General features: G+C 70.8%; 105 protein-coding genes, 5 tRNA genes, 3 pseudogenes and 1 riboswitch. Of the genes and pseudogenes, 81 read left to right on the top strand and 32 right to left on the bottom strand.

What is annotated here, in order from left to right; genetic code table 11:
- The coding region (locus IE212_RS29385; RefSeq protein ID WP_229864631.1) for a PucR family transcriptional regulator at nt 1–834 on the bottom strand (834 nt) is incomplete at its 3' end.
- A 190-nt stretch (nt 835–1,024) separates the two neighbouring features.
- On the opposite strand from IE212_RS29385, the gene IE212_RS29380 reads away from it, so the two are divergent.
- The 4 genes from IE212_RS29380 to IE212_RS35475 all read left to right on the top strand — a co-directional run bounded on the left by IE212_RS29380 (nt 1,025) and on the right by IE212_RS35475 (nt 4,784).
- Complete coding sequence (locus IE212_RS29380; protein WP_190200989.1) at nt 1,025–1,951, top strand: proline dehydrogenase family protein; 927 nt, start codon at nt 1,025–1,027, stop codon at nt 1,949–1,951.
- 187 nt (nt 1,952–2,138) lie between these two features.
- Nucleotides 2,139–3,770: an L-glutamate gamma-semialdehyde dehydrogenase gene (gene pruA / locus IE212_RS29375; protein ID WP_190200988.1), complete on the top strand. Its 1,632-nt coding sequence runs from the start codon at nt 2,139–2,141 to the stop codon at nt 3,768–3,770.
- 95 nt (nt 3,771–3,865) lie between these two features.
- Entirely contained in the window at nt 3,866–4,408 is a 543-nt protein-coding gene (locus IE212_RS29370; protein WP_190200987.1) for a GNAT family N-acetyltransferase, read from the top strand.
- Between the two features lie 244 nt (nt 4,409–4,652).
- Nucleotides 4,653–4,784, top strand: a complete 132-nt coding sequence (locus IE212_RS35475; protein WP_268250804.1) for a hypothetical protein — start codon at nt 4,653–4,655, stop codon at nt 4,782–4,784.
- A 58-nt stretch (nt 4,785–4,842) separates the two neighbouring features.
- Here the strand turns inward: IE212_RS35475 and IE212_RS29365 are convergent, their stop codons facing one another.
- Nucleotides 4,843–6,414, bottom strand: coding sequence for a purple acid phosphatase family protein (locus tag IE212_RS29365; protein ID WP_190200986.1), 1,572 nt, complete (start codon nt 6,412–6,414; stop codon nt 4,843–4,845).
- 154 nt (nt 6,415–6,568) lie between these two features.
- Between IE212_RS29365 and IE212_RS29360 the strand changes: the two genes are divergently transcribed.
- The 5 genes and pseudogenes from IE212_RS29360 to IE212_RS35685 form a co-directional block, all read left to right on the top strand.
- The gene (locus tag IE212_RS29360) at nt 6,569–7,612 is read left to right on the top strand and encodes a 3-isopropylmalate dehydrogenase (protein ID WP_190200985.1); all 1,044 of its coding nucleotides are present in this window, start codon (nt 6,569–6,571) and stop codon (nt 7,610–7,612) included.
- 241 nt (nt 7,613–7,853) lie between these two features.
- The gene (locus tag IE212_RS29355; protein ID WP_190200984.1) at nt 7,854–8,942 is read left to right on the top strand and encodes a branched-chain amino acid aminotransferase; all 1,089 of its coding nucleotides are present in this window, start codon (nt 7,854–7,856) and stop codon (nt 8,940–8,942) included.
- A 339-nt stretch (nt 8,943–9,281) separates the two neighbouring features.
- Nucleotides 9,282–10,886 (top strand): citramalate synthase, encoded by a 1,605-nt coding sequence (gene cimA / locus IE212_RS29350; protein WP_190200983.1) that lies wholly within the window; start codon nt 9,282–9,284, stop codon nt 10,884–10,886.
- Between the two features lie 101 nt (nt 10,887–10,987).
- Nucleotides 10,988–12,340, top strand: coding sequence for a hypothetical protein (locus tag IE212_RS29345; RefSeq protein WP_190200982.1), 1,353 nt, complete (start codon nt 10,988–10,990; stop codon nt 12,338–12,340).
- 201 nt (nt 12,341–12,541) lie between these two features.
- A pseudogene (locus tag IE212_RS35685) lies at nt 12,542–12,947 on the top strand (YdeI/OmpD-associated family protein); the annotation flags it as partial.
- 127 nt (nt 12,948–13,074) lie between these two features.
- Here the strand turns inward: IE212_RS35685 and IE212_RS29340 are convergent.
- Together IE212_RS29340 and IE212_RS29335 are read right to left on the bottom strand one after the other, a co-directional pair.
- Nucleotides 13,075–13,860: a S1 family peptidase gene (locus IE212_RS29340; protein WP_190200981.1), complete on the bottom strand. Its 786-nt coding sequence runs from the start codon at nt 13,858–13,860 to the stop codon at nt 13,075–13,077.
- A 217-nt stretch (nt 13,861–14,077) separates the two neighbouring features.
- Nucleotides 14,078–14,665 carry a YceI family protein gene (locus IE212_RS29335; RefSeq protein WP_190200980.1) on the bottom strand — a complete coding sequence of 196 codons (588 nt, stop codon included), beginning with the start codon at nt 14,663–14,665 and terminating at the stop codon, nt 14,078–14,080.
- Nucleotides 14,666–14,897: 232 nt separating this feature from the next.
- On the opposite strand from IE212_RS29335, the gene IE212_RS29330 reads away from it, so the two are divergent.
- From IE212_RS29330 to IE212_RS29320, 3 genes are all read left to right on the top strand, one after another.
- A complete protein-coding gene (locus IE212_RS29330; RefSeq protein ID WP_190200979.1) occupies nt 14,898–15,749 on the top strand; it encodes an SDR family NAD(P)-dependent oxidoreductase in 852 nt (283 codons plus the stop codon).
- Nucleotides 15,750–15,955: 206 nt separating this feature from the next.
- Nucleotides 15,956–17,539, top strand: coding sequence for an acyl-CoA carboxylase subunit beta (locus IE212_RS29325; RefSeq protein ID WP_190200978.1), 1,584 nt, complete (start codon nt 15,956–15,958; stop codon nt 17,537–17,539).
- A 57-nt stretch (nt 17,540–17,596) separates the two neighbouring features.
- A complete protein-coding gene (locus IE212_RS29320) occupies nt 17,597–17,791 on the top strand; it encodes an acyl-CoA carboxylase subunit epsilon (protein ID WP_190200977.1) in 195 nt (64 codons plus the stop codon).
- A 159-nt stretch (nt 17,792–17,950) separates the two neighbouring features.
- Here the strand turns inward: IE212_RS29320 and IE212_RS29315 are convergent, their stop codons facing one another.
- The 8 genes from IE212_RS29315 to IE212_RS29280 all read right to left on the bottom strand — a co-directional run bounded on the left by IE212_RS29315 (nt 17,951) and on the right by IE212_RS29280 (nt 28,571).
- Nucleotides 17,951–18,532, bottom strand: coding sequence for a GTP-binding protein (locus IE212_RS29315; RefSeq protein ID WP_014675207.1), 582 nt, complete (start codon nt 18,530–18,532; stop codon nt 17,951–17,953).
- Entirely contained in the window at nt 18,513–19,088 is a 576-nt protein-coding gene (locus tag IE212_RS29310; protein WP_190200976.1) for a DUF742 domain-containing protein, read from the bottom strand. Before IE212_RS29310 ends, IE212_RS29315 begins: the two co-directional genes overlap by 20 nt.
- A gap of 94 nt (nt 19,089–19,182) precedes the next feature.
- Entirely contained in the window at nt 19,183–19,596 is a 414-nt protein-coding gene (locus IE212_RS29305) for a roadblock/LC7 domain-containing protein (RefSeq protein WP_004983065.1), read from the bottom strand.
- Nucleotides 19,597–19,606: 10 nt separating this feature from the next.
- A complete protein-coding gene (locus tag IE212_RS29300) occupies nt 19,607–22,936 on the bottom strand; it encodes a nitrate- and nitrite sensing domain-containing protein (protein WP_190200975.1) in 3,330 nt (1,109 codons plus the stop codon).
- A gap of 378 nt (nt 22,937–23,314) precedes the next feature.
- On the bottom strand, nt 23,315–23,890 hold the full coding sequence (locus tag IE212_RS29295; RefSeq protein ID WP_003993187.1) for a GTP-binding protein: 576 nt from the start codon (nt 23,888–23,890) through the stop codon (nt 23,315–23,317).
- Entirely contained in the window at nt 23,871–24,266 is a 396-nt protein-coding gene (locus tag IE212_RS29290; protein ID WP_190200974.1) for a DUF742 domain-containing protein, read from the bottom strand. The genes IE212_RS29295 and IE212_RS29290 overlap by 20 nt, the downstream gene beginning before the upstream one ends.
- Nucleotides 24,267–24,377: 111 nt before the next feature.
- Nucleotides 24,378–24,791, bottom strand: a complete 414-nt coding sequence (locus tag IE212_RS29285; protein WP_005479910.1) for a roadblock/LC7 domain-containing protein — start codon at nt 24,789–24,791, stop codon at nt 24,378–24,380.
- A gap of 9 nt (nt 24,792–24,800) precedes the next feature.
- On the bottom strand, nt 24,801–28,571 hold the full coding sequence (locus tag IE212_RS29280; protein ID WP_190200973.1) for a sensor histidine kinase: 3,771 nt from the start codon (nt 28,569–28,571) through the stop codon (nt 24,801–24,803).
- 600 nt (nt 28,572–29,171) lie between these two features.
- Here IE212_RS29280 and IE212_RS29275 point away from each other — a divergent pair.
- From IE212_RS29275 to IE212_RS29235, 9 genes are all read left to right on the top strand, one after another.
- On the top strand, nt 29,172–29,363 hold the full coding sequence (locus IE212_RS29275; RefSeq protein WP_190200996.1) for a hypothetical protein: 192 nt from the start codon (nt 29,172–29,174) through the stop codon (nt 29,361–29,363).
- A gap of 173 nt (nt 29,364–29,536) precedes the next feature.
- Complete coding sequence (locus IE212_RS29270) at nt 29,537–30,313, top strand: fumarylacetoacetate hydrolase family protein (protein WP_190200972.1); 777 nt, start codon at nt 29,537–29,539, stop codon at nt 30,311–30,313.
- Entirely contained in the window at nt 30,306–31,790 is a 1,485-nt protein-coding gene (gltX, locus tag IE212_RS29265) for a glutamate--tRNA ligase (protein ID WP_190200971.1), read from the top strand. The genes IE212_RS29270 and gltX overlap by 8 nt, the downstream gene beginning before the upstream one ends.
- Before the next feature lie 180 nt (nt 31,791–31,970).
- Nucleotides 31,971–32,702 carry an HAD family hydrolase gene (locus tag IE212_RS29260; protein ID WP_190200970.1) on the top strand — a complete coding sequence of 244 codons (732 nt, stop codon included), beginning with the start codon at nt 31,971–31,973 and terminating at the stop codon, nt 32,700–32,702.
- A gap of 90 nt (nt 32,703–32,792) precedes the next feature.
- Nucleotides 32,793–32,864, top strand: a tRNA-Gln gene (locus IE212_RS29255).
- Between the two features lie 20 nt (nt 32,865–32,884).
- Nucleotides 32,885–32,957 (top strand) — tRNA-Glu (locus tag IE212_RS29250).
- A 46-nt stretch (nt 32,958–33,003) separates the two neighbouring features.
- Nucleotides 33,004–33,076 (top strand) — tRNA-Glu (locus IE212_RS29245).
- A gap of 20 nt (nt 33,077–33,096) precedes the next feature.
- Nucleotides 33,097–33,168: transfer RNA gene (locus IE212_RS29240), tRNA-Gln, on the top strand.
- A gap of 28 nt (nt 33,169–33,196) precedes the next feature.
- Nucleotides 33,197–33,269 (top strand) — tRNA-Glu (locus IE212_RS29235).
- A gap of 179 nt (nt 33,270–33,448) precedes the next feature.
- On the opposite strand, the gene ndgR is transcribed toward IE212_RS29235, so the two are convergent.
- Nucleotides 33,449–34,165, bottom strand: a complete 717-nt coding sequence (ndgR, locus tag IE212_RS29230) for an IclR family transcriptional regulator NdgR (RefSeq protein WP_184988622.1) — start codon at nt 34,163–34,165, stop codon at nt 33,449–33,451.
- 197 nt (nt 34,166–34,362) lie between these two features.
- Between ndgR and leuC the strand changes: the two genes are divergently transcribed.
- From leuC to IE212_RS29210, 4 genes are all read left to right on the top strand, one after another.
- Nucleotides 34,363–35,793 (top strand): 3-isopropylmalate dehydratase large subunit, encoded by a 1,431-nt coding sequence (gene leuC, locus IE212_RS29225; protein WP_190200969.1) that lies wholly within the window; start codon nt 34,363–34,365, stop codon nt 35,791–35,793.
- A 5-nt stretch (nt 35,794–35,798) separates the two neighbouring features.
- Nucleotides 35,799–36,392: a 3-isopropylmalate dehydratase small subunit gene (gene leuD / locus IE212_RS29220; protein ID WP_190200968.1), complete on the top strand. Its 594-nt coding sequence runs from the start codon at nt 35,799–35,801 to the stop codon at nt 36,390–36,392.
- Nucleotides 36,393–36,668: 276 nt separating this feature from the next.
- Nucleotides 36,669–36,893 carry an SCO5555 family protein gene (locus IE212_RS29215; RefSeq protein WP_030231772.1) on the top strand — a complete coding sequence of 75 codons (225 nt, stop codon included), beginning with the start codon at nt 36,669–36,671 and terminating at the stop codon, nt 36,891–36,893.
- A gap of 142 nt (nt 36,894–37,035) precedes the next feature.
- A complete protein-coding gene (locus tag IE212_RS29210) occupies nt 37,036–37,680 on the top strand; it encodes an HU family DNA-binding protein (protein WP_190200967.1) in 645 nt (214 codons plus the stop codon).
- A 72-nt stretch (nt 37,681–37,752) separates the two neighbouring features.
- Here the strand turns inward: IE212_RS29210 and IE212_RS29205 are convergent, their stop codons facing one another.
- The gene (locus tag IE212_RS29205; RefSeq protein ID WP_190200966.1) at nt 37,753–37,956 is read right to left on the bottom strand and encodes a hypothetical protein; all 204 of its coding nucleotides are present in this window, start codon (nt 37,954–37,956) and stop codon (nt 37,753–37,755) included.
- A gap of 9 nt (nt 37,957–37,965) precedes the next feature.
- Nucleotides 37,966–38,604 carry a 2-phospho-L-lactate guanylyltransferase gene (gene cofC, locus IE212_RS29200; RefSeq protein WP_190200965.1) on the bottom strand — a complete coding sequence of 213 codons (639 nt, stop codon included), beginning with the start codon at nt 38,602–38,604 and terminating at the stop codon, nt 37,966–37,968.
- Between the two features lie 159 nt (nt 38,605–38,763).
- Here cofC and IE212_RS29195 point away from each other — a divergent pair, with 159 nt between their 5' ends.
- Genes IE212_RS29195 through IE212_RS29185 form a run of 3 tightly spaced genes read left to right on the top strand, consistent with a single transcriptional unit; the run spans nt 38,764 to nt 41,773 of the window.
- On the top strand, nt 38,764–39,549 hold the full coding sequence (locus tag IE212_RS29195; RefSeq protein WP_190200964.1) for a lysophospholipid acyltransferase family protein: 786 nt from the start codon (nt 38,764–38,766) through the stop codon (nt 39,547–39,549).
- Nucleotides 39,546–40,556 carry an NAD(P)H-dependent glycerol-3-phosphate dehydrogenase gene (locus IE212_RS29190; protein WP_190200963.1) on the top strand — a complete coding sequence of 337 codons (1,011 nt, stop codon included), beginning with the start codon at nt 39,546–39,548 and terminating at the stop codon, nt 40,554–40,556. Before IE212_RS29195 ends, IE212_RS29190 begins: the two co-directional genes overlap by 4 nt.
- A 59-nt stretch (nt 40,557–40,615) precedes the next feature.
- The gene (locus IE212_RS29185; protein WP_190200962.1) at nt 40,616–41,773 is read left to right on the top strand and encodes a D-alanine--D-alanine ligase family protein; all 1,158 of its coding nucleotides are present in this window, start codon (nt 40,616–40,618) and stop codon (nt 41,771–41,773) included.
- A 16-nt stretch (nt 41,774–41,789) separates the two neighbouring features.
- Here the strand turns inward: IE212_RS29185 and IE212_RS29180 are convergent, their stop codons facing one another.
- Both IE212_RS29180 and IE212_RS29175 read right to left on the bottom strand, forming a co-directional pair.
- Nucleotides 41,790–42,308, bottom strand: a complete 519-nt coding sequence (locus tag IE212_RS29180; RefSeq protein WP_190200961.1) for a DUF3515 domain-containing protein — start codon at nt 42,306–42,308, stop codon at nt 41,790–41,792.
- A 20-nt stretch (nt 42,309–42,328) separates the two neighbouring features.
- Nucleotides 42,329–42,562, bottom strand: coding sequence for an Lrp/AsnC family transcriptional regulator (locus tag IE212_RS29175; RefSeq protein ID WP_003997603.1), 234 nt, complete (start codon nt 42,560–42,562; stop codon nt 42,329–42,331).
- 206 nt (nt 42,563–42,768) lie between these two features.
- On the opposite strand from IE212_RS29175, the gene IE212_RS29170 reads away from it, so the two are divergent.
- Both IE212_RS29170 and thiD read left to right on the top strand, forming a co-directional pair.
- Nucleotides 42,769–43,734, top strand: coding sequence for a thiamine-phosphate kinase (locus IE212_RS29170; RefSeq protein WP_190200960.1), 966 nt, complete (start codon nt 42,769–42,771; stop codon nt 43,732–43,734).
- Nucleotides 43,731–44,522: a bifunctional hydroxymethylpyrimidine kinase/phosphomethylpyrimidine kinase gene (gene thiD / locus IE212_RS29165; protein ID WP_190200959.1), complete on the top strand. Its 792-nt coding sequence runs from the start codon at nt 43,731–43,733 to the stop codon at nt 44,520–44,522. The genes IE212_RS29170 and thiD overlap by 4 nt, the downstream gene beginning before the upstream one ends.
- Before the next feature lie 89 nt (nt 44,523–44,611).
- Here thiD and rpmB read toward each other — a convergent pair whose 3' ends face one another.
- Nucleotides 44,612–44,797, bottom strand: coding sequence for a 50S ribosomal protein L28 (gene rpmB / locus IE212_RS29160; protein WP_003993230.1), 186 nt, complete (start codon nt 44,795–44,797; stop codon nt 44,612–44,614).
- A 262-nt stretch (nt 44,798–45,059) separates the two neighbouring features.
- On the opposite strand from rpmB, the gene IE212_RS29155 reads away from it, so the two are divergent.
- Nucleotides 45,060–47,057 carry a DAK2 domain-containing protein gene (locus tag IE212_RS29155; RefSeq protein WP_373301446.1) on the top strand — a complete coding sequence of 666 codons (1,998 nt, stop codon included), beginning with the start codon at nt 45,060–45,062 and terminating at the stop codon, nt 47,055–47,057.
- A 10-nt stretch (nt 47,058–47,067) separates the two neighbouring features.
- On the opposite strand, the gene IE212_RS29150 is transcribed toward IE212_RS29155, so the two are convergent.
- Together IE212_RS29150 and IE212_RS29145 are read right to left on the bottom strand one after the other, a co-directional pair.
- Nucleotides 47,068–50,019: a tetratricopeptide repeat protein gene (locus tag IE212_RS29150; RefSeq protein WP_190200958.1), complete on the bottom strand. Its 2,952-nt coding sequence runs from the start codon at nt 50,017–50,019 to the stop codon at nt 47,068–47,070.
- Entirely contained in the window at nt 50,016–51,854 is a 1,839-nt protein-coding gene (locus tag IE212_RS29145) for an HSP90 family protein (protein ID WP_190200994.1), read from the bottom strand. The genes IE212_RS29150 and IE212_RS29145 overlap by 4 nt, the downstream gene beginning before the upstream one ends.
- A gap of 188 nt (nt 51,855–52,042) precedes the next feature.
- Between IE212_RS29145 and recG the strand changes: the two genes are divergently transcribed.
- From recG to mutM, 8 genes are all read left to right on the top strand, one after another.
- Entirely contained in the window at nt 52,043–54,271 is a 2,229-nt protein-coding gene (gene recG, locus IE212_RS29140) for an ATP-dependent DNA helicase RecG (RefSeq protein WP_190200957.1), read from the top strand.
- Nucleotides 54,272–54,352: 81 nt separating this feature from the next.
- The gene (rsmD, locus tag IE212_RS29135) at nt 54,353–54,940 is read left to right on the top strand and encodes a 16S rRNA (guanine(966)-N(2))-methyltransferase RsmD (protein ID WP_190200956.1); all 588 of its coding nucleotides are present in this window, start codon (nt 54,353–54,355) and stop codon (nt 54,938–54,940) included.
- 26 nt (nt 54,941–54,966) lie between these two features.
- The gene (coaD, locus tag IE212_RS29130) at nt 54,967–55,446 is read left to right on the top strand and encodes a pantetheine-phosphate adenylyltransferase (RefSeq protein WP_190200993.1); all 480 of its coding nucleotides are present in this window, start codon (nt 54,967–54,969) and stop codon (nt 55,444–55,446) included.
- A gap of 125 nt (nt 55,447–55,571) precedes the next feature.
- Nucleotides 55,572–56,663, top strand: a complete 1,092-nt coding sequence (locus tag IE212_RS29125) for a F0F1 ATP synthase subunit B (protein WP_190200955.1) — start codon at nt 55,572–55,574, stop codon at nt 56,661–56,663.
- 127 nt (nt 56,664–56,790) lie between these two features.
- Nucleotides 56,791–57,435, top strand: a complete 645-nt coding sequence (locus IE212_RS29120; RefSeq protein ID WP_190200954.1) for a YceD family protein — start codon at nt 56,791–56,793, stop codon at nt 57,433–57,435.
- A 2-nt stretch (nt 57,436–57,437) separates the two neighbouring features.
- Nucleotides 57,438–57,611, top strand: a complete 174-nt coding sequence (gene rpmF, locus IE212_RS29115; protein ID WP_003951102.1) for a 50S ribosomal protein L32 — start codon at nt 57,438–57,440, stop codon at nt 57,609–57,611.
- Between the two features lie 19 nt (nt 57,612–57,630).
- Nucleotides 57,631–58,443 carry a ribonuclease III gene (rnc, locus tag IE212_RS29110; protein WP_190200992.1) on the top strand — a complete coding sequence of 271 codons (813 nt, stop codon included), beginning with the start codon at nt 57,631–57,633 and terminating at the stop codon, nt 58,441–58,443.
- A 112-nt stretch (nt 58,444–58,555) separates the two neighbouring features.
- Complete coding sequence (mutM, locus tag IE212_RS29105; protein WP_190200953.1) at nt 58,556–59,416, top strand: bifunctional DNA-formamidopyrimidine glycosylase/DNA-(apurinic or apyrimidinic site) lyase; 861 nt, start codon at nt 58,556–58,558, stop codon at nt 59,414–59,416.
- Here mutM and IE212_RS29100 read toward each other — a convergent pair.
- Both IE212_RS29100 and IE212_RS29095 read right to left on the bottom strand, forming a co-directional pair.
- Entirely contained in the window at nt 59,406–59,804 is a 399-nt protein-coding gene (locus tag IE212_RS29100; RefSeq protein WP_190200952.1) for a winged helix-turn-helix transcriptional regulator, read from the bottom strand. The genes mutM and IE212_RS29100 overlap by 11 nt on opposite strands.
- Nucleotides 59,805–59,874: 70 nt before the next feature.
- On the bottom strand, nt 59,875–61,029 hold the full coding sequence (locus tag IE212_RS29095; protein WP_190200951.1) for a CAP domain-containing protein: 1,155 nt from the start codon (nt 61,027–61,029) through the stop codon (nt 59,875–59,877).
- A gap of 161 nt (nt 61,030–61,190) precedes the next feature.
- Here IE212_RS29095 and IE212_RS29090 point away from each other — a divergent pair, with 161 nt between their 5' ends.
- The 4 genes from IE212_RS29090 (at nt 61,191) to IE212_RS29075 (ending at nt 67,524) form a co-directional block, all read left to right on the top strand.
- The gene (locus IE212_RS29090; RefSeq protein ID WP_190200950.1) at nt 61,191–61,472 is read left to right on the top strand and encodes an acylphosphatase; all 282 of its coding nucleotides are present in this window, start codon (nt 61,191–61,193) and stop codon (nt 61,470–61,472) included.
- 378 nt (nt 61,473–61,850) lie between these two features.
- Nucleotides 61,851–62,054, top strand: a complete 204-nt coding sequence (locus tag IE212_RS29085) for a hypothetical protein (RefSeq protein ID WP_003993245.1) — start codon at nt 61,851–61,853, stop codon at nt 62,052–62,054.
- A 214-nt stretch (nt 62,055–62,268) separates the two neighbouring features.
- Nucleotides 62,269–65,883, top strand: a complete 3,615-nt coding sequence (gene smc / locus IE212_RS29080) for a chromosome segregation protein SMC (RefSeq protein ID WP_190200949.1) — start codon at nt 62,269–62,271, stop codon at nt 65,881–65,883.
- A gap of 222 nt (nt 65,884–66,105) precedes the next feature.
- Nucleotides 66,106–67,524: a sugar porter family MFS transporter gene (locus IE212_RS29075; protein WP_190200948.1), complete on the top strand. Its 1,419-nt coding sequence runs from the start codon at nt 66,106–66,108 to the stop codon at nt 67,522–67,524.
- Between the two features lie 204 nt (nt 67,525–67,728).
- On the opposite strand, the gene IE212_RS29070 is transcribed toward IE212_RS29075, so the two are convergent.
- Nucleotides 67,729–68,721: an LLM class flavin-dependent oxidoreductase gene (locus tag IE212_RS29070; protein ID WP_190200947.1), complete on the bottom strand. Its 993-nt coding sequence runs from the start codon at nt 68,719–68,721 to the stop codon at nt 67,729–67,731.
- A gap of 154 nt (nt 68,722–68,875) precedes the next feature.
- Here IE212_RS29070 and ftsY point away from each other — a divergent pair, with 154 nt between their 5' ends.
- Nucleotides 68,876–70,075 (top strand): signal recognition particle-docking protein FtsY, encoded by a 1,200-nt coding sequence (gene ftsY / locus IE212_RS29065; protein ID WP_190200946.1) that lies wholly within the window; start codon nt 68,876–68,878, stop codon nt 70,073–70,075.
- A 104-nt stretch (nt 70,076–70,179) separates the two neighbouring features.
- On the opposite strand, the gene IE212_RS29060 is transcribed toward ftsY, so the two are convergent.
- Nucleotides 70,180–70,845 carry a bifunctional DNA primase/polymerase gene (locus IE212_RS29060; protein WP_190200945.1) on the bottom strand — a complete coding sequence of 222 codons (666 nt, stop codon included), beginning with the start codon at nt 70,843–70,845 and terminating at the stop codon, nt 70,180–70,182.
- Nucleotides 70,846–71,289: 444 nt separating this feature from the next.
- Between IE212_RS29060 and nsdA the strand changes: the two genes are divergently transcribed.
- The 5 genes from nsdA to ffh all read left to right on the top strand — a co-directional run bounded on the left by nsdA (nt 71,290) and on the right by ffh (nt 78,913).
- Nucleotides 71,290–72,789 carry a transcriptional repressor NsdA gene (nsdA, locus tag IE212_RS29055; protein ID WP_190200944.1) on the top strand — a complete coding sequence of 500 codons (1,500 nt, stop codon included), beginning with the start codon at nt 71,290–71,292 and terminating at the stop codon, nt 72,787–72,789.
- Nucleotides 72,790–73,129: 340 nt separating this feature from the next.
- The gene (locus IE212_RS29050) at nt 73,130–74,473 is read left to right on the top strand and encodes an ammonium transporter (protein WP_190200943.1); all 1,344 of its coding nucleotides are present in this window, start codon (nt 73,130–73,132) and stop codon (nt 74,471–74,473) included.
- Nucleotides 74,470–74,808: a P-II family nitrogen regulator gene (locus IE212_RS29045; RefSeq protein WP_030231663.1), complete on the top strand. Its 339-nt coding sequence runs from the start codon at nt 74,470–74,472 to the stop codon at nt 74,806–74,808. The genes IE212_RS29050 and IE212_RS29045 overlap by 4 nt, the downstream gene beginning before the upstream one ends.
- A gap of 23 nt (nt 74,809–74,831) precedes the next feature.
- Nucleotides 74,832–77,279: a [protein-PII] uridylyltransferase gene (locus IE212_RS29040; RefSeq protein ID WP_190200942.1), complete on the top strand. Its 2,448-nt coding sequence runs from the start codon at nt 74,832–74,834 to the stop codon at nt 77,277–77,279.
- Between the two features lie 83 nt (nt 77,280–77,362).
- Nucleotides 77,363–78,913 (top strand): signal recognition particle protein, encoded by a 1,551-nt coding sequence (ffh, locus tag IE212_RS29035; protein ID WP_190200941.1) that lies wholly within the window; start codon nt 77,363–77,365, stop codon nt 78,911–78,913.
- Nucleotides 78,914–78,997: 84 nt separating this feature from the next.
- Here ffh and IE212_RS29030 read toward each other — a convergent pair whose 3' ends face one another.
- Nucleotides 78,998–79,852, bottom strand: a complete 855-nt coding sequence (locus IE212_RS29030) for a methyltransferase domain-containing protein (RefSeq protein WP_190200940.1) — start codon at nt 79,850–79,852, stop codon at nt 78,998–79,000.
- 219 nt (nt 79,853–80,071) lie between these two features.
- Between IE212_RS29030 and IE212_RS35190 the strand changes: the two are divergent.
- From IE212_RS35190 to IE212_RS28935, 20 genes and pseudogenes are all read left to right on the top strand, one after another.
- Nucleotides 80,072–80,372 (top strand): annotated as a pseudogene (locus IE212_RS35190) (proline--tRNA ligase); the annotation flags it as partial.
- Between the two features lie 250 nt (nt 80,373–80,622).
- Nucleotides 80,623–81,225 carry a hypothetical protein gene (locus tag IE212_RS29025; RefSeq protein WP_190200939.1) on the top strand — a complete coding sequence of 201 codons (603 nt, stop codon included), beginning with the start codon at nt 80,623–80,625 and terminating at the stop codon, nt 81,223–81,225.
- 289 nt (nt 81,226–81,514) lie between these two features.
- Nucleotides 81,515–81,934, top strand: a complete 420-nt coding sequence (rpsP, locus tag IE212_RS29020; protein WP_033313156.1) for a 30S ribosomal protein S16 — start codon at nt 81,515–81,517, stop codon at nt 81,932–81,934.
- Between the two features lie 2 nt (nt 81,935–81,936).
- Nucleotides 81,937–82,176: an RNA-binding protein gene (locus IE212_RS29015; RefSeq protein WP_003973401.1), complete on the top strand. Its 240-nt coding sequence runs from the start codon at nt 81,937–81,939 to the stop codon at nt 82,174–82,176.
- Nucleotides 82,177–82,257: 81 nt separating this feature from the next.
- The gene (gene rimM, locus IE212_RS29010; RefSeq protein ID WP_190200938.1) at nt 82,258–82,800 is read left to right on the top strand and encodes a ribosome maturation factor RimM; all 543 of its coding nucleotides are present in this window, start codon (nt 82,258–82,260) and stop codon (nt 82,798–82,800) included.
- On the top strand, nt 82,800–83,633 hold the full coding sequence (gene trmD, locus IE212_RS29005; RefSeq protein ID WP_190200937.1) for a tRNA (guanosine(37)-N1)-methyltransferase TrmD: 834 nt from the start codon (nt 82,800–82,802) through the stop codon (nt 83,631–83,633). The genes rimM and trmD overlap by 1 nt, the downstream gene beginning before the upstream one ends.
- 136 nt (nt 83,634–83,769) lie before the next feature.
- The gene (gene rplS, locus IE212_RS29000) at nt 83,770–84,120 is read left to right on the top strand and encodes a 50S ribosomal protein L19 (RefSeq protein WP_053668736.1); all 351 of its coding nucleotides are present in this window, start codon (nt 83,770–83,772) and stop codon (nt 84,118–84,120) included.
- Between the two features lie 45 nt (nt 84,121–84,165).
- On the top strand, nt 84,166–84,885 hold the full coding sequence (gene lepB, locus IE212_RS28995; RefSeq protein WP_190200936.1) for a signal peptidase I: 720 nt from the start codon (nt 84,166–84,168) through the stop codon (nt 84,883–84,885).
- Entirely contained in the window at nt 84,878–85,966 is a 1,089-nt protein-coding gene (gene lepB, locus IE212_RS28990) for a signal peptidase I (RefSeq protein ID WP_190200935.1), read from the top strand. Before lepB (IE212_RS28995) ends, lepB (IE212_RS28990) begins: the two co-directional genes overlap by 8 nt.
- Nucleotides 85,854–86,726, top strand: a complete 873-nt coding sequence (lepB, locus tag IE212_RS28985) for a signal peptidase I (protein WP_190200934.1) — start codon at nt 85,854–85,856, stop codon at nt 86,724–86,726. The genes lepB (IE212_RS28990) and lepB (IE212_RS28985) overlap by 113 nt, the downstream gene beginning before the upstream one ends.
- Nucleotides 86,727–86,922: 196 nt before the next feature.
- Complete coding sequence (locus IE212_RS28980) at nt 86,923–87,336, top strand: hypothetical protein (protein ID WP_190200933.1); 414 nt, start codon at nt 86,923–86,925, stop codon at nt 87,334–87,336.
- Nucleotides 87,337–87,479: 143 nt separating this feature from the next.
- Complete coding sequence (locus IE212_RS28975) at nt 87,480–87,899, top strand: hypothetical protein (protein WP_190200932.1); 420 nt, start codon at nt 87,480–87,482, stop codon at nt 87,897–87,899.
- Nucleotides 87,900–88,042: 143 nt separating this feature from the next.
- Nucleotides 88,043–88,819 (top strand): signal peptidase I, encoded by a 777-nt coding sequence (gene lepB, locus IE212_RS28970; RefSeq protein WP_190200931.1) that lies wholly within the window; start codon nt 88,043–88,045, stop codon nt 88,817–88,819.
- Nucleotides 88,816–89,340: an NUDIX hydrolase gene (locus IE212_RS28965; RefSeq protein WP_190200930.1), complete on the top strand. Its 525-nt coding sequence runs from the start codon at nt 88,816–88,818 to the stop codon at nt 89,338–89,340. Before lepB (IE212_RS28970) ends, IE212_RS28965 begins: the two co-directional genes overlap by 4 nt.
- A 56-nt stretch (nt 89,341–89,396) precedes the next feature.
- On the top strand, nt 89,397–89,705 hold the full coding sequence (locus IE212_RS28960; protein WP_003993268.1) for a DUF2469 domain-containing protein: 309 nt from the start codon (nt 89,397–89,399) through the stop codon (nt 89,703–89,705).
- A gap of 76 nt (nt 89,706–89,781) precedes the next feature.
- Nucleotides 89,782–90,183 carry a YraN family protein gene (locus tag IE212_RS28955; RefSeq protein ID WP_190200929.1) on the top strand — a complete coding sequence of 134 codons (402 nt, stop codon included), beginning with the start codon at nt 89,782–89,784 and terminating at the stop codon, nt 90,181–90,183.
- Nucleotides 90,183–91,808, top strand: a complete 1,626-nt coding sequence (locus IE212_RS28950) for a YifB family Mg chelatase-like AAA ATPase (protein WP_190200928.1) — start codon at nt 90,183–90,185, stop codon at nt 91,806–91,808. Before IE212_RS28955 ends, IE212_RS28950 begins: the two co-directional genes overlap by 1 nt.
- Nucleotides 91,805–92,965: a DNA-processing protein DprA gene (gene dprA / locus IE212_RS28945; RefSeq protein WP_190200927.1), complete on the top strand. Its 1,161-nt coding sequence runs from the start codon at nt 91,805–91,807 to the stop codon at nt 92,963–92,965. The genes IE212_RS28950 and dprA overlap by 4 nt, the downstream gene beginning before the upstream one ends.
- A 272-nt stretch (nt 92,966–93,237) precedes the next feature.
- Nucleotides 93,238–94,080, top strand: a complete 843-nt coding sequence (gene whiG, locus IE212_RS28940) for an RNA polymerase sigma factor WhiG (protein WP_190200926.1) — start codon at nt 93,238–93,240, stop codon at nt 94,078–94,080.
- Between the two features lie 94 nt (nt 94,081–94,174).
- Complete coding sequence (locus IE212_RS28935; protein ID WP_190200991.1) at nt 94,175–94,732, top strand: TetR/AcrR family transcriptional regulator; 558 nt, start codon at nt 94,175–94,177, stop codon at nt 94,730–94,732.
- 63 nt (nt 94,733–94,795) lie between these two features.
- Here the strand turns inward: IE212_RS28935 and IE212_RS28930 are convergent, their stop codons facing one another.
- A complete protein-coding gene (locus tag IE212_RS28930) occupies nt 94,796–95,365 on the bottom strand; it encodes a M23 family metallopeptidase (protein WP_190200925.1) in 570 nt (189 codons plus the stop codon).
- Between the two features lie 273 nt (nt 95,366–95,638).
- Here IE212_RS28930 and rpsB point away from each other — a divergent pair, with 273 nt between their 5' ends.
- From rpsB to IE212_RS28900, 6 genes are all read left to right on the top strand, one after another.
- Nucleotides 95,639–96,517, top strand: coding sequence for a 30S ribosomal protein S2 (gene rpsB, locus IE212_RS28925; RefSeq protein ID WP_190200924.1), 879 nt, complete (start codon nt 95,639–95,641; stop codon nt 96,515–96,517).
- A gap of 181 nt (nt 96,518–96,698) precedes the next feature.
- Nucleotides 96,699–97,535 carry a translation elongation factor Ts gene (gene tsf / locus IE212_RS28920; RefSeq protein WP_031120911.1) on the top strand — a complete coding sequence of 279 codons (837 nt, stop codon included), beginning with the start codon at nt 96,699–96,701 and terminating at the stop codon, nt 97,533–97,535.
- A gap of 190 nt (nt 97,536–97,725) precedes the next feature.
- On the top strand, nt 97,726–98,484 hold the full coding sequence (pyrH, locus tag IE212_RS28915; protein WP_190200923.1) for a UMP kinase: 759 nt from the start codon (nt 97,726–97,728) through the stop codon (nt 98,482–98,484).
- 160 nt (nt 98,485–98,644) lie between these two features.
- The gene (gene frr, locus IE212_RS28910) at nt 98,645–99,202 is read left to right on the top strand and encodes a ribosome recycling factor (RefSeq protein WP_006136598.1); all 558 of its coding nucleotides are present in this window, start codon (nt 98,645–98,647) and stop codon (nt 99,200–99,202) included.
- Entirely contained in the window at nt 99,202–100,329 is a 1,128-nt protein-coding gene (locus IE212_RS28905; protein ID WP_190200922.1) for a phosphatidate cytidylyltransferase, read from the top strand. Before frr ends, IE212_RS28905 begins: the two co-directional genes overlap by 1 nt.
- 116 nt (nt 100,330–100,445) lie before the next feature.
- Nucleotides 100,446–100,895, top strand: coding sequence for an SRPBCC family protein (locus tag IE212_RS28900; RefSeq protein ID WP_190200921.1), 450 nt, complete (start codon nt 100,446–100,448; stop codon nt 100,893–100,895).
- A gap of 30 nt (nt 100,896–100,925) precedes the next feature.
- Here the strand turns inward: IE212_RS28900 and IE212_RS28895 are convergent, their stop codons facing one another.
- Nucleotides 100,926–101,279 carry a DUF6233 domain-containing protein gene (locus IE212_RS28895; protein ID WP_190200920.1) on the bottom strand — a complete coding sequence of 118 codons (354 nt, stop codon included), beginning with the start codon at nt 101,277–101,279 and terminating at the stop codon, nt 100,926–100,928.
- A 127-nt stretch (nt 101,280–101,406) separates the two neighbouring features.
- On the bottom strand, nt 101,407–101,817 hold the full coding sequence (locus IE212_RS28890) for a VOC family protein (RefSeq protein ID WP_190200919.1): 411 nt from the start codon (nt 101,815–101,817) through the stop codon (nt 101,407–101,409).
- A 315-nt stretch (nt 101,818–102,132) separates the two neighbouring features.
- On the opposite strand from IE212_RS28890, the gene IE212_RS28885 reads away from it, so the two are divergent.
- The 6 genes from IE212_RS28885 to IE212_RS28860 all read left to right on the top strand — a co-directional run bounded on the left by IE212_RS28885 (nt 102,133) and on the right by IE212_RS28860 (nt 109,778).
- Nucleotides 102,133–102,618 carry an NUDIX domain-containing protein gene (locus IE212_RS28885; RefSeq protein WP_190200918.1) on the top strand — a complete coding sequence of 162 codons (486 nt, stop codon included), beginning with the start codon at nt 102,133–102,135 and terminating at the stop codon, nt 102,616–102,618.
- A gap of 504 nt (nt 102,619–103,122) precedes the next feature.
- Entirely contained in the window at nt 103,123–104,550 is a 1,428-nt protein-coding gene (locus IE212_RS28880; RefSeq protein WP_190200917.1) for a restriction endonuclease, read from the top strand.
- 168 nt (nt 104,551–104,718) lie between these two features.
- Nucleotides 104,719–105,825 carry a dual-specificity RNA methyltransferase RlmN gene (rlmN, locus tag IE212_RS28875; RefSeq protein WP_190200916.1) on the top strand — a complete coding sequence of 369 codons (1,107 nt, stop codon included), beginning with the start codon at nt 104,719–104,721 and terminating at the stop codon, nt 105,823–105,825.
- 26 nt (nt 105,826–105,851) lie between these two features.
- A riboswitch (TPP riboswitch) is annotated at nt 105,852–105,958 on the top strand.
- 74 nt (nt 105,959–106,032) lie between these two features.
- The gene (locus IE212_RS28870) at nt 106,033–107,118 is read left to right on the top strand and encodes a thiamine ABC transporter substrate-binding protein (RefSeq protein WP_190200915.1); all 1,086 of its coding nucleotides are present in this window, start codon (nt 106,033–106,035) and stop codon (nt 107,116–107,118) included.
- Nucleotides 107,094–108,758 carry an ABC transporter permease gene (locus IE212_RS28865; protein WP_190200914.1) on the top strand — a complete coding sequence of 555 codons (1,665 nt, stop codon included), beginning with the start codon at nt 107,094–107,096 and terminating at the stop codon, nt 108,756–108,758. The genes IE212_RS28870 and IE212_RS28865 overlap by 25 nt, the downstream gene beginning before the upstream one ends.
- Nucleotides 108,759–109,778, top strand: coding sequence for an ABC transporter ATP-binding protein (locus IE212_RS28860; RefSeq protein WP_190200913.1), 1,020 nt, complete (start codon nt 108,759–108,761; stop codon nt 109,776–109,778).
- A 70-nt stretch (nt 109,779–109,848) separates the two neighbouring features.
- Here IE212_RS28860 and IE212_RS28855 read toward each other — a convergent pair whose 3' ends face one another.
- The 4 genes and pseudogenes from IE212_RS28855 to IE212_RS35185 all read right to left on the bottom strand — a co-directional run.
- Complete coding sequence (locus tag IE212_RS28855) at nt 109,849–110,595, bottom strand: LAETG motif-containing sortase-dependent surface protein (RefSeq protein ID WP_190200912.1); 747 nt, start codon at nt 110,593–110,595, stop codon at nt 109,849–109,851.
- A 145-nt stretch (nt 110,596–110,740) separates the two neighbouring features.
- Nucleotides 110,741–111,862: an LOG family protein gene (locus IE212_RS28850; protein WP_190200911.1), complete on the bottom strand. Its 1,122-nt coding sequence runs from the start codon at nt 111,860–111,862 to the stop codon at nt 110,741–110,743.
- 56 nt (nt 111,863–111,918) lie between these two features.
- The gene (locus IE212_RS28845) at nt 111,919–112,326 is read right to left on the bottom strand and encodes a VOC family protein (protein WP_190200910.1); all 408 of its coding nucleotides are present in this window, start codon (nt 112,324–112,326) and stop codon (nt 111,919–111,921) included.
- 99 nt (nt 112,327–112,425) lie between these two features.
- A pseudogene (locus tag IE212_RS35185) lies at nt 112,426–113,308 on the bottom strand (hypothetical protein); the annotation flags it as partial.

Here is a 113,308-nt window from a genome sequence, read left to right as displayed (position 1 = left end):
GCCGGCGGCCGATGCGCCCGGGGGGCCGCCCGTCTGTCGCGCCGGCGCGCCGGCCACGCCGCCCGGTCCGGTTCCTCCGCCGGCGCGCTCCAGCAGCCGCCCCGCCGCCGTCGTCGCCGGAGTCAGGACGTCCGTCGAGCGCAAGCGGATGAGCACCGCCACGCACTGGTCGGCCGCTCCCCACGGCAGTGTGCACAGAGCCGTCGCTCCCGGCACCGCCCGCACCGAGGGCGCGTCGTCCGGGTCCGCCGACGGCCAGGGCGCGACGCAGACCATCGTGTGCGGCCCGTCGGCGCGGGAGCCGAGGGCGGTGCGCAGCTCCGCGATCGCCATGTCCCGCTGCCAGCCGCGCTCGGCCGTGAGGACCGCCCGCAGCTCACGGCTGAGGTCCGCCCCGTGCTGCGCCTCGTCCGCGAGCAGCGCGCCGATACGGGCGGTGACCCGCATCGCGGCGGACAGCTGGTCGTCGCTCGGCCCCGGATCGTCGTCCAGGAGCCAGACGTAGCCGTGGACCACGCCCCGGTGCCGTACGGGCAGGCAGATCCGCCCCCGGTACACCCCGGCCTCGGGCGTCGGCGGGATCCGCACCGGACCGGTCGCGCGCGTGATGCCGAAGCCCTCGAACCACGCCCGGACCGCCGCCGTCGAGCGGCGGGTGAGGATCGAGCGGGTGCGCACCGGGTCCAGGGCCGACGGATCGAGGTCGCCCTCACTGTCGTACACGCCGAAGGCGATCAGCTCGAAGTCCCGGTTCTCCAGCGTCGCGGGCGCCCCGAGCAGTTCCGAGATCTCGTCGACCAGCTCCTCGTAGTCGCCCCTGTGTTCCGACGTCATCCCCGCATTGTCGCGCACCTCGCGGCCGCCTTCATACATCTGTCTGAGATCTGCGGCACGGATGCGTGACAGCTGTCGATGGCCGACGATCGGAGGGATCCTTAGGTTTCACGGTGGTTCTCCGCGCCGTACCCGAAGCGTCATCCGCCCGGGGTCCGGCCACCCGTTGGTTGTGCTCTGGAGGTGCCCCGTGCTGGGTCCCGTGATTCTCGCCGCGTCCCGCAGCGACCGGATGCGACGCCTGGTCTCCGCGGCCCCGGTGACCAAGCAGGTCGTCGACCGCTTCATCCCCGGCGAGGACGTCGAGGACATCGTCCCGGTCATCCGGAGCCTCGCCGAGCAGGGCCTGGAACTGACGATGGACGTCGTCGGGGAGGACATCACCAGTCCCGCCCAGGCCGCCGCGGCCCGGGACGCCTACCTGGAGCTGATCGACCGCCTGAAGCCGCTGGAGCTCGGCACCCGCGCCGAGATGTCGGTGAAGCTGTCGATGTTCGGGCAGGCCCTGGCAGGCGGTCATGAACTGGCCCTCGCCAACGTCCGCCCGGTCGTCGAGGCGGCCGCCGAGATCGGCACCACGGTCACCCTGGACGCCGAGGACCACACCACCCTCGACTCGATGTTCGCCATCCACGAGGAGCTGCGCAAGGACTTCCCGCAGACCGGCTGCGTCATCCAGGCCTACCTCTTCCGCACCGAGGCCGACGCCCGCCGCCTCGCCGCGAGCGGCAGCCGGGTACGGCTGGTCAAGGGCGCGTACAAGGAACCGGCCTCGGTCGCGTACCAGGAAAAACACGAGATCGACCGGGCATACGTCCGGATCCTCCGGACGTTGATGAAGGGGAAGGGGTACCCGATGATCGGTTCCCACGACCCCCGTCTGATCGCCATCGGCCAGGAGCTCGCCCACCAGGCCGGGCGCAAGCCGGACGAGTACGAGTTCCAGATGCTCTACGGCATCCGCGCCGAGGAGCACCTGCGGCTGGCCGCCGAGGGCCACCGCATGCGCGTGTACACCGCCTACGGCACCGACTGGTACGGCTACTTCATGAGGCGTCTCGCGGAGAAGCCGGCCAACTTGAGGTTCTTCGCCCGGAGCGTGATCACCCGTGGCTGACGGAAACGCGGCAGTACTGCGGCGTCTGCCGGGGGCCCGGGGGTTGCCCCCCGGGAAAGCACAGCGTGAGGCGTCTCGCGGAGAGGCCGGCCGGCCTGCGCTTCTCCGCCCGCTCGACGCTCACCAAGGGCTGACAGCCCTCCGGGGCCGAAACCGAATCACCGCTCAGTAAGGAGTTACGGACAACATGGACGCTGTGACCCAGGTCCCCACCCCCGTCAACGAGCCGGTGCACGGCTACGCCCCCGGCTCGCCCGAGCGCGCCCGGCTGGAAGCCAGGCTGAAGGAGCTCGCCGACAACCCCGTCGACCTGCCCTGCACCATCGGCGGTGAGAAGCGGATGGGCGGCGGCGAGGCCTTCCAGGTCGTCCAGCCGCACAACCACCAGGCCGTCCTCGGCACGTACCGCAACGCCACGCAAGCGGACGCCCAGGACGCCATCGACGCGGCCCTGGCCGCCGCGCCCGCCTGGCGCGCCCTGTCCTTCGACGACCGCGCCGCGATCATCCTGCGCGCCGCCGAGCTGCTGTCCGGGCCGTGGCGCGAGACGCTCGCCGCCTCCACCATGCTCGGCCAGTCCAAGACCGCCCAGCAGGCCGAGATCGACACGCCCTGTGAGCTGATCGACTTCTGGCGCTTCAACGTCTCCTACGCCCGCAAGCTCCTGGCCGAGCAGCCCCCCGCCAACTCCCCGGGTGTGTGGAACCGCCTGGACCACCGCCCGCTCGAGGGCTTCGTCTACGCGATCACGCCCTTCAACTTCACCGCGATCGCGGGCAACCTGCCGACGGCCCCGGCGCTGATGGGCAACGTCGTCGTCTGGAAGCCGTCCCCGACGCAGACCCACGCCGCCGTGCTGCTGATGCAGCTGCTGGAGGAGGCCGGTCTGCCCAAGGGCGTCATCAACCTCGTCACCGGTGACGGCATCGAGGTCTCCAAGGTCGCCCTGGAGCACCGCGACCTCGCCGGCATCCACTTCACCGGCTCGACCAAGACCTTCCAGTACCTGTGGAAGACGGTCGGCAACAACATCGAGAAGTACCGCACCTACCCGCGCCTGGTCGGCGAGACCGGCGGCAAGGACTTCCTCGTCGCCCACCCGTCGGCCGACCCGGCGATCCTGAAGACGGCGCTGACCCGGGGTGCCTTCGAGTACCAGGGCCAGAAGTGCAGCGCCACGTCCCGGGCGTACGTCCCCGCCTCGATCTGGAACTCCGGCTTCAAGGAGGAGTTCGCCGCCGAGGTCGACGGCATCAGGATGGGCGACGTCACCGACCTGTCGAACTTCATCGGCGCCGTCATCGACGAGCGCGCCTTCGCCAAGAACAAGGCCGCCATCGACCGCGCCAAGCAGGACGCCTCCTGCACGATCGTCGCGGGCGGCAGCTACGACGACTCCGAGGGGTACTTCGTCCGCCCGACGGTCATCGAGTGCACCGACCCGGAGAACGAGGTCTTCCGCACCGAGTACTTCGGCCCGATCCTCGCCGTGCACGTCTACGAGGACGACAAGTACGACGAGATGCTGACGCAGATGGAGTCGGTCTCCGACTACGCCCTCACCGGCTCGGTCATCGCGAACGACCGCGCGGCGGCGGCCTACACGGCGGACCGGCTCCGCTACGCGGCCGGCAACTTCTACATCAACGACAAGTCGACCGGCGCGGTCGTCGGCCAGCAGCCCTTCGGCGGCGGCCGCGCCTCCGGCACCAACGACAAGGCCGGCGCCCCGCAGAACCTGATGCGCTGGACCCTGACCCGTGCCATCAAGGAGACCCTGGTCCCGCCGACCGACTACACCTACCCGCACATGGGCTGAGCCCCCACGGAACCGACGGGCCAGGTCGAAGGACCTGGCCCGTCGGCGTTCGAAAACCGGTCGAGAGCCAACCGGCCCGTTCGCATACTGGGCCGATGACCGCCCGAGCGAACACCGCCCACACCGCCGACCTCACCCACGCCGAACTCCGTGCCGCACGGGGCCTCCTGGACGCCGCCTTCGACGGCGACTTCAGCGACGAGGACTGGGACCATGGCCTCGGAGGCGTGCACGCCCTCGTGTACGACGCCTCCGGACTGGCCGCGCACGGGGCGGTGGTGATGCGCCGGGTGCGGCACCGGGGCCGGTGGCTGCGCGCCGGGTACGTCGAGAACGTCGCCGTCCGCGCCGACGCCCGCCGCACCGGCCTCGGCGGGCGGGTCATGGCGGAGCTGGAACGCGTCGTCGACCGCGCCTACGATCTCGGCGCCCTCTCCGCCGGCGACGAGGGCGCCCGCCTCTACACCTCCCGCGGCTGGCGGCTGTGGCGCGGGGAGGTACACGCCCTCAGCCCGCTCGACGGCGTCGTCCGCCTGCCGGAGGAAGAGGACAGCACGTACGTCCGCCCTGCCCTCGCCGGTCCGCTCGACCCCGCCGGCGAACTCGTCTTCGACTGGCGCGACGGCGACGTGCTCTGACTGTCGCCGCAGGTCAGAGCGGTGTGACCCGGTCCACCGTCTCAGATAGTAGGAAGTCCGAGTAATTGTGCAGACAGACGCTCCGGCCTCCCTTATTTTTGTAGAAGCCGAACGTCTCGCTCGATCCAGCGAAGGGCGGTCGTGAGCCGGGCCCCGTGCAGGAAACCCCTGCGGCACCGCTCCCCGCCACCTCCGGCGTCTCGTATCTCTCCGCGCTCCATGCTGTCGAAGGAGTCGATTTCCCATGGCCGAGACGACCGTCCGCCGCCGAGTCCGTCACCTCTCCCGTATGAGCGAGTCCGACCGCAAGAACGCCGCCGCCGCTCTCCAGCGCGCCCTCGACCGCAGGGACAACGGCGGATCCACCGGCCACTGAGCCGCACCGCACCGACCCCCGTCCGGGAGCCGCACCCGACGAGGCGCGGCGCGGGGTCTCACGCCCCGCGCCGCACCTCGAAGTGGTCGATCCGTTCACCGCTCGACGCCAGCGCCGACACGTTCAGCCGCGGCGCGGCGCCGCTCACGGCCTCCACCGAGAGGAACGAGAACCCCCGGTAGCGCACCCGCGACCACTGCACCGACTCTGCGTCGGCGTCCCGGGACTTGGTCCAACGGAACGTGGCGACCGGCTCGCGGTCGGCGGGATGGCCCTCGTAGCTCTCCTTCACGCCGTCCGGGAAGCCGTACAGCTCCTTGCCGCCCCCGCCCGCGGTGACGTACACGATCCCGTCCCGGCGCGGGTCCGTCGCCCCGCCGACCGGGACCGGCCTGCCCACCTCGCCGTTCTTGACGGCGTCGGTCCGCTCGTAGACGTGGTTGTGCCCGTTGATCACCAGGTCCACCTGGTGCTCGGCGAACAACGGCACCCACTCGGCGCGCACTCCGCCGTCGGAGGCGTGCGTGGACGTCGAGTAGGCGCAGTGGTGGAAGAAGACGACGATGAAGTCGACGTCGTCGGCGGCCCGCAGTTCACGGAGCTTGCGGTCCAGCCACCTCGTCTGCCGCCCCTGCGTGTAACCGAAGTTGGCCGGTATCTCGTACGACACGTCGTTCGCGTCCAGCGCGACCACGCCGACGTTGCCGTAGGTGAAGGCGTACACACCCGGGGCCGTGCGGGCGTCGAAGCCGCTGTCCGGCAGCGAGAAGCGGGCGAGCTGGCCGCCGTAGCCGTCCGGTGAGTACCAGGCCTCCATGTCGTGGTTGCCGGTCGTCACCATCCACGGCACCGACCTGGCCACCGGCTCGGTCTGCTTGAGGAACCGGTCCCACTGCCCGGCGTCGAAGACGTCCGACTCCTTCCCCTTGCCGGTCGGATCGGCGTAGCAGATGTCGCCGGCGTGGAGGTGGAAGACAGGGTTCTGGCGCATCAGCACACGGTCGTTGAGGGCCGCCTCCTCGCCCACGCCCTGATCGCCGAACGCGGTGAACACGAACCGCTCGGGCGGACTCGCGGGCGCCGTGCGGAACGACGTGACGGTGGACCGGTGCCGCGGGGACGCCGGGTCGAAGCCCTCGTGACCGACGCCGTAGTAGTAGGTCGTGCGCGGGCGCAGGCCGTCCAGCGCCGCGTGCAGGTAGTACTGCTCGACCGCCGCCCGTACGCCCTTCAGCTCCGGGGTGCGCAGATCGCGCAACTCCGCCTCGATCCCGCGGCCGAGGTCGTCGGGGCGCAGGCCGACGCGGACGTACGGTTTGCGCACCGCGAGCGGCACCTGCCAGGAGATCCGCATCTGCGTCTTCGGGTCGGCGCCGAAGGCGAGATGGCGGCCGAAGGGCGTGATGAGGGAGCCCGGGGCCTTCGACGTGCTGGGCGACGGGCTCCCGGCCGCCGTGGATGAGCTCCCCGGCCCCGAACCGGAACAGCCGGTCAGCAGGCCGCCCGCCACCGCGCCGGCCGTCACCAGCGCGCGGCGCCGCGACAGCCGCGTCCGCAGGTACTCGTGCTGTTCGGCCATGCTCATCCGGCGGGCGAGCTCGGGCGGGACGCCGAAATAAGGGATCTCCATGCCGAGTCAGCTTCCCAGCGGAGCCCAACACCCGCACCACCCACAGGTGAACGGAAACCGGCGACCGCGTGCGGCCCGCCGGGCGGGCGCCATGGCGCTGTCCGCATCACGGACACCGCATGTCATCCCATGGGACGAGGAGTAGGGTGCCCGCATGTCTCGCAGCATCAATCTCGCAGTGATCCCCGGTGACGGCATCGGCCAGGAGGTCGTGACCGAAGGCCTGAAGGTCCTCTCCGCCGTCCTTCCGCAGGATGTGAAGCTGGAGACCGAGGAGTACGACTTCGGCGCCAGGCGCTACCACGCCACCGGTGAGACCCTCACCGACGCCGACCTCGACGCCCTGAAGCGGCACGACGCCATCCTGCTCGGCGCGATCGGGGACCCAAGCGTGCCGTCCGGCGTCCTGGAGCGCGGCTTCCTGCTCAAACTCCGCTTCGCCTTCGACCACCACGTCAACCTGCGTCCCTCGAAGCTGCTGCCGGGTGTCGCCACCCCGCTGGCCGGCGAGCCGCAGATCGACTTCGTCGTGGTCCGTGAGGGCACCGAGGGCCCGTACACCGGCAACGGCGGCACGATCCGCAAGGGCACCGAGCACGAGGTCGCCACCGAGGTGTCCGTGAACACGGCCTACGGTGTCGAGCGCGTCGTCCGTGACGCCTTCGCGCGTGCCCAGGCCCGCCCGCGCAAGAAGCTGGCGCTGATCCACAAGAACAACGTGCTGACCTTCGCGGGCCACCTGTGGACGAACGTCTTCAACAAGGTGGCCGAGGAGTTCCCCGAGGTCACCACCGAGTACATGCACGTCGACGCGGCCACCATCTACCTGGTCACCCAGCCCGAGCGCTTCGACGTGATCGTCACCGACAACCTCTTCGGCGACATCATCACCGACCTCGCCGCGGCCGTCTCCGGCGGCATCGGCGTGGCGGCCTCCGGCAACATCAACCCGTCCGGAGAGTTCCCGTCCATGTTCGAGCCCGTGCACGGCTCGGCCCCGGACATCGCCGGCCAGGGCAAGGCCGACCCGACCGCCACCGTGCTGTCCGTCGCCCTGCTCCTGCGCCACCTCGGCTACGAGGCCGAGGCCGCCCGCATCGACGAGGCGGTCTCCGCCGACCTCTCGGAGCGCACCGGCAAGCCCGCCCGCTCCACCTCGGAGATCGGTGACGCGCTCGCCGTACGAGTAGCCGGCTGACCCGCCGCTGCTCCGCGAAGCCGCCGGGTCGCATCCGCACCCGGCGGCTTCCGCATGTTCCCGCCGGGTGCCACCATCGACCACCGGGCCGTACTCGCCCCGTTCCTTCCGCCGCCGCCCCCGGGCGATAATCGAACGCGAGGCCGCGGAATGAGGGAATGCTCGGAAGTCCTAGCACTGGTCACCATCAGAGCAGCACCGAGCGCGGCCCGTCACTACAACCGGTGAAGGACATCAACCCATGACGACGCCCACGATCGAGCTCAAGCCCTCCGCCAGCCCGCTCTCCGCCAGCGAGCGCGAGGCGATCCTGGCCAGCCCCGGCTTCGGCCGCCACTTCACCGACCACATGGTGACGATCAAGTGGACCGAAGGCCGCGGCTGGCACGACGGACAGCTCGTGCCGTACGCGCCGATCTCCCTCGACCCCGCCACCACCGTCCTGCACTACGCGCAGGAGATCTTCGAGGGGCTGAAGGCCTACCGCCGCCCCGACGGCTCGGTCGCCACCTTCCGGCCCGAGAAGAACGCCGAGCGCTTCCAGCGGTCCGCGCGGCGGCTGGCGATGCCGGAGCTGCCGGTCGAGACGTTCATCGAGGCGTGCGACGCCCTGGTCAGGCAGGACAAGGCGTGGGTGCCGGCGCACGGCGGTGAGGAGTCCCTCTACCTGCGCCCGTTCATGATCGCCACCGAGGTCGGGCTGGGTGTGAAGCCGGCCAACGAGTACCTGTTCCTGGTGATCGCCTCGCCGGCCGGCGCGTACTTCCCCGGTGGTGTGAAGCCGGTGTCCATCTGGGTCTCCGAGGACCGGGTGCGTGCCGTCCCCGGCGGCATGGGCGACGCCAAGACGGGCGGCAACTACGCGGCGTCCCTGCTCGCCCAGGCCGAGGCCGCGGCCAAGGGCTGCGACCAGGTGTGCTACCTCGACGCGGTGCAGCACCAGTGGGTCGAGGAGCTCGGCGGGATGAACCTGTACTTCGTGTACGGCGACAAGATCGTCACCCCCTCGCTGACGGGCTCCATCCTGGAAGGCGTGACGCGTGACTCGTTGCTGACCGTCGCCCGCGACCTGGGCTACGAGGCCGAGGAGGGCCGCGTCTCCATCGACCAGTGGCAGCGCGACTCCGAGAACGGCACCCTCACCGAGGTCTTCGCCTGCGGCACGGCCGCGGTCATCACCCCCGTCGGCACGGTCAAGCGCACCGGCGCCGAGTGGCGGCAGTCGGGCGGTGAGCCCGGCGAGGTCACCCTCAGGCTCCGCAAGGCCCTCCTCGACATCCAGCGCGGCACCGCCGAGGACAGGCACGGCTGGATGCACACGCTGGGCTGACATCCGGCCCGCGTCCGCCGGACACGCTGAGCGGTCCGGTGCTCGCATTCTGAGACGGACGGTGAGCGCGGGGACAGTTTGTGCCAGACTGCCCCCGTGCTCTCGTTCGCCATGATTATTGGCAGCAGGCGCGCCGGTCCGCAGTGACCGCTACGTACGACCAGGTACGGGCGGACACCGTCGTCCTCGACCCGCGCGCAGACCTCTCGCACCCGCGAGAGGTTTTTCGCATTTCTGGCCCACCCACAGCCGGAGGCGAGAGCGCAAGGGAGTATGTGAGGGCGGTGGAGCCGGTCATTCCGGTACGACCGAGATCCCCTTCTCAGGAGCCTTGAGACCATGACCGCAAGCAGCGAGCTCGACGATTCCTTCCACGTCTTCGACACCACCCTGCGCGACGGCGCCCAGCGGGAGGGCATCAACCTCACCGTCGCCGACAAGCTCGCCATCGCTCGCCACCTGGACGACTTCGGTGTGGGCTTCATCGAGGGCGGCTGGCCCGGCGCGAACCCCCGCGACACCGAGTTCTTCGCCCGTGCCCGGCAGGAGATCGAGTTCCGGCACGCACAGCTGGTCGCGTTCGGCTCCACCCGACGGGCCGGCACGACCGCCGCTCAGGACCCGCAGGTCAAGGCGCTGCTGGAGTCCGGCGCCCCGGTGATCACGCTGGTCGCCAAGTCGCACGACCGCCATGTCGAACTCGCCCTGCGCACCACCCTGGACGAGAACCTGGCGATGGTCTCCGACACGGTGTCGTTCCTGAAGGAGCAGGGCCGCCGGGTCTTCGTCGACTGCGAGCACTTCTTCGACGGTTACCGCGCGAACCCCGAGTACGCGAAGTCCGTGGTCCGTACGGCGTCCCGGGCGGGCGCGGACGTGGTGATCCTCTGCGACACCAACGGCGGCATGCTCCCGGCGCAGATCCAGGCGGTCGTCTCCACGGTCCTCGCCGACACCGGCGCGCGGCTCGGCATCCACGCCCAGGACGACACGGGGTGCGCGGTCGCCAACACCCTGGCCGCCGTCGACGCGGGCGCGACGCACGTGCAGTGCACGGCCAACGGTTACGGAGAGCGCGTCGGCAACGCGAACCTCTTCCCGGTCGTGGCGGCCCTGGAGCTCAAGTACGGCAAGAAGGTCCTGCCCGAGGGGCACCTGCGCGAGATGACGCGCGTCTCGCACGCCATCGCCGAGGTCGTCAACCTCACCCCCTCGACCCACCAGCCCTACGTCGGCCTCTCCGCCTTCGCCCACAAGGCCGGCCTGCACGCCTCGGCCATCAAGGTCGACCCCGACCTGTACCAGCACATCGACCCCGAGCAGGTCGGCAACACCATGCGGATGCTGGTCTCCGACATGGCGGGCCGGGCCTCCATCGAGCTCAAGGGCAAGGAGCTCGGCGTCGACCTCGGCGGCGACCGGGAGCTGGTCGGCCGGGTGGTCGAGCGGGTCAAGGAGCGCGAGCTCAGGGGCTACACCTACGAGGCCGCGGACGCGAGCTTCGAACTGCTCCTGCGCGCCGAGGTCCAGGGCGGGCCGCTGCGCTACTTCGAGGTCGAGTCCTGGCGCGCCATCGTCGAGGACCGGCCCGACGGGTCCCACGCCAACGAGGCCACGGTCAAGCTGTGGGCCAAGGGCGAGCGCATCGTCGCCACCGCAGAGGGCAACGGCCCCGTCAACGCCCTGGACCGGGCCCTGCGCGTGGGCCTGGAGAAGATCTACCCGCAGCTCGCCAAGCTGGAGCTGGTGGACTACAAGGTCCGCATCCTGGAGGGCAAGCACGGCACCAACTCCACGACCCGCGTCCTGATCTCCACCTCGGACGGCTCGGGCGAGTGGTCGACGGTGGGCGTGGCCGACAACGTCATCGCCGCGAGCTGGCAGGCGCTGGAGGACGCGTACACGTACGGGCTGCTGCGGGCCGGGGTCGATCCGGCGGAGTAGCAGCGGGTCGGCGGGTCCGCCGGGCAGCGCAGGCGCACCCGCCACCGCGATCGTGGCCCCATGCATATCCGTTTATGTCCTTATTCGGGTAGTTTCGAAGTATGAAGGCCGCGCTGGTGCGTACCCTCGTACGTCTGCTGATCGTTCCGGTCGCCGCCGTACTGGCGGCGCTGGTGGTCGGTGCGCCCGGGGCGCACGCGGCCACCGACCTCTCCCACGTCGCCGGCGAGCTGCGCGAGAATCCCGTCTACGTCGATCCGGCCGCCTCCGGCCAGCTCGCCGCGTCGGACGCCGAGGCGCTCGCCGACAAGATCAAGGACGCGGACAAGCCCGTCTTCGTGGCGGTCCTGCCGGCCGGCTATCCCACGCAGGACCTCTTCCGGAACCTGCGCACCGAGACCGGCGTCACCGGCCTGTACGGCATCCGCCTCGGCGAGAAGTTCGACGCCCGCGCCGACAGCGCGGTGATGAGCCGCCAGTCGGTGTCCAACCTGGTCACGTCCGTGCAGGGCGCGGGCGACGCCAAGGCCCAGCTGAACGACTTCGTCGACGACGCCCTGCGCAACGTGGGCGGTTCGGCGCCGAGCAGCTGGAGCGACGGTGCGGGCGTCGACGTTCCCGTCGGCGGCCTGATCACGGTCGGGGCCCTGGTCGCGGCCGGCGGCGCGGGCGCCTACGCGATGGTCCGGCGCAACCGCCGCCGCCACGAGGAGGAGCAGCGGGCCGCGCTGGAGAAGCTGCGCGTGGTGGTCGACGAGGACATCACGGCCTTCGGCGAGGAGCTGGACCGGCTCGACTTCCACCCCGGGGAGCCGGGCGCCGACGACGCGATGCGCGCCGACTACGAACGGGCCCTGGACGCCTACGAGCAGTCGAAGTCCCTGATGGCGGCCGCGACGAGACCGGAGGACGTGAAGGCCGTCACCGAGGCCGTGGAGGACGGCCGGTTCTCCCTGACGCTCCTCGCGGCCCGCCGTTCGGGCGGCCCGCTGCCCGAGCGCCGTCCACCGTGCTTCTTCGACCCGCGCCACGGCCCCTCGGTCGCCGACGCCGCCTGGACTCCGCCGGGCGGGTCCGAGCGCGAGGTCCCGGTCTGTGCGGCCGACCGGACCCGTCTCGCCGAGGGCCGCGACCCGGCGATCCGGGAGGTCGACACCGACTACGGCCGACGCCCGTACTGGGAGGCCGGGCCGGCGTACGGCCCGTGGGCCGGCGGCTACTTCGGCGGCGGCCTGCTGCCCGGCCTTCTCGTCGGCACCCTGCTGGGCAGCATGATGGCCGGCCCCGCCTACGCGGCCGACTACGGCTCCGGCTACGGCGACTTCGGCGGCTATGAGGGCGGCGACGTCTCCGGTGCGGACTTCGACACCGGCGACTTCGGGGGCGGCTTCGGCGGCGGCGGGGACTTCGGCGGCGGTGGCTTCGGCGGAGGTGACTTCGGGGGCGGGTTCTGACCCCGGCCCTCGGCCGTACCGGGCAGAAGCAGTGACGCCCGCCCTGTTCAGGAGCCTCGCCTCCGGCATCGCCCGCCGCCCAGGTCCGGGCACGGGCGCGCGCCTCGCTCGGACAGCGGACAGCAACCGTCCGGTGCGCTTCCTGCGGTGATGCCATGACCGTTTCCGGGACCTTCCTGCCGTTCGAGACCGTCGCCGACCTGCCACGGGTGGATCACCGGGCAGCGGAAGGGGCTTGACGGGTCGTACCACCTCCAGCGGATCACCCCGCGGCGCCCCGGCGGCCCCTGGGCCATGGTCGACGTCAGGCGGGCCGGGGAACCGGCCGCCGCCGGGCGGATGCGGCCCGGCGCGCTCGCGGAGGTGGCGGCCGCCCGGGCGGACGGACGGTGGGAGGCGGCCTGCGCGTCACAGCGGGAGGCTGAGGGTCCGGAGGATCTGGCCGCAGCGCTGAGGGCAGTCCGCGGGCCGCGGCGGCCTTCGAGGCTCCCGGGCGGACGGACGGTACCTGGCGATGCTCCGGCTGCCGCGCGCCCGGACGCCGAGCAGCCGGGCCGCGCAGGTGGCGGCGGTGCGGAAACTCGAGTCCGGGCGGAGGCCCCGATGAGGCCGGCCGGGCCGGCTCGACGGGGGTGCACGGGACGGGCCCGGCGCCCGGTGGATGCCGTCGCTGCCGACAGCATCCCTTAGGCGCCGGGCCCGCCCGGGAACGGGGGCCGGGGGCCGGGGGCCGCTCAGAGTGTGGAAGCCGCCGAGGCTATGGCGGAGGCGAACGCCGAGACCTCCGTGTAGACGCCGGGAGCCTCCGGCCGGGCGCAGCCCTCGCCCCAGCTCACGATGCCGACCTGGATCCAGTTGCCGGCGTCGTCCTTGCGGAACATCGGGCCGCCGGAGTCGCCCTGGCAGGTGTCGACGCCGCCCGCGTCGAAACCGGCGCATATCTCCTCGCTCGCGACGAGATCGCTGTACAGACCGCCGTAGGCCTTGCATGCTGCGTCGCTGACGAACGGCACGGTGGCCTTCAGCAGGTAGCGCTGCTGGGAGCCGCCCTCGCGGTTGGCACCCCAGCCGGCGACGGTGAAGTCACCGGTGTTGTACTGCGCCGTGGTGGCGATCTTCAGGGTCGGCAGGTTGATGGGCTGGGCGAGCTTGATGAGCGCCCAGTCCTTGCCGGTGCCGTTGTAGCCGGGCGCGCGGAGCACCTTGGTGGAGCGGACCTGGACCCGGCCGCTGGTGGACTGGAGGTCGACGACCCCCGCGGTGGCGGTGATGCCGGTGTTGGGCCCGGAACTGCCCACGCAGTGCGCGGCCGTGAGCACGATCTGCTGGGTGTAGAGCGCGCCGCCGCAGCCCATGGAGAGCCGGACCATGAACGGGAACTCGCCCTGGGTGGCACGGGTTCCGCCCACGACGGGCGACGGGGCGGCCTGCGCGGGGGAGACGGGCTGCAGGCTGGCGACGGCGAGTGCGGCGGCGCCGAGGACCGCGCATCTCTTGAGGGCCGTGAGAAGTCTCTTCAACGTGATGCCTTCCGTGGGGGTTGACTCGGGGAGATGTGCAACCGAAGCATCCGTTTGACGAGTACATGCCAGCAGCAGGAGCAAAAAGAACGTCCATGTGCTGGCATGGACGGTCAAAATTGTGCTGCTGGATTATGAGAACGCCCGCAGTCCTCACACAAGGGGCCCGATTCGGCCACGCCGTACGGTGCCGACCCGTACGGCGCGGCCGCCGGCCTCAGGCGTTCCTGATCGCCGAGATGTCGAAGTTGAGCTTGATCTTGTCGGAGACCAGGACGCCACCGGTCTCCAGCGCGGCGTTCCAGGTCAGGCCCCACTCGGAGCGCAGGATCTCCGCCTTGCCCTCGAAGCCGACGCGCTCGTTGCCGAAGGGGTCCTTCGCGGCGCCGTTGAACTCGAGGTCGATGGAGAGGGGGCGGGTCGTGCCGAGGATCGTCAGGTCGCCGGTGATGCGGTAGTCGCCGCCCCCCAGGTCCCTCGCCTCGGTGGAGCGGAAGGTCATGGTGGGGAACTCGTCCGTCCGGAAGAAGTCCGCGCTCTTCAGGTGGCCGTCCCGGTCGGCGTTGCCCGTGCTGATGCTGTCCATCACCACGTCCAGGGAGGCCGTGGACCGCGACGGGTCGGCGCCGTCGAGGTGCAGCGTGCCCGTGAAGTCCTGGAAGCCGCCCTTGACGTTGGTGACCATGGCGTGCCGGGCGACGAAGCCGATCGTCGAGTGCGCGGGGTCGATCGTGTAGTCGCCGGTCAGGGCGGCCAGGTCGGTGGCGGCGGTGGTGGCCTCGGTGTTGCGGCTGAAGATGCTCATGGGGTGCGCCTCCTCGATGGGATCGAACGTTGAACGTTTAACTACATCAACACGACCCACCGTAGACCTATTCCGTTTAAGGTTCAACGTTTTCCGGGTTGCGCCGGACCGTCCTGAACCCGCCCGGTCGATGTGCGGTGGCGGCGTCCCCGCTGACGCGGTTCCGTTGCTAGGGCGGACGACGCGACTTTGCGGACACCCCCGAGGGACCGTAAGGAGGGGAGAGCGACCGATGACACTCACCGGCTCCGGCTCGGCCCACGACCTGCCGGAGGACGCCGTCCCACGCCGCGTCCCGGCAGCCTCCCGAGTCACCGAGCACGGGCCCGCGCGGCGCCTGGACCGGCCCGTCGCCCTGGTCACCGGAGCCTCCTCCGGCATCGGGGCGGCCACGGCGCGGCGCTTCGCCACGGGCGGCTGGCAGTTGATCCTCAACGGACGCGACCGGAGCCGCCTCGAGCGCACGGCGTCCGGCACCTCGGCCGTCGTGCTGCCCGCCGACCTCGCCGCCGCCGGGGGACCGCGCCTGCTGGCCCAGTCGGCGCTGCACGCCACCGGGCGGATCGACGTCCTGGTCGCCGGGGCGGGCATCGGCTGGGCGGGCCCGTTCGCCGCGATGCCGCACACCGACATCGACCGGGTGCTGGCCCTGGACCTCAACGCCACGCTCCATCTGGTGCGCGAGGTGCTGCCCTCCATGATCGCCGCCCGCCGGGGCCGGGTGGTGCTGTTCGGCTCGATGGCGGGGTGCGTGGGTGTACGGGAGGAAGCGGTGTACTCCGCGGCCAAGGCCGGCCTGGCCGTCTTCGCCGAGGCGCTGCGTCAGGAACTGCGCGGCACGGGCGTGGGCGTGACGTTCGTCGTGTCCGGCCCGGTCGACACGGCCTTCTACGCCCGCCGCGGCAGGCCCTACGACCGTGCCCGTCCCCGGCAGATCCCGCCCGGCTCCGTCGCCGGCGCGGTCTGGGACGCCGTACGCCGGGGCCGTGACGAGGTCTTCGTGCCCGACTGGCTGACCCTCCCGGCCCGTGCCCGCGCCCTGGCGCCGGGGCTGTACCGTCGCCTGCTGAACCGGTTCGGCTGACCCGGCCCAGGAGGCATGGGCCTCACACGTCTGTGAGGTGACTCTCGGCTGACGGCTTTGTGTGACCTCTACAAGCCGCACGCCCCCTGAGCAGTCGGAAAGGCTGCACCCGGCCGCGGTTCTGTTCAGGGGTACCAGGAAAACACGCCGGAGACTGTGAGGAGTCGACGGCCCGCAATCCTTGGTTGGCTTCGTAAGGTCGCTACATGACCGTTTTGGATGAGGCGCCGGGTGAGCCGACCGACGCGCGCGGACGCGTGGCCGAACTGCACGAGATCCGTGCGCAGGCGGTGGCCGGACCGAGCGAGAAGGCGACCAAGGCGCAGCACGCCAAGGGCAAGCTGACCGCGCGGGAACGCATCGAACTCCTCCTCGACCCGGACTCCTTCCGGGAGGTCGAGCAGCTGCGCCGGCACCGGGCGACGGGCTTCGGCCTGGAGACCAAGAAGCCGTACACCGACGGTGTGATCACCGGCTGGGGCACGGTGGAGGGCCGGACGGTCTTCGTCTACGCCCATGACTTCCGCGTCTTCGGCGGCGCCCTGGGCGAGGCCCACGCCACGAAGATCCACAAGATCATGGACATGGCCATCGCGGCCGGTGCGCCGCTGGTCTCCCTGAACGACGGCGCCGGCGCCCGCATCCAGGAGGGCGTCTCGGCCCTCGCCGGCTACGGCGGCATCTTCCAGCGCAACACCAAGGCGTCGGGCGTCATCCCGCAGATCAGCGTCATGCTGGGCCCGTGCGCGGGCGGCGCGGCCTACAGCCCCGCCCTCACCGACTTCGTCTTCATGGTCCGCGAGACCTCGCAGATGTTCATCACCGGCCCGGACGTCGTCAAGGCGGTCACCGGCGAGGAGATCACCCAGAACGGCCTGGGCGGCGCGGACGTGCACGCCGAGACCAGCGGCGTCTGCCACTTCGCCTACGACGACGAGGAGACGTGCATCGCCGAGGTCCGCTACCTCCTCTCGCTGCTCCCGCAGAACAACCGCGAGAACCCGCCGCGCGTGGAGTCGACGGACGCGGTGGACCGCCGCTCGGACGTCCTCCTGGACCTGGTCCCGGCCGACGGCAACCGGCCGTACGACATGGCCAAGGTCATCGAGGAGATCGTCGACGACGGCGACTACCTGGAGGTCCACGAGCGCTGGGCCCGCAACATCATCTGCGCCCTGGGCCGGATGGACGGCCAGGTCGTCGGCATCATCGCCAACCAGCCGCAGGTCCTGGCCGGCGTCCTGGACATCGAGGCCTCCGAGAAGGCGGCCCGCTTCGTCCAGATGTGCGACGCCTTCAACATCCCGATCGTCACCCTTCTGGACGTTCCCGGCTTCCTCCCGGGCGTCGACCAGGAGCACGGTGGGATCATCCGCCACGGCGCGAAGCTGCTGTACGCCTACTGCAACGCGACCGTCCCGAGGATCTCGCTGATCCTGCGCAAGGCCTACGGAGGTGCGTACATCGTCATGGACAGCCAGTCCATCGGTGCGGACCTCACCTACGCCTGGCCGACCAACGAGATCGCCGTCATGGGCGCGGAGGGTGCCGCCAACGTCATCTTCCGCCGCCAGATCGCCGAGGCCGAGGACCCCGAGGCCATGCGCACGCGCATGGTCAAGGAGTACAAGTCCGAGCTCATGCACCCCTACTACGCGGCGGAGCGCGGGCTGGTCGACGACGTGATCGACCCGTCGGAAACCCGCGAGGTCCTGATCAAGTCGCTGGCGATGCTCCAGACCAAGCACGCCGATCTGCCCTCCCGCAAGCACGGCAACCCGCCCCAGTAACCCGGCGGACCCGCCGCGGCAACCCCGCGGACCTCTCTCTCACGGAGACTGACAGCCATGGACACGCCTGACATCCGCGTCGAGAAGGGCCACGCCGAGCCCGAGGAGGTCGCCGCCATCACGGCGATCCTCCTGGCCCGTGCCGCCGCCCGTCCCACCGACCCGACCCCGACCCACCGAGGCCGCGCCAAGGCAGGCTGGCGCCGCCTGGAACGCGAGCCCGGCTTCCGCGCCCCGCACAGCTGGCGCTGAGCCCAGACCCAAAAAAGAAGGCCCCTATGAGGGGCCTTCTTTTTTGGGTCTGGGGGCGCGGGGAACTGCGCGACCAGCCACCCACCACCCGCACCCGGCAACGAGACAGCCCCTGGCAGCCCATTGGCCGCTCAGGGGCTGTTGTCCCACAGGTCGGAACTAGCGGAGCCGCGCCATCAGCGCATGCTCCACCAGCGTGATCAACGCCGACTTCGCATCGGCCCGATGCCGCGCGTCCGTCGTGATGATCGGAGTGTCCGGGCCGATCTGCAGCGCCTCGCGGACCTCGTCCGGCGTGTAGGGCTGCTGCCCGTCGAAGCCGTTGAGGGCGATGACGAACGGCAGGCCGCTGTTCTCGAAGTAGTCGACGGCCGGGAAGCAGTCGGCGAGCCGCCTCGTGTCGACCAGCACGATCGCGCCGATGGCGCCGCGCACCAGGTCGTCCCACATGAACCAGAAGCGGTCCTGGCCCGGCGTACCGAAGAGGTACAGGATCAGGTCCTGGTCCAGGGTGATACGGCCGAAGTCCATGGCGACCGTCGTGGTCGTCTTGTCTCCGGTGTGGGTGAGGTCGTCGATGCCGGCCGAAGCTGACGTCATGACGGCCTCGGTACGCAGCGGGTTGATCTCCGAGACGGCCCCGACGAACGTGGTCTTGCCCACGCCGAAGCCACCCGCCACCACGATCTTCGCTGAGGTGGTGGAGCGGGAAGGACCGCCGCTAGAGCTTGCGAAGTCCACTGAGCACCCTTTCGAGCAGTGTCACGTCTGGCTGGCCGCCGGCGTTCTCGTCGCCGCCGGGCTGATGGATGGCGACCAGTCCCGCCTCCGCCAAGTCGGCGACGAGGATCCTGGCCACGCCGAGAGGGATCGTGAGGAGCGCCGAGATCTCGGCGACCGACTTGATTTCCCGGCAGAGGTTGCAGATCCGCTGATGCTCGGGCAACTGACCCTGCATCTGATGCGGCTGCGCAGTGGTGTGCACCAGCGCCTCGATGGCGAGCTGGTATCGCGGGCGGGTCCGGCCACCGGTCATGGCATACGGACGCACCAACGGGTTGTTCGACGCCCCGGCGGGCGCGGGCTCGGGGTTGCGGCGCTGCGGCTGCACAGGCTGGATACGCGGGGCGTGCGGCTGGTCGTACGGCGACTGGCCGGGGCCCTGCGGGGTATACGGCTGCCGGTGGCTCGGCGCGGAGGGGAAGTTGTAACGGTTCGGGTTCTGACCACCGTCGCCCTGCCCCTGGGCAGGGTCGTACGACCAGTTACCCGACGAACCGCCTGGGGGTGTTGCCACTTTCTCCTCCTCCGACTGTGCCTGGCACCCATCGCTGTGGAGCCGCGTCCCGAAACCTTACGGCCACGGGACGCCAAAACGCACCGTCCGTCGATTAGTTGAGCAGGCTTCCCTGGAGCTCCGCACGAAGATCCGGGGTAAGGACCGTACCGGCTCGGTCCACCAGCAGGGCCATCTCGTATCCGATGAGGCCGATGTCCGCCTCCGGATGCGCGAGAACCGCGAGCGACGAGCCGTCGGAGATGGACATGATGAAGAGGAATCCCCGCTCCATCTCCACAACCGTCTGATTGACGCTCCCGCCCTCGAAGATCCGGGAGGCGCCTGCCGTCAGAGACGTCAGACCGGAGGCGACGGCCGCGAGCTGGTCGGCGCGGTCGCGGGGGAAGCCTTCGGACATCGCCAGAAGGAGTCCGTCGGCGGAGACCACCACCGTGTGGGACACCCCCGGGGTGTTGTCCACGAAGTTGGTGATCAACCAGTTCAGGTTCTGTGCCGCCTGGCTCATCGGGCTCACACTAACGCTCCTGGTTGTAGGTGCTGTCAGGACCGAAGCCCTGGCCGTTCGTTTCACTGCCTGCGCTGCGTCCGCGTTGGACACCCCGGCGCAGGTTGCTCAGCCTGCCCCGGACGTCCTCCGGGGCGCGGGAGACCTGTGGGCCTCCCTGTGGAGTGCTCTCGGCGGAACCCTCGATCAGATTGGCCTTGGGTACCCGCCTCGGCAGGCCGGAGGAGGTGACCCCGCCCGCCCTGGGCTTCCGGAGCTGCGAGGCCTGCTGCCAGCGCTCGTCGTTCGCCGAGCGCCAGCTGCTGTCGCCGTTGCCGTTGCCGTCAGGCGCGGCGGCCGGCGGCTGCTGGCTCACGTTCCGTGCGCCGCCCGTGCCGTTCGCACCGCCCGCGGTGGCTCCGCGGCGGGGAAGCCCGGCGTCGGTCAGCGAGGGTGCGGCGGAGTGGGCCGGTCCCGGACGGTCGAAGCCTACGCGGTCCTGCTCACCCGCGTCATCGGCCTGCGCAGATTCCGTTTCCGGGGCCTGAGAAGGGTACTTGCTCGGGTAGCCGTTCTGGTAGCCGTCCTGCTGCGGCCAGTCGTCCTGGTGGCGCCGCTGCTCGAAGGCGGGGAAGCTCTCCGTGGCGCCCGTACCGGGCGCCGAGGTCTCCTCCTGGGCCGGCTCCGCATAGGAGGGGTCCGGGTAGCCGCCGCCCGGCGAGAAGGCGTCGTTCTGCGGCAGGCCGCCGTTCGGCGCGTAGTACTGCTCGTCGTACGCGGGCCGCTGCGGCTCCTCGTACGCCGTCTGCCGCTGCTCCTCGTACGGCGCCTGCTGCTCCTCGTACGCCTGGCGGTCGTACGCGGCGGACTGCTCCGGGTAGCCGGTACGGCCGGTGCCGTAGGCCTGGCCGGCATCGTAGCCCTGCTGCTGGCCGTAGCCCTGCTGCCGGCTGAAGTCCTCGGGGTAGCCGGGCGCCTCGGGCTGCTCCTGGCCGTTCCCGCCGGGCAGAGCGGGCTGCTCGCCGTGCGTCTGGGCCTCCAGGGCCGCCCGGCGCTCCTCGCGCATCAGGGAGCGGCCGACGGGGTCCAGCTCGCGGATGTCGTCGGGGACCTCGGTGTAACGGCTGTCGTCGAAGCCGAGCTCCGCCGCCGTGCGCATCGGCTGGCTGAAGTTCTCGCCGCCGAAGTTCTGCTCCGGGATGATCTGCGAGACGGTGAACTCGTCACGGTCCACGTGCTGCTCGCCGCCACCACCGTGGGTGATCGCGTCCGGCAGCATGACCAGCGAGGTGGTACCGGCCTGTTCGCCCGAGGGACGCAGCTGGACGCGGATGCCGTGCCGGTCGGACAGCCGGCCGACCACGAACAGGCCCATGCGCTGCGAGATCGCGGCGTCCACGGTCGGCGGGTTGGCCAGCTTGTGGTTGATGTCCGCGAAGTCCTCGGCGGTGAGGCCGATGCCCTTGTCGTGGATCTCGATCATGACCCGGCCGTCGGGGAGACGGGTGGCGGTCACACGGACCTTGGTCTGCGGGGAGGAGAACGTCGTGGCGTTCTCCAGCAGCTCGGCCAGCAGGTGCACGAGGTCGGTCACGGCGCGGCCGTGGATCTCGGCCTCCGGCACGCCCGACAGCTCGATGCGCTCGTACTGCTCCACCTCCGAGGAGGCGGCGCGCAGCACGTCGACCAGCGGCACCGGCTGGTCCCAGCGGCGGCCGGGCTCCTCACCGGCGAGGACCAGGAGGTTCTCGCCGTTGCGGCGCATGCGGGTGGCGAGGTGGTCCAGCTTGAAGAGGTTCTCCAGCTGGTCCGGGTCGGCCTCGTTGTTCTCCAGGTCGGTGATCAGGGTCAGCTGGCCCTCGATCAGCGACTGGTTGCGGCGCGACAGGTTGGTGAAGATCGCGTTGATGTTGCCCCGCAGCAGGGCCTGCTCGGCGGCGAGCCGGACGGCCTCGCGGTGGACCTGGTCGAAGGCGCGGGCGACCTCGCCGATCTCGTCCGTGGTGGAGATCGGGATGGCCTGGACCCGGGTGTCGACGCGGCCGGGGTCGGTGCGGGAGAGCTGGTCGACCAGCATCGGCAGGCGCTGCTCGGCGATGCCGAAGGCGGCGTTGCGCAGCTGGCGCATCGAGCGGCTCATCTGGCGGGCAACCGCACCGGCCAGGATGAAGGCGAGGAGCAGGGCGACCACGACGGCGGCGCCGGTGATGTAGGCGTCCTGCTGGGCGCCGTCGGCGATGTCGGACGCTTCGCTCACGGCCTTGTCGGCCAGGTCCTGCTCGATCTTTTCGTACGCGTTGAACTTGAGCGTGTTGACCGCCCACCAGTTCTCCGCGGTGACGCCCTGCCCGGCGAGTGCGGCGCGGGCGCTCGGGTCCGTGCTCTGCAGCGTCGCGACGGCCGAGACCATCGTCTCAGGCTTGGACGGCGGGGCGACGTAGTCCGGGTTCTTGGCCTTGGCCTCCCGGGCCATCGCGGCGCCGTCGGCCCTGACCTTGGCCTTGGCCGCCTCCAGCTTGGCCGCGTCCTGCTCGGTGCCACCGCCGATGTACTCGCCGATGGCGATCCGCTCGAGGTAGGCGTACGAGGACAGGGCGATGCGCTGGCTGGCCAGGTTGCCGCCGTCGGGGCCCGGCTTGATCAGGATGTGCATGCCGATGGAGCGCTGCAGCGACAGGGCCGCCTTGGTGAGCTCCATGGCGTAGACGGTCCGGCCGTAGCTGGTGATGTTGCCGGTGCCGAGGCCGAGCTCGTTGGCGAACTCCGTCAGCGGGTGGGCTATCTCGACGTAGCCCTCCTCGGTCTCCACGCCCTTGAGCTTGGAGGTGTAGGCGGCCTGGCGCAGCGTCTGCAGCTGGGGCTCCACCTTGCGGAACAGGTCCAGCCGGCGCTCCAGGCCGGGCTTGCCCGGCATGTTCTGGGCCGCGGCGTCGAAGGCGTCCGCCGCCTGGTCGGTGGCCTTGCGGACCTGGGAGACGGTCGCCTTGTCCTGGGCGTTCTGGGCGCTGCCCTTCAGCAGGGGCGCCGCCGAGGCGTCACGTTCGTTGTAGAGGGCGTTGGCGTAGAGGAGGGAGGCCCGCACCAGGCGCGCGGTGTTCTCCGCGTCCTCGGCCTCCTGCCAGGTGTCGATCGAGCTCTTCACCTGGAAGCCGCCCATGACGAGGCCGACCAGCACGGGTATGAGCAGGATCGCGTTGAGCCTGGTCGCCACGCGCCAGTTGCGCGGGGAGAGACGGCCGCCGCTCTCGGCGGGCGCGGCCGTCGGCTCCGAACCGGGCACGGGGGCGGGCGCCGCTGTGCGCGGCGGCGGGGTGAAGTTGCCCCGGGCCGACGGCTCGGGACTGTTCTTGCTTCGCCTCACTCGACCAACAACCTCTCGGCGGTCGGCACCAACGTTGTGCCGCAGTGTCTCAGAGCCCAACACGCCATCGACTGACGGCTACGTCATTGACTATTGGGCAGTTCAGGCATTCCAGCACGACGACCTGCGCTCTTCCAAACAGTCCGGGGGGCGGATTCCGAGGGATGTAAGCCCCAGATAAAACGGTCATAAAGAGCGAGCCCCGCCAAAAGGCGGGGCGATTGTGCGCGCAGCGAGACCGGATGTGCGCGACGCGTGGCCGTACCACCCGATTCCTCTGCCGAAACGTTATGAACACCGTGGCCGACCGTGTCAAAGGACACAGCCGGCTCCGATGCATCTACGACAACTTCCGTATGCGGCTTCTGAATTGATGTGCTACCTCAGCCGTGCCATCAGAGCGTGCTCGACCAGCGTGATCAGCGCACTCTTCGCATCGGCCCGATGCCGGGCGTCCGTCGTGATGATCGGGGCGTCCGGGCCGATCTGCAGCGCCTCGCGGACCTCGTCCGGCGTGTAGGGCTGCTGCCCGTCGAAGCCGTTGAGGGCGATGACGAACGGCAGGCCGCTGTTCTCGAAGTAGTCGACGGCCGGGAAGCAGTCGGCCAGGCGGCGGGTGTCCACCAGGACCACCGCGCCGATGGCGCCGCGCACCAGGTCGTCCCACATGAACCAGAAGCGGTCCTGGCCCGGCGTACCGAAGAGGTACAGGATCAGGTCCTGGTCCAGGGTGATACGGCCGAAGTCCATGGCCACCGTGGTGGTGGTCTTGTCCCCGGTGTGCGTGAGGTCGTCGATGCCCGCGCTCGCGGAGGTCATCACGGCCTCCGTACGCAGCGGGTTGATCTCCGAGACGGCACCGACGAACGTGGTTTTGCCCACGCCGAAGCCGCCCGCCACCACGATTTTCGCGGACGTGGTGGAACGCCCCGCGTCAGAGCTTGCGAAGTCCACTGAGCACCCTTTCGAGCAGTGTCACGTCCGGTGCGCCGGTGGCGTCGTCGCCGCCCGGCTGGTGGATCGCGACGAGACCGGCCTCGGCGAGGTCCGCGACCAGGATCCGGGCCACCCCGAGCGGCATGTTGAGCAGGGCCGAGACCTCGGCCACCGACTTGACCTCACGGCACAGGTGGCAGATGCGCTGATGCTCCGGGAGCAGCGCCATGAGCGCGGCCGGGTCCGCGGTCGTGCTGATCAGCGCCTCGATGGCCAACTGGTAGCGCGGCCGCGTCCGGCCACCGGTCATGGCGTACGGCCGTACCAGTGGCTGGTCGCCCTCGTCCTCGTACGGCTCCGCGTACGGATCATGAGAGGCGTGGGGCGGGGTCATGGGTCCTCCGGGCGGGACAACAAGTCGGTCAGTCGAGCCGTCAGACGAGGCCTGTGTGGGGTGTGTGGCAGCCGGACGGTGATGTGGTGAGACAGGTGGTGCCGGGGCCGATCAGTGGAGCAGACTTCCTTGGAGTTCCGCTCGCAGGTCGGGGGTGAGGACCGCGCCCGCGCGGTCGACCAGAAGCGCCATCTCGTAGCCGACGAGGCCGATGTCGCACTCGGGGTGAGCGAGGACGGCGAGGGACGAGCCGTCCGAGACGGACATGAGGAAGAGGAAGCCCCGCTCCATCTCCACGACCGTCTGCGCGACGTCACCCCCCTCGAAGATCCGGGAGGCGCCTGCCGTCAGCGACGTCAGGCCCGAGGCGACGGCCGCGAGCTGGTCCGCGCGGTCGCGCGGAAAGCCCTCCGACATCGCCAGGAGGAGACCGTCGGCGGACACGACGACGGTGTGGGACACCCCGGGGGTGTTGTCCACGAAGTTGGTGATCAACCAGTTGAGGTTCTGTGCCGCCTGGCTCATCGGACTCAACTAACGCTCCTGCTGGTGAGAGGGCCGAGGGAAGCTGCCGGTCTGGGTGGACCCGGCCTGACGACCCTGTGCTATACCCCGCCGGAGATTGGTCAGCCGACCGCGCACGTCATCCGGGGCGCGCGAGATCTGCGGACCGCTCTGCTGCGGTTGCTGCTGAGCCGTGCCCGGGACGAGGTTCGCCCGGGGCACCCGGCGCGGCAGGCCTGAGGTGGTGACACCGCCCGCGGCGGGCTGACGGACGCGCTCGGCCTGCCGGACGAGGTCGTCGTTCGGCGAGCTGCGCCAGCCGGCGGGGGCGGACCGCTGCGGACCGGTGGGAGCCTGCGGCTGCTGCGGGGCCGCAGCCGAGCCGTTGTTCCGCGGCGGCTGCTGCTCCTGCTCCTGCTGTTCCTGCTGGCCGCCGTGGAACCAGTTGGTCTCCAGCGTGTCGTACAGCGGGGTGCGCCCGTCGCCCGGACCGGACGCCGGCGGCAGGGCCTCGGGCTCCTGCCGGGCCGGGCGCGCCTTCGGGGCGGGCTGACGCGGGGCTGCGAAGTCGGCACCGCCCCGGGCGCCGTTGACCTGCCCTCGCTCGTACTGGCCGGTGCCCGCCGGGTCGGCCGGCGTGGCCGGACCCGGGAGAGTGGGCCGGCCGGGACCGTTGTTCTGGCGAGGCGCGGGGTACTGCCCCGAGCCGTTGCCGTAGGACTGCGGGGCCGGGAACTGGCCGGTGGAGTCGACGTCCTGCCGGTGCGAACCGTACTGACCCGCCGGGTCGTTGTCCTGGCGGGATGCCGGGTACTGATCGGCTGAGCCGTTGTCGTAGGGCTGCGGAGCCGGGGTGCCGAAGACGTCGGGCCGCACGAACTGGCCCGGATCCTGCGCTCCGCCCTGGGCGTAGGGGTCCTGGTGCTGGGGGCCGCCGAAGTCGGCCGGAGAGCCGGGGCCCTGCCGGTCGTCGAACCGCGGCATGGCCGAGGTACGGGAGGTGTCCGCCTCCTCGTGGCCGCGCGGAGCGTCCACGGAGGAACGCGGCACCGGCGGCTGGGCGTTGTCGTCGCTCCAGTTCGTCCCACCCGGCTGCGCGTCACCGCCGGGCAGCTCGGCCCGGGCACCGCCATGCGGCGGCAGCTGCGGCCGACGGCCCTGACCCTGCTCGGCGTTGCCGCCCGGGCGCTGCGTACCCCGGCCACCGCCGAAGGCGTCCTGGCCCTGCGGCCCGTGCGTACCGGCGGCCTGCAGGCCCTGCGGGGCACCGGGAGCCTGTCCGTAACCGGCACCGGCGCCCGCGGGGGACGGGCGGCCCTGCGGGGGAGCGGAGGGAGCTCCCTGGTCGAACAGCGACGGTGACTTCTCGGGGCCCTGCTGCCCACGCGCTCCGCCCGGCGCACCGGGACGGCCACCGTCCCCGTCCCGCCCGGGCAGCGCGGCCCGCGCACCCTGACCGGCACCGAGCCGGCCTCCGCCGGACGCGCCACCGCCGAAGGCACCGCCACCGGACGGACCGGCACCGAGGGCGCCGGCGCCCTGGCCGTCACCAGCCGCACGCCGGGCCGCCGCCGCAGCGGCGGCGGCCTGCGCCTCGGCCGGACCGCCACCGCCGACCGGCGGCTGGCCGGGCTGCTTGGGCTGGGGCTTCTTGCCGCCCTGGGCGACGTCGACGGGCAGCATGACCAGCGCGGTCGTACCACCGGAGTCGGACGGGCGGAGCTGGATGCGGATGCCGTGGCGCTGCGAAAGGCGGCCGACCACGAACAGACCCATGCGGCGGGAGACGGAGACGTCCACCGTCGGGGGAGAGGCGAGACGCTCGTTGATCGCCGCGAGGTCCTCCGGCGACAGACCGATACCGGTGTCGTGGATCTCGATCAGCACCCGGCCGTCGGGCAGGGCGTGACCGGTGACCTTGACCTTGGTCTGCGGCGAGGAGAACGAGGTCGCGTTCTCCAGCAGCTCGGCGAGCAGGTGCACGAGGTCGTTGACCACGCGGCCGGCGACCTCGGTGGTCGGCACGGAGGCCAGCTCGATGCGCTCGTACTGCTCCACCTCGGACGCGGCGGCGCGGAGCACGTCGACCAGCGGAACCGGTCGGGTCCACCGGCGGCCGGGCTCCTCGCCCGCGAGGACGAGGAGGTTCTCACCGTTACGGCGCATACGCGTCGCGAGGTGGTCGAGCTTGAACAGCGACGACAGCTGGTCCGGGTCGGCCTCGCGGGACTCCAGTTCGGAGATGAGCGACAGCTGACGCTGGATGAGGCCCTGGGAGCGACGCGAGAGGTTGGTGAACATCGCGTTGACGTTGCCCCGCAGCAGGGCCTGCTCGGCGGCCAGACGGACCGCCTCACGGTGCACGTCGTCGAAGGCCGCGGCCACCTTGCCGATCTCGTCCCGGGAGTGCACACCGACCGACTCCACGGACGTGTCGACGTCCTGCGGGTCGGACTCGGACAGCTGCTTGACCAGCTCGGGCAGACGGTCGGAGGCGACCTTCGTCGCGGTCTCCTCCAGGCGGCGCAGCGAGCGGATCATGGAGCGGGCCACGACGAAGGCGCCGACCAGCGACACACCGAGCACGAGCAGGATCAGCGCACCGGAGATGATCGCGTCGCGCTCGGTGGCGCTGCGCAGCTCGCGGGCCTTCTGCTCCATCTCCTCGAGGAGCGTGTGCTCGATGTTCTTCATCTGCTGGATCTTGGTGGAGCTGTCGTCCAGCCAGTCGCGGTAGGAGCGCTTGTCCTGCTGGGCCAGACCGCTCGCGGAGACCAGGGCGCGGCCCGCGTAGGTGTCGGTCGCCTTGATCGTGGAGTTGCCGCCGTCCTCGATCGGCTTCAGCAGCTCGGCGGCGGCGTCCTCGCCGTAGATGCTCTTGAAGCTGCGGATCTCGGACTTCTGGCTCTCCAGCGCCGACTCGGCGTAGAGCCGGTCGTTCGGCGAGAGCTTGCCGGTCGTGGTGTTGCTGGCGGGCAGCGCCGAGGCGAGCGCCGCACGCTGGATCGAGGAGTACTCCTTGGCGGAGGAGAACGCCGCCAGCGCACGCGTGCGCTGGATCATGTCCGGGTTGCTGGTCGCCTCCGCCATGTCCTGGGAGAGGTCGATCAGGTTCTCGATCAGACGGTGGTACGCCTCGACGGTCTGCGTGGAGTTGCCCTCGGAGGCGTAGGCGGCCTTGCGGATCTGCGCCAGGTCTCCCAGCTCGCCGGCGAGCTGGATGAGGTACTCCCGGACACCCCTGAGGTTGCCGTCCTTGCTGGCGCTGTCGATCTCCTCGGAGCTGTCGAGGAAGTTCTTCATCGCCCGGTCGGTCTTCTCCCTCAGACCCTTGACCGTGAAGTCGGTCGCCTTGCCGCCGTGCGCGAGCGGGCCGGCCGACTGGTCGCGCTCCTCCTGGAGGGCGGCGGACAGCTCGGTGGCCTGCTTCGTCATGTCCGTCAGCAGCTTCATGTTGTCGAGCTGCTGGATGTCGTCCATGGACGAGTTGATGCGCAGCGCGCCCAGCGAGGTGGCCGCGACCACCGGCAGGGCGAGCAGCGAGACCAGGCGGGTGGAGATCCGCCAGTTGCGCAGGGCTATTCGCGATCCAGGTCCGGAAGGGCCGGCCGGCGGCTTCAGAGCCGGGGCCGGGCTCGCGGGTGCCGGCGTGCCGGGGCGCCCGGGGCGCTCACCGCCGTCACCGGCCTGGCCCGGGTTCTGGGCGTGCTGGGGCGTGGGGCCGCCATTCATGGGGCCAGTCCCGCCCTGCGGCTCCGGCTCCGCCGAAGCGCTGCCATCCCTCTTGAAACGTCCCTGCACTAGCGTCGCAACCTCTGGACCAGGCGCCCCGTCGGATGAACGGCGGGACACGGTGTCGGCGTTCTGGGGACGCCCTGAGTACGCCCCCGTGGTGGTCTTGAGTGACCGGCGCTGGCTCCCCCTTCTGGCCGCCACTCGGCGCGTCTGTGCGCCCCCTGTGCGCCGGCTCGATCCTGCGGCGGTCCGTGGCATTCCAGCACAGCACAGGATCTCCAACAAGGCTCGTAGACCTGGCCGTGACATAGGTGACACCGCGTGAGGGTCGGATCACCGGACGTAGAAAGCCGGTTACTCATTTCGGGCACATACCCGCGAGTCGCAGGTCTGTGACGGGTGTCCCAGTCGCCATGATCAGGAGCGGAATGGGAGCTTCAGTCCGGCAATGTCTGTTTCGTTGGGTTGCGACGCGAGTCCGGATTGACCGATTCGCCCACTGATCCGTGAGGAAACTCACATGCCGATGATGCTCTCCTCGCGATTGCGCCGGGAATCCCGTGCTTAGCCTGACGCTTTACAGAGTTGGCAAAACCGACAACCCGCGCCCGTCCGGGGGCCCGTGTGCCCTCCCGGCGCCCGTCACAGAACAGGGTTACGTAAACAGTGAAGACGACGACGATGTTCCACAAGATCGCCAACCCGCGACGCACGACGCTGGCGCACCTGGACGACGCCGACGAACTGCGGACGCCGGAGCAGCCGGAGCACTCCGTCGAACTTCCCACCCAGACCGCAAACCCCAGGCGCACCGTCCTCATGGAGATCCCTGTCGCGGCCGCCGCAGCCGCGGAGTGACATCAGTCATTACGCGCGCCGGCCGCCGGATGCTCAGGCGGCAGGAGATGAAGATCGAGGGGCGCACCCGGCGACCGGGGGCGCCCCTTCACAATGCGCGCGGCGCCAAGACCTCCCCGCGTTAGCCTGGAGCGTCAGACTCCAGCCGCTTCAGTCAAGGGGCCAAGCAACCCGTGCGCATCGCCAGATTCTCCATCGACGGGAACGTCGCCTTCGGCGCGATCGAGGGCGAGAAGCAGGACGAGCTCGTCCTGGACATCATCAAGGGCATCCCGTTCGCGGACTTCGAGCTCTCCGGCACGAAGGTGCCGGTCGGCAAGGTCAGGCTGCTGCCGCCGGTGCTTCCCAACAAGGTGGTGGCCTTCGGCCGCAACTACGCCGACCACGCGAAGGAACTGGGCAACGAGGTCCCCGAGGCACCCTTCGCCTTCTTCAAGCCGTCCACCTCGGTGATCGGCCCCGGCGACGAGATCCGGTACCCCTCCTTCTCCGAGGAGGTGCACCACGAGGCCGAGCTGGCCGTGGTCATCGGCCGGATGTGCCGCGAGGTACCGCGTGAACGCGTCAAGGACGTCATCTTCGGCTACACCTGCGCCAACGACATCACCGCCCGCGACGTCCAGAGGCGCGAGAAGCAGTGGGCGCGGGCCAAGGGCTTCGACACCTCCTGCCCGCTCGGCCCCTGGGTGGAGACCGACCTGGACCCGGCCGACCTCACCATCCAGCTCACGGTCAACGGCCAGCAGCGTCAGCTCGGCCGCACCAGCGAGATGATCCACTCCGTCGAGGACCTGATCGTCAACATCTCCGAGGCCATGACGCTGCTCCCCGGCGACGTGATCCTCACGGGCACCCCGGCTGGGGTCGGCCCCCTCAACGTCGGCGACGAGGTCGCCGTCACCATCGAAGGCATCGGCACTCTCACCAACAAGGTTGTCAAGCGTGGCTAGCGCACCCGGCTCCCCCGTACGCGTCCGTTTCTGTCCGTCGCCCACCGGAAACCCCCACGTGGGCCTGGTGCGCACCGCCCTGTTCAACTGGGCGTTCGCCAAGCACCACCAGGGAACCCTGGTCTTCCGCATCGAGGACACCGACGCGGCCCGCGACTCCGAGGAGTCGTACACCCAGCTGCTCGACTCCATGCGCTGGCTGGGCTTCGACTGGGACGAGGGCCCCGAGGTCGGCGGCCCGCACGCGCCGTACCGCCAGTCGCAGCGCATGGACCTCTACAAGGACGTCGCGCGGAAGCTGCTCGACGGCGGCTACGCCTACCGCTGCTACTGCTCCCAGGAGGAGCTGGACACCCGCCGCGAGGCCGCCCGCGCCGCCGGCAAGCCCTCCGGCTACGACGGCCACTGCCGCGAGCTGAGCGCCGAGCAGGTCGAGGAGTACAAGGCCCAGGGCCGCGAGCCCATCGTCCGCTTCCGAATGCCCGACGAGACGATCACCTTCACCGACCTGGTCCGCGGCGAGCTGACCTTCACCCCGGAGAACGTCCCGGACTTCGGGATCGTCCGCGCCAACGGCGCTCCGCTGTACACGCTGGTCAACCCGGTCGACGACGCCCTGATGGAGATCACCCACGTCCTGCGCGGCGAGGACCTGCTCTCCTCCACCCCCCGCCAGATCGCCCTGTACAAGGCGCTGATCGAGCTGGGCATCGCCAAGGAGATCCCGTCCTTCGGCCACCTGCCCTACGTGATGGGCGAGGGCAACAAGAAGCTCTCCAAGCGCGACCCGCAGTCCTCCCTCAACCTCTACCGGGAGCGCGGTTTCCTCCCCGAGGGCCTGCTCAACTACCTCTCCCTGCTCGGCTGGTCGCTCTCGGCCGACCAGGACGTCTTCGGGATCGACGAGATGATCGCGGCGTTCGACATCTCCGACGTCAACCCCAACCCGGCCCGCTTCGACCTCAAGAAGTGCGAGGCCATCAACGGCGACCACATCCGCCTGCTGGACGTGAAGGACTTCACGGAGCGCTGCCGCCCGTGGCTCCAGCCCCCGTTCGCCCCCTGGGCCCCGGAGGCCTTCGACGAGGCGAAGTGGCAGGCCATCGCCCCGCACGCGCAGACCCGCCTCAAGGTCCTCTCGGAGATCACCGACAACGTCGACTTCCTGTTCCTGCCGGAGCCGGTCGAGGACGAGGCGAGCTGGACGAAGGCCATGAAGGAGGGCTCGGACGCCCTCCTGCGCACGGCCCGCGAGAAGCTGGAGGCGGCCGACTGGACCTCCGCCGAGTCGCTCAAGGAGGCCGTCCTGGCCGCCGGCGAGGCCCACGGCCTCAAGCTCGGCAAGGCCCAGGCCCCCGTCCGGGTCGCCGTCACCGGCCGCACGGTCGGCCTGCCGCTCTTCGAGTCCCTGGAGGTCCTGGGCAAGGAGACGACCCTGGCCCGGATCGACGCGGCGCTGGCGAAGCTGGCCGCGTAACGCGAGAGCACTGATCACGAGGGCGGCGTCCGGTCCGGGCGCCGCCCTCGCCGTGTCCGCCCGGCCGTCACCCGGACATCATCGTTCCGGCCAACCCGGCTCCTCGAACGGGACATTGCCCCCTGTGCCGTCGGCGCGATGACCCTGGGCCGGGCGCGCGGCGGTGGGTACGGTCGGACCATGAGCATCCAAGCCGTGGTCTGGGACGTCGACGACACCCTCTTCGACTACTCCACCGCCGACCGCCTCGGCATGCGCGCCCACCTCACGGCGGAGGGGCTGCTCGACGACCACGGCACCGTCGAGCAGGCCATCGCCCGCTGGCGGGAGATCACCGACCTGCAATGGGCGCGCTTCGCGGCCGGGGAGGCCACCTTCGAGGCACAGCGCCGCGACCGCGTACGGGCGTTCGTGGGCCAGGAGCTGACCGACGCGGAGGCCGACGCGTGGTTCGCGCGGTACCGCGCCCACTACGAGGCGGTCTGGGCCCTGTTCCCGGACGTCCTGCCCGTCCTGGACGCCCTCGCCGCCAGTCACCGGCACGCCGTGCTCTCCAACTCCAGCCTTCACGTCCAGGACCACAAACTGCGCGTCCTCGGCGTCCACCACCGCTTCGAGGCCATCCTGTGCGCGGCAGAGCTCGGCGTCTCCAAGCCGGAGGCCGGCGCCTTCCACGCCGTCTGCGAAGCCCTCCGCCTCGCTCCGCACCAGGTCGCGTACGTCGGCGATCACCCGGAGATCGACGGGCGCGGGGCCGCGGACGCGGGGTTGCTGTCCGTCTGGATCGACCGCGCGGGCGCGTACGCCACGATCGATCCGCCCACCGGGCCGCACCGCATCGCGTCCCTCGCCGAACTGCCGTCTCTGCTCGGCGCGGATAGTCGTTTTGGAGCCCCGTCCACCTTCAGGTAATGTTCTTCCTGCGCCGAGGGGCGGGCCGGAAGGCAGAAAACCCCAGGCGCACAACTAGAACAAGATCCCCCGCAGGGGCTTGCGTTCCAGTGGCCTATGGTGTAATTGGCAGCACGACTGATTCTGGTTCAGTTAGTCTTGGTTCGAGTCCAGGTAGGCCAGCTCGCAGAGCTTATCTGCATGCCCCCGTTGTGTAGCGGCCTAGCACGCCGCCCTCTCAAGGCGGTAGCGCCGGTTCGAATCCGGTCGGGGGTACTGGTTCCGGATGATCGGCGATTGAGATCATCTCGGGACTGCTAGGGCCCCCGTTGTGTAGCGGCCTAGCACGCCGCCCTCTCAAGGCGGTAGCGCCGGTTCGAATCCGGTCGGGGGTACTGACTGGTCTAAACCACATTGGTCTATGGTGTAATTGGCAGCACGACTGATTCTGGTTCAGTTAGTCTTGGTTCGAGTCCAGGTAGACCAGCTCGGACCTGCGGAAACGCAGTGTCCACGCCCCCGTTGTGTAGCGGCCTAGCACGCCGCCCTCTCAAGGCGGTAGCGCCGGTTCGAATCCGGTCGGGGGTACACATCCAAGAGGTCCTCCACTTCCGTGGAGGACCTCTTGCGTACGTACTCTCTTGGGGGCGCGGGGAACTGCGCGACCAGCCCCGACGAGCCGGCACTCGACACGCGACCGCACACTGCCATGGCGCCTGGTCGGGGAAAGCCTGCCGCGGCGTCGAGGCCGGCCTCCCCCGAAACGCTCAGCCGGTGCGCCGAAGAGCCTCGGAGAGACGCCCCGCCGCATCGATCACAGCCTGTGCGTGCATCCTGCCCGGATGCCGCGTGAGGCGCTCGATGGGGCCGGACACGGACACGGCGGCGACCACACGGTTCGACGGCCCCCGCACCGGAGCCGAGACGGACGCGACACCCGGCTCGCGCTCGCCGATCGACTGGGCCCAGCCCCGGCGCCGCACGCCCGACAGCGCCGTCGCTGTGAAGCGCGCCCCCTGCAGGCCGCGGTGCAGCCGCTCCGGCTCCTCCCAGGCCAGCAGGATCTGCGCCGAGGAACCGGCCTTCATCGTGAGGGTCGAGCCGACCGGAACCGTGTCCCGGAGTCCGGACAGGCGCTCCGCCGCCGCGACGCAGATGCGCATGTCGCCCTGCCTGCGGTAGAGCTGCGCGCTCTCACCCGTGATGTCACGCAGGTGCGTGAGCACCGGGCCGGCGGTGGCCAGGAGACGGTCCTCACCCGCGGCCGCGGCCAGTTCCGCGAGGCGGGGGCCGAGAATGAAACGGCCCTGCATGTCGCGCGCCACCATGCGGTGGTGCTCCAGCGCCACGGCCAGGCGGTGGGCCGTGGGTCGTGCCAGTCCGGTGGCGCCGACCAATCCCGCGAGGGTGGCCGGACCGGACTCCAGAGCGCTCAGAACGAGGGCCGCCTTGTCCAGAACGCCGACGCCGCTACTGTTGTCCATGAAACGATACTCGCGTCTCACTCTGTGAAACGCAAGTTCAATTTCTCGTGGAACCCGCCACTCTGGAAGACACGAAGTCACAACGGCCCGTGACGTACGGGTCTGGCGGCGGATGCCCGGAATCCAGGGGCGTGGGGCCCGCCTCCTCAAGATCTCTAGTTGGGCCGGCGGATCGTCGTCGGCCGGAGGGAACAGCGATGGGTAGGACACTCGCGGAGAAAGTCTGGGACGACCATGTCGTCCGGCGCGTGGAAGGCGAGCCCGACCTTCTCTTCATCGATCTGCACCTGCTGCACGAGGTGACCAGCCCGCAGGCCTTCGACGGCCTCCGCAAGAGCGGCCGCAAGGTCCGGCGCCTCGATCTCACCATCGCCACCGAGGACCACAACACCCCCACCCTTGACATCGACAAGCCCATCGCCGACCCGGTCTCCCGGGTGCAGCTGGAGACGCTGCGCAAGAACGCCGCCGACTTCGGCGTGCGCCTGCACCCGCTGGGCGACGTCGAGCAGGGCGTCGTGCACGTGGTCGGCCCGCAGCTGGGTCTCACCCAGCCGGGCACCACCGTCGTCTGCGGCGACTCGCACACCTCCACGCACGGTGCCTTCGGCGCGCTGGCGTTCGGCATCGGCACCTCCCAGGTGGAGCACGTGCTGGCCACCCAGACGCTGCCGATGTCCCGCCCGAAGACCATGGCGATCACGGTCGACGGCGAACTGCCCGAGGGCGTCACCGCCAAGGACCTGATCCTCGCGATCATCGCGAGGATCGGCACCGGCGGAGGACAGGGCTACGTCCTGGAGTACCGCGGCGAGGCCATCGAGAAGCTCTCGATGGAGGCCCGCATGACCATCTGCAACATGTCGATCGAGGCCGGTGCCCGCGCGGGCATGATCGCCCCGGACGAGACCACGTTCGCGTACCTCAAGGGCCGCCCGCACGCCCCCGAGGGCGCGGACTGGGACGCCGCCGTCGAGTACTGGAAGACGCTGCGGACGGACGAGGACGCCGAGTTCGACGCCGAGGTCGTCATCGACGCCGCCGAACTGTCGCCGTTCGTCACCTGGGGCACCAACCCCGGCCAGGGCGCACCGCTTTCGGCGTCCGTCCCCGACCCCGCTTCGTACGAAGACGCATCGGAGCGCTACGCCGCCGAAAAGGCCCTGGAGTACATGGGGTTGGAGGCCGGGCAGCCGCTGCGGTCCATCAAGGTGGACACCGTCTTCGTAGGCTCCTGCACCAACGGCCGTATCGAGGACCTGCGCGCCGCCGCGGAACTGCTGCAGGGCCGCAAAGTCGCCGACGGCGTACGGATGCTGGTCGTCCCGGGTTCCGCGCGGGTCGGTCTGCAGGCCGTCTCCGAGGGGCTGGACGTCGTCTTCAAGGAGGCGGGCGCCGAGTGGCGGCACGCGGGCTGCTCGATGTGTCTGGGCATGAACCCCGACCAGCTGGCCCCGGGTGAGCGCTCCGCGTCCACCTCCAACCGCAACTTCGAGGGCCGGCAGGGCAAGGGCGGCCGTACGCACCTGGTGTCGCCGCAGGTCGCGGCCGCTACCGCCGTCCTCGGCCACCTGGCCTCCCCGGCCGACCTGTCCGCCGCCGACACCCCTGCGCCCGCTGGAGTCTGAGAACCATGGAAGCCTTCACCACCCACACCGGCCGGGCCGTCCCGCTGCGCCGCAGCAACGTCGACACCGACCAGATCATCCCCGCCCACTGGCTCAAGAAGGTCACGCGCGACGGCTTCGAGGACGGGCTGTTCGAGGCCTGGCGCAAGGACGCGTCGTTCGTGCTCAACCAGCCCGAGCGGCAGGGCGCGACCGTCCTGGTGGCCGGTCCCGACTTCGGCACCGGATCCTCCCGCGAACACGCCGTCTGGGCGCTGCAGAACTACGGCTTCAAGGCCGTGATCTCCTCCCGCTTCGCCGACATCTTCCGCGGCAACTCGCTCAAGAACGGCCTGCTCACGGTCGTCCTGGAGCAGAAGACCGTGGACGCGCTGTGGGAGCTCACCGAGAAGGACCCGCAGGCCGAGATCACCGTCGACCTGGTCGCCCGGGAGGTCCGCGCCGAGGGCATCACCGCCTCCTTCGAGCTGGACGAGAACTCCCGCTGGCGGCTGCTGAACGGCCTCGACGACATCTCGATCACCCTCCAGAACGAGGAGGACATCGCCGCGTACGAGGCGAAGCGCCCCGCGTTCAAGCCGCGGACGCTCCAGCTCTGACCCGGAGCACGGCCCGCCGTCCCTGACAAGGCGACTTTCGGCCACCGCAACACCCCCTCCGTACCCCCGATCAGCCCGATCGGGGGTACGGCCGTGTCTGCACCCGAACGGCCCCGCGGAGGCGGAGGGGCGGGGTCAACTTCCCACGTTAAGCAGGTGGTTGCCGGGGTATGCGAGATGTACAACCGCGACGTCCAGGTGGGCCCGGAAGGCCGTCGGGTGCGACAGTTGTCCCCTGCGCAGGCGACAACTCGCCCCAGATGGCACAATCTGTGCATGGAACACGACGGCCAACTCGAGCTCTATGCGGCGGTCGCGGACCAACTCAAGGAAGCGCACTCCAGGGTGCGCGCACTGCAAGTCCCGGAGGGCGTACGGATGGCGCTGACCCGGAAGCTGCTGGTCATTACGGCCGCGGCCAAGCACGATCTCGCCGACGCGGCAAGGCGACTGGAGCGGTTCACCGCGGACCTCGACGAGGGACGTCTCCCCGACGAGTAACGCCGAACCGGACGGCACCGCTGAGTTCGTTGCGGCACAAGGGTGAGAAGCCCGTTTCGTGTTTGATTTGCGGTATATATCTGCCTAACGTGCGAAAAAGCTTGAACACTTTCGTTCTGGCGATGTCTCCGAAGGGGAAGACGTGAACAAGGCGCAGCTCGTAGAAGCGATTGCCGACAAGATGGGCGGCCGCCAGCAGGCCGCCGACGCTGTCGACCATGTGCTGGACGCCATCGTCCGCGCGGTCGTCGCAGGTGAGAGGGTCTCCGTCACCGGCTTCGGTTCCTTCGAGAAGGTCGACCGTCCGGCGCGTTACGCCCGTAACCCGCAGACGGGCGAGCGCGTTCGGGTCAAGAAGACCTCCGTTCCGCGATTCCGCGCGGGTCAGGGCTTCAAGGACCTGGTCAGCGGCTCGAAGAAGCTGCCGCGTGGTGGTGAGGTCTCCGTCAAGAAGGCGCCGAAGGGCAGCCTGACCGGCGGAGCCGGCGCGACGGTCAAGAAGGCCGCCGCGAAGAAGGCGACCGCCAAGAAGGCCGCCGCCGCCAAGAAGACCGCCGCCAAGAAGGCCCCGGCGAAGAAGGCGACCACGAAGACGGCGGCCGCGAAGAAGACCACGGCGAAGAAGGCGCCCGCGAAGAAGACCACGGCGACCGCCAAGACCGCCGCCGCGAAGAAGACCACGGCCAAGAAGGCCCCGGCGAAGAAGGCGACCGCGACGAAGGCACCCGCCAAGAAGTCGACGGCGCGCAAGACCACCGCGAAGAAGACCACCGCCCGCAAGAAGTAGGGGTGCTGGCGTACTCCCGCGCCGGGCCGGACTCCCGTACGGAGTCCGGCCCGCGGTGTGTTCAGGGAGTGGTCAGAGGGTCTGCAGGGTCACCAGAGTGATCCGGGGGGCGTCTTCGGGGCCCTCCACCTCGATCCGCACCCGCTGCCCCGGGCGCAGCAGTCTCAGGCCCCCCGCGTCGAACGCGGCCGCGTCGAAGGGCACCGGGGTGCCGTCGTCCAGGAGCACCTGTCCGCTGCGGCTCTCGGGGTCGTACGTGTACGCGGTCGCCTGCATGGCCGCAGCCTACTGCCCGGGTATCAGCAACCGCGCGGCGGCCGCGGCCGTATGGGGGCCGACCCCCAGGGCCAGCGCGCCGCGCAGGTCGTCGCCGGTGTCCACGTCGTGGCGCACCGAGTCCACGGCGGCGAGGGACAGTTCCACGGCCCCGGAAGCACGGTGCAGGGACCGCGAATCGGCACCGAACGCCGGGCGCAATTCCCGGCCCGGAGCGGCGGTCAGCAGAGTCGTGCCGATTGCCGCCGCGTCCGCGAGGAAAGCGCGCGGGAATTCCACGGCGGCGTCGAGCACCCGCGACAATTCCGCCGGGCGCAGCGCCGGAAGATCGGCGTTCAGGGCCGCCACCGGGCTCTCGGGCCGGGCGGACCGGACGACCCCCGTCGCGTGTGCGAGGGCGGCGTTGAGGCCGTCACCCGGCTCGTCGGGGATGATCGCGGCGCCCAGCGCGGCCAGCTCCCGCCCCGCCCGGGCGTCGTCCGTGACGACTGCCACATCCCGCACCGCCGGACAGGCCAGTGCCGCCGCTACCGTGTCCTGGGCGAAGGCGAGCGCCAGGTCCGGCCGCAGCCCGTCGTCCGCGGTGTCCGCGAGCCTGCTCTTGGCCCGGGCCAGGGGCTTCAGGGGTACGACCAAGGTCCATTGCACAGATGTTCCGTCCCTCTCTTGTCGCGGCCATTGTCACCCGGGGCCTCGGGCGGGCGGCGTGCCGGGGCGTACGGTGTTCTCGACAGACCGGCGGCCTGGGGCGACACTTGTGCGGCCCCCCGGCGGCCCCCGCTACAGGCCCTAGAGGAAGGTGTCCGCGTGCCCCGCCGCAGAATCGGCTTCTGGTACCGCTTCGCCGCGGTGATCTGCAAACCGCCGCTGGTGGTTCTGCTCAGGCGGGACTGGCGCGGAATCGAGAACATTCCGGCCGAGGGTGGATTTATCACCGCGGTGAACCATAATTCGCACATCGACCCCTTCGCTTACGCGCACTTTCAGTACAACACCGGGCGCGTCCCGCGATTCCTCGCGAAGAGCGGGCTTTTCAAGAAGGGATTCGTCGGCGCCGCGATGCGGGGCACCGGGCAGATTCCCGTCTACCGCGAGAGCACGGACGCGCTGAGCGCCTTCCGGGCCGCGATCGACGCCGTGAACCGCGGTGAATGCGTCGCCTTCTATCCCGAGGGCACCCTCACCCGCGACCCCGACGGCTGGCCCATGACCGGCAAGACCGGGGCCGCCCGCGTCGCCCTGCAGACCAAGTGCCCGGTCATCCCCGTCGCCCAGTGGGGCTGCAACGAGCTGCTGCCGCCGTACGCGAAGAAGCCGCAGCTGCTGCCGCGCAAGACACACCGCGTGCTCGCCGGTCCGCCGGTCGACCTCACGCGGTTCTACGACCGGGAGATGACCGCGGAGCTCCTGAAGGAGGCCACCGAGGTCATCATGGCCGCCATCACCCGCCAGCTGGAGGAGATCCGCGGCGAGAAGGCGCCCGAGACGCCGTACGACCCGCGCCGGGAGCGGATCGAACAGCGGCGCCGCACCCAGGCGCAGACGCATAGGAATTCCGGGCAGACCGTGCAGGAAGAGGGGCTGGGCAAGTGAGCAAGCCGGTCAAGGCGGCGGTGCTGAGCGCCGGTTCGTGGGGCACGGCCTTCGGCATGGTGCTCGCCGACGCGGGGTGCGAGGTCACCCTGTGGGGGCGCCGCCCGGAACTGGTGGAGGCGATCAACTCCACCCGGACCAATCCCGACTACTTCCCGGGCGTCGAGCTCCCGGAGAGCGTGCGGGCCACCACGGACCCCGCACAGGCCGCCGCGGACGCCGACTTCACGGTCCTGTCGGTCCCCTCGCAGACCCTGCGCGGCAACCTCGCCGAGTGGGCGCCGCTGCTCGCGCCCGGCACGGTCCTGGTGTCACTGATGAAGGGCGTCGAACTCGGCTCCGCGATGCGGATGAGCGAGGTCATCGACGACGTCGCCAAGGTCGGCCAGGACCGGATCGCCGTCGTCACCGGGCCCAACCTGGCCCGTGAGATCGCCGCGCGGATGCCGGCCGCGGCCGTGGTCGCCTGCACCGACGAGGCCGTCGCCCAGCGGCTCCAGGCCGCCTGCCACACGCCGTACTTCCGCCCTTACACCAACACCGACGTCGTCGGCTGCGAACTCGGCGGGGCGGTCAAGAACGTCATCGGGCTGGCCGTCGGCATCGCGGACGGCATGGGCCTCGGCGACAACGCCAAGGGGTCCCTGATCACGCGCGGTCTCGCCGAGACCACGCGGCTCGGCATGGCGCTCGGCGCCGATCCGCTGACCTTCTCGGGACTGGCGGGCCTCGGCGACCTGGTGGCCACCTGCTCCTCGCCGCTGTCCCGCAACCACACCTTCGGCACCAACCTCGGCAAGGGCATGACCCTCCAGGAGACCATCGCCGTCACCAAGCAGACCGCCGAGGGCGTCAAGTCCTGCGAGTCGGTGCTGGATCTGGCCCATCGGTACGGCGTCGACATGCCCATCACGGAGACGGTCGTCGGCATCGTGCACGAGGGCAAGCCCCCGGTGGTCGCCCTCAAGGAGCTGATGTCGCGCAGCGCGAAGCCCGAGCGACGCTGAGCGACGCGAGGCGGCGGGCGCTGTCTCCGGGCCTTACCAACGGGTACTCTCAAGCCGATATGAGCACCGAGAACCTCCCCCAGAGCCCCGAGCAGCCGCCTCGCAAGCCGCGTGTGGCCGTCGTGTTCGGCGGGCGCAGCTCCGAACACGGGATCTCCGTGGTCACCGCGGGCGCCGTCCTGAAGGCCATCGACCGGACGAAGTACGACGTCCTGCCGATCGGCATCACCCAGGACGGCCGTTGGGCGCTCACGGCGGACGAACCGGAGCGCATGGCGATCGTCGACCGGCGCCCGCCGAGCGTCGACGCCCTCGCCGAGTCCGCCGAGGGCGGAGTGATCCTCCCGGTCGATCCCGCCAACCGCGAAGTCGTCTACAGCGAGCCGGGATCGGTGCCCAAGGCGCTCGGCGAGGTCGACGTGGTCTTCCCGGTGCTGCACGGCCCGTACGGCGAGGACGGCACCCTCCAGGGCCTGCTGGAGCTCTCCGGCGTCCCGTACGTGGGGTCGGGTGTGCTCGCCTCGGCCGTGGGCCAGGACAAGGAGTACATGAAGCTGGTGTTCACCTCCTTCGGGCTGAAGGTGGGCCCGTACCTGGTGATCCGGCCGCGCGAGTGGGAGCAGGACGAGTCCGCCGCCCGCAAGAAGATCGTCGACTTCGCCGGCGAGCACGGCTGGCCGCTGTTCGTGAAGCCCGCGCGCGCCGGTTCGTCCATCGGCATCACCAAGGTCGACGGCCTCTCCGGCCTGGACGAGGCGATCGCCGAGGCCCAGCGCCACGACCCCAAGATCCTCGTCGAGGCGGCCCTGCGCGGCCGCGAGATCGAGTGCGGCGTCCTGGAGTTCGAGGAGGGCCCGCGTGCCTCGGTCCCGGCCGAGATCCCGCCGCCGGACGCCCACGCGTACTACGACTTCGAGGCCAAGTACATCGACTCCACGCCCGGCATCGTCCCGGCGCCGCTGACGCCGGAGGAGACCGCCGAGGTGCGGCGCCTGGCGGTCGACGCCTTCGAGGCGGCGTCCTGCGAGGGCCTGGTCCGCGCCGACTTCTTCCTCACCGAGGACGGCGAGTTCGTGATCAACGAGATCAACACGATGCCCGGCTTCACGCCCATCTCGATGTATCCGCAGATGTGGCAGGCGACCGGGGTGAGCTACCCGGAGCTCATCGACCGGCTGGTCCGGGCGGCGCTGCGCCGTTCAACGGGCCTTCGCTGACAGCGGCCCCCGGTCATCAGGCGATCCCTTCGGGGATCGCCTTCTTCACGGCGGCGGCCAGATCGATCAGCACCCCGGAGCTGTCCACGCCCTGCGGCACCCCGACCTCCACATACGCCTCACGGTTGGCCGTGGTGAACCGGTACGCCCCGTCCGCCTGCTTCTCCATCAGCCAGTCCACCCCGTTCACGCCCCCGGCGACCGCGTCCGGGTCATGCCCGTCCGCCACCTTCGGATCGACCATCTTCGGCGGCTGCGGCACACCGCAGCGCAGTATGATCGCCGGGCTGCCCCAGCCCGCCGTCAGCGCCGACTCGGGCTCGGGATCCGCACGGCGCTCACCGTCCACCTTCGCGGGCAGTACCTTGTCCAGGCTCCGGCACAGTTCCGTGACCTTCGCGTCCGGGCTGGGAACCGTCGCCGAGGCACTGCCGTCTGCCGCGGAGCAGCCCGCGACTGTGATCAACAGCGCGACAGCGGGCAGGCGGAGGACTGCACGGAAGACAGAGCGGTGCCGGTGACGGAAAGAGTTCACCGGCACAGGGTAGACGGGGGCTAGAGATGGACGACCGGGCAGGTCAGGGTGCGGGTGATGCCGTCCACCTGCTGGACCTTGGCGACCACCATGCGACCGAGGTCGTCGACGGTGTCGGCCTGCGCCCGGACGATCACGTCGTACGGTCCTGTGACGTCCTCGGCCTGAATGACCCCAGGGATCTTGCTGATCGTCTCGGCGACGGTCGACGCCTTGCCGACCTCCGTCTGGATCAGGATGTACGCCTGTACCACGGAACCTCCAGGGCGGCCACGAGGATCATGTGGGGAAAAGGAACGCCACGGTATCGCGTCGTCGGCCGCCGCGGGGAGACCTGCGGGAGCCGGGTCTTGCGCGCCGGGGTGCAGGTCCGGCAGAACTTGACGGTCACTTCGACCGTAACGAGGACCGAGAGGCCTCGCGACCGGGCACGGACAGGGACAGAAGGGGAGAAAGGGCAATGAAGGGCACTGTTGGTGAGCTCGGTGAGTTCGGGCTCATCAGGGAGCTCACCTCCCGTCTGACCACCACCCCGGCGGTCCGGGTGGGCCCCGGCGACGACGCCGCCGTGGTGGCCGCGCCCGACCGCAGGGTCGTGGCCAGTACGGACATCCTGGTGGAGGGCCGGCACTTCCGGCGGGACTGGTCGACGGCCTACGACGTGGGCCGCAAGGCCGCCGCGCAGAACCTCGCGGACATCGCCGCCATGGGGGCCGTACCGACCGCGCTGCTGCTCGGTCTGGTCGTCCCGGCCGAGTTGCCGGTGACGTGGCCGAGCGAGCTGATGGACGGACTGCGCGACGAGTGCCAGGTGGCGGGCGCCGCCGTGGTCGGCGGTGACGTCGTACGCGGCGACTCCATCATGGTGTCGATCACCGCGCTCGGCGACCTGCGGGGCCAGGAGCCGGTGACGCGGGCGGGCGCCCGGCCCGGCGACCTCGTCGCGGTGACCGGCTGGCTGGGCTGGTCGGCGGCCGGGTACGCGGTGCTGTCCCGCGGCTTCCGTTCGCCGCGGGCCTTCGTGGAGGCCCACCGGAGGCCCGAGCCGCCGTATCACGCGGGCCCGGCCGCGGCCGGGCTCGGGGCGACCGCGATGTGCGACGTGAGCGACGGGCTGATCGCCGACCTGGGGCACATCGCCGAGGCCAGCAAGGTGCGGATCGACGTCCGTTCCGGGGCGATCGACATCCCGACCCAGATGAACGACATCGGGCAGGCCGTGGGCGTCGACCCGATGCAGTGGGTACTGACCGGGGGAGAGGACCACGCGATCGTCGCGACCTTCCCGCCGGACGTGAAGCTGCCCGCCCGCTGGAAGGTCATCGGCGAGGTCCTCAACCCCTCGGCGCTGCCCCAGGTGACCGTCGACGGGGCGCCGTGGACCAGGAAGGGCGGCTGGGACCACTTCGGAGACATGGAGCCATGATTCCCAACGTCCTCACGGTGGCCGGCTCGGACTCCGGCGGCGGCGCCGGGATCCAGGCCGATCTGAAGACGATGCTCGCGCTCGGCGTGCACGGCATGAGCGTCCTCACGGCCGTGACCGCGCAGAACTCCCTGGGCGTGCAGGGAGCTTGGGAGCTGCCGGTTCAGGCGGTGCGGGCCCAGTACCGCAGTGTCGTCGACGACATCGGCGTCCAGGCGGTCAAGACCGGGATGCTCGCCACGGCCGAACTCGTGGAGACGGTGGCCGAGTTGATCGCGGGGACGGACGCTCCAGCGGTCGTCGACCCGGTGGGCGTCTCCAAGCACGGCGACTCCCTGCTCGCCGCCTCCGCGCTGGACTGCGTCCGTACGAAGCTGCTGCCGGTGGCGACGGTCGCCACCCCGAACCTCGACGAGGTGGCCCAGCTGACCGGGGTGCGGGTCGAGTCGGAGAAGGACTTGCGGCGGGCCGCGGCGGCCGTGCTCGGTTACGGGCCGCGGTGGGCGCTGATCAAGGGCGGCCACCTGCCCGGGGACGCCGTGGATCTGCTCACCGACGGCTCCGAGGAGCACTGGCTGCGGGCGCCCCGCCACGACAACCGGCACACGCACGGCACCGGCTGCACCCTTGCCTCCGCGATCGCCGCACAGCTCGCGAAGGGGCAGTCGGTGCCGGAGGCGGTGGCGGCGGCGAAGGAGTACGTCACCGGGGCCGTCGCGGCAGGGTTCGCGCTCGGCGGGGGGATCGGGCCGGTGGATCACGGCTGGCGGTTCCGGGTCGGTTCGTGAACCCGAAGCGGTGGGCACGGCAAAGAGCCGGCCCACCAGAGGTGGACCGGCTCCGCAGCGAACCAGCAGTGGCGCGCGCTAGCTGAGCGTCAGCGCGAGACCTTGCCGGCCTTGATGCACGAGGTGCAAGCGTTCACGCGCTTCGGCGTCCCGCCCACCACGGTACGCACACGCTGGATGTTCGGGTTCCAGCGACGGGACGTACGGCGGTGCGAGTGCGAGATGTTGTTGCCGAAGCCCGGCCCCTTGCCGCAGACGTCGCAGTTGGCAGCCACGGGTCACTCCAAAGACTTCAGATGCACTTACGGTTGATCCCGGCATGCCGGGATCAGGATCAGTTCGATGGATTCGATGATCTGAGTGGCGCTGCCAGGGGAATGGCCCGATCGGGATCGGGCAACCGGAGCATCATACAACGACTGCCCCAGTGCAACGAAACTACCATGGTCGGCCCGGGTCCCCTCACGGCCCGCTACCGGTGGAGACCGTCCCGGGGGTCTACGCTGCCTGCCACGTCCAGCAGCTCAGGGAGGCGCAGTGGCGCAGGTGCCGCAGAGGTTCTTCGATGCTCTCGCGGTGCGCACGTGGTGTGGTCTCGCTCTCGGGACACTGGGGCGGGCGCGTGAGGAAATCGACGCGATCAACGTCTATCCCGTGGCGGACGGCGACACCGGCACGAATCTGTATCTGACCGTGGAGTCCGCCGTCGGGGCGGTCGAGGCGGTGTTCGCGGGACACGCGGCCGGCTCCGGCCACGGGGGACCGACGCTCGCCGACGCCGCCCGGGCGATGGCGCACGGGGCGCTCATCGGAGCCCGTGGAAACTCCGGGACGATCCTCGCCCAGTTGCTGCGCGGCATGGCCCAGGTGCTGGCCGGCGAGGAGACCACGCCGGCCGACGGCCAGGTGCTGCGGCTCGCCCTGCGGCACGCGGCCGACTCCGCCCGCCATGCCGTGGCCCACCCCGTCGAGGGCACCGTCCTCACCGTCGCCTCGGCCGCCGCCGACGCCGCCGCCGGTGCCGAGGGCGACTGCGGGACGGTGGCCAGGGCGGCCTACGAGGGTGCGCGGGAGGCCCTCGCCGCGACGCCGGGCCAGCTGCCCGTCCTGGAACGCGCCGGGGTGGTCGACGCCGGGGGGCGAGGCCTGGTGGCGGTGCTCGCGGCGCTGGTGGAGACGTTCACGGGGGAGAGGCCGCGGAGGATCGCCGTCGCGGCGAGCGGGACCCGTGCGGGCGCGGGGGCGGCGGCCGCGGCGAGCACGGCGGGGGCGCCGGGGCCCGGCGCTTCATCGGCTGCATCGGTTTCATCGGCTTCATCGCAGGGGCCGGCGGCGGCGCACGACCGCGTCGCCCCCGAGGCCGCGGTGGCGGTGCGCACGCCCGACGCTTCGGGGCACGCTGGCGGGCCGGCCCCACGGACGCACACCGGGCCGTTCGAGGACCAGCACCCGCGCACGGTGCCCGGCCAGGCGGACGGGCCGGCGTCGGACGGACCGGCCGGACCGGCCGAGGACACGCACGCACGCGTGGAGCCCGCCGAGGGCTGCGCCCCGGCCCCCGGACGCCCGGGAGGCGGGTGCGCCGACAGCTCCGCCGCCCCCGGCCAGGGCGGACCCGCTTTCGAGGTGACCTACCTCCTGGAGGCCGGGGACGAGGCCGTGGACCGGCTGCGGGAGCGGCTCGACGGCCTCGGTGACTCCCTCGTCGTGGTCGGTGGCGACGGGCTGTGGAACGTCCACGTCCATGTCGACGACGCGGGCGCCGCCGTCGAGGCCGGCATCGAGGCCGGGCGGCCCCACCGGATCCGCATCACGCACTTCGGCGCCGGCGACGTGCACACCACCGGCGCCGAGCGGCCACCCCGCGAGCGCGCCCAGCGTGCCGTGGTGGCCGTCGTACCCGGCGAAGGCCTGGCCGGACTGTACGACGAGGCCGGCGCGACCACCGTGCTCGCACGTCCCGGGGAGCCGCCCGCGAGCGGGGAGCTCGTGCAGGCCGTACGGCGGGCCCACGCGCGGGAGGTCGTGCTGCTGCCCAACGACGATGAGCTGCGCCACACCGCGGCCGCGGCCGCCGAGCAGGCCCGCACGGAGGGCATCCGCGTCGCCCTCATCCCGACGCGCTCGGCCGTGCAGGGCATCGCGGCCCTGGCGGTGCACGAGCCGGAGCGCCGGTTCGACGAGGACGTCGTGTCGATGACCTCGGCGGCCGGCGCGACCCGCTACGCCGAGGTCACCGTCGCCGAACGCCAGTCCTGGACGATGGCCGGCATCTGCCAGGCCGGCGACGTCCTGGGTCTGATCGACGGCGACGTGGCCGTGATCGGCTCGGACGTCACCGCCACCGCCGAGACCGTCCTGGACCGCATGCTCGCGGCCGGGGGCGAGATGGTCACCCTGGTACTCGGCGACGAAGCGCCCGAAACCGTCGCCGAGCACCTGCAGAGCCGGGTCCGCGAGGGGTATCTCGCCGTCGACACGGTGGTGTACCGGGGCGGACGGCAGGGGGCCCTGCTGCTCATCGGCGTGGAGTAGGGCGGGACGTTCACCGCGGATCCTCCGCGGCGACGCGGAGCATGTGCTCGGCCTCCGCTCGACGGGCCCGCACCGCATCGCCGTCGCCGCCGGTGTTCGTGCCGTCGGGGTTCGTGCCGTCGTAATCTTCGTACGCCGCCAGCACCGCACGCGCGCGTGCCGTCGCCTCGGTGAGGCGGCCCAGCTCGATCTCCAGCCACCCCGCGGTGAGTTCGGCCCCGGTACGGCTGTGCAGCTCACCGGCCCCGAGCAAGGCGAAGACCTCGGCCGACCGCAGCAGTTGGGACAGCGCCTCCTCGGACACGGCGGGCTCCTCGGCCACCGCGGGGAACGATCCCCCCGCGGCGCTCTCCGGAACGGACGCCAGCAGGTCGCCGAACTGCCTGTGCGTGTGGCCCAGTTCGGCGACGAACCGCTGCCAGGACTCCTCGTCGGCCGCCCCGTCCCGCGCGGCCTCGCACTCCCGGACCGCGTCCGCCATCAGGCCACGCGCCGTGGCCAGGCCGTCTTCCGTGCGCGACGCCAGCCAGGCGCGGGCGCGCAGGGAGCGGACCAGGCCGGGGGTGTTGCCGAGTGCGCGCCACAGGTCGCCCGCGCGTGCGTAGGCCTGGTCCGCCTCTGCGGTCAGCCCCGCCTGCCCGAGGGACTCCCCGGCCAGGTGGGCGAGGGTCGCGTGGTCGTGCTGCTCGGGCCAGTGCCGGGCGATCTCGGCGGCCTGCAGGCGACGTTCCGCGGCCGCGCGGTGCTCGCCGAGTTCGCTCAGACAGTCGCCGAGCCACCACTGCGTCTGCACGACCGCCCCGTCGCCGTGCGTCTCGGCCGTCAGATCGGGCAGCGCCGACTCCAGCACCTCCGCGGCCTCGGCCCACCGGCCCTGCCGCAACAGGAACCCGCCGAGCTGCTGCCGCGCCCAGGCGCCCAGCGTCGCCCCCTCACCCGCCTCGTCGGCCCAGTGCGCGGCCTCCAGGGCATGCCGGGCGGCCTCCACGACCTCGTCACGGCCACCGACGACCTCGGCGAGCTGAAGGTGCAGCCGGGCCCTCCCGGGCGCCTCCAACTGGTCCCCACCGTGCTCCAGCGCCGCTCGCAGCGCCCGTTCCGCCTCCGCCATGTCGCCGAGGTGATGGGCGAGGGAGGCCAGCCGGGCCTCGTACTCCACGGCGAACCAGGGCAGCCCCGCGGCGACGAACGCCGCCGCGCCAAGCGCGAACAGCCCCGCGGCCGTCTCCAGGTCCCCCTCCAGCCCGGCCAGCTCGCCGAGCATGGCCTGCGCCTCGGCGGCCCGAGCGGCCAGCCGCACGTCCTCCCCGGTCCGCCCGTCGACGAGCGCGAGCACCTCCCGGACGGCGGCTTCCGCCCCGGCGCGCTCCGCCTCCGGTTCGTGTGCCCGCCGCATCAGGATCCGCGCCCGGCTCATCAGTACGGACGCCGTCTGGCGTATCCCCGTCTCTCCGGCGGCGTGCAAGGCCAGGATCTCATCGTACGGGCCGGACACGGCCGCCAGCGCGTCGTCCACGGCACCGCCGAGAGCACGTACGTACGCCGCACGCGCGCGTGCCGCCAACGCCTCCCCGGGATCGCCCGCCGCCGCGTACAGCTCCGCGGCCCGCTCGAAGAGCGCGCCGCCCTCCGGACCGAGGCCCATCGCCCGGTGCTCGGCGATCTCGGCCCGGTCGAGCGGGGCCAGCTCGGCGCCCTCCGCGGCCTCGGCGACCGCCGCCCACGCTTCCACCGCGCCCGGCCGCAGGGTGTCCGACATCCGCCGCGCCCGGACCAGCAGGGCGGCCAGATCCGGCTGCTCGGTGCCCGCGGCTGTGACCACCGGGGAAGCGGGCGCAGGGGCCGGCCGGACCGACCGCACGCCCAGCGGCAGCCGCTCGACCAGCGGTTCCCGCGCCATCCGCGCGCGTGCCCGCTCGCTGACGTGTGCCGTGCCGTTGCGCTCGTCGAAGCGGGCCGCCAGGGCGAGGGCTTCCGCACGGGTGTGCGCGGCGAGTTCCCGCGCCGTCCACTCCCGGCCGGCCGGACCGGGCACCTGCCTCTCGCCCAGCCCGAGCCCGGTGAGGCGGTCCATGAGCAGGGCCACCACGCTCATGAAGTCCAGCTTGCTCTGCGGGTGCCCGTCGTCCGTGAAGTACGCCGGCCGCTCCGCGAGCAGCTCCAGACCACGCGCCTCGTTGCCGGTCAGCGCACAGAACTCCACGTGCTCCGCGTACGCGCCGCGCATGCTCTCCATGGCCCGCACGAGCCGGAAGCCCCGCAGGTGGTGGGCGCGCGCCTCGTCCACGCGGCCCAGCCGCAGCAGCGGCAGCAGGGAGGACGCCAGGGCCGTGTGCGGCTCGTGGGCGCAGGTGTACTCGCCCTCCAGCACCGGCCGCCACAGCCGAAGCGCCTCCTCGTCCCGCCCCTGCTCCGCCTGCCACCAGCCCTGGCCGTGCAGTTCGCACGCGTGGCAGTCGGTCATGGTGTCCACGTCGGCGGCCAGCCACGCGGCGTACGCCCGCTCGGCCCGCCCGAGGTCCCCGACATGCGCGGCCACACTGTGCTCGGCACTGCGCACGGCCCGTTCGGAGTGTCCGGCGAGCCGGTAGCGGCGCTCCATCTCGCCGAGCCACTTCTCGATCGACGCGAGCGGGACGTGCGGCTGGTCGAGCATGCCGGCCGACACCCACTTGAAGACCCAGTGCAACGTGTGCGTCTCGTACTCGTCGAAGTCCTCGGGCCGTTCGTCCCACATGCGCAGCAGACGCGCGAAGGGAACGAACATCTTCCCCTTCTCGGAGCTGTAGTTGTAGACCTTCAGCTGGTGCCCGAGCGCCTCGATCACGGCGAGCGGGATGTTCAGCCGCTCCGCGGCGGCCAGCAGTTCCTCGGCGCGCGCGTTGCGGGCCGGGCCCTCCGGCTGGTCGGAGTTCTCCGCCATCGCCCGGCGCAGCGCGTCCAGGTCCGTGATCTCACTCATGCCTGACCGTCCTCGCGGTGCGTGGCCCACTCCAGCAGGCCCATGAACGCGCGGTTGAGCAGCGCCGAGTCGGCGGGCCCGAGCGGCCGCTGCGCCATCAGCAGAGCCTGCCCGTACAGCGACTCGGTGGCGGTGCCGATCAGCTCCGGGTCGTGCAGCGCGCTGATCCGCCGGACCAGCGGGTTGAGATGGTTGAGCACCAGACGGGCGCGTGGGGCACTCCCGCGCAGGGAGCCGAGGATGCCCGCCCACAGGTCGTCGGCCTGCGCCTCGGCGTCGGCCTGGGCCCGTTCATGCCGGGCGTCCCGGGCGTCGAGGTGCAGCGCGGGCAGGGACAGCGGGTGGAAGGCCCGCAGGACGACGTCACATCCGAGCGGGTCGAGCCGGGACCGGGCCGCCGCCAGGAAACCGGACAGGGCCAGTTCCTCGGCAGGGTCGACCGCGTCCAGATGCGCGGTCACCGTGTCCGCGTCCAACTCGGCGACCACGGTGCCCGCACGCACCGACGGCAGGGCCTGGACCAGTTCGCTGTCGTAGGTGTAGCCGCCGTTGACCACACCGATGCCCTGCGCGGACGCGATCGCCGCTACCTGCCGGTACTCCTCGACGGTCCGCGTGAAGTACACCACCGGGTGCCGCTGGGCGAACTCCTCCAGGGACAACCGTCCGTCGGTCGTCTCGAAGGGCAGCCACGGCAGCATCGTGCGCAGCATCTCCCGGTCGTGCCGGGCCAGGGACTTCACCCCCAGGTGGTGCACGGACAGGAACGCGGCCAGCCGCTCCGGATCGCCGGCGGCAAGACCGGTGAGCCAGGCCCGGATCCGCTCGCCCAGCGCCTCCCGCACGGCGGCCAGCGTCTCGTCCTCGTACAGCGCCTCGCGCGACGCCGTGGGCCGCAGACTGTCGGTGTCGAGCACGCAGCGCACGAAGAACGCCCAGTCGGGCAGCAGCTGTTCGGCGCGCTCGGTCAGCAGCATGCCCTTGAGGTGTACGCGGTGACCCGCGCGCTGGGCCGGGCTGACGGCCGACGGCAGGACGTACGCCACCCCGCGTATCCCGGCCACCGGCACGGCCAGGTCGATCGTGTCCAGCGGGGTGAATCCGAACAGGTCGTCGCAGTGCCGGGCGAGCGCGACCCGGCGGGCGGCCGGGCCCGGATACGACCGGTCCCAGGGGGCGGGCAGGTCGGTGACCGCCTCGTCGCCCACCCGGACGTCGTACGGCAGCAGCGAGCCGAAGTCCCGGGCCAGGGTGCGGACCCGCTCGGGCGCGAGCCACTCCTCGGACCCGGTCCGCGCCACCAGGTGCACGGTGGTTCCCGGTTCGGGACGCTCGGCCTCCGGCAGCGTCCGCACGGTGTACGAACCGTCGTCGCGGGCGGTCCACTCCACAGGTGGCGCTTCGGGGGTACGGGCGCTGCGGCTGACCACCCGGATCCGCTCAGCGACGACGAAACAGGCCAGCAGCCCGATGCCGAACTGCCCGAGAAACTCCGAACGGGCCTCCTGCAGGCCCTCGGCACGCTTGGAACTGCGCCCGATCGTGGCGAGCAGGTCGTGCACATCCGCCTCGGTGAGCCCCACGCCGGTGTCCTCGACACACAGGGAGCCCGCCTCGGCGGACAACCGCACCCGGGCTGGAGCACCGGGTTCCGTCGCGTGCCTGGCGGTGATGGCGTCCACGGCGTTCTGCAGCAGCTCGCGCAGATACACCCTGGGACTGGAGTACAGGTGGTGGGAGAGGAGGTCCACCAGGCCACGCAGATCGACCTGGAACGTGCGAGACGGCTGGGGCTTATGAGGCGGCTGGGATGCCTGTGAGGTGTGGGAGTCCATCATCACGGCGCCGGTGGGGGACTCGCGACGGCGCGGGGTCGGGCGGTCCCGGTGGGGCGGTGACCGCGAAGGAGGGCCGGGAGCGCGCCATCCTAGAGCCCGAACCAGCCGCCTGACCAGGGATTTCCGGGATCTTTACGGCGATGTGGGCCGCGGCCTCTGCGGCATTGTCAGTGGCGTGGTGTGCAATGGATCTCGTGCCCGCACTGGAAGAACCGCTGCAACAACCACTGAAGTCGGTGCTCGGCCCCGCCACCGCGAAGGTGATGGCCGAGCATCTAGGCCTGCGCACCGTCGGCGACCTCCTCCACCACTATCCGCGCAGATACGAGGAGCGCGGCCAGCTCACCCACCTCGCCGACCTCCCCATGGACGAGCACGTCACGGTGGTCGCCCAGGTGGCCGACGCCCGGCTGCACACCTTCGCCTCCGCCAAGGCCCCGCGCGGCAAGGGCCAGCGTCTGGAAGTCACGATCACGGACGGCAGCGGCCGGCTCCAACTGGTCTTCTTCGGCCACGGCGTTCACAAGCCCCACAAGGAGCTCCTGCCGGGCACGCGCGCGATGTTCGCGGGCAAGGTCTCCGTGTTCAACCGTCGCCTCCAACTCGCGCACCCGGCCTACGAGTTGCTGCGAGGGGACCCCGACGAGTCCGTCGAGACATGGGCGGGGGCGCTGATCCCGATCTACCCGGCCACCGCCAAGCTGGAGTCCTGGAAGATCGGCAAGGCGCTCCAGACGGTCCTGCCCAGCGCCCAGGATGCCGTCGACCCGCTGCCGGACTCCCTGCGCCGGGGCCGCGGCCTGGTCCCCCTGCCCGAGGCCCTCCTGAAGATCCACCGCCCGCACACCAAGGCGGACATCGAGGACGCCCGTGCCCGCCTCAAATGGGACGAGGCCTTCGTCCTCCAGGTCGCTCTCGCCCGCCGCCGCCACGCGGACGCCCAGCTCCCCGCCGTCGCCCGCCGGCCCGCCCCGGACGGCCTCCTCGCCGCCTTCGACGCCCGCCTCCCCTTCACCCTCACCGACGGCCAGCAGCGGGTGTCCCGGGAGATCTTCGACGACCTGGCGACCGAGCATCCGATGCACCGGCTGTTGCAGGGAGAGGTCGGCAGCGGAAAGACGTTGGTGGCGCTGCGCGCCATGCTCGCCGTGGTCGACGCGGGCGGGCAGGCCGCCATGCTCGCGCCCACCGAGGTGCTCGCCCAGCAGCACCACCGGTCGGTCGTCGAGATGATGGGCGAACTGGCCGAGGGCGGCATGCTGGGCGGCGCCGAGCAGGCCACCAAGGTGGTGCTGCTCACCGGCTCCATGGGCGCGGCGGCCCGTCGTCAGGCCCTGCTCGACCTCACCACCGGCGAGGCCGGCATCGTCATCGGCACCCACGCGCTGATCGAGGACAAGGTGCGGTTCCACGACCTGGGCCTGGTGGTGGTCGACGAACAGCACCGGTTCGGCGTCGAGCAGCGCGACGCCCTGCGCGGCAAGGGCAAACAGCCCCCGCACCTGCTGGTCATGACGGCCACGCCCATCCCGCGCACGGTCGCCATGACCGTCTTCGGCGACCTGGAGACCTCTGTCCTGGACCAGCTCCCGGCGGGCCGTTCCCCGATCGCCAGCCATGTCGTCCCGGCCGCCGACAAGCCTCACTTCCTGGCCCGCGCCTGGGACCGGGTCCGCGAGGAGGTGGCGAACGGCCACCAGGCGTACGTGGTCTGCCCCCGCATCGGCGACGAGGAGGACGACCCGGGGAAGGCCGGCAAGAAGAAGTCCCCGGAGTCCCCCGAGGACGCCGCGGAGAAGCGCCCGCCGCTCGCGGTCCTCGACGTGGCCGACCAGCTCTCCAAGGGGCCGCTGAGCGGCCTCCGGGTCGAAGTCCTGCACGGCAGGATGCATCCCGACGACAAGGACGCGGTCATGCGCCGCTTCGCCGCCGGCGAGACCGACGTCCTGGTCGCCACGACGGTCATCGAGGTCGGCGTCAACGTTCCCAACGCCACCGCCATGGTGATCATGGACGCCGACCGTTTCGGCGTCTCCCAGCTCCACCAGCTGCGCGGCCGCGTCGGCCGTGGCTCGGCCCCCGGCCTCTGCCTCCTGGTCACCGAGATGCCCGAGGCGAGCGCGGCCCGCCAGCGCCTGGGCGCCGTCGCCGCCACTCTCGACGGCTTCGAGCTCTCCCGCATCGACCTGGAACAGCGTCGCGAGGGCGATGTCCTGGGCCAGGCCCAGTCCGGATCCCGGACCTCCCTGAAGGTGCTCGCCGTCATCGAGGACGAGGAGATCATCGCGCAGGCCAGAGAAGAGGCAGCGGCGGTGGTGGCCGCCGACCCGGAGCTGACCCGCCTGCCCGCTCTGCGGACCGCACTGGACGCTCTTCTCGACGAGGAGAGGGAGCAGTACTTGGAAAAGGGCTGAGCCGATACCGCCCTCAGGGGCGCGGGGAACAGCGCGACCAGCCACAATGAACCTGAAGCCGCTCACGACCAAGGACCGAAGATGACCCGCGTGATCGCCGGCACGGCCGGCGGACGTCGACTCGCCGTGCCGCCCGGCACCGGCACCCGCCCCACCTCCGACCGCGCACGCGAAGGCCTCTTCTCCACCTGGCAGTCCCTCCTCGGCGGCCCGCTGGACGGCGAACGCGTCCTCGACCTCTACGCCGGCTCGGGAGCAGTGGGCCTGGAGGCACTCTCCCGGGGCGCCGGCCACACCCTCCTCGTGGAGGCCGACGCCAAAGCCGTTCGCACGGTCCGCGAGAACGTGAAGAGCCTCGCACTCCCCGGCGCCGAGGTCAGATCCGGCAAAGCGGAACAGATCATCCGCACACCGCCCCCCGGCGACCCCTACGACCTGGTCTTCCTGGACCCCCCGTACGCCGTCACGGACGACGATCTTCGCGAGATCCTGCTCACACTCCGCTCGGAAGGCTGGCTCGCCGAAGAAGCCCTCGTCACCGTGGAGCGCAGCACCAGAGGCGGTGAATTCCGGTGGCCCGAGGGTTTCGAAGCCCTCCGGGCCCGCCGCTACGGCGAGGGAACGTTTTGGTACGGTCGCGCCGCCTCAACGTGCGAAGACGCACGATGACCGGACCGGAGAGCGAGGGATCACAAGTGCGCCGCGCCGTCTGTCCCGGGTCGTTCGACCCGATCACCAACGGACACCTCGACATCATCTCCCGCGCCTCCAGGCTGTACGACGAGGTCTACGTCGCGGTGATGATCAACCAGGCCAAGAAGGGCCTGTTCGAGATCGAGGAGCGGATCGACCTGATCCGCCGGGTCACCGCCGAGTACGGCAACGTCCGCGTCGAGGCCTTCCACGGCCTCCTCGTCGACTTCTGCAAGCAGCGCGACATCCCCGCCATCGTCAAGGGCCTGCGTGCCGTCAGCGACTTCGACTACGAGCTGCAGATGGCTCAGATGAACAACGGCCTCTCGGGCGTGGAGACCCTGTTCATCCCCACCAACCCCACCTACAGCTTCCTGTCGTCCTCCTTGGTCAAGGAGGTCGCGACCTGGGGCGGCGACGTGTCCCACCTGGTGCCGGCGGAGGTCCTCGAGGCCCTCACCGAGCGCCTGCGCAAGGACTGAACCCCGCGCCGGCCGTCCCACCGGAGCCTGACAACCCGTCACCCGGTGTCCCGCGCCGTCCCCGTGGCCGTACAGTCGTCCCGTCCGTCTCCAACGCATCTGCAGAGAAGGGTGGCGAGCACACGGTGGACGTGCAGAAGAAGCTCGACGAGATCGTCGCCGCGGTCTCCGGCGCCCGGTCCATGCCCATGTCGGCGTCGTGCGTGGTCAACCGCGCCGAACTGCTCTCCCTGCTGGAGGAGGTGCGCGCGGCGCTGCCCGACTCCCTCGCCCAGGCCCAGGAGCTGATCGGCGACCGTGAGCAGATGGTCGAGCAGGCCCGCCAGGAGGCCGAGCGCATCATCGGCCAGGCGCACGCCGAACGCGGCTCGCTGATCTCCGACACCGAGGTCGCCCGCCGCTCCCAGGCCGAGGCCGACCGGATCCTCGCCGAGGCCCGCCAGGAGGCCGAGGAGATCCGCGCCGAGGCCGACGAGTACGTCGACTCCAAGCTCGCCAACTTCGAGGTCGTCCTCACCAAGACCCTCGGCTCCGTCGGCCGCGGCCGTGAGAAGCTGCTCGGGACCGGCCCCGGCACCGACGAGCAGGGCTACGAGGACGAGGACGCCCCGGAGCGCAGCCACGACCCGGAGACCCAGCGCCGCACCGCCGACGAGTACGTCGACGCCAAGCTCGGCTCCTTCGAGGCCGTCCTCGCCAAGACCCTGGAGGCCGTCGGCCGAGGCCGGCAGAAGCTGCACGGCCGGATCGCCACCGACGACCTCGGCGCCCTGGCCGACGACACCAGCACCGTCCAGCACTCCAGCGACGCGGACTACCTCGCCGACCTGGCCGCCCTCGCGGAGCAGCGGCCCCCGGTGGAGCAGACCGTCCAGCAGCAGGACTACGCACCGCCGCAGCCGGCGTACGCCCCCGCCGCCGGCTACCCCACGGCGGGAGGGACCCCCGCCCAGCAGCAGCCCGACCCCTACGGCGGCTTCCCGCAGCAGGCCTATGCCCCCCAGCAGGACCCGTACGGCTACCAGCAGGCGGACCCCTACGCCTACCAGGGCTACGAATCCCAGCAGGCGGCGTACGAGCACCACCAGGCCCAGCAGGAGCAGCAGGCCCATCACGACCGCCAGGGGTACGCCCTCGACGAGACCAGCCTCTTCGACACCAGCATGATCAGCGCCGAGCAGCTCCGCGCCTACGAGCAGGGCCGCGGCAACGGCTGAGCACCGGATTGGGCCGACAGCGAATGGTCCAGTATCCTGGCTCTTCGGTCGCGCGTACGTCCGCGATCAACGCTGCCCGGAACATCGAAGGGCAGCAACCCTCTGAGCTACGAGATCGAAAGCAGGAATGGCTCTGAACGCCCGCCTCGACCACCGCAACCCCCTCGTGTTCGACACACACGAGCTGGGCCGGCGGCCCGGTGCGCTGCAGCGCCTGACCCGCACGGTCGACGCTCCCAAGGACTTCGGTATCAAGGGAGTCATCGGAGTGCCGGAAGGCGCCCCGGTGGAGCTCGACCTCCGTCTGGAGTCGGTCATGGAAGGGGTGCTCGTCACGGGCACCGCCCGTGCCGGCGCCGAGGGGGAGTGCGTAAGGTGTCTGGAGCCGCTTCGGATGGACGTCGAAGCGGATTTCCAGGAGATGTTCTCGTACCCTGACGCCGACGACCGGGGCCGCGCGATCGCGGAACCGGGCGACGACGCCGAGGACGACGAGGACAGGCTCTTCCTCGAGGACGGCCTGTTCGACCTCGAGCCCGTGCTGCGTGATGCGGTGGTGCTCGCACTGCCGATGCAGCCGGTGTGCCAGGAAGACTGCCCTGGTCTGTGCGCCGAGTGCGGCGCGCGGCTGGCGGACGACCCGGACCACCACCACGACGCCGTCGACATCCGTTGGGCGGCATTGCAGGGACTCGCCGACACCATGAAGGACGGCGAGAAGGACGAGATGAGCGGCGCCGAACCGGGCGTCGACGAGAAGCAGGAGAAGTAGCCGTGGCTGTTCCGAAGCGGAAGATGTCGCGCAGCAACACGCGCCACCGCCGGTCGCAGTGGAAGGCTGCGGTCCCCACCCTGGTTGCGTGCGAGCGCTGCCACGAGCCCAAGCAGCAGCACATCGCGTGCCCGTCGTGCGGCACCTACAACAAGCGCCAGGTCCTCGAGGTCTGAGCGGCTGGTGAGAGGCACTGTGTCCACGCCGAAGAAAAACTCTGCGGACAACCAGGCCTCGTCCCACACGCTTCTGGAAGGGCGGCTCGGCTACAAGGTCGAGTCCGCCCTTCTGGTGCGAGCGCTGACCCACCGTTCGTACGCGTACGAGAACGGCGGTCTGCCGACGAACGAGCGACTGGAGTTCCTCGGGGACTCCGTGCTCGGCCTCGTCGTCACGGACACGCTGTACCGAACCCACCCCGACCTGCCCGAGGGCCAGCTGGCCAAGCTCCGGGCCGCGGTGGTGAACTCGCGTGCGCTCGCGGAGGTGGGCCGTGGGCTCGACCTGGGCTCCTTCATCCGGCTCGGCCGCGGTGAAGAGGGCACGGGCGGCCGGGACAAGGCGTCCATCCTCGCCGACACGCTCGAAGCGGTGATCGGCGCGGTCTACCTCGACCAGGGCCTGGACTGCGCGGCGGAGCTCGTGCACCGCCTGTTCGACCCCCTGATCGAGAAGTCCTCCAACCTCGGAGCCGGCCTGGACTGGAAGACCAGTCTCCAGGAGCTCACCGCGACCGAGGGGCTCGGCGTGCCCGAGTACCTCGTCACCGAGACCGGCCCCGACCACGAGAAGACCTTCACTGCTGCCGCCCGCGTCGGAGGCGTCTCGTACGGCACCGGCACCGGCCGCAGCAAGAAGGAGGCCGAGCAGCAGGCCGCGGAATCCGCCTGGCGGTCCATCCGGGCTGCGGCGGACGAGCGCGCCAAGGCGGCGAAGGCCGCCGAGGCGACGCAGACGGCAGCCGCCCATGCCGCCCACACGGCCGTCGACGGCAGCGTCGACGGCTGACAGCCGCCGCCCGGCGCCCCAGCCGGCCGGCGCAGCACAGCGCACCCGAGCGCCCGCCCCCTGCCCTGGGCGGGCGCTCCGGTCATCCAACAGGTTCGTGACGGGGGACCCCATGCCCGAGTTGCCCGAGGTCGAGGTCGTCCGGCGCGGTCTCGAGCGGTGGGTCGCCCACCGGACCGTCGCCGAGGCGGAGGTGCTGCACCCGCGCGCGGTGCGGCGCCACGTCGCGGGCGCCGACGACTTCGCGCACCGCCTGAAAGGTCACCGCATCGGCGTCCCGAGCCGCCGCGGCAAGTACCTGTGGCTGCCTCTGGAGGACACGGACCAGTCGATCCTGGCTCACCTCGGCATGAGCGGACAGCTGCTGGTCCAGCCGCACACCGCCCCGGACGAGAAGCACCTGCGCATCCGCGTCCGCTTCACCGACGCCCTGGACACCGAGCTCCGCTTCGTCGACCAGCGCACCTTCGGCGGGCTGTCGCTGCACGACAACACCCCGGACGGCCTGCCCGACGTCATCGCGCACATCGCCCGCGACCCGCTCGACGAGCTCTTCGACGACGAGGCCTTCCACCGGGCCCTGCGCCGCAAGCGGTCCACGATCAAGCGGGCGCTGCTCGACCAGTCGCTGATCAGCGGCGTCGGCAACATCTACGCGGACGAGGCCCTGTGGCGCGCCCGGATCCACTACGAGCGCCCGACCGCGACCTTCACCCGCCCGCGTACAGGGTCGCTCCTGGGCCATGTACGGGACGTGATGAATTCCGCCCTCGCGGTGGGCGGCACCAGCTTCGACAGCCTGTACGTCAACGTCAACGGCGAGTCGGGCTACTTCGACCGGTCCCTCGACGCGTACGGCCGGGAAGGTCTGCCGTGCCGACGCTGCGGCACGGCGATGCGCCGACGTCCCTGGATGAACCGGTCCAGCTACTACTGCCCGAAGTGCCAGCGGCCGCCGCGGATCACGCCCTAGCCGAGTCGTACCGCTCGCGCGCGGCCAGCACCTCGTCCATGTTGGCCTCCACGAAGTGGACCATGGCGTGCAGCCGCTCGGCGACGCCGTGTCCCAGCGGCGTCAGTTCGTAGTCCACCCGCGGCGGATTCGTCGGCTGGGCCTCACGGTGCACCAGGCCGTCGCGCTCCAGCGCGTGCAGCGTCTGGGACAGCATCTTCTCGCTCACCCCGTCGACGCGGCGCCGCAGCTCGTTGAAGCGCAGGGAGCCCTCGAACAGGGCGCACAGGATGAGTCCGCCCCAGCGGCCCGTGACATGCTCCAGCGTGCCGCGCGACGGGCAGGCCCTGGCGAACACGTTGTACGGGAGGTCGTCCAGCCCCTCCGCGAGCTCCTGGGTGGTGGTCATGGCCCCAGCGTACGCCAGCACAGCGCTAACCAACACGCTGCGCTAACTCTTGGTTAGTGACTGCCGGGGGCTAGTAGCCGAAGTTCTGGGTCCACCACGGACCGCCCGACCCGAGCTTCACACCGACACCCAGCGTCTTGAAGTCGCAGTTCAGGATGTTGGCGCGGTGGCCGGGGCTGTTCATCCACGCGTCCATCACGGCCGCGGCGTCGGCCTGGCCCCGGGCTATGTTCTCCCCGCCGAGGTTGGATATCCCGGCCTTCGCGGCCCGGTCCCAGGGCGTCCGGCCGTTCGGGTCGGTGTGGTCGAAGAAGCCCCGCGCGGCCATGTCCTCGCTGTAGCTCTGGGCCAGCTCGGTCAGGGCGCTGTTCGCGGCGACCGGGCTGCAGCCCACCTTGGCCCGCTCCTCGTTCACGAGGCTGAGCACCTGGGCCGCGGCGGCGGACTCCTCGGAGAGCGCGGCCGGGGCGCTGGGCTTCTCCGGCGCCCTGGTGGCCGTCCGGGAGGGCGTGTTCTCCGGCTTCTCGCTGGGTGTGGCCGTCGGCTTCTTCTCCGGAGTCCTGGTCTTCTCCGGCGTCCTGGCCGGCTTCTCCGGCGTCTTCGTCGGCGCGGCCGACGACTTCGAGGCGGACGGCGACGGCGAGGCGGGGCGTTCGGCGTTGCGGCTCGTGGGCGTGGAGCCCCGGCCGTCCGCGTCGCCGGAGGCGCCGCCCAGCTCACTCGGGGAGTTCGTGGGCGTGTCCGCGGCCTGCACCTTGTCGCCGCCGCTGTCGCCGCCGAGCTTGTAGTTGTCGAGGCCGGGCACCGCGCCCGTGGCCACCGCGACCGTACCGAGGGCGACCGCGGCGGAAACACCGAGCAGTCCGGCGCGCATCGGCTTGGCGGTCTTCTTGCGGCGCCGGTGGGAGCCGTGGCGCCGGGCCCCGGCGTCGGGCTCGAAGCCGTCGGCCGCGAAGACGGCCGTGTCGCCGGTCCGGGGGCCGGGGACAGCGGCGTACTGGCCACCCGCCCCTGAGCCCTCCTCGAACAGGTAGGCCTCGCTCTTGGCGTAGGTGCCGGCGTACGCCTCCGGGTTCAGGTAGGGCGCGATGCCCATCGTCGGCGCGTCGTCACCCGCGGGGGAGTACCGCGGGTCGTGGCTCTCCGCGAAGCCGTCGGCATGCGCGATCCCCCCGGCGCGGCCCGTGGCGGCGCGGCCGTCGGCGGAGCGTCGGTGGCGTCCCATGTCCTGGCCTTCCTCGTCCTGGCGGTCGACTCGTCCTCGAGATCAACACCAAACCCACTAGATCGTGTGAGTTTCATATGAGATTCGTTGGGTGGGGACGGTACCGCATGGCGCAAGTGGAGGAAGTGCCCGGCGGGAGATCAGGCGGTTAGGTTGCAGTCATGAGCGAGGACGTGCGATTGGTCGCCTGGGTGCGCGGACGTGTCCAAGGTGTGGGTTTCCGCTGGTTCACCCGGGCCAAGGCCCTGGAGATCGGCGGCCTGAGTGGTTTTGCTCTCAATTTGGGCGATGGGCGGGTCCAGGTCGTCGCGGAGGGCGCGCGAGAGAGCTGTGAAGGTCTCCTGGAATGGCTCGGGAGTGACGACACGCCCGGCAGCGTGGAGGGTGTCACCGAGATGTGGGACACACCTCGCGGCGGCTACGAGGGCTTCGCCATCCGCTGATCCGGCACCGCCGGGCGGCCCTCATGGCCGCCCGGCGGACCGCCCCCGAGGGCCGGCGGGGACGGAAACCCGCTGGTGATTGCCGAGAAACGCTTGCCCTGGACGGCCGCACACGCAAGGATGATCGCCACGCCCCCAGGGGCCCGCAGAAGCCGCAGCGCCGCCGTTCTTGGCCGCTTGCGCCCGGGTTGCCCCCAATACGGGGCGTGATCGTGTTGACCGTCAAACTTTTTGGTGAGACGCTGAAAGCCCCGCGCACCTTAGCTGTTTGGCATGGCTGAACGGCAGCACAACTCCAGGCCCTGCCAAGCTGCGGGTGCGAATCCCTCACGACCCACACCGCATCGGTCGGTCACTCATTGTGGAGGACCATCCATCATGGCAAAGGCGCTTCTCGGTTACGTCGGCGGCTCCGACCCTCGACTCCTCGCCGAGATGCGACGGCTCCAGCAGCGCGTCCAGGACCTGGAATCCGAGCTCGTACGGATCCAGGCGGAGAACGAAGCGCTGACGGCTGCCGCTTCTCACGACAGGATCATGGAGAGCGTTGACGCACACCAGGCGGAGCCTGCGCTCACCTGATCACTGCACCGCTCCACATCGGCAAGCAGTGGTCGGGCCGCCCGTCACAGCCGCTCAGTTGTCAGAAGTGCAAGGGACGCCGTCGGCGTCCCTTCTTTCTTTCGTTTCCCCCGCATCCTTTCACCGTCTTTAACGTTTGGTGTGCCCTGCGCGTTCAGCGGCGAAACCGTGGGTTCATGGAGTGAGACGAACCCGGGCGGTAGAGTCCGGCGGCGTGCACCTCAAGGCCCTGACCCTCCGCGGGTTCAAGTCGTTCGCCTCGGCGACCACACTCCGGTTCGAACCCGGGATCACGTGCGTCGTCGGACCGAACGGCTCGGGCAAGTCCAACGTCGTGGACGCCCTCAGCTGGGTCATGGGCGAGCAGGGCGCCAAATCGCTGCGCGGCGGCAAGATGGAGGACGTCATCTTCGCCGGCACCACCGGCCGTCCGCCCCTGGGCCGCGCCGAGGTGTCGCTGACCATCGACAACTCCGACGGGGCCCTGCCCATCGAGTACGCCGAGGTCACCATCACGCGGATCATGTTCCGCAACGGCGGCAGCGAGTACCAGATCAACGGCGACACCTGCCGTCTCCTCGACATCCAGGAGCTCCTCTCCGACTCCGGCATCGGCCGTGAGATGCACGTCATCGTCGGGCAGGGCCAGCTCGACTCCGTGCTGCACGCCGACCCCATGGGCCGCCGCGCCTTCATCGAGGAGGCCGCGGGCGTCCTCAAGCACCGCAAGCGCAAGGAGAAGGCGCTGCGCAAGCTGGACGCGATGCAGGCCAACCTCGCGCGCGTGCAAGACCTGACCGACGAACTGCGCCGCCAGCTGAAGCCGCTGGGCCGCCAGGCGGCGGTGGCGCGACGGGCCGCCGTCATCCAGGCCGACCTGCGCGACGCCCGTCTCCGCCTCCTCGCCGACGACCTCGTACGACTGCGGGAAGCCCTCAAGGCCGAGGTCGCCGACGAGGCCGCGCTGAAGGAGCGCAAGGAGGCCGCCGAGCAGGAGCTGCGCAAGGCCCTCCAGCGCGAGGCCCTCCTGGAGGACGAGGTGCGGCAGCTCACGCCACGCCTCCAGCGCGCCCAGCAGACCTGGTACGAGCTCTCCCAGCTCGCCGAGCGGGTACGCGGCACGATCTCGCTGGCCGACGCCCGGGTGAAGAGCGCCACCTCCGCGCCCCCCGAGGAGCGGCGTGGCCGCGACCCCGAGGACCTGGAACGCGAGGCGGCCCGCATCCGCGAGCAGGAGGCGGAGCTGGAGGCCGCCCTGGAGGCGGCCGAACGAGCCCTGGAGGACACGGTCGCCCACCGTGCCGAACTGGAACGCGCGCTGAGCGAGGAGGAGCGGCGCCTGAAGGACGTCGCCCGCGCCATCGCCGACCGGCGCGAGGGACTGGCCCGGCTCAGCGGACAGGTCAACGCGGCCCGCTCGCGCGCCGCCTCGGCCCAGGCCGAGATCGAGCGTCTGGCCGCCGCCCGCGACGAGGCCCGGGAACGCGCCGTCGCCGCCCAGGAGGAGTACGAGGCACTCAAGGCCGAGGTCGACGGCCTCGACGCCGGTGACGCCGAGCTCGCCGAACGGCACGAGGCGGCGAAACAGCGGCTGGCCGAGGCCGAGACCGCCCTCACCGCAGCCCGCGAGGCGGCCACCGCGGCGGAACGCAGAAGAGCCGCCACCCAGGCCCGCCACGAGGCGCTGGCGCTGGGGCTCCGCCGCAAGGACGGCACCGGAACACTGCTCGCGGCGAAGGACCGTCTCTCCGGCCTGCTGGGACCGGCGGCGGAACTCCTGACGGTGACCCCGGGGCATGAGGTCGCCCTCGCCGCGGCGTTCGGTGTCGCCGCTGACGCCTTGGCCGTCACGGCCCCGTCGGCAGCCGCCGACGCCATCCGCCTGCTGCGTAAGCAGGACGGAGGCCGAGCGACCCTGCTCCTCTCGGGGGCGCCGGACGACACGTCCCCGAGGGGCGCGGGGCCGCAGCCGACAAGCGGCTGCGGCCGCGCGGGCGCGACCGGCCCCCAAGAAGCCGCAGACGCACGACAGACCTTCGCGGCAGACCTGGTCCGCGGCCCTGCCGACCTCATGCCCGCCGTACGGCGGCTCCTGCGGGGGATCGTCGTCGTCAGCACCCTCGAGGACGCCGAAGACCTCGTCCAGGCCCACCCCCACCTCACCGCCGTGACCGCCGAAGGCGATCTCCTCGGCACGCACTTCGCCCACGGCGGCTCCGCCGGTGCCCCCAGCCTCCTGGAGGTCCAGGCCTCCGTCGACGAAGCCGCCGCAGAGCTGGAAGAGCTCGCCGTCCGCTGCGAGGAGCTGACCGAGGCCCAGCACGCGGCCGCAGAGCACCGCCGGGAATGCGCCGCACTCGTCGAGGAACTGGGGGAGCGGCGCCGGGCCGCCGACCGGGAGAAGTCGTCCGTGGCCCAGCAGCTCGGCCGGCTCGCCGGGCAGGCCCGTGGCGCGGCGGGCGAGGCCGAGCGGTCGACGGCCGCGGCGGCCCGTGCCCAGGACGCCCTCGACACGGCACTCCAAGAGGTCGAGGAACTCGCCGAGCGGCTGGCCGTCGCCGAGGAGACGCCGATCGAGGAGGAGCCCGACACCGCCGCACGGGACCGGCTCGCCGCCGACGGCGCCAACGCCCGGCAGACCGAGATGGAGGCCCGCCTCCAGGTCCGGACGCACGAGGAACGGGTCAAGGGCCTCGCCGGGCGCGCCGACTCGCTGGACCGGGCCGCCCGCGCGGAACGCGAGGCACGCGCGCGTGCCGAGCAGCGGCGGGCCCGGCTGCGGCACGAGGCCGCCGTCGCCGAAGCCGTCGGCTCGGGCGCCCGGCAGCTGCTCGGACACGTCGAGGTCTCCCTGGCCCGCGCCGACGAGGAACGCACCGCCGCCGAGGCCGCCAAGGCCCGCCGTGAGCAGGAACTCGCCCGCGCCCGCACCGAGGGGCGCGATCTCAAGGCCGAACTCGACAAGTTGACGGATTCGGTCCACCGTGGCGAGGTACTCGGCGCCGAGAAGCGGCTGCGGATCGAGCAGCTGGAGACCAAGGCGCTGGAGGAGCTGGGTGTGGAACCGGCCGGACTGGTGGCGGAGTACGGTCCGCATCAGCTCGTGCCGCCCTCGCCCCCCGCCGACGGCGAGGAGCTGCCGGACGATCCGGAGCATCCGCGCAACCGGCCGAGGCCCTTCGTCCGGGCCGAGCAGGAGAAGCGCCTCAAGGCCGCCGAGCGTGCCTACCAGCAGCTCGGCAAGGTGAACCCGCTCGCCCTGGAGGAGTTCGCGGCACTGGAGGAACGCCACCAGTTCCTCAGTGAACAGCTCGAGGACCTCAAGAAGACGCGGGCGGACCTCCTGCAGGTGGTGAAGGAGGTCGACGAGCGCGTCGAGCAGGTGTTCACCGAGGCCTACCGGGACACGGCCCGGGAGTTCGAGGGTGTGTTCTCACGCCTGTTCCCGGGTGGTGAGGGACGGCTGATCCTGACCGACCCCGACAACATGCTCACCACGGGTGTGGACGTCGAGGCCCGGCCACCGGGCAAGAAGGTCAAGCGGCTGTCACTGCTCTCCGGCGGGGAGCGGTCGCTGACCGCTGTGGCGATGCTCGTGTCCATCTTCAAGGCACGGCCCAGCCCGTTCTACGTCATGGACGAGGTCGAGGCCGCCCTCGACGACACCAATCTCCAGCGCCTCATCCGGATCATGCAGGAGCTCCAGGAAGCATCCCAGCTGATCGTGATCACCCACCAGAAGCGCACGATGGAGGTCGCCGACGCCCTCTACGGCGTCTCCATGCAGGGCGACGGTGTGTCGAAGGTCATCAGCCAGCGCCTCCGCTAGGTGCGTGTGGTTTACACCGACCTCACCTGCGGCCCTGAGGCTTCAATTCTTGAACACATCGTCGACACACTCCTGCCTCAGATTCACAGGGCCGACCTATTGACTTCGAAACTTGAAGGCATAGTCTCGGCAACGTTCCTTTTACCTTCAGGTACCTTCAGGTGGCACCTCGAAGGGCTGATCCCCCCTCCGGCAGCGTTGCCGGTGGCCCGAGGAGTACACGTGACCAGCACAGAGCAGGCACCCAAGTCAGGAGCCAGGACGGCTCAACCCGATCATCTCGGGCACGTCATCTTCATCGCGGCGGCGGCCGCGATGGGCGGTTTCCTCTTCGGCTACGACAGTTCCGTGATCAACGGCGCCGTCGAGGCCATCCGTGACCGCTACGACGTCGGCTCCGCGGCCCTCGCCCAGGTCATCGCCATCGCCCTCATCGGCTGCGCCGTCGGCGCCGCGACCGCCGGCCGCATAGCCGACCGCATCGGCCGCATCCGGTGCATGCAGATCGCCGCGGCCCTCTTCACCATCAGCGCCGTCGGCTCCGCGCTGCCCTTCGCGCTGTGGGACCTCGCCTTCTGGCGGGTCGTCGGCGGTTTCGCCATCGGCATGGCCTCCGTGATCGGCCCGGCCTACATCGCCGAGGTCGCCCCGCCCGCCTACCGCGGCCGGCTCGGCTCCTTCCAGCAGGCCGCGATCGTCATCGGCATCGCCGTGTCGCAGCTGGTCAACTGGGGTGTGCTGAACGCCGCCGACGGCGACCAGCGCGGTGAGCTGATGGGCCTGGAGGCCTGGCAGATCATGCTCGGCGTCATGGTCGTCCCCGCCGTCCTCTACGGCCTGCTCTCCTTCGCCATCCCCGAGTCCCCGCGCTTCCTCATCTCGGTCGGCAAGCACGAGCGCGCCCGGGAGATCCTCGCCGAGGTCGAGGGCAAGGACGTCGACCTGGACGCCCGTGTCGCCGAGATCGAGGGCGCCATGAAGAGCGAGCACAAGTCGAGCTTCAAGGATCTGCTCGGCGGTGGCTTCCTCTTCAAGCCGATCGTCTGGATCGGCATCGGCCTGTCGGTCTTCCAGCAGTTCGTCGGCATCAACGTCGCCTTCTACTACTCCGCGACGCTGTGGCAGTCCGTCGGCGTCGACCCCGCCGACTCGTTCTTCTACTCCTTCACCACGTCGATCATCAACATCGTCGGCACCGTCATCGCGATGATCTTCGTCGACCGCATCGGCCGCCGTCCGCTCGCGATCATCGGCTCGGTCGGCATGGTCGTCGGCCTGGCGCTGGAGGCCTGGGCGTTCTCCCACCCCCTCGTCGACGGCAGGCTGCCGGCCACGCAGGGCTGGATCGCCCTGATCGCCGCGCACGTCTTCGTGCTCTTCTTCGCCCTGTCCTGGGGTGTGGTCGTCTGGGTCATGCTCGGCGAGATGTTCCCCAACCGGATCCGCGCCGCCGCGCTCGGCGTGGCCGCCGCCGCGCAGTGGATCGCCAACTGGGCCATCACCGCCAGCTTCCCGTCGCTGGCCGACTGGAACCTCTCCGTCACCTACGTGATCTACACGGCCTTCGCCGCGCTCTCCATCCCGTTCGTCCTGAAGTTCGTCAAGGAGACGAAGGGCAAGGCCCTGGAGGAGATGGGCTGAGCCCGTCCCACCCGCTCGGGGAGAAGGGCCAAAGTCCCCGCTGCCCCTCTCCCCGTAACCCGCCACCGCCCCGGTTCGGCCACTGCCCGAGCCGGGGCGGCGGTACGTCGTGCCACCGGACGAGGACGCCGCCCCGTCGCCGTCCGCCGGTACGGGAAGGAACATGGCGCCCAGCGAGGAAGCGGAGCAGGGCCGCTCGGCGGATCACCGGACATCCGGGAGCGGTCGGCTCCCCAGCCCCGGCAGCACCTGCTCGCAGAACAGCTGCAGGCTCCGCCACCCCTCTTCCACCGGCATCCCGCCCGCGAGCGGATGCAGGACATAGGAGCCCAGTCCCAGTCCCGCGCACTGCTCCGGCGTGAGGATCCGGTACACGCCTTCCGCGCGCAGCTCTTCCACCGTCGTCGCGGCCGACTTCACCGCCGACCGCACCCCGCCGGACTGCCAGGAGGCGTACGTCAGCGCCTCGTGCAGGAAGTGCTGCCCGTACCGCGCCCAGGCCAGGTCCGGGTCCTCGGCCACATGCAGCAGCGGCGTCTCGGCGGCGGGCATCATGACCCAGCCCTCCGTGCCGTACTCGGCGAGCCGCTCCGTGTAGTACGACTCCAGCTCCGGCAGGTGCGCGCTGGGGAAGAAGGGCAGCCCGAGCCGGGCGGCCCGGCGGGCGGCCGCCTTCGAGGAGCCGCCGACCAGGAGCAGCGGGTGCGGCTCGGTGAAAGGGCGCGGGGTGATCCGGACCGTGCGGCCCCGGAAGGAGAAGGGCTCGCCCGTCCACGCCTGGAGCAGCGTCCGGAGCAGCTCGTCCTGGAGCCGCCCGCGCCGGGCGAAATCCACGCCGAACAGGTCGTACTCCTCGGGCCGGTACCCGATCCCGGCGACCGTCACCAGCCGCCCGCCGCTCAGCAGGTCCAGCACGGCGATCTCCTCGGCGAGCCGCAGCGGGTCGTGCAGCGGGCCGATGACCGCCGACACGGTGACCGCGACACGCCGGGTGGCGCCGAAGACCGCCCCCGCGAAGGCGAACGGCGACGGAAGCCAGTTGTCGCCGGCCCCGTGGTGCTCCTCCGTCTGCACGGTGGCGACGCCCCGGTCGTCGGCGTACGCGGCCATCTCCAGGGCCGCCCGGTAACGGGTGCCGAGCTCTGCGGGGCCTGCCCCGGGAGCGACGAGGTTGAAGCGTACGACCGTGACGGGCATGGGGGCGGCTCCCTCCACCGGCGGCTGTGCGGGGACCATAGCTGACGACTCGTCAGGTAGCCAGGGGCGGCGCCACTGGGCGCGCCCGCGAGTCCAGCGCCCCCGCGTGGACAGCGAACGGCCGCGCGGGCGGTCACGCCATACTGGGCTTGTTATGGAAATTGTCATCCTTGCTGTAGTCATCGCCGTGGTCGTGCTCGGCGCGCTCGGCGGGCTCATCGTCGGCAGCCGGCGCAAGAAGCAGCTGCCCCCGCCCCCGCCCGCGGCGCCCGACATCACCGCCCCACCGGCCGAGCCGCACGTCGGCGACGAGGCCGAGACGCCGCGGGAGGAACCGCGGCGCACGATAGAGGAGGTGGATCTTCCGGACGGCTCGGCTCCCGTAGCCGTCGAGGAGCCCCCCGCCGAAGCTCCCGAGATCGAGATCCCGGAGCCCACCGCCGGCCGCCTGGTCCGGCTGCGGGCCCGGCTCTCCCGCTCGCAGAACGCCCTCGGTCAGGGACTGCTCACCCTGCTCTCCCGCGAGCACCTCGACGAGGACACCTGGGAGGAGATCGAGGACACCCTGCTCACCGCCGACGTCGGCGTGCAGCCCACCCAGGAGCTGGTCGAGCGTCTGCGCGAACGCGTGAAGGTGCTCGGCACCCGCACGCCCGAGGAGCTGCGCACCCTGCTGCGTGAGGAACTCCTCACCCTGGTCGGCCGCGACATGGACCGCGCGGTCAAGACCGAGCCGGAGGACCGCAAGCCCGGCATCGTGATGGTCGTCGGCGTCAACGGCACCGGCAAGACCACCACCACCGGCAAGCTCGCCCGCGTCCTGGTGGCCGACGGACAGAGCGTCGTCCTCGGCGCCGCCGACACCTTCCGGGCGGCCGCCGCCGATCAGCTCCAGACCTGGGGCGAGCGCGTCGGCGCCCACACCGTGCGCGGACCGGAGGGCGGTGACCCGGCCTCCGTCGCCTTCGACGCGGTCAAGGAGGGCAAGGAGATGGGCGCGAACGTCGTGCTCATCGACACCGCGGGCCGCCTGCACACCAAGACCGGCCTCATGGACGAACTCGGCAAGGTCAAGCGCGTCGTGGAGAAGCACGCCCCGGTCGACGAGGTGCTGCTCGTACTCGACGCCACGACCGGCCAGAACGGTCTGGTCCAGGCCCGGGTCTTCGCCGAGGTCGTCGACATCACCGGCATCGTCCTCACCAAGCTGGACGGCACGGCGAAGGGCGGCATCGTGGTCGCGGTCCAGCGCGAGCTGGGCGTACCGGTCAAGCTGGTCGGACTGGGCGAGGGCGCGGACGACCTGGCGCCGTTCGAGCCGGAGGCGTTCGTCGACGCCCTGATCGGGGAGTGATCTCCGGACTCCGCGGAGCGGACCACCTCCGGATGTCCGTATGTGGTCCCGTACAGCCAGGAAGGCCCGCCCCGAGAAGAACTCGGAGCGGGCCTTCGCCTTGCCTAGGCCCGTGACCGGTGCGCCACGTACGCCAGTGTGCCCAGCACCAGACGGGCCTCCGGCGGCCTGGACGCCGAGTCCAGGGCGGGGGAGCGCAGCCAGCGCACCGGGCCCCGGCCGCCGCGGTCGGAGGGCGGTGCCGTGATGTGTGCGCCGAGGCCGAGACCGCGCAGGTCGAGGGCGTCCGGGTCGTCCCAGCCCATGCGGTAGAGCAGGCCGGGCAGGTCGGCGGCGGCGCCGGGGGCGACGAAGAAGTGTGCGCGGCCGTCCGGGGTCGCCGTGACCGGGCCGACGGGCAGGCCCATGCGCTCCAGCCGGGCCAGCGCGCGGCGCCCGGCGGGCTCGGCCACTTCGATGACGTCGAACGCCCGGCCGACCGGCAGCATCACCGAGGCGCCCGGGTACTCGCCCCAGGTTTCGGTCACCTCGCCGAGCGTCGCACCGGCGCGGATCACCGGCGCGAAGTCCAGCGGGTGCGCGCCCGGTGCCGGGCAGTCTCGGCGGCCGCAGGAACAGGCGCCCGCCGAGGCCCGGGCACCCGGCACCACGTCCCACCCCCACAGGCCGGTGTACTCGGCCACGGCGGTGCCGTCCGACGTACGGCCGCGGCGGCGCGAGCCGGTACGGATGTCGCGCATGCCCCGGCTGATGCCGATCGTGAAGCCCATGCCCCCTCCAACGGGTCCCACGCACCGGCGGTTACGCAGCGGACGCGATGCGTGACTCTCTGTTCTCGCCTTCCCGGCGGCGGTCCGTTAACTCGGCGCCCGGAAGCCCCCAGGGTGGTGCGCTCGGCGACGCGCGCCCCGGAATGCGTCGCTGCACCTGCTCCTGGTTGTCCCGTGTCAAGTGAATCGCGCGGAGGCGTACATGAGTTCATTCGAAGGGGTGGCGAATGGTGGCGTTTCCGTGTGAGACGTGGCTGGACGGGTGATCGTAGGATTACTTTGTGTGCACGAGTCCTGGGGGCACATGCGCTCGTGGGTATGCCGGAGGCAAGTCGGTATTCCGTTCGAAGGGCTACAAGGGCCGGACGGAGGGGCTTGCGACCCGGCATGCTGATAGGGCTTGGCGCACTCGGCGGCAAGTGGTCCAGGGATGGGGGCGTTCCAGTGAGCGGCAACGGCGGAAGCGGGACGAACGCTGTGAGCGCGACGCACGCTGACAAGCGCCCGAACGAGCTGCTCACCTCCTGGTTCGTACGCAGCGGCTGGTCCAAGGGTGAGCTCGCCCGCCAGGTCAACCGCCGGGCGCGCCAGCTGGGCGCCAACCACATCTCCACGGACACCTCGCGCGTGCGCCGCTGGCTCGACGGCGAGAACCCCCGCGAGCCGATCCCCAGAATCCTCTCCGAGCTGTTCTCGGAGCGTTTCGGCGTCGTCGTCTCCGTCGAGGACCTGGGCCTGCGCACCGCGCGCCAGTCACCCTCCGCGACCGGCGTCGACCTGCCGTGGACGGGCCCGCAGACGGTGGCCCACCTCAGCGAGTTCTCGCGCAGCGACCTGATGCTGGCGCGGCGCGGCTTCCTCGGGAGCTCGCTGGCCCTGTCCGCGGGCCCGGCCCTCATCGAGCCCATGCAGCGCTGGCTCGTGCCCTCGCCCCCCGCCCCGCGGCCGGAACCCGAGCCCGCGTCCGGCTCCGCCGGGCGGGCCCGCGGCCGGCTCTCCAAGCCGGAGCTGGACCTGCTGGAGTCCACGACGGTGATGTTCCGGCAGTGGGACGCCCAGTGCGGCGGCGGCCTGCGCCGCAAGGCGGTCGTCGGCCAGCTGCACGAGGTGACGGACCTGCTCCAGGAGCCCCAGCCGGAGTCCACCACCCGGCGGCTGTTCAAGGTCGCCGCCGAACTCGCCGAGCTGGCCGGCTGGATGTCGTACGACATCGGGCTCCAGCCGACGGCCCAGAAGTACTTCGTCCTCGCCCTGCACGCCGCGAAGGAGGCCGGCGACCGGCCCCTCGGGTCCTATGTGCTGTCCAGCATGAGCCGCCAGATGATCCACCTCGGGCGGCCCGACGACGCGCTGGAGCTGATCCACCTCGCCCAGTACGGCAGCCGGGACTGCGCCGGTCCGCGCACCCAGTCGATGCTGTATGCGATGGAGGCCCGCGCCTACGCCAACATGGGCCAGCCCGGCAAGTGCAAGCGCGCGGTCCGGATGGCGGAGGACACCTTCGCCGAGGCCGACGAGTGGGACGAGCCCGACCCCGACTGGATCCGCTTCTTCTCCGAGGCCGAGCTGTACGGCGAGAACTCCCACTCCTACCGCGACCTGGCCTATGTCGCCGGCCGCAGCCCGACGTACGCCTCGCTGGCCGAGCCCCTCATGGACCGGGCCGTGAAGCTCTTCGCCGAGGACGGCGAGCACCAGCGGTCCTACGCGCTGAACCTGATCGGCATGGCCACGGTCCATCTGCTCCGGCGCGAGCCCGAGCAGAGCACGGTCTTCGCCGCCCAGGCCATGCAGGTGGCCAAGAAGGTCCGCTCCGAGCGGGTCAACACCCGTATCCGAAAGACCGTCGACACGGCCGCGCGCGACTTCGGCGACCTCGGCGAGGTCGTCGACCTCACCGAGCGGCTCGCCGCCGAACTGCCCGAAACCGCGGAGGCGGTCTGAGAAGCCGCACGACCCGCTGGACCCCGGCCGCGGCCGGCCCTCCCGAACTGCCCGACTCGGCTCCCCCCATGCCAGGTCATCGGAAGGCCGACCGCGGCCGGCCTGTGCGGCCCCCGAGGCGGTGCGGGCCGAAGGTTGCGCCACGATAACGATCGGCGCGCCCGCAATCCGGCAGTTCATCGACGCGTAACACAGAACGCGCCTTCGTCACGGCGGCGAAACAACGAGGGGCTTCCACCGAAACGGCGCTGCGCCAATCTCGTGGCGCATAACCGGCCCACCCCTCAATCCGCTCGAGGCTTCGCCCGCACGGGGCCGTACCAACGACGAGGAGACGCCGATGGCACCAGCCATCACCCTGGCCGCAGAGGCGCCCAAGCTGTCTGCCGCCAACACAGGGTTCATGCTCATCTGTTCCGCCCTGGTGATGCTCATGACTCCGGGTCTCGCCTTCTTCTACGGAGGCATGGTCCGCGTCAAGAGCACCCTGAACATGCTGATGATGAGCTTCATCAGCCTCGGGATCGTCACCATCCTGTGGGTGCTGTACGGCTTCTCCATGGCGTTCGGCACCGACTCCGGCAGCCTGATCGGCTGGAACTCGGACTGGGTCGGCCTCACCGGGGTCGACAAGGGCGAGCTCTGGGGCACCTACAACATCCCGCTGCTTGCCTTCATGGTCTTCCAGCTGATGTTCGCGATCATCACGCCCGCCCTGATCAGCGGTGCCCTCGCGGACCGCGTGAAGTTCTCCGCCTGGGCGCTGTTCATCGCGCTGTGGGCCACGATCGTCTACTTCCCCGTCGCCCACTGGGTCTGGGGTGAGGGCGGCTGGGCCTTCGACATGGGCGTGATCGACTTCGCCGGTGGTACGGCGGTCCACATCAACGCGGGCGCCGCCGCGCTCGGCGTGATCCTCGTGATCGGCAAGCGCGTCGGCTTCAAGAAGGACCCGATGCGCCCGCACAGCCTCCCGCTGGTGATGCTCGGCGCCGGTCTGCTGTGGTTCGGCTGGTTCGGCTTCAACGCGGGTTCGTGGCTCGGCAACGACGACGGCGTCGGCACCCTGATGTTCGTCAACACGCAGATCGCCACCGCCGCCGCCATGCTGGCCTGGCTCGCCTACGAGAAGATCCGCCACGGCGCGTTCACCACACTGGGCGCCGCCTCCGGCGCGGTCGCCGGCCTGGTCGCCATCACCCCGGCCGGTGGCTCGGTCACCCCGATGGGAGCGATCGCCGTCGGCGCCATCGCCGGTGTCCTGTGCGCCATGGCCGTCGGCCTGAAGTACAAGTTCGGCTTCGACGACTCGCTCGACGTCGTCGGTGTCCACCTCGTCGGTGGTGTCGTCGGCTCCGTCCTGATCGGCTTCTTCGCCAGCGGTAAGGGCCAGTCCGAGGCCACGGGCGTCTTCTACGGCGACCACAAGTTCGACCAGCTGTGGAAGCAGCTCGCCGGTGTCGGCGGCGTACTCGCCTACTCGCTGATCGTCTCGGCGATCCTCGCCTTCGTCATCCACAAGACGATCGGTATGCGAGTCTCCGAGGACGAGGAAGTCACCGGCATCGACCAGGCCGAGCACGCCGAGACCGCATACGACTTCAGTGGCGCCGGTGGCGGCGCCGCCAAGACGGCCGTCACGGCCCCGGTCGCCGCAGCCGCGAGCAAGAAGGTGGACGCATGAAGCTCATCACCGCCGTTGTGAAGCCGCACCGGCTCGACGAGATCAAGGAGGCCCTGCAGGCCTTCGGAGTGCACGGACTGACGGTCACCGAGGCCAGCGGCTACGGCCGCCAGCGGGGCCACACCGAGGTCTACCGCGGCGCCGAGTACACCGTCGACCTGGTCCCCAAGATCCGCATCGAGGTCCTGGTCGAGGACGACGACGCCGAACAGCTCATCGACGTCGTGGTCAAGGCCGCCCGCACCGGCAAGATCGGTGACGGCAAGGTCTGGTCCATCCCGGTCGAGACGGCCGTCCGGGTCCGGACCGGCGAGCGCGGCCCCGACGCGCTCTGACACACAAGAACAGGAGTCGCTGGGTGACGGGTACGGACATGCACAAGGAAGCAGAGGACTCGGGACCCAGCGGCTACGCGGCGGCCCGGCTGCGTCTCCTCACGGAGGAGGCGCGGTCCGGGCCGCCGCGCCGTGCTGCCCTGGCCGAGCTGACGGACGACTGGCTCACCGGCCTGTTCGCCTCGGGTGCCGAGGGACTGCGCGGAGCCTCCCTGGTCGCCGTCGGCGGCTACGGACGCGGCGAGCTGTCCCCGCGCAGCGACCTCGACCTGCTCCTGCTGCACGACGGCAGCGACCCCAAGGCCGTCGCCGCCCTCGCCGACCGGCTCTGGTACCCCGTGTGGGACCTGGGTCTGGCCCTCGACCACTCCGTCCGCACCCCCGCCGAGGCCCGCAAGACCGCCACCGAGGACCTCAAGGTCCAGCTCGGTCTGCTGGACGCCCGGCACCTCGCCGGCGACCTGGGCCTCACCTCGGGGCTGCGTACGGCCGTGCTGGCCGACTGGCGCAACCAGGCGCCCAGACGCCTCTCCGAACTCCAGGAGCTGTGCGCCGAACGCGCCGAGCGGCAGGGCGAGCTGCAGTACCTGCTGGAGCCGGACCTGAAGGAGGCCCGGGGCGGCCTGCGCGACGCCACCGCCCTGCGTGCCGTCGCCGCCTCCTGGCTCGCCGACGCTCCGCGCGAAGGCCTCGCCGACGCCCGTCGCCGGCTCCTCGACGTACGGGACGCCCTGCACCTGACCACGGGGCGCGCGACCGACCGGCTCGCCCTCCAGGAGCAGGACCAGGTGGCCACCGAGCTCGGCCTGCTCGACGCGGACGCCCTGCTGCGGCAGGTGTACGAGGCGGCGCGGGTCGTCTCGTACGCCAGTGACGTCACCTGGCGCGAGGTGGGGCGCGTGCTGCGGTCGCGCGCCGTGCGGCCCCGGCTTCGCGCCATGTTGGGCGGCGGGAAAACGGCCCCCGAACGTTCTCCGCTCGCCGAGGGCGTGGTGGAGCAGGACGGTGAGGTGGTGCTCGCCCGTGCCGCGCGTCCCGAACGCGACCCCGTGCTGCCGCTGCGGGCCGCTGCCGCCGCGGCGCAGGCCGGACTCCCGCTCTCCCTGCACGCCGTACGGCGCCTGGCCGCCACCGTGCGCCCGGTGCCCACCCCCTGGCCCGCCGAGGCACGCGAGCAACTCGTCACCCTGCTCGGCTCCGGCCGCCCGACCATCGAGGTCTGGGAGGCCCTGGAGGCCGAAGGCCTGATCACGCGCCTCCTCCCGGACTGGGAGCGGGTGCGCTGCCGTCCGCAGCGCAACGCCGTGCACCTGTGGACCGTCGACCGGCACCTGATCGAGACCGCCGTGCGCGCCTCCGAGTTCACCCGCCGGGTCAGCCGCCCCGACCTGCTGCTGGTCGCCGCGCTGCTGCACGACATCGGCAAGGGCTGGCCCGGCGACCACTCGGTGGCCGGTGAGATCATCGCCAAGGACGTCGCCGCCCGCATCGGCTTCGACCGCCACGACGTGACGGTCGTCGCCACCCTCGTCCGGCACCACCTGCTGCTCGTCGACACGGCCACCCGGCGTGACCTGGAGGACCCGGCCACCGTGCGCTCGGTCGCCGAGGCCGTCGGCTCCCAGGGCACCCTGGAGCTGCTGCACGCGCTCACCGAGGCCGACGCCCTGGCCACCGGCCCGGCCGCCTGGTCGGCCTGGCGCGCCTCGCTCGTCGCCGAGCTGGTCCAGCGGGTCTCGGCGGTGCTCGCCGGGGACGTCCCGGACGAGCCCGAGGAGGCCGCGCCCACCACCGAGCAGGAGCGGCTCGCCATCGAGGCGGTCGCGACCGGCAGCCCGGTGCTCGCCCTGCGGGCCCAGACCGAGCCGTCCGCCGGGCAGGAGCCGTCCGGTGAGCCGGAGCCGCTCGGAGTGGAGCTGCTGATCGCCGTCCCCGACCAGCCGGGCGTGCTGCCCGCGGTGGCCGGGATCCTCGCCATGCACCGGCTGACCGTACGGACCGCCGAGCTGCGGTCCCTGACCCTGCCGGACGGTGTCGACGGGTCCGTGCTGCTGCTGGACTGGCGGGTCGCCGCCGAGTACGGCTCGCTGCCGCAGGCCGCCCGGCTGCGCGCGGACCTCGTCCGGGCGCTGGACGGTTCCCTGGACATCGCCGGCCGCCTCGCCGAGCGGGACGCGGCCTACCCGCGCCGCCGGGGCGTGGTGGCCCCGCCACCCCGGGTGTCGGTCCACCCGGCCGCCTCCCGGCTGGCCACCGTCATCGAGGTCCGCTCCCAGGACGCCCCGGGGCTGCTCTTCCGCATCGGCCGCGCCCTGGAGGACGCGAGCGTGCGGGTGCGCAGCGCGCACGTCTCGACCCTCGGCGCCAACGCCGTGGACGCCTTCTACGTGACCGGTCCGAAGGGCGCCCCTCTGCCCGGGGACGAGGCCGAGTCGGTGGCGCGGAAGCTGGAGGAGACACTGCGGGGGTGATGCCGACCCGGCGACTTGTCACGCCGGGATACCCTGGAGGGCGATTCCCCAGTCTGTCTCCGACCCCGAGGACCGCGAGCGCCGTGTTCGATACTCTTTCCGATCGCCTCTCAGCGACCTTCAAGAACCTGCGCGGCAAGGGACGGCTCTCCGAGGCGGACATCGACGCCACGGCTCGTGAGATCCGGATCGCTCTGCTCGAAGCCGACGTCGCCCTGCCGGTCGTCCGCGCGTTCATCAAGAACGTCAAGGAGCGTGCCCTCGGTGCCGAGGTCAGCAGGGCGCTGAACCCGGCCCAGCAGGTCCTGAAGATCGTCAACGAGGAACTGGTCACCATCCTCGGCGGTGAGACCCGGCGGCTGCGCTTCGCCAAGCAGCCGCCCACCGTGATCATGCTGGCCGGTCTGCAGGGTGCCGGTAAGACCACCCTCGCGGGCAAGCTCGGCCGCTGGCTGAAGGAGCAGGGCCACTCGCCGCTGCTGGTCGCCTGTGACCTCCAGCGCCCGAACGCCGTCAACCAGCTCAGCGTCGTCGCCGAGCGCGCGGGCGTCGCCGTCTACGCGCCGGAGCCGGGCAACGGCGTCGGTGACCCGGTCAAGGTCGCCAAGGACTCCATCGAGCACGCCCGGTCCAAGGTCCACGACATCGTGATCGTGGACACCGCCGGCCGCCTCGGCATCGACCAGGAGATGATGCAGCAGGCCGCGGACATCCGCGACGCGGTCAGCCCCGACGAGATCCTGTTCGTCGTCGACGCGATGATCGGCCAGGACGCCGTCAACACCGCCGAGGCCTTCCGCGACGGCGTCGGCTTCGACGGCGTGGTGCTCTCCAAGCTCGACGGTGACGCCCGCGGTGGCGCGGCCCTGTCGATCCGGCAGATCACCGGCAAGCCGATCATGTTCGCGTCGAACGGCGAGAAGCTCGACGACTTCGACGCCTTCCACCCGGACCGGATGGCCTCCCGCATCCTCGACATGGGTGACCTGCTCACCCTGATCGAGCAGGCGGAGAAGACCTTCGACCAGGCCGAAGCCCAGAAGATGGCGGAGAAGCTGGCCTCCAGGAAGGGCCAGGACTTCACCCTCGACGACTTCCTGGCCCAGATGGAGCAGGTCAGGAAGATGGGCTCCATCTCCAAGCTGCTCGGCATGCTCCCGGGCATGGGCCAGATGAAGGACCAGATCAACAACCTCGACGAGCGGGACGTCGACCGCACGGCGGCCATCATCAAGTCGATGACCCCGGCCGAGCGCCAGGAGCCGACGATCATCAACGGCTCGCGCCGCGCCCGTATCGCCAAGGGCTCGGGCGTCGAGGTCAGCGCGGTGAAGAACCTCGTCGAGCGGTTCTTCGAGGCCCGCAAGATGATGTCCCGGATGGCCCAGGGCGGCGGCATGCCCGGGATGCCCGGGATGCCGGGCATGGGCGGTGGCCCCGGCCGGACGAAGAAGAAGCAGAAGCAGGCCAAGGGCAAGCAGCGCTCCGGCAACCCGATGAAGCGCAAGCAGCAGGAGCAGGAGGCCGCCGCCCGCCGCGCGGCCGCCGCCGAGGGCGCCGGCGCCTTCGGCCTGCCGCAGCAGGGCGGCAAGGACTTCGAACTCCCCGACGAATTCAAGAAGTTCATGGGCTGACGGCCCGTTTCTCACGGCCCGGGGCGCCCCCTCGTGAAAGGGGAGGCGCCCTCAGTCGTGCCCCGGCCCGTCAGGACCTGGATGTCACGGGGTCCGGGCGATCAGGTAGCGGAACACGTTCGGCATCCACACCGTGCCGTCCTGACGCTGGTGGGGATGGAGAGCCTCGGTCAGTTCCTTGTCCACCTGGACCTGGTCCGTCGCCGTCATCGCCGCGTCGAAGAGACCGGTCGACTTCAGCCCGCGCCGCGCGCTGTCCACGTCGGCGTACCCGAAGGGGCACGCCACCCGGCCGGAGCCGTCCGGCCTGAGCCCCGCCCGCTGGGCGACGTCCTCCAGGTCGTCGCGCAGAGCCGGCCGCCAGCTGCCCGTGTTGCGCAGCGGTTCCGCCAGCTTGGTGGCCACCCGCAGCACCGACGCCGTGGCGCACCGCTCCGGCGGGCCCCAGCCGGCCAGCACCACGGCCGCTCCGCGCTCGGCCAGCGGCGTGGCCTCCGCGAGCAGCCCGCCCAGCCCCTCCGAGTCGCCGGCGAGGCACCCGATCGGCTCGAACGCGGTCACCAGGGTGTAGGCGGGAGCGCCCGGTTCCTCGGCGTCCCGGGGCGATCCGTCGATCAGCCGGGTGTGCGCACGGGTGTCCGCGCCCCCCGCCTCGGGCAGCAGTCGCTCCCGTGCCAGGGTCATTCGTTCGTGGGAAGCGTCGACACCGGTGACCGCCGCTCCCCGGGCGGCGGCCATCAGCAGGGCGAGTCCGGAACCGCAGCCGAGGCCGAGCAGCCGGGTTGCGGGACCCACGTCCAGTCGCTCGTAGACGGCCTCGTAGAGCGGAACCAGCATCCGCTCCTGGATCTCGGACCAGTCACGCGCGCGTGCACGCAGGTCCACGCGGGGTGCTGTCCCCGCGTGAGGCAGGTGCTGCCGCACGAGCGTAGGTGTCATAAGTAAGCGCCCCAATCCGCCGAGAGTTGCCTCTTGCCCGATTACATGGCCCCCGTGACAGTGCGCTCGCACTACCCCCGTATGCCAGGAAACTCCCCCCTCGACCTGTCGTCCAGTGGAATGCGGCAGGGCTTGCGAGATGTCATGTGCCGGTGGCGAGATTTCACATTCCGGCAACGTGGGCGGTGGCATCCCGCTGTGACGAGGGTGCCGGTCCCCCCGGGCGGACGATTTCCCGCGCTGGCCGGAATCCGGGTCCACGTCGAGGAGGACGACCAGGGACGCTGCCGAGACAGTCCCGTCAGCGCCGCGAGTGCCGTACGGCCCGGGTGTCGGAGGCCGTCGAGGTGGCCACCGGCGGCGGCCGGGCGCGCATCCCGTGGGCCACGCTCGGCGAGGAGGGCGAGGTCAAGCCGGCCGATCACGCGGTGGCCTACGGTGTCTGGTCGCCGAGGACGGGTCGGTGCCGGACGCCGCCGACGCACCCGGTAACGTCGCGGTCGTCGCAGGCGCTTACTGAGTGCGGCTCCAGGCGGCCGAAACGCCTCTTGCGTACCCGCGGACCTCCTGTACCCCGGCGTGCGTGCACTGCGTACGCGCCGGATCGTACGCGGGGCTACGCACCACCTTGTGGTGAGCTGTGAGGCTTCTCCGCAGATCAGCGCACCCGCCCTCGTCCGCACGCATCAGAGGCAACTGACGGGTACGTGCAAATTATTTGGGATGCCCCGGAATCGGAACACTGGGGCACCCAGGCTCGTTGTCATTACGTGAGCACGACACAGACACCACCTGTTCTCGCCGCAGAGCTGGCACAGGCGTGGGCCGACATTCAGCGGTACCACCCCGAGCTGCCCGACCTTGCGGCGCCAGAGTCCCTGATCGGGGAGTCGTCGTCCGCGTGCGGTCACGAACTCTCCTTCGAGCGACTGCTCCATGAGGCAGTCCATGGCGTCGCCGCCGCGCGCGGCGTCCGCGACACCTCCCGCGCCGGCCGCTACCACAACCGCAGATTCCTCGCGATCGCCGAGGAGCTGGGCCTGGACCACCCCGAGGAACCGCACCCCAGCAGCGGCTTCTCCCTGGTCACGCTCACCCCCGAGGCGAAGCGCCGCTACCGCCCGACGATCGAACGCCTCCAGCGCGCGCTGAAGGCCCACACGGCCGCGACCTCCTCCGACACCTCCCGCACCTTCCGGGGCCCGGCCGCCCGCCACGGCTCCTCCGGCGGCGGCGTGCGGGTCAAGGCGGTCTGCGACTGCGGCCGCAACGTCCGCGTCGTCCCTTCGGTCCTCGCCCAGGCCCCCATCGTCTGCGGCGGCTGCGGCAAGCCGTTCCGGATCCCGGACGTGGTCGGAGCGGTGGCGAGCTGACGTTCGCACCGGCATCTCGTGGCTGCCGGTCGACGACATGAGGCGGGGTGGGCACCCGACGTACCTCCACCTCTGCGCCGGGTGCCGCTCAGCCATGCCCGCACAGCGGCCGGGCACCCCTGGCCCGAAGCGGCCCGCAGGGTATGGCACAATGGCTAGCTGTACTCGACAGCCGCACAGGACCCCTCTCTCCTCCGGCTGACGCGTCCATCGGGCACTCGGGTACCGCAACCCCACGCGGCTTCTCTCGCCGTGCCCAACCACGTCAAATCCAGGAGAACCCACTCCCGTGGCAGTCAAGATCAAGCTGAAGCGTCTGGGCAAGATCCGTTCGCCTCACTACCGCATCGTCGTCGCCGACTCCCGCACCCGCCGTGACGGCCGGGCCATCGAGGAGATCGGCAAGTACCACCCGACGTACAACCCGTCGGTGATCGAGGTCGACGCCGAGCGTGTGGCGTACTGGCTCGGTGTCGGCGCCCAGCCGACCGAGCCCGTGATGGCCATCCTCAAGAAGACCGGCGACTGGCAGAAGTTCAAGGGCGAGCCCGCCCCGGCTCCGCTGCTGACGCAGCCGGAGAAGGCCGCGCGCCCGTCGTTCGAGGCCATCGGCGGCGAGGACGAGGGCAAGGGTGAGGCGATCACCCAGAAGAAGAAGGCTGAGAAGAAGGACGAGGCCGCCGCTGAGTCCGCTTCGACCGAGGCCTGAGCATGCTCGAGGAGGCTCTCGAGCACCTCGTGAAGGGCATCGTCGACAACCCTGACGATGTGCAGGTCGCCTCGCGCAACCTGCGCCGCGGACGGGTGCTCGAGGTCCGGGTCCACCCGGACGACCTCGGCAAGGTGATCGGCCGCAACGGCCGCACCGCACGCGCCCTGCGCACCGTCGTGGGCGCCATCGGTGGTCGCGGCGTCCGCGTCGACCTCGTCGACGTGGACCACGTCCGCTGACGCTTATCGCAACCGGCTCGGGCCGGGGAGGGCCCTCAGGGCCGTCCCCGGCCCGTAGTCGTATGACAGGAGATCGCACACGTGCAGCTGGTAGTCGCCCGGATCGGCCGTGCCCATGGAATCAAGGGTGAGGTCACCGTCGAGGTACGGACCGACGAGCCGGAACTCAGGCTCGCACCCGGCGCCGTACTCGCCACCGATCCCGCCTCGGCGGGACCGCTCACCATCGAGACCGGCCGCGTCCACAGCGGCCGCCTCCTGCTGCGCTTCGAGGGCGTCAGCGACCGCACCGGCGCCGAGGCCCTGCGCAACACCCTCCTGATCGCCGAGATCGACCCCGACGAGCTGCCCGAGGGCGAGGACGAGTACTACGACCACCAGCTCATCGACCTCGACGTGATCACCGCGGACGGCACGCAGGTCGGCCGGATCACGGAGATCTCGCACCTGCCCACCCAGGACCTGTTCATCGTCGAGCGCCCCGACGGCAGCGAGGTGCTGATCCCCTTCGTCGAGGAGATCGTCAGCGAGATCGACCTGGAGGAGCAGAGGGCCGTCATCACCCCGCCGCCGGGCCTGATCGACGACCGCGCGGAGATCGCCTCCAGCCGGGACGAGTCGTAATGCGCCTCGACGTCGTCACGATCTTCCCCGAGTACCTGGAACCGCTGAACGTCTCCCTCGTCGGCAAGGCGCGCGCGCGTGGACAGCTCGATGTCCACGTCCACGATCTGCGCGCCTGGACGTACGACCGGCACAACACCGTCGACGACACCCCGTACGGCGGCGGCCCGGGCATGGTCATGAAGACCGGGCCCTGGGGAGACGCGCTCGACTCCGTCCTGGCCGACGGCTACGAGACCGGCTCCCGCGAACCGGCCCTGATCGTGCCGACCCCGAGCGGCCGCCCCTTCACCCAGGAGCTCGCCGTCCACCTCTCCGAGCGCCCCTGGCTGATCTTCACGCCGGCCCGCTACGAGGGCATCGACCGGCGCGTCGTCGACGAGTACGCGACCCGGATGCCGGTGTACGAGGTGTCCATCGGCGACTACGTCCTGGCCGGAGGCGAGGCGGCCGTCCTGGTCGTCACGGAGGCCGTGGCGCGGCTGCTGCCCGGCGTCCTGGGCAATGCCGAGTCCCACCGGGACGACTCCTTCGCGCCCGGCGCGATGGCCAACCTGCTGGAGGGGCCCGTCTACACCAAGCCGCCCGAGTGGCGCGGCCGGGACATCCCCGACGTGCTGCTCAGCGGCCACCACGGCAAGATCGCCCGCTGGCGCCGGGACGAGGCCCTCAAGCGCACCACCGCCCACCGCCCCGACCTCATCGAGCGGTGCGATCCCAAGGCCTTCGACAAGAAGGACCGCGAGATGCTCTCCATCCTGGGCTGGGCGCCGGACCCGGCGGGGGAGCCGTACGGCCGATTTTGGCGCAGGACCGACGGCGTGGAAGAATAGCCAGCTGTTGTGCGTCCGTCCGGCGTGCGCCCCTGCCACAGGGGGAGACGACGCCCGCCCCGACCCGCACAGCCCTGATTCCGAAAAACCTAGTTTCCGTTGATGACCTGTGGCATCAGCGAGGAAAGCAGACGACATGTCTCACCTGCTCGACACCGTCGACTCCGCGTCGCTGCGCAGCGACGTCCCCGCCTTCCGCCCGGGCGACACCGTCAACGTGCACGTCCGCGTCATCGAGGGCAACCGCTCCCGTGTGCAGCAGTTCAAGGGCGTCGTGATCCGCCGCCAGGGCGCCGGCGTGCGCGAGACCTTCACGGTCCGCAAGGTCTCCTTCTCCGTCGGCGTCGAGCGCACCTTCCCGGTGCACACCCCGATCGTGGAGAAGATCGAGCTCGTCACCAAGGGTGACGTCCGCCGCGCCAAGCTGTACTACCTGCGCGAGCTGCGCGGCAAGGCCGCGAAGATCAAGGAGAAGCGCGAGAGCTGAGCGCTCTCCGGGGTTCACCTCGGGGCCGGATAGCATCTGGCTCCGATGGACACCGAAGCACAGCCGACGGAGCGCGACCGCTCCTCCCGCCCTTCCGGCTCCGAGGACCCCTCGGAGGCCAGGGGGCCGGAGGAACGGTCGCGTTTCGCGTTGTCGCGGGCCGCCGAGTGGATTCCCGGCGGCCGGATCACGCTGACCCTGCTGACCTGCCTGCTGTTTCTGCTGCTGCTGTCCGCGTTCGTGCTGCGGCCGTTCCAGATCCCCAGCGGATCCATGGAGCGGGCATTGAGGATCGGGGACCGGGTTCTCGTAAATAAGTTGGCATACCGTTTCGGTGCCCAGCCGCAGCGGGGAGACATCGTCGTGTTCGACGGGACCGGGCACTTCGGGCACGCGGACTACGTCAAACGCGTTGTAGGCGTGGGGGAAGACCACGTGGTCTGCTGCGACAAGGAGGGGAGGATCCAGGTGAACGGCCGGCCGGTCGACGAGTCGGGCTTGCTGTACCCCGGCGACAGCCCGTCCGCGGTGCCCTTCGACGTCGTCGTGCCCGACGGCGCCCTGTTCGTCCTCGGCGACCACCGCAGCCGGTCCAGCGACTCCCGCGACCACCTCGGCTCCCCCGGTGGCGGCATGGTCCCGGTCGGCGACGTGATCGGCCGCGCCGACGGGATCGTATGGCCCCCCGGTCACGCCACGCGCCTGCACCGCCCCGACACCTATGCGCGCGTGCCCGCCGCCCGAAGGGCGGGCGCCCATGGGTAACCGCGGCAAACCGCGCGGCGTCCCCGCCGGCCCTGCGGAGAACCTGCTGCCCACCGGCGCCCGGCGCACCTCCTCCCCGGCCGGCGGCCGGACGCGCGCCGAGCGGCGCAAGCTCCAGCGCAAGGTCAAGCGGCGCCGCAGGCGCGGTGCCGTCAAGGAGATACCCCTCCTCGTCGGCGTCGCCGTCCTCATAGCCCTCGTGCTGAAGACGTTCCTCGTCCAGGCCTTCGTGATCCCCTCCGGCTCCATGGAGCAGACGATCCAGATCGGCGACCGCGTGCTGGTCGACAAGCTCACCCCGTGGTTCGGTTCCAAGCCGCAGCGCGGGGACGTCGTCGTCTTCAAGGACCCCGGCGGCTGGCTCCAGGACGAGCAGACCACGCCGCAGCAGGAGGACCCGGTCGTCGTCAAACAGGTCAAGGAAGGGCTCGCCTTCATCGGTCTGCTGCCGTCCGACAACGAGAAGGACCTCATCAAGCGGGTCGTCGGCGTCGGCGGCGACCGCGTCAAGTGCTGCGACGCGCAGGGACGCGTGACGGTCAACGGCGTCCCGCTGAACGAGGACTACCTGTACCCCGGCGCCGCGCCGTCCGACACTCCGTTCGACATCACTGTCCCTCAGGGGCGGCTGTGGGTGATGGGCGACCACCGCAACAACTCCGCCGACTCCCGTGTGCACCAGGACACCGACAGCGGCACTGTCTCCGAGGACGAGGTGGTGGGACGGGCCATGGTCATCGCCTGGCCACTCGGTCACTGGACCACCTTGGAAGAGCCCCAGACCTACGCGCCCGTGTCCGACTCGAGCGCCGGGTCGACCGCCGCTTCCCGGCTGTCGCATAGGGTTGCTCCTGACGATCCGAACGGAACGATCCAACTCCCGAGCCCTGCGGAACTCCCGCTCGTTATGGGAGTGGTGGGCCTGCGCCGCACATGGGGCAGGCGGCGGCAGAGAGTGAGGAGTTGGTGTGGGGGATGTGGCGGTCGGCGCACGGTCCGGACACGACGGCGAGGAGCACCGCGAAGGCCCGGCGCAATCCGACGTCCCGGCCGCGGACAGCGCCGTGACCCCCGGGAATGACGCCGGGGCAACAGCCGAGGACGACAGGGTGACGGGCGAGCACACGACAGCCGATGACCAGGGGCCGGGTGGCGCGGCCCGAACCCCGAAGAAGCCGCGCTCCTTCTGGAAGGAGCTGCCGATCCTGATCGTTATCGCGCTGGTGCTGGCGCTGCTGATCAAGACGTTCCTGGTGCAGGCGTTCTCCATCCCCTCCGACTCGATGCAGAACACCCTCCAGCAGGGCGACCGTGTCCTGGTCGACAAGCTCACCCCGTGGTTCGGCTCGGAGCCCGAGCGCGGAGAGGTGGTCGTCTTCCACGACCCCGGCAACTGGCTCAGGGGCGAGCCGACGCCCGATCCCAACGCCATGCAGACGTTCCTCAGCTGGATCGGCCTGATGCCGTCGGTTGAGGAGAAGGACCTCATCAAGCGGGTGATCGGGGTCGGCGGAGACACGGTCGAGTGCAAGGGAACCGGCCCGCTGAAGGTCAACGGCAAGGCGCTGGACGAACCGTACGTCTACCCCGGCAACACGCCCTGTTCGGTCGACGACTCGGGCGGTCAGTTCAAGGTGAAGGTTCCGCAGGGGTACGTCTGGGTCATGGGCGACCACCGGCAGAACTCACGCGACTCGCGCTACAACCAGGGCGAGAAGTACCACGGAATGGTCCCGGTCAAGGAGGTCGTCGGACGCGCCATCGTGAAGGCATGGCCGATCGACCGCTGGGGGACGCTGCCCGTGCCCGACACCTTCGACCAGAGCGGGCTCATCCCCTGAGCGTCCGCCGCCACGGCACGATGAGATCCCGGACAGACGAGAGGTCCCGCTCTCAGGGTCCCGCCGCGCTCTCCTCACCCGGGTGACCAAGCCACAAAGATCAGCCATGTTCGAAAAAAGATTGCGCCACCAGGTGCGCTCCCCTACTCTCTGATCTTGTCCGAGCGATGAAGATCGTATGAATCTTGGGGGGATCATGAAGAAGTTCAGGCTGGCAGGGGCGCTGACCGGTGCGGTCGCGTTGGTGGGGCTCGCCGGTTCGCCGGCCCTGGCGGGGACGGACGTGACGGTCTACGGGCCGAGCTTCAAGGCGGGGTGTTCGAATGCTTCCGCCGGACACTTCGCGTCGTACGGTGAGGTGTTCACCGTGTACGACAAGTGCGCGGACGGCTGGGCCGCGGTCGTGAAGGTGGATGTCGCGCCGTACAAGCCGGACGGCGGCTACGACTTCCTCATCTGGAACCCCAACTCGGCCGACGGCTCCCCGGTGACCGTCAACAAGAGCTACGACGAGGGCACCGGCGTCTGCATGCAGGCCGGCTCGGGCGAGTACTCCAGCGGGCAGACGGGCTCGAACGCGTGGGGCCCGTGGAGCTGCGGCTCGGCCTGATGCCCTTGGGTGGGCAGCGGCGGCCTGTCGGCCGTGACCGAGCCCACCGGTTCAAAGGCACCGACGCGGGGCCCGGGGGCGGAGCCGATCTGTTTCGCCGCTCCCGGGGCCCGCTCTGTTCAACCTATGGAATCCAGCTGAGCGTGGGGGGCGTTGTGAAGGGTTTGCGGTGGGCGGGGACGCTGACCGGTGCGGTCGCGTTGGTGGGGCTCGCCGGTTCGCCGGCCCTCGCGGGGACGGATGTCACGGTCTACGGGCCGAGCTTCAAGGCGGGGTGTTCGAATGCTTCCGCCGGACACTTCGCGTCGTACGGTGAGGTGTTCACCGTGTACGACAAGTGCGCGGACGGCTGGGCCGCGGTCGTGAAGGTGGATGTCGCGCCCTACCAGTCGAACGGCGGCTACGACTTCTCCATCTGGAACCCCAATTCGGCCGACGGCTCCCCGGTGACCGTCAACAAGAGCTACGACGAGGGCACCGGCGTCTGCATGCAGGCGGGAGCGGGCGAGTACCGCAGCGGGGAGTGGGGCTACTTCGGCCCCTGGAGTTGCGGTACGGCCTGATTTTCCCATTCGAAACGCACCGTGAACGCGGCGGCCGCCCGGGATCCGAGATCCAGGGGCGGCCGCCGCGCTTTCGTCGTGGCATGATCGGGCGCCCCGGGCGGGCTGCTTTCTGGTGGTACCGACAGGTAGGGTGCGGCTCCATGGGTGGTGAGAGCGCGATGCGTACGGCCCCGCTCGGCAGTGGGAGCACAGGAGCGGCACCGGTCGGGACCCGGCTCGGGCAGCGGCTGTCCGGACTGATGGTGGGGCTGGGCCTCGTGCTGTTCCTCGGGGGTTTCGCCTGGGGAGCGGTGGCCTACCGGCCGTACACCGTGCCCACCGGTTCGATGACGCCGACGATCGACGCGGGCGACCGGATCCTCGCGCAGCGCGTCGGCGGAGGCGAGGTGCGGCGCGGTGACGTCGTCGTCTTCAAGGACGCGACCTGGGGTGACACACCGATGGTCAAGCGCGTGGTCGCCATCGGCGGTGACACGGTCTCCTGCTGCCAGGACGGCAAGCTCAAGGTCAACGACAAGGAGATCGACGAGCCCTATCTGCCCGCGGGCGAGCCGGCCGAGATCACCGACTTCCCGACCGTGACCGTCCCCAAGGGCCGGCTGTTCCTGCTCGGTGACGAGCGCGGCAGCTCCCTTGACTCCACCGCCCACCTGACCGACGCCGCCAGCGGCACCGTGGCGCGCTCCGCCGTCGACGCGCGCGTGGACGCCGTGGTCTACCCCATGAACGGCATGCTTCCGCGCCCCACCGGCTTCGAGGCCCTCGGCACCCTGTCGTCGCCCGGACCGCTGCGGACGATCACCGCCGCGGTGATCGTCGGCGCCGTGCTCGTCCTCGCCGGGGGCGCCTACGGCCCCATCGCCAAGCGCACGGGCGCGGCCCGGGCCCGGGGGGCGAACGCGGAGCCCGACAGGTGAGCGCTGAGACCGGGCGGGCGGGCCGGGACACCCACGAGGGCGGTCTGCGCAAGGTCGCACGGGTGGTGCTGCTCGACCCGCAGGACCGCATCCTGCTGCTGCACGGGCACGAGCCGGACGATCCGGCCGACACCTGGTGGTTCACCCCCGGCGGCGGAGTGGAGGGCGCCGAGACCCGTGAAGAGGCCGCCCTGCGGGAACTCGTCGAGGAGACGGGCATCACCGAGGTCGAGCTCGGTCCGGTGCTGTGGCGGCGGATGTGCTCCTTCCCGTTCGCGGGGCGCCGCTGGGACCAGGACGAGTGGTACTACCTGGCTCGTACGGACCGTACGACGATCGAGGCGACGGGCCTGACCGACCTGGAACGGCGCAGCGTCGCCGGAGCGCGCTGGTGGACGTGTGCGGAACTGAGCCGGGCACATGAGACGGTGTATCCGACCAGACTCGCCGGGCTGCTGCGCACGCTGCTCGACGAAGGTCCCCCGGCCAGGCCCGTGATCCTTGACCCGGAAATCGTCTGAGGGCTCGCGGGACTGGCGCACAATGGGGGGATCGCACGGCTGAAGGGGAACATGCCATGAGCGCCGAGGACCTCGAGAAGTACGAGACCGAGATGGAGCTGAAGCTCTACCGGGAGTACCGCGATGTCGTCGGTCTGTTCAAATACGTGATCGAGACCGAGCGGCGTTTCTACCTGACCAACGACTACGAGATGCAGGTGCACTCGGTCCAGGGTGAGGTGTTCTTCGAGGTGTCCATGGCGGACGCCTGGGTGTGGGACATGTACCGGCCGGCGCGGTTCGTGAAGCAGGTACGGGTCCTGACGTTCAAGGACGTGAACATCGAAGAGCTCAACAAGAGCGATCTCGAGCTGCCGAGCGGGTGAGGTCACCCGAGTGGGTGACCGAGTTGTCCACAACCGCTGAGCCGTCCACCAAGATCCACTCCTTGGGGGCGGGCGCGTGATCGTTGGCACCGGAGGTGGTGCCGACGTGAACGCACATCGGGCGCGCAGCGCAATGGGCAGGTACGGCGAAGGGCTGGCCGCGAAGCTGCTGGCCGAGGCCGGGATGACGGTCCTGGAGCGCAACTGGCGCTCCGGTCGCACCGGGGAGATCGACATCGTGGCCAGGGACGGGGACGTCCTGGTCATCTGCGAGGTGAAGACCCGCCGGGCGGGCCCCTTCGAGCATCCTATGGCGGCCGTGACCCCGCGGAAGGCGGAGCGGCTGCGGGATCTCGCCGAGCGGTGGATCCAGACCCACGGGGGCGCACCGCCCGGTGGGGTCCGCATCGACGTGGTCGGGGTGCTGCTGCCGAGCCGTGGCGCGGCCGTCGTCGAACACGTGCGAGGGGTGGCCTGATGGGATTCGCCCGTACGTGTTCGGTGGCGCTCGTGGGCGTCGAGGGCGTGGTCGTCGAGGTCCAGGCCGACCTCGAACCGGGCGTCGCGGCGTTCACGCTGGTGGGGCTGCCGGACAAGAGCCTTACGGAGAGCCGGGACCGGGTGCGTGCCGCGGTCGTCAACTCGGGAGCGGCCTGGCCGCAGAAAAAACTGACGGTCGGCCTGAGCCCGGCCTCCGTCCCCAAGAGCGGCAGCGGCTTCGACCTGGCCGTCGCCGCGGCGGTCCTCGGCGCGGCGGAACGTGTCGACCCCCGGGTCCTGGCCGACATCGTGATGATCGGCGAACTCGGGCTGGACGGGCGGGTACGGCCGGTGCGAGGGGTGTTGCCGGCGGTGCTGGCGGCGGCCGACGCGGGCTACGAACAGGTCGTGGTACCGGAATGCGCCGCCGCCGAGGCGTCCCTCGTCCCCGGGGTGTCGGTGCTGGGCGTGCGGAGCCTGCGGCAGCTGATCGCCATCCTGGCCGACGAGCCCGTGCCGGACGAGGAGCAGGACGGGCCGGGGCGCCCGGACCCGCTCCTGGCCGGTCTGCGCATGCCGGGCACAGGCGCGGCCACCGGCATGCACAGCGCCGGCGCGGCCCAGCAGGACCACGGCCACGACCTGGCGGACGTCGTAGGGCAGACCTCCGCGCGCACGGCGGTGGAGGTGGCCGCGGCCGGAGGCCACCACCTTTTCCTGGAGGGGCCTCCCGGCGCAGGCAAGACGATGCTCGCCGAGCGGCTGCCCGCCATCCTGCCCCCACTCGGCCGGCAGGAGTCCCTGGAGGTCACCGCGGTCCACTCGGTGGCGGGCCTGCTGCCCCCGGGCAAGCCCCTGATCGACGTCGCTCCCTACTGTGCTCCGCACCACTCGGCCACGATGCAGGCTCTCGTCGGCGGCGGCCCGGGCATCGCGCGGCCCGGCGCGGTCTCGCTGTCCCACCGAGGAGTGCTGTTCCTGGATGAGACGCCCGAATTCGGCAGCCGGGCGCTGGACGCCCTGCGCCAGCCGCTGGAGGCGGGGCATGTCGTCATCGCGCGCAGTGCAGGAGTGGTGCGCTTCCCGGCCAAGTTCCTCATGGTGCTGGCGGCCAACCCCTGCCCGTGCGGCCGGTTCTCCCCGCGGGGCGACCTGTGCGAGTGCCCGCCCTCGGCCATCCGCCGCTACCAGGCCAGGCTCTCCGGACCGCTGCTGGACCGGGTCGACCTGCGAGTCGAGGTGGATCGCGTCACGCGTACCGAGCTGACCTCCCGGGGGGCACGGGGTGAGTCCACCGCGACGGTCGCCGACCGGGTGCTGGCGGCCCGGGAACGGTCCGCGGAGCGCCTGGCCGGCACCCCGTGGCACACCAACAGCGAGGTGCCCGGCCGCGAGCTGCGCAGCCGCTGGTTCGCCGCGTCCGGAGCCATGGACGAGGCCGAGCGGAGCCTGGAGCGAGGGGTCCTGACCGCCCGCGGCCTCGATCGGGTCCTGCGCGTGGCCTGGACCGTCGCCGATCTCGTCGGTCACGACCGGCCCGACGCGACGGACGTGACCCTCGCGCTCCAGCTGCGCACCGGAGTGCCGAGGGGCGTCCCCATGGCCATCGGAGCCCTGACATGAGCGTCACCGGCGAGCCGGACGACGAACTGCTCACCCGCGTCTTCCTCACCCGGGTCATCGAGCCCGGGGACGAGGCCGGCGGCCGGTGGGTGCGCGAGCTCGGGGTGCGGGAGGTGGCCCGGCGGTTGCGGGAGGGCGGGCTGCCGCTGCCCGGGGTGAGCGGCAAGCGGTGGCAGGGGCTGCTGGCCAGGGCCGAGGCGGCTCGGCCGCGCGAGGACCTCGCCGCCGCGCAGCACGCCGGGGTCCGGTTCGTCCGCCCCGGGAGCGCGGAGTGGCCGGGGCAGCTCGACGACCTGGGGGATGCCCGGCCCCTCGGGCTGTGGGTGCGGGGGCGGGCCAGTCTGCGGATATGGGCGCTGAGGTCCGTCGCCGTCGTGGGGGCCCGGGCCTGCACCGAGTACGGGGCGCACATGGCGGCGACCCTCGCCGCAGGCCTCGCCGAGCAGGGCTGGGTCGTGGTTTCGGGCGGCGCCTACGGGATCGACGGCGCGGCCCACCGCGGTGCCCTCGGCGCGGGCGGCGCCACCGTCGCCGTCCTCGCCTGCGGCGTGGACCGGCCCTACCCGCGCGGGCACACCCAGCTGATCACCAGGATCGCCGATCAGGGGCTCGTCATCGGTGAGTTGCCGCCCGGGGACCACCCGACGCCGAGCCGCTTCATCCTGCGGAACCGGGTGATCGCCGCCCTCACCCGCGGCACCGTGGTCGTCGAGGCCGCCCGCCGCAGCGGCTCCCTGGTCACGGCGCGGGCGGCACAGCGCCTCGGCCGTCACACGATGGGCGTACCGGGCCCCGCCACGAGCGGGCTGTCCGCCGGGGTCCACGAGCTGCTGCGCGGGGAGGCGACCCTGGTCACCGACGTGGCGGACGTCGTCGAACTGGTGGGGGACATCGGGCAGCTGGCCCCCGACCGGAGCGGTCCCGTCCTGCCCCGGGACCTGCTGGAACCGGCCACCCGGCAAGTGCTCGCCGCACTGCCGGCCCGCCGGGCGGCGCGGCCGGACGAGGTGGCCCGCAGCGCGCAGACCACACCGGACGACGCGATCGCGAGGCTGTACGAACTCCGCGCACTCGGTTACGTCGAACGACACGACGACGGCTGGAAGTTGACACGCCAGGCGATGATGTCGGTCCGCGGCGGCCCGGGACCACCCTGACCGCACCTGTTCGGCCGTCCGGGGGAACCCCGACATGCCTTGGAAATGCGCCCAGTTGGGGTTCTCCGGTGACCCGGCCGGCCCGCCGCGGCAGCCCTGCGGGACGCCTCGCGGAACGTATCTGCGCTTCCTCCGACCTCCTCCCTTCGCCCACCGCGACACCGCAGTCACGCTACGCTCACGAGGATCCCGACACGGACAGGCAACTCGACATCAGACAGACAGCCCACACCAGCAGCACCACTGCGCAGCAGAACGGCACAAGGCGACGAATGCCCCAGCACACCTCCGGGTCCGACCGGGCGGCGATCCCCCCAGCCGCCGGTGACGGTGGCAGCGTGCGGCCGCCCGCTCCCTCGACGCTCGACGAGCTGTGGCGGTCGTACAAGGCGACGGGGGACGAGCGGCTGCGGGAGCAGCTGATCCTGCACTACTCGCCGCTCGTGAAGTACGTCGCGGGACGGGTCAGCGTGGGCCTGCCCTCCAACGTCGAGCAGGCCGACTTCGTCTCGTCCGGGGTCTTCGGCCTGATCGACGCGATCGAGAAGTTCGACATCGACCGCGAGATCAAGTTCGAGACGTACGCGATCACCCGGATCCGGGGCGCGATGATCGACGAGCTGCGGGCGCTGGACTGGATCCCCCGCTCGGTGCGGCAGAAGGCCCGCAACGTGGAGCGGGCCTACGCCACGCTGGAGGCGCGACTGCGCCGGACGCCGACGGAGGGCGAGGTGGCCGCCGAGATGGGCATCGAGGTGGAGGAGCTCCACGCGGTGTTCAGCCAGCTGTCGCTGGCCAACGTGGTGGCCCTGGAGGAGCTGCTGCACGTAGGGGCCGAGGGCGGTGACGGGCTGAGCGTCATGGACACGCTGGAGGACACCGCCGCCGACAACCCCGTGGAGGTCGCCGAGGACCGGGAGCTGCGGAGGCTCCTGGCGAGGGCGATCAACACGCTGCCCGAGCGGGAGAAGACCGTGGTCACGCTGTACTACTACGAGGGCCTGACCCTGGCCGAGATCGGGAACGTGCTGGGCGTGACCGAGAGCCGGGTCAGCCAGATCCACACCAAGTCGGTGCTCCAGCTGAGAGCCAAACTGGCGAGCTTCGGCCGCTGACCTGACCGGATGGCGGCGGGCCGGCCGGAGTCCCTCCCGCCGGGGCCGGCACGTCCGTAGAGTGGTTGACGTGCCAAGGATTCGAGCGGCCTCCGTGGCCGAGCACCGGTCGATGCAGCGAGCCGCCCTGCTGGACGCGGCTCGTTCCCTGTTGTCCGAGGGTGGTACGGAGGCGCTGACCTTCCCGGCCCTCGCCGAGCGGACGGGCCTCGCGCGGTCCTCCGTCTACGAGTACTTCAGGTCACGGGCGGCCGTCGTCGAGGAGCTGTGCGAGGTCGACTTCCCCCTCTGGGCGGCGGACGTGTCGGCGGCGATGGAACGGGCGGCGACGGCCGAGGCCAAGGTCGAGGCGTACGTGCGGCGGCAGCTGGAGCTGGTGGGGGACCGGCGGCACCGGGCCGTGGTCGCGATCTCCGCGAGTGAGCTGGACGCGGGGGCGAGGGAGAAGATCCGGGCGGCGCACGGGGGGCTCGTCGCGATGATCGTCGAGGCGCTGGGGGAGATGGGGCACGAGCAGCCCCGGCTCGCGGCGATGCTGGTGCAGGGGGTCGTGGACGCGGCTGTGCGGAGGATCGAGCTGGGGGCGGCGGAGGAGCCGGAGGCCATCGCGGAGGCGGCGGTGAGTATGGCCCTGCGGGGCGTACGGGGCTGAGCCGCGTCGGTGCCGGGGGCCGGGTGGGCACGCGGCCCGGCGGCACGACTGCCCGCAGCTGAGTCAGTACACCGGCAACAGCCGGGAGGGACCCCTGTGCAGAAGCCACGGGGGCAGCAGTGACAGGGGGTTCAGGTAGGTCTCCCCACGTCGCAGTCCCCAGTGCACGCACGTGGCCGCGCAGTGCGAGCCACTGGTGTCCACCGCGCCGATCACCTCGCCCGGTTCCACCTCTTCGCCCTCCTCCACCGACGCGGTCACCGGTTCGTAGGTCGTGCGCAGGGGTGGGTCGCCGGTCCCCGCGAGTTCCACCGAGACCACCCCCTTGCCCGCCACCCGCCCCGCGAAGGACACCCGTCCCGCCGCGACCGCCCGTACCGGTGCCCCGGGGGCCGCTGTCAGGTCCACGCCCCGGTGGCCCCGGCCGTAGACCGTCGCCGGGGGCTCCCAGCCGCGCAGCACCCGGGGGCGTAACCCCACAGGCCAGGCGCGTCCCACCGTCGGCACAGTGGCGTCCCCGGCAGGTGAACCGGCCGCGGACAGGCGCGGTGGCGGGGCCAGCAGGGCCGTCGCGGTGAAGACCAGCAGCAGGATCACGCGCGTGCACACGCGTACACATCGGTTCGCTCGCATGCGGAAAGCGTCCCGGATACGAGCCCGTCACAGCCTCTCGTTGTGGATCACGCACCGGTTGTGGACAACGGCGTCACCCGGGGCCCCGCGGGTCCCGTACACTTCTGGTGGCGACCCGGGTCACCGGGTCGACTTCGCACGCCCCTATACGCAGCCCGGAAACGGGCCGTATCAGCGCCCCTCGGTCCCTAGTGGCACGGCGCGCAGTGGGCGTCAGGCGCGGAAGCCGTCCGGCATCCGCGGCACAACCGAGAAACTCAAGGAGATACGGCCATGGCCGTCGTCACGATGCGGGAGCTGCTGGAGAGCGGCGTCCACTTCGGTCACCAGACCCGTCGTTGGAACCCGAAGATGAAGCGCTTCATCTTCACGGAGCGCAACGGCATCTACATCATCGACCTGCTCCAGTCGCTGTCGTACATCGACCGCGCCTACGAGTTCGTCAAGGAGACCGTGGCCCACGGCGGCACGGTCATGTTCGTCGGTACGAAGAAGCAGGCGCAGGAGGCCATCGCCGAGCAGGCCACCCGCGTCGGCATGCCCTACGTCAACCAGCGCTGGCTGGGCGGCATGCTCACCAACTTCTCGACCGTCTACAAGCGTCTGCAGCGCCTGAAGGAGCTGGAGCAGATCGACTTCGAGGACGTCGCGGCCTCCGGTCTGACCAAGAAGGAGCTCCTGGTCCTCTCCCGCGAGAAGGCCAAGCTGGAGAAGACCCTCGGCGGTATCCGCGAGATGCAGAAGGTGCCCAGCGCCGTCTGGATCGTGGACACCAAGAAGGAGCACATCGCCGTTGGTGAGGCCCGGAAGCTGAACATCCCGGTCGTCGCGATCCTCGACACCAACTGCGACCCCGACGAGGTCGACTACAAGATCCCGGGCAACGACGACGCGATCCGCTCCGTCACCCTGCTCACCCGCGTCATCGCCGACGCCGTCGCCGAGGGCCTCATCGCCCGCAGCGGTGTCGCCACCGAGGGCAAGGGCGAGAAGGCCGCGGGCGAGCCGCTCGCCGAGTGGGAGCGCGACCTGCTCGAGGGCGAGAAGAAGGCCGACGAAGCCGAGAAGCCCGCCGAGGCTCCGGCCGCCGAGGCCCCCGCCGCGGAGGCCCCCGCTGCCGAGGCTCCGGCCGCCGAGGCCGAGCAGGCCTGATCCGTCAGCGTCCGTGTTGACGGCGGGAGCGGTACCGCGCTCACCAGCGCCTCCGGCGCGGTGAGAGCCGCTCCCGCCGTTCACCCGTAGGTCATCGGAGCGTCTACGGCCCCCGCTACTCCAGGGCCGTGGACCCCGTAGATCTTCGATCTTCCAGACTTCGAGAAAGATTCACAGACTCATGGCGAACTACACCGCCGCCGACGTCAAGAAGCTCCGTGAGCTCACGGGCGCCGGCATGATGGACTGCAAGAAGGCGCTGGACGAGGCCGAGGGCAACGTCGAGAAGGCCGTCGAGGCGCTCCGCATCAAGGGCCAGAAGGGCGTCGCCAAGCGCGAGGGCCGCTCCGCCGAGAACGGTGCCGTCGTCTCGATCATCGCCGACGACAACTCCTCCGGTGTCCTGGTCGAGCTGAAGTGCGAGACGGACTTCGTCGCCAAGGGCGAGAAGTTCCAGGCCGTGGCCACCGCCATCGCCGAGCACGTCGCCAAGACCTCCCCGGCCGACCTCGAGGCCCTGCTCGCCTCCGAGATCGAGGCCGGCAAGACCGTCCAGGCGTTCGTGGACGAGGCCAACGCCAACCTGGGCGAGAAGATCGTCCTGGACCGCTTCGCGCAGTTCGCCGACGGCTACGTCACGGCGTACATGCACCGCACGATGCCCGACCTGCCCCCGCAGATCGGTGTCCTCGTCGAGCTGGACAAGCCGAACGCGGAGATCGCCAAGGGCGTCGCCCAGCACATCGCCGCCTTCGCGCCGAAGTACCTCTCCAAGGAGGACGTGCCGGCCGAGGTCGTCGAGTCCGAGCGCCGCGTCGCCGAGGAGACCACCCGCGCCGAGGGCAAGCCCGAGGCCGCCCTGCCGAAGATCGTCGAGGGTCGCCTCAACGGCTTCTTCAAGGACGCCACGCTGCTCGGCCAGCCCTACGCGCTCGACAACAAGAAGTCCGTCCAGAAGATTCTGGACGAGGCCGGTGTCACCCTGAAGCGCTTCACGCGCATCAAGGTCGGCATCTGAGTCTGAGTCCGTACCGCGGTCGGCGCGCGACCCCGATAGGGTCGACAGCAGTCGTCCGTGTACGCCGTCACATGGGTGGCGGACGACAGCAGATCTGACGAGGAGGCCATTGCCGTATGGGATGCGAAACACGCCCCACCGGCAATGGCCTTTCTCGTGTGTGCAACACGTGAAAGAGGCGGGATCCCCCATGACCACCAAGGCCCAGAAGAGCGACGACGGCAAAGTGCGCGGCCGGTTTCTGCTGAAGCTGTCCGGGGAGGCCTTCTCCGGCGGTGGGGGCCTGGGCGTCGACCCCGACGTGGTGCACAAGATCGCCCGCGAGATCGCGGCCGTCGTCCGCGACGGAGCGCAGGTCGCGGTCGTCATCGGCGGCGGCAACTTCTTCCGCGGTGCCGAACTCCAGCAGCGCGGCATGGACCGGGCCCGCTCCGACTACATGGGCATGCTCGGCACCGTCATGAACTGCCTCGCCCTGCAGGACTTCCTGGAGAAGGTAGGGGTGGACTGCCGGGTGCAGACCGCCATCACCATGGGCCAGGTGGCCGAGCCGTACATCCCGCTGCGCGCCGTACGGCACCTGGAGAAGGGCCGCGTGGTCATCTTCGGTGCCGGTATGGGCATGCCGTACTTCTCCACCGACACCACCGCCGCGCAGCGCGCCCTGGAGATCGACGCCGAGGCACTGCTGATGGGCAAGAACGGCGTGGACGGGGTCTACGACTCCGACCCGAAGACCAACCCGGACGCGGTGAAGTTCGACCACCTCGGCTACGGCGAGGTCATCACCCGCGACCTGAAGGTCGCCGACGCCACCGCCGTGACGCTGTGCCGCGACAACAAGCTCCCGATCGTGGTCTTCGAGCTGCTGGCGGAGGGCAACATCGGGCGCGCCGTCAAGGGTGAGAAGATCGGCACGCTGGTGGGGGACCCCGGCAGCCGGGACTGAGACCCGAGAACAACCCCGTCCGGGGGACGGACGGGACGGAGCCGGGCCGGGGGATGGACAATGTCCCGCCGGTCGGGAACCGTTCAGAAGAAGACGCGACGCAGCCGGCCGCCGCCCACATGGAACCGCAGCCGGGCCTACTCACACGCAGGAGCAAGTGGTGATCGAAGAGACCCTCCTCGAGGCCGAGGAGAAGATGGAGAAGGCCGTCGTGGTCGCCAAGGAGGACTTCGCCGCGATCCGCACCGGCCGTGCGCACCCGGCGATGTTCAACAAGATCGTGGCCGACTACTACGGCGCGCCGACCCCGATCAACCAGCTGGCCTCGTTCTCGGTGCCCGAGCCGCGCATGGCCGTGGTGACCCCGTTCGACAAGAGCGCGCTGCGCAACATCGAGCAGGCGATCCGCGACTCCGACCTGGGCGTCAATCCGAGCAACGACGGCAACATCATCCGGGTGGTGTTCCCCGAGCTGACCGAGGAGCGCCGCCGCGAGTACATCAAGGTCGCCAAGGGCAAGGGCGAGGACGCGAAGATCTCGATCCGCTCCGTGCGCCGCAAGGCGAAGGAAGCCATCGACAAGCTGATCAAGGACGGCGAGGTCGGCGAGGACGAGGGCCGCCGTGCGGAGAAGGAGCTCGACGACACCACCGCGAAGTACGTCGCGCAGGTGGACGAGCTCCTGAAGCACAAGGAAGCGGAGCTGCTCGAGGTCTGATGAACGACTCTTCCTGGGGGGCGCCGCCACAGGCCGGGTACTGGGGGCCCACCGACCAAGGGCATGGCCGTGGGCCTGTCCAGAGCCCTGGCCACGGGTATGTCCAGGGAGCCGCTCCGGCGGGTCCCGCATACGATGCGCATACAGCGCCTCAGACTCGCCCCATGCCGATCGTGCCCGACACAGCCGGCTTCGGCGGCAACCAGGATGACGACCGGGGGGCGGCTCGGCCGAGCGGGCCCCCGGTCCGGAACGAGACGAATCCGGAGCCCATGCCCGACGCCGCACAGCCGGCACCCAAGCCGCAGAAGAAGAGCGCGGGCCGTGACCTCAGCGCCGCCATAGGGGTCGGCGTCGCGCTCGGCGCGGTGATCGTCGCGTCGCTGTTCGTCGTCAAGGCCGTGTTCGTCGGTGTCGTCGCGGTCGCCGTCGTGGTGGGCCTGTGGGAGCTGACCAAGCGGCTGGACGAACGCAAGGGCATCCGGGCACCCCTCGTGCCGCTCGCGCTCGGCGGTGCCGCGATGGTCGTCGCCGGTTACGTCCGGGGCGCCGAGGGCGCCTGGGTCGCCATGGCGCTCACGGCCCTCGCCGTGCTCGTGTGGCGTATGACGGAACCGCCCGAGAACTACCTCAGGGATGTCACGGCGGGTGTCTTCGCGGCGTTCTACGTGCCGTTCCTCGCGACGTTCGTCGCGATGATGCTGACCGCGGACGACGGGCCGCAGCGGGTGCTCACCTTCCTGCTGCTGACGGTCGTCAGCGACACCGGCGCCTACGCCGTCGGCTGGCGCTTCGGCAGGAAGAAGCTCGCCCCGCGCATCAGCCCCGGCAAGACCCGTGAGGGCCTGGTCGGCGCGGTCTCCTTCGCCATGGTCGCGGGCGCGCTGTGCATGGAGTTCCTGATCGACGGCGGCGCCTGGTGGCAGGGCCTGGTGCTCGGCCTCGCGGTCGCGGTGAGCGCCACGCTCGGCGACCTCGGTGAGTCCATGATCAAGCGGGATCTCGGCATCAAGGACATGGGCACGCTGCTGCCGGGTCATGGCGGCATCATGGACCGGCTGGACTCACTGCTGCCGACCGCTCCGGTGGTGTGGCTGCTGCTCGTGCTCTTCGTGGGATCCGGCTGAGCGGATCCCGCCCGGTGAGCTCCCGTCCGTCCGGGCGGGGGCTCACCGTCGTTTCGGGGAGGCGGCTCGGGACGCCGGGTGGGACGATTCAGGTGTACGTCGCAAAGGGGATCGTCATGTCCATCATTCGACAGACCATCGACGTCGACCGGCGTCCCGAGGACGTCTACGACTACGTCACGGACACCCCGCGCATGCCGGAGTGGCAGCTGAGCGCCGTGTCGGCGGAACGCCTCGACGAGGGGCCCTTCGGCATCGGCTCCCGGGTGCGGGTCACCCGGCACATGGGCAACCGTGTCATGCCGATGACCATGGAGGTCACCGAGTACGAACCGCCGCACATCTGGGGCATGCAGGGTGTCGACGGGCCCGTCCGGGCGCGGGTGCACGGCGAGGTCGAGCCGTTCGACGAGGGACGGCGCTCGCACGTCACGATCGAGGTCGACTTCGAGGGGCACGGCTTCGGCAAGATGCTCGTACCGCTCGTCGTACGCCCTCAGGTCCGCAAGGAACTGCCGCGTAACGAACAACTGCTGAAAGACCGGCTCGAGCGCGAGGGAGCGTAGAGGTTCCTCGGAACCGGTGCCGTCCCGGAGTCACTCCAGGAAGCTGAGCGCGGTGTCGGGGCGGCAGTAGGTGCACGCCGGCACCTGGTGGCGCAGGGCGTCGAGGGCCTGCGTCCGGGAGACACCGACACATCTGCCGCTCCTCGTCACCTTCCAGCAGTCGCCGGTGTGCACCGCGACCTGGTTCCTCTTGTCCAGCCCCCGCTCGATCAGCCACTCGGGCGGGGGCGGTCGCATCTCCTCGCCCCGTCGTGCCTCCGCCTCCCGGCGCTGCTCGTCGGCGATCCACCGGTCCAGCTGGGCCAGCGCGGCCCGAGCCTGCTGCACCACGACGCGGCGGGCGAAGAGCAGCAGATCAAGACGGGACGGCGAAGAATCGTTCACGCATTCGATTTTAGGTTGGACGGTGCGCGTGAGCGCCGTCGGCTCCGCAGACGGTGGGGAAGGAGCCTCCGACGGGGCCGCGGGGCGCGCGCATGCCCAGCCCGGGCCGTCGGCGGACGGGGTGGAATCAGTCGCCCGTGGGCCAGGTCGGGCCCTGGTCGGTCCAGATGACGCCCCTGTTGCGGCACAGGCAGAAGGGGTGGCCGAACGGGTCGGTGTAGACCCGCCAGCCGTAGCCGTTGGGGCCGATGAAGTCCTGCCTCAGCGTCGCGCCGAGGTCGAGGACGCGGCGCTGCTCGGACTCGATCTCGTCCACTTCGAAGTCGAGGTGGAACTGCTTGGGGTGCCCGCTGTCGGGCCACTGCGGAGCGCGGTAGTCGTCCACCCGGATGAATGCCAGCTCGATCTCGCCGAACCGGATGCCGGCCCAGTCCTCGGAGCTGCCTTCCTTGATCGGACGGCCCGTCACCTCGGAGTAGAAGGCCGCCAGCTTCATCGTGTCCGGGCAGTCGATGATGAAATCGGTGAGTCGCAGCATCTCGCGATCTTTTCACAAGCTCACACTCGACGTCGCGACGTGGTGAGGCTGCCGGCACGACGGCCGCAACCGCCAGGTCAGGGTCCGGCTGGACGAGTGGCGGGGAGCCGGCGGGTGATCGAACCCGGGCCGCCTCCGGGTCGTCGGAGGGCGCTCAGCGGCGACCGGCGACGACCGCTGACCACAGCCGTCACCGACAGCTGCAGGTCACACTCGTGCTCACCTGGGTCCAGAACCAGAGGGGGCGGCCGAGCCGCAGCCTGGCGGACCTGGCCAACAGGCTGCATGTCATCTGAGCTGGGCACTCTCGGCTGCATGGCACTGAACGCACAGGAAGCGAAGATGGCGCATCCGCGCATGGCAGCGGGCGCGCTCTTCTTTGATGCCGCGGGGCGGGTCCTCATGGTGGAACACACGTACAAGGACTACTGGGAGATCCCCGGCGGGTACGTCGAGACCGGCGAGTCTCCGCTGCACGCGGCCGTCCGAGAGGTTCAGGAAGAGCTGGGGATCAAGCCACCCATCGGGCGCCTGCTCGCGGTCGACTGGGCCCCGAACGAGGCCGAGGGCGACAAGGTGCTGTACCTGTTCGACGGCGGCCAGCTCAGCCAGGAGCACCTGGCGGGGATCGCCCTGCAGGCCGACGAGCTGAAGAGCTTCGCCTTTCTGTTCTCGGAGCAGATCACGGAGCGCACCATCCCGCGACTGGCCCGACGCATCCTCGCGGCGGCCGAGGCCAAGTCCGAGTCTGCCCCGGTCTACTTGGAGCATGGCCAGAGGCCGGAGAGTCGAGCTGCGTGATCACGCAGGACTGACCGCAGTGCGGTAAGAATTTCCCTACATCCATCAAGGCCCGCGCACGGCGCGGGCGCGCGCCGCCTCTGCGGCGCGGCCTGCCTCCTGTCTGCGCCCCGGCTGGCCGCGCCCGGCGGCGCGCTACGTGCAAGCGGGCAAAAGGCGGGACGTCATCCGCGAGCACAAGATAATGCCTCCGACGGGGATCGGCCGGCCATCGGGGGCAGGGGGCACCGTCGCCCGCCGCGAGTTCGTGGGTGGTGTCAGGTGGTGGGGCTTCTGTCCCGTACGTCATCGACCCGGGCAGAGCCGAGCAGACGCGGCCCAGGGGCGTCAAGGTCGTTCGTACAGTGGCGCGCTCCACCTTGACGCCCCTGAACCACGCCCGCTCCACGGTGTGTGGGTCGACGGCGTACGGGACAGAAGCCGGGGGCCGTCGCGTGGTTGCCGAAAGACGCCCAGCCATTCCGGACCTGCCGTACCCTACTAGACCACACAAGGAGCGAGGAAATGCTTGAAGAATTACTCGAAGACGTGCAAGCTGCAGGATTTGAAATACGCGAAACGGAGAAAGGGTTCGCCTTCCGTGTCCCCTGCTCTCCGGCGACGCTATTCTTGCAGCGGATCACTGATGAAGTCGTCTATGCGGCCATATATTTGCGCACTACTTCATGGGAATGGAATGGTGAGCGATCAGACCTGCATGACGCATTCTCTACAATTATCGCCGCATACTTCGCCGTTAATGAAGTCGCTTCTTGCGGACTCCATGACGTGCCACATCCGGCAGGTGCCCCCGACGGTGAAGTCTACGCCCGCTTCATTACTTTCGATCAACCAGGAGGTGGTTACTTCAATGTTGCAAAGTCAACTCGCGAACTCGAGGAGGTAATTGCAACCCTCTATTCCGCAGAGCTGTTCCTGCATAATTACCTCCCGATGCATCCAGGAATAACAGACCCTGAAACTCCTTGGGATTCGGTTGAAGAATGGCAAAGTGAGGCAGGTCGCGCGCTAGGTGAAGCCGCAGATTCCATCCAAGATGCTTTCGGTATTCGAGAATCCCCCGAATGGGCCTACTATAGGTGTGCATCCGAAGACGTCTCAGTCTTTCGCAGTCGACAGGTGTCAAGGATGTTCCAGGAACTCGCGAATGTCTCAGAAGTCAAGAATCTGCAAGGCGTGAGCGGGCACCTGCAGATTAGAGGTGACCTGCAGAATTACGTCGCCACCCAGAAAATCGATAGGGCCGGAAGGATTCTGCGCGAGCTGGGCGAAGAGAGTGCTCCTCAACTTGCAACGACCATCGCTCTGGAGAACTCACTCATTTTCCCTCATGGGGAATTGACGATCCTGGTAGGCTCCGAAAGTGGCCGAGGGGGATTCGATAAGGAGCGCAACCTCGTGCTTCCCCGACATAGGGACGAAGTGGATTTTCTTTTTCGCGGCGTAACGTATTCATGGGCATCCCGTGTCGACGGCGGAAGATTTCAAGACCTGGTCCAAGATCTTCTTGAACGAGAGCCTGGGGTCGTATCGGTACGCTCGGTGGGGAACGCTAACGAAGGTGATGGTGGACGCGACCACCTTGTCGATTGGTTCACTCCAATTCAGGACGATAACGTAACGGTAGACAACGCGGTCAATCTGACGCGGAAAATGAAAGTAGTCGTTCAATGCAAGGCGTTGAAGGCCAGCATTGGAAAATCCAAGATTCCGGATATTCTGGACACCCTGGATCGTGAAGATGCGACAGGCTATCTACTCGCGGCGTCAGGGAGCGTCGGTGTAACGGCCATAGATCACCTGCTGCACCTGAGGAAGAAGTATCGATTCTTTACGGATTGGTGGAGTCGGCATGAGATCGAAGAAAGACTTCAAAGGAATCCGGATATCGAGAATAAATATCCTGATATCGTAAAGCGCGTCTTGCTGTAGCGATCAGCGTTAGGTCAGAGGCGCTCTGGCCCATGGCCGAGCCTCGCCCCTGGGCCGTCCCTGGACCGTGCGAGGCCGACCAACGCCGACAGACGGCATCCACAGGTGACCACCCCCACCCCACTCTGGCCTGGGCTCCCCGAGTTGATCTGCGACACTGGGTGGGTTATGCCGAAGCCCGGAGAACTCACTTTCGTCGCCCCCCGCGGAGCCAAGAAGCCGCCGCGGCATCTCGCTGATCTCACTCCCGCCGAGCGCAAGGAGGCCGTTGCCGCCGTCGGGGAGAAGCCGTTTCGCGCCAAGCAGCTCTCACAGCACTACTTCGCGCGGTACGCGCACGATCCGGAGCAGTGGACCGACATCCCGGCCGGGTCTCGCGGCCGGCTCCAGGAGGCGTTGCTGCCTGAGCTGATGACGGTCGTGCGGCATCTGTCGACCGACCAGGGCGCGACGCGCAAGACGCTGTGGCGGCTGTTCGACGGGACGCTCGTCGAGTCGGTGCTGATGCGGTACCCGGACCGGGTGACCATGTGCATCAGCTCGCAGGCCGGGTGCGGGATGAACTGCCCGTTCTGTGCCACCGGGCAGGCGGGGCTGGACCGGAACCTGTCCACCGCCGAGATCGTGCATCAGATCGTGGACGGGATGCGGGCCCTGCGGGACGGAGAGGTGCCGGGTGGCCCGGCGCGGCTCAGCAACATCGTGTTCATGGGGATGGGCGAGCCGCTCGCCAACTACAACCGCGTCCTCGGCTCGATCCGGCGGCTCACCGACCCCGAGCCGGACGGGGTGGGGCTGTCGCAGCGCGGGATCACCGTCTCGACGGTCGGGCTCGTCCCGGCCATCCACCGGTTCGCCGACGAGGGTCTCAAGTGCCGGCTGGCCATCTCGCTGCACGCGCCCGACGACGAGCTGCGCGACACGCTCGTGCCCGTGAACACGCGGTGGAAGGTCCGGGAGGTGCTGGACGCCGGGTTCGAGTACAGCGCCAAGTCGGGGCGGCGGCTGTCCATCGAGTACGCGCTGATCCGGGACATCAACGATCAGGCCTGGCGCGGTGACCGGCTCGGCCGGCTGCTCAAGGGCAAGCCGGTCCACGTGAATCTGATCCCGCTCAACCCGACGCCGGGGTCGAAGTGGACCGCCTCGCGGCCCGAGGACGAGAAGGCGTTCGTGGAGGCCATCGCCGCCCATGGTGTGCCGGTGACGATCCGGGACACCCGTGGACAGGAGATCGACGGGGCGTGTGGTCAGCTCGCGGCCACCGAACGGTAGTCTGACCGTCGTACGTATACATCTGCATATTCCGACAGGGGAGCGCCACAGCGCTGAGAGTGCGGCACAGGGCCGCAGACCCTCCGAACCTGGCCCAGGTCATTCTGGGTAGGGAGATCGGTCACCACTCGAGCTGTTGCGCCCTGCCCGGGACTCCGGAGTCCCGGGCAGGGCCGCGTCTTCTCCTGGTCCTCCAGGAGGAATCCAGTGAGCAACAAGAAGAAGCGGCTGACGGCGGCGGCCGTCGGGCTGGGACTGGTCGGCACGCTCGGCGCCTGCGGGTCGTCCGGCGGCGGTCAGGCGTCCGGCGACTCCAAGACCGTCACCCTCGTCAGCCACGACTCGTGGGCCGCGTCCGAGGACGTCATCGCGGCCTTCGAGAAGCAGTCCGGCTACCAGGTGAAGGTCCTCAAGGACGGCGACGCCGGGCAGGCCGTGAACAAGGCCATCCTGACCAAGGACAACCCGCAGGGCGACGTCTTCTTCGGTGTCGACAACACCCTGCTCTCCCGCGCCCTCGACAACGGCCTCTTCCAGCCGTACGAGGCGAAGGGCTCCGAGCGGATCAAGGCCGAGTACCGGGCCGACCAGGAACGGCACCGGGTCACGCCCGTCGACACCGGCGACATCTGCGTCAACTACGACAAGAAGTACTTCGCCGACCACAAGCTCGACCCGCCGCGCACCTTCGACGACCTGGTCAAGCCGCAGTACAGGAACCTGCTCGTCACCGAGAACGCCTCCACCTCCTCACCCGGCCTCGGCTTCCTCCTCGGCACCGCCGCGAAGTACGGCGACGAGGGCTGGCCGGGCTACTGGAAGAAGCTCAAGGCCAACGGCGTGAAGGTCGTCGACGGCTGGGAGCAGGCCTACAACGAGGAGTTCTCCGGCTCGGCCGGCGGGAAGAAGGCCAAGGGGGACCGGCCGCTGGTGGTGTCGTACGCCTCGTCGCCGCCCGTCGAGGTCGTCTACGCCGACCCCAAGCCGAGCGCGGCCCCGACCGGCGTCGCCGAAGGCACCTGCTTCCGGCAGGTCGAGTACGCCGGGCTGCTGAGCAACGCGAAGAACCCCGAGGGCGGCAAGGCGTTCCTGGACTTCCTGGTCTCCGAGCGGTTCCAGGCCGACATGCCGCTCAACATGTTCGTGTACCCGGTGCGCGAGGGAACCGAGGTGCCGCCGGAGTTCACCGAGTACGGACCGCAGGTCAAGGATCCCGCGACCATGGACCCGGCGAAGATCGCCGACAACCGTGACCAGTGGGTCAAGTCGTGGACCTCGCTCGTACTGAAGTAACCGGCCGGACGCGGGGCGCGGCGGTGCGGCTCGGGCTCATCGCCGTGCCCGTCGCGTTCTTCGCCGTCTTCTTCGCCTACCCCGTCGCCGCGATCGTGGGGCGCGGTCTGAACGTCGAGGGGGCCTGGCGGTTCGGGCGGATCGGCGAGGTGCTCGCGCAGTCCGACGTCCGGCACGTGCTGTGGTTCACCACCTGGCAGGCGGTCGTCTCGACCGCGCTCACCCTGCTCGTCGCGCTTCCCGGCGCCTACGTCTTCGCCCGTCTGCGATTCCCGGGTAAGCAGCTCCTGCGGGCGGTCGTGACCGTGCCGTTCGTGCTGCCGACGGTCGTCGTCGGTACGGCGTTCCTGGCGCTTCTCGGGCGGGGCGGGCTGCTCGACGAGGTGTGGGGCGTACGGCTGGACACCACCGTGTGGGCGATCCTGCTGGCGCACGTCTTCTTCAACTACGCGGTCGTGGTACGGACCGTCGGCGGGCTCTGGGCTCAGCTGGACCCGCGGCAGGAGGAGGCCGCGCGGATGCTCGGGGCATCGCCCCTGAAGGCCTGGCGGCAGGTCACGCTGCCGGCGCTCGCGCCCGCCGTGGCCGCCGCAGCGCTCATGGTCTTCCTGTTCACCTTCACCTCCTTCGGTGTGGTCCAGATTCTGGGCGGGCCGACCTTCTCGACCCTGGAGGTGGAGATCTACCGGCAGACGTCGGAGATCTTCGACCTGTCCACGGCGGCCGTGCTCACGCTGATCCAGTTCGTCGCGGTGGGCGCGATCCTCGCCCTGCACGCCTGGACCGTGCGGCGGCGGGAGAGCGCGCTGCGGCTGGTGGACGCCTCCGTGACCGCCCGCCGCCCGCGCGGCGCGGGGCAGTGGATGCTCCTGGGCGGCGTGCTGGTCACCGTCGCCGTGCTGCTGGTGATGCCGCTCGCCGTGCTGGTCCAGCGGTCCCTCGACGCGCCCGGCTTCGGCTACTACCGGGCGCTGACCAGCGACGACGGGGGAGTGTTCCTGGTCCCGCCGATCGAGGCGATCGGCAACTCCCTGTCGTACGCCGTCGCCGCCACCGTGATCGCCGTGGTGATCGGAGCCCTCGCCGCCGTCGCGCTCACCCGCCGGGACGCCGGGCGGTTCGTGCGCGGCTTCGACGCGCTGCTGATGCTGCCGCTCGGGGTGTCGGCGGTGACCGTCGGCTTCGGCTTCCTGATCGCCCTCGACGAGCCTCCGCTGGACCTGAGGTCCTCGTGGATCCTGGTGCCGCTCGCGCAGGCGCTGGTCGGGGTGCCGTTCGTCGTCCGGACCATGCTTCCCGTGCTGCGGGCGGTGGACGTGCGGCTGCGGGAGGCGGCAGCGGTCCTCGGGGCCTCGCCCTGGCGGGTGTGGCGCGAGGTGGACCTGCCGATGGTGCGGCGGGCGCTGCTGATCGCGGCCGGATTCGCCTTCGCGGTGTCGCTCGGGGAGTTCGGGGCGACGGTGTTCATCGCGCGGCCGGACCAGCCGACGCTGCCGGTCGCGGTGGCGCGGCTGCTGGGGCGGCCCGGCGAGCTGAACTACGGCCAGGCGATGGCCCTGTCGACGATTCTGATGGTGGTGTGCGCGGTGGCCCTGCTGGTGCTGGAGCGGCTGCGGACGGACCGGAGCGGGGAGTTCTAGATGCTGCTGAGCCTTCAGGGCGCGACGGTCCGTTTCGGCGGGCGGGCGGTGCTGGACGCCGTCGATCTGGAGGTCGCCGAGCACGAGATCGTGTGCGTGCTCGGGCCCAGCGGCAGCGGCAAGTCGACACTGCTGCGGGCGGTGGCCGGGCTGCAGCCCCTCGACTCCGGGCGGGTGTCGCTGGACGGGCGCGACCAGGCCGGCGTGCCCGCGCACCGGCGTGGCGTCGGGCTGATGTTCCAGGACCATCAGCTGTTCCCGCAGCGGGACGTGGGCGGAAACGTGGCCTTCGGGCTGCGGATGCGCGGGACGTCGAAGGCGCGACGGGCCGATCGCGTCCAGGAGTTGCTGGCCCTCGTCGGCCTGCCGGGCGCGGGCCCCCGGGCCGTCGCCGCGCTGTCCGGCGGGGAGCAGCAGCGGGTGGCACTGGCCAGGGCCCTCGCGCCGAGCCCCCGGCTGCTGATGCTGGACGAGCCGCTGGGCCAGCTCGACCGGTCGCTCAGGGAGCGGCTGGTCGTCGAACTGAAGGAGTTGTTCGGCCGGTTGGGCACCACGGTGCTCGCCGTGACGCACGACCAGTCAGAGGCCTTCGCGCTGGCCGACCGGGTCGTGGTGATGCGGGACGGCCGGATCGCCCAGTCCGGTACGCCCCTCGCGGTGTGGCAGCGGCCCGCCGACGCGTTCGTGGCCCGCTTCCTCGGCTTCGAGAACGTGGCCGAGGCGATGGTAGGGGCGGAGGCCGCGGACACGCCGTGGGGCAAGGTGCCGGTGCCGGAGGGCGCCCCGCAGGGCAGCCGGACCGTCCTGGTGCGGCCCGCGGGTGTGCGGCTGGTGCCCGTCGGCGAGGGCCTGGCCTGCACGGTGACCGCCCGTACCTTCAAGGGCACCCACGTCCTGGTCCACCTCCAGCCGGATGATGCCCCGCGCCTGGAGGCGGCGTGTGCGCTGCGGGCCGCGCCGGAGGTCGGGGACGAGGTCGGGGTGGAGTTCGACGCGGCAGAGATCGCGGTGCTCGGCTGACGTCCCGCGCACACGGGATGTGGCCCGCCCGATGGATCAGGGGCGGGCCACATCTCGTGGTGTGCAGGCGTCAGTTGTCGTTCTTCGCCCCGCGGCGGCGCGTGCCGAAGAACACCGCACCGCCGCCCACGGCGACCAGGACCGCCGCGATGCCGGCGATGAGGCCGGTGTTGGAGTCGGCGCCGGTCTCGGCGAGGTTGGAGTCACCGGTCGAGGGCGCGGGCGGGTTGCCGGCCGGCGTGGTGCTCTCGCTCTCCGACGGCGCCGGAGCCGGGGCACCGGTCTCCTCGGCCGGCTTCGAGGGGGAGGCCGAGGGGGTCGCAGTGGCCGAGGGGGTCGCAGTGGCCGGGGGAGTGGCGGCCGGGGGAGTCGACGCCGGGGGCTCCTCCTTTTCCTTCTTCTTGCAGGCCGTGGCCGGGGTGACGAGGTTCGGCTTGATGTCCTCGTCGACGTACCCGGTGGCCTTGACGTGCACGCGGTACTCCGCGTCCGGCTTCCAGTTCTCGGCGAACGAGATGGTGGTGCCCTCGCGTGAGCCCTTGACCTCCTGCTCGCCGACCTTCTTCACGTCGGCGCCGTTGTTCTCCAGGTACACGGTGACGGTGGCCGGGACACCGGCCGGGTCCGCGTCGGTGACGGTGATGACGCCCTTGCCGCCGTCACACTTCGCCTCGGCGGAGAACTCGTCGATGTCGCCGGCGAGCGCGTTGCCCGCGGCGCCGAGCGTGAGCGCGGCCGAGGCGGAGGCGACACCGAGGATCCGCACGGAACGTGCGACGCGCGAGGTCGAACGGCGGGATACGGACAGAACTGCCACGTTTGTCCTTACAGGATGTGAAAAGCGGGGGGCTGCGGTGGTGCTGACTGGACATCAGCACTACCGGGAGACTCACAGGTCTATAAGCGCCGCATAAGCAGTGTCAACGCGCATGGGGTCTGCAAGCACTTGCTTTGCCTTCTTATTAACCGCCAAGACGTTTCAACGCCTCCGGCGCCTGCTCGATCCGCTCCACGAGAGCGATCCGCCCCTCCATCGACCGGCCCTTGGCCAGCGACGTCAGCAGCGGCCACGTCGGCAGACGCTCCGTCCAGTGCGCGCGGTTCACGAGCACCATGGGCGTCGGCTCGCCGCGTGACTCGTAGTAGTTCGGCGTCGCGTTGTCGAAGATCTCCTGGACGGTCCCGGCGGCACCCGGCAGGAACACCACACCCGCGTTGGACCGGGCCAGCAGGCCGTCCTCGCGGGTGGCGTTGGCGAAGTACTTGGCGATGTGCGTGGCGAAGGCGTTCGGCGGCTCGTGACCGTAGAACCAGGTCGGGATGCCGACGGAACGGCCGCCGTCCGGCCAGCGGGTCCGTATCTCGAAGGCGGCCGCGGCCCATTGGGTGACCGACGGAGTGAAGCGCGGGGCCTTGGCGAGCAGTTCGAGTGACTCGGTGAGCATCTCGTCGCCGAACGGGGCGGCGTAGGCGCCGAGGTTCGCGGCCTCCATCGCGCCCGGGCCGCCGCCGGTCGCGACGGTGAGACCGGCCCTGGCCAGCTCCCGGCCGAGCCGCGCCGCACCCGCGTACTCCTCCGTGCCGCGGGCCATCGCGTGGCCGCCCATCACGCCCACGACCCGGGCGCCGGAGAGGAGTTCGTCGAGCGCGTCCGAGACGGAGTCGTCGTGGACCGCGCGCAGCATGGACGCGTAGATGTCCCTGTCCGCCTTCGTCCGCTGGAACCAGGCGTACGCGCGGGCGTCGGGCGTGGCCTCGTAGCCGTCCGGCAGCGAGGCGAACAGTTCGTCCGGCGAGTAGACCAGGCCGCGGTACGGGTCGAAGGGCAGGTCCGGGACCGGCGGGAAGACCAGGGCCCCGTCCGCGCGGATCTTCGCGGCGGCCTCCTCGCGCATCGCGCAGCCGAGGAAGACCGCGCCCGCCGTGTCCGTGGTGAGCAGTTCGCGCGTACGGTCCGTCAGGTCGACGGCCTGGACGCGGTATCCGGCGAGCGTGCCGCGCGCCGAGACGGTGGCGTCGAACTCCTCCAGTGTCTCTATCTCACGGTCGTCGTGGTGAGCCGCATGGGCGGGCATCGTCTGCACGCGCCCATGCTAGTGCCGGGGCGAACGTCGCCTGCCGCGGCACCAGGCCCCACCGTTCAGCCCTGGACGGCGGCCGGGTCCATCCACACGACCTCGAAGGTGTGGCCGTCCGGGTCGTCGAAGGCGCGGCCGTACATGAAACCGTGGTCCTGGGTCTCGCCGGAGACGGAGCCACCGGCCGCGACCGCCTTCCCGACCAGCTCGTCGACCTTCTCGCGGCTCTCGGCGCTCAGCGCGATCAGCACCTCGCTGGTCTGCTTGGAGTCCGCGATCTCCTTCTTGGTGAACTGCAGGTACTTGTCCCTGGTGTGCACCATCACGACGATGGTGTCGCTGATCACCACCGAGGCTGTGCTGTCGTCGCTGAACTGCTCGTTGATCGTGTAGCCGAGCTCCGTGAAGAACTTCTTGGAGGCCTCGACGTCACCGACGCACAGGTTCACGAAGATCATCTGCTGGTACATGCGCGGTCTCTCCCAACGGGTCCGTGTCGTTACGCGGGGATAGACCGGGCGCCGGCGCGGAACTCATCGCCGTACGGAGATTTTTTTCGTGCGGGTTTCTCAGCGCGCCAGGGGCAGGGCCGTCAGGTGGGCGACCGCCAGGGTGAGGGGGCCGAACAGGGCGAGCAGCGCGCCCGCGCGCACGGCCGCGGCACCGCGCAGCACCGCCGCCGGGGCGCCCAGGCGCAGCAGCGCGGCGGTGGTGTCGGCGCGGGCCTGCCGGGCCTCGACGGCGGCCGTGAGGAGGGTCGCCAGGGTGCAGCCGGCCACCAGGAGCACGCCGAGGGTGGTGAGCGGACCGAGTGACAGCCCGTCCGGGCCGTGCAGCAGCGCCATGGCGATCGCGGCGGACAGCACCGCGCAGACCACGCCCAGGGGGCGGCCGATACGGGTCGCCTCCGTCATGAGGATCCGGCCGGCCAGCAGCCGGAGAGCGCCGGGGCGGACCGACTGCAGCAGTCGCCCGCACAGGTGGGTCAGGCCCGGGCCGGCCAGGGCCAGACCGACGGCGGCGAGCACCCAGCCCGCCAGGACGCCGGGTGAGGCGCCGGAGAAGGTCGGATCGGGGGGCGTGGGGGCGGTCCGGCTGGTGTAGGTCTCCACGGCGAGACCCGCGGCAAGGAGGGTGACACCCCAGGGGAGACCGCCGGGAGCGGCGGGGGCGGCGGGAGCGGCGGGGGCGGCGGGAGCGGTGTCCGGCGGGACCGCGTGCGTAGCGGCGGGGTCGTCACCGGTGTCCGGTGCCGCGGGGTCCCCGGCCTTGTGCCCGTCGGGCCTCGCCGGGTGCGGGGCGGACTGCTCGGCCCCACCCCCGACCGCGCTCGCGGCGCCCATGGCGTCCGCGGCCTGCGGGTGCGGGCCGCTCTGCTGAGCGGCACCCGCGGCCACGCTCACCGCGGTCCCGGCGCCCGGGACGGCCGATCCGGTGACCGCCGCCGCAGCG

Origin of the sequence: Streptomyces djakartensis (assembly GCF_014651075.1) — a bacterium.
Lineage (GTDB): Bacteria > Actinomycetota > Actinomycetes > Streptomycetales > Streptomycetaceae > Streptomyces > Streptomyces djakartensis.
The sequence above is the reverse complement of the archived record's forward strand: the minus strand, read 5'-3'. Positions and strand labels throughout refer to the sequence as shown.

Bases quoted from the DNA above. Each gene is read 5' to 3' on its own strand.
- recG (WP_190200957.1), top strand. From the start codon at position 52,043: ATGGATCTCGTGCCCGCACTGGAAGAACCGCTGCAACAACCACTGAAG.
- IE212_RS29085 (WP_003993245.1), top strand. From the start codon at position 61,851: ATGGCAAAGGCGCTTCTCGGTTACGTCGGCGGCTCCGACCCTCGACTC.
- IE212_RS29185 (WP_190200962.1), top strand. From the start codon at position 40,616: ATGAGCACCGAGAACCTCCCCCAGAGCCCCGAGCAGCCGCCTCGCAAG.
- IE212_RS29370 (WP_190200987.1), top strand. From the start codon at position 3,866: ATGACCGCCCGAGCGAACACCGCCCACACCGCCGACCTCACCCACGCC.
- IE212_RS29205 (WP_190200966.1), bottom strand. From the start codon at position 37,956: ATGCAGGCGACCGCGTACACGTACGACCCCGAGAGCCGCAGCGGACAG.
- IE212_RS29090 (WP_190200950.1), top strand. From the start codon at position 61,191: ATGAGCGAGGACGTGCGATTGGTCGCCTGGGTGCGCGGACGTGTCCAA.
- IE212_RS29290 (WP_190200974.1), bottom strand. From the start codon at position 24,266: ATGACCCCGCCCCACGCCTCTCATGATCCGTACGCGGAGCCGTACGAG.
- thiD (WP_190200959.1), top strand. From the start codon at position 43,731: ATGATTCCCAACGTCCTCACGGTGGCCGGCTCGGACTCCGGCGGCGGC.
- whiG (WP_190200926.1), top strand. From the start codon at position 93,238: ATGCCCCAGCACACCTCCGGGTCCGACCGGGCGGCGATCCCCCCAGCC.
- leuC (WP_190200969.1), top strand. From the start codon at position 34,363: ATGGGTAGGACACTCGCGGAGAAAGTCTGGGACGACCATGTCGTCCGG.
- IE212_RS29015 (WP_003973401.1), top strand. From the start codon at position 81,937: ATGCTCGAGGAGGCTCTCGAGCACCTCGTGAAGGGCATCGTCGACAAC.
- IE212_RS29095 (WP_190200951.1), bottom strand. From the start codon at position 61,029: ATGGGACGCCACCGACGCTCCGCCGACGGCCGCGCCGCCACGGGCCGC.
- IE212_RS29120 (WP_190200954.1), top strand. From the start codon at position 56,791: ATGGCTCTGAACGCCCGCCTCGACCACCGCAACCCCCTCGTGTTCGAC.
- rlmN (WP_190200916.1), top strand. From the start codon at position 104,719: ATGCCGAAGCCCGGAGAACTCACTTTCGTCGCCCCCCGCGGAGCCAAG.
- IE212_RS29285 (WP_005479910.1), bottom strand. From the start codon at position 24,791: ATGAGCCAGGCGGCACAGAACCTCAACTGGTTGATCACCAACTTCGTG.
- IE212_RS29215 (WP_030231772.1), top strand. From the start codon at position 36,669: ATGGAACACGACGGCCAACTCGAGCTCTATGCGGCGGTCGCGGACCAA.
- IE212_RS28980 (WP_190200933.1), top strand. From the start codon at position 86,923: ATGAAGAAGTTCAGGCTGGCAGGGGCGCTGACCGGTGCGGTCGCGTTG.
- IE212_RS29325 (WP_190200978.1), top strand. From the start codon at position 15,956: ATGACCGTTTTGGATGAGGCGCCGGGTGAGCCGACCGACGCGCGCGGA.
- rpsB (WP_190200924.1), top strand. From the start codon at position 95,639: ATGGCCGTCGTCACGATGCGGGAGCTGCTGGAGAGCGGCGTCCACTTC.
- IE212_RS28950 (WP_190200928.1), top strand. From the start codon at position 90,183: ATGGGATTCGCCCGTACGTGTTCGGTGGCGCTCGTGGGCGTCGAGGGC.
- leuD (WP_190200968.1), top strand. From the start codon at position 35,799: ATGGAAGCCTTCACCACCCACACCGGCCGGGCCGTCCCGCTGCGCCGC.
- IE212_RS29260 (WP_190200970.1), top strand. From the start codon at position 31,971: ATGAGCATCCAAGCCGTGGTCTGGGACGTCGACGACACCCTCTTCGAC.
- IE212_RS28885 (WP_190200918.1), top strand. From the start codon at position 102,133: ATGGCACTGAACGCACAGGAAGCGAAGATGGCGCATCCGCGCATGGCA.
- IE212_RS29305 (WP_004983065.1), bottom strand. From the start codon at position 19,596: ATGAGCCAGGCGGCACAGAACCTGAACTGGTTGATCACCAACTTCGTG.
- IE212_RS28860 (WP_190200913.1), top strand. From the start codon at position 108,759: ATGCTGCTGAGCCTTCAGGGCGCGACGGTCCGTTTCGGCGGGCGGGCG.
- IE212_RS29050 (WP_190200943.1), top strand. From the start codon at position 73,130: ATGGCACCAGCCATCACCCTGGCCGCAGAGGCGCCCAAGCTGTCTGCC.
- IE212_RS29355 (WP_190200984.1), top strand. From the start codon at position 7,854: ATGACGACGCCCACGATCGAGCTCAAGCCCTCCGCCAGCCCGCTCTCC.
- dprA (WP_190200927.1), top strand. From the start codon at position 91,805: ATGAGCGTCACCGGCGAGCCGGACGACGAACTGCTCACCCGCGTCTTC.
- IE212_RS28960 (WP_003993268.1), top strand. From the start codon at position 89,397: ATGAGCGCCGAGGACCTCGAGAAGTACGAGACCGAGATGGAGCTGAAG.
- IE212_RS28930 (WP_190200925.1), bottom strand. From the start codon at position 95,365: ATGCGAGCGAACCGATGTGTACGCGTGTGCACGCGCGTGATCCTGCTG.
- IE212_RS29330 (WP_190200979.1), top strand. From the start codon at position 14,898: ATGACACTCACCGGCTCCGGCTCGGCCCACGACCTGCCGGAGGACGCC.
- cimA (WP_190200983.1), top strand. From the start codon at position 9,282: ATGACCGCAAGCAGCGAGCTCGACGATTCCTTCCACGTCTTCGACACC.
- IE212_RS29345 (WP_190200982.1), top strand. From the start codon at position 10,988: ATGAAGGCCGCGCTGGTGCGTACCCTCGTACGTCTGCTGATCGTTCCG.
- lepB (WP_190200936.1), top strand. From the start codon at position 84,166: ATGGACACCGAAGCACAGCCGACGGAGCGCGACCGCTCCTCCCGCCCT.
- IE212_RS29145 (WP_190200994.1), bottom strand. From the start codon at position 51,854: ATGGACTCCCACACCTCACAGGCATCCCAGCCGCCTCATAAGCCCCAG.
- IE212_RS29150 (WP_190200958.1), bottom strand. From the start codon at position 50,019: ATGAGTGAGATCACGGACCTGGACGCGCTGCGCCGGGCGATGGCGGAG.
- IE212_RS29070 (WP_190200947.1), bottom strand. From the start codon at position 68,721: ATGCCCGTCACGGTCGTACGCTTCAACCTCGTCGCTCCCGGGGCAGGC.
- IE212_RS29170 (WP_190200960.1), top strand. From the start codon at position 42,769: ATGAAGGGCACTGTTGGTGAGCTCGGTGAGTTCGGGCTCATCAGGGAG.
- ftsY (WP_190200946.1), top strand. From the start codon at position 68,876: ATGGAAATTGTCATCCTTGCTGTAGTCATCGCCGTGGTCGTGCTCGGC.
- IE212_RS28905 (WP_190200922.1), top strand. From the start codon at position 99,202: ATGAACGACTCTTCCTGGGGGGCGCCGCCACAGGCCGGGTACTGGGGG.
- IE212_RS35475 (WP_268250804.1), top strand. From the start codon at position 4,653: ATGGCCGAGACGACCGTCCGCCGCCGAGTCCGTCACCTCTCCCGTATG.
- IE212_RS28845 (WP_190200910.1), bottom strand. From the start codon at position 112,326: ATGTACCAGCAGATGATCTTCGTGAACCTGTGCGTCGGTGACGTCGAG.
- IE212_RS28880 (WP_190200917.1), top strand. From the start codon at position 103,123: ATGCTTGAAGAATTACTCGAAGACGTGCAAGCTGCAGGATTTGAAATA.
- IE212_RS29030 (WP_190200940.1), bottom strand. From the start codon at position 79,852: ATGACACCTACGCTCGTGCGGCAGCACCTGCCTCACGCGGGGACAGCA.
- tsf (WP_031120911.1), top strand. From the start codon at position 96,699: ATGGCGAACTACACCGCCGCCGACGTCAAGAAGCTCCGTGAGCTCACG.
- rplS (WP_053668736.1), top strand. From the start codon at position 83,770: ATGTCTCACCTGCTCGACACCGTCGACTCCGCGTCGCTGCGCAGCGAC.
- IE212_RS29060 (WP_190200945.1), bottom strand. From the start codon at position 70,845: ATGGGCTTCACGATCGGCATCAGCCGGGGCATGCGCGACATCCGTACC.
- IE212_RS28900 (WP_190200921.1), top strand. From the start codon at position 100,446: ATGTCCATCATTCGACAGACCATCGACGTCGACCGGCGTCCCGAGGAC.
- IE212_RS29100 (WP_190200952.1), bottom strand. From the start codon at position 59,804: ATGACCACCACCCAGGAGCTCGCGGAGGGGCTGGACGACCTCCCGTAC.
- lepB (WP_190200931.1), top strand. From the start codon at position 88,043: ATGGGTGGTGAGAGCGCGATGCGTACGGCCCCGCTCGGCAGTGGGAGC.
- IE212_RS28890 (WP_190200919.1), bottom strand. From the start codon at position 101,817: ATGCTGCGACTCACCGATTTCATCATCGACTGCCCGGACACGATGAAG.
- pruA (WP_190200988.1), top strand. From the start codon at position 2,139: ATGGACGCTGTGACCCAGGTCCCCACCCCCGTCAACGAGCCGGTGCAC.
- IE212_RS29045 (WP_030231663.1), top strand. From the start codon at position 74,470: ATGAAGCTCATCACCGCCGTTGTGAAGCCGCACCGGCTCGACGAGATC.
- rsmD (WP_190200956.1), top strand. From the start codon at position 54,353: ATGACCCGCGTGATCGCCGGCACGGCCGGCGGACGTCGACTCGCCGTG.
- ndgR (WP_184988622.1), bottom strand. From the start codon at position 34,165: ATGGACAACAGTAGCGGCGTCGGCGTTCTGGACAAGGCGGCCCTCGTT.
- trmD (WP_190200937.1), top strand. From the start codon at position 82,800: ATGCGCCTCGACGTCGTCACGATCTTCCCCGAGTACCTGGAACCGCTG.
- mutM (WP_190200953.1), top strand. From the start codon at position 58,556: ATGCCCGAGTTGCCCGAGGTCGAGGTCGTCCGGCGCGGTCTCGAGCGG.
- IE212_RS29365 (WP_190200986.1), bottom strand. From the start codon at position 6,414: ATGGAGATCCCTTATTTCGGCGTCCCGCCCGAGCTCGCCCGCCGGATG.
- IE212_RS29320 (WP_190200977.1), top strand. From the start codon at position 17,597: ATGGACACGCCTGACATCCGCGTCGAGAAGGGCCACGCCGAGCCCGAG.
- IE212_RS29335 (WP_190200980.1), bottom strand. From the start codon at position 14,665: ATGAGCATCTTCAGCCGCAACACCGAGGCCACCACCGCCGCCACCGAC.
- pyrH (WP_190200923.1), top strand. From the start codon at position 97,726: ATGACCACCAAGGCCCAGAAGAGCGACGACGGCAAAGTGCGCGGCCGG.
- lepB (WP_190200935.1), top strand. From the start codon at position 84,878: ATGGGTAACCGCGGCAAACCGCGCGGCGTCCCCGCCGGCCCTGCGGAG.
- IE212_RS29360 (WP_190200985.1), top strand. From the start codon at position 6,569: ATGTCTCGCAGCATCAATCTCGCAGTGATCCCCGGTGACGGCATCGGC.